General features: G+C 71.8%; 97 protein-coding genes, 5 pseudogenes and 1 riboswitch (2 of these 103 running past the window's edge). Of the genes and pseudogenes, 25 read left to right on the top strand and 77 right to left on the bottom strand.

Features of this window, described 5'->3' with window-relative positions; genetic code table 11:
- Together lepA and OVA28_RS11385 are read right to left on the bottom strand one after the other, a co-directional pair.
- Positions 1–28, bottom strand: partial view of a translation elongation factor 4 gene (lepA, locus tag OVA28_RS11390; RefSeq protein WP_194661186.1) — the beginning only. The gene continues 1,820 nt to the left of window position 1, outside the view; 28 of the gene's 1,848 nt are visible here — the first part of the coding sequence; it begins with the start codon at positions 26–28; its stop codon lies off the left edge, out of view.
- Between the two features lie 234 nt (positions 29–262).
- Positions 263–1,429, bottom strand: coding sequence for a pyridoxal phosphate-dependent aminotransferase (locus tag OVA28_RS11385; RefSeq protein WP_268097023.1), 1,167 nt, complete (start codon positions 1,427–1,429; stop codon positions 263–265).
- A gap of 250 nt (positions 1,430–1,679) precedes the next feature.
- Here OVA28_RS11385 and rpsT point away from each other — a divergent pair, with 250 nt between their 5' ends.
- Positions 1,680–1,940, top strand: coding sequence for a 30S ribosomal protein S20 (gene rpsT, locus OVA28_RS11380; protein WP_071276041.1), 261 nt, complete (start codon positions 1,680–1,682; stop codon positions 1,938–1,940).
- Between the two features lie 285 nt (positions 1,941–2,225).
- On the opposite strand, the gene holA is transcribed toward rpsT, so the two are convergent.
- From holA to OVA28_RS11315, 14 genes and pseudogenes are all read right to left on the bottom strand, one after another.
- Entirely contained in the window at positions 2,226–3,245 is a 1,020-nt protein-coding gene (holA, locus tag OVA28_RS11375) for a DNA polymerase III subunit delta (protein WP_268097022.1), read from the bottom strand.
- A gap of 631 nt (positions 3,246–3,876) precedes the next feature.
- A pseudogene (locus OVA28_RS19215) lies at positions 3,877–4,986 on the bottom strand (ComEC/Rec2 family competence protein); the annotation flags it as partial.
- The gene (locus OVA28_RS11370) at positions 4,968–5,687 is read right to left on the bottom strand and encodes a hypothetical protein (RefSeq protein WP_268097021.1); all 720 of its coding nucleotides are present in this window, start codon (positions 5,685–5,687) and stop codon (positions 4,968–4,970) included. The gene OVA28_RS11370 and the pseudogene OVA28_RS19215, both read right to left, overlap by 19 nt.
- Entirely contained in the window at positions 5,684–6,481 is a 798-nt protein-coding gene (locus tag OVA28_RS11365; RefSeq protein ID WP_268097020.1) for a helix-hairpin-helix domain-containing protein, read from the bottom strand. Before OVA28_RS11365 ends, OVA28_RS11370 begins: the two co-directional genes overlap by 4 nt.
- 93 nt (positions 6,482–6,574) lie before the next feature.
- Positions 6,575–9,131 (bottom strand): annotated as a pseudogene (gene leuS, locus OVA28_RS11360) (leucine--tRNA ligase).
- A gap of 100 nt (positions 9,132–9,231) precedes the next feature.
- Positions 9,232–10,929: a thiol reductant ABC exporter subunit CydC gene (cydC, locus tag OVA28_RS11355; RefSeq protein ID WP_268097019.1), complete on the bottom strand. Its 1,698-nt coding sequence runs from the start codon at positions 10,927–10,929 to the stop codon at positions 9,232–9,234.
- A complete protein-coding gene (cydD, locus tag OVA28_RS11350; protein ID WP_268097018.1) occupies positions 10,926–12,584 on the bottom strand; it encodes a thiol reductant ABC exporter subunit CydD in 1,659 nt (552 codons plus the stop codon). Before cydD ends, cydC begins: the two co-directional genes overlap by 4 nt.
- 11 nt (positions 12,585–12,595) lie before the next feature.
- Complete coding sequence (cydB, locus tag OVA28_RS11345) at positions 12,596–13,600, bottom strand: cytochrome d ubiquinol oxidase subunit II (RefSeq protein WP_268097017.1); 1,005 nt, start codon at positions 13,598–13,600, stop codon at positions 12,596–12,598.
- A gap of 1 nt (position 13,601) precedes the next feature.
- A complete protein-coding gene (locus OVA28_RS11340; protein WP_194626006.1) occupies positions 13,602–15,014 on the bottom strand; it encodes a cytochrome ubiquinol oxidase subunit I in 1,413 nt (470 codons plus the stop codon).
- Between the two features lie 268 nt (positions 15,015–15,282).
- On the bottom strand, positions 15,283–16,206 hold the full coding sequence (locus OVA28_RS11335) for an ABC transporter substrate-binding protein (RefSeq protein ID WP_194661193.1): 924 nt from the start codon (positions 16,204–16,206) through the stop codon (positions 15,283–15,285).
- Positions 16,203–16,931: an ABC transporter permease gene (locus OVA28_RS11330; protein WP_194661194.1), complete on the bottom strand. Its 729-nt coding sequence runs from the start codon at positions 16,929–16,931 to the stop codon at positions 16,203–16,205. Before OVA28_RS11330 ends, OVA28_RS11335 begins: the two co-directional genes overlap by 4 nt.
- Positions 16,928–17,644 (bottom strand): ABC transporter permease, encoded by a 717-nt coding sequence (locus OVA28_RS11325; protein ID WP_268097016.1) that lies wholly within the window; start codon positions 17,642–17,644, stop codon positions 16,928–16,930. Before OVA28_RS11325 ends, OVA28_RS11330 begins: the two co-directional genes overlap by 4 nt.
- Positions 17,641–18,567, bottom strand: a complete 927-nt coding sequence (locus OVA28_RS11320; protein ID WP_194661196.1) for an ABC transporter ATP-binding protein — start codon at positions 18,565–18,567, stop codon at positions 17,641–17,643. Before OVA28_RS11320 ends, OVA28_RS11325 begins: the two co-directional genes overlap by 4 nt.
- A 238-nt stretch (positions 18,568–18,805) precedes the next feature.
- Complete coding sequence (locus OVA28_RS11315; protein ID WP_194661197.1) at positions 18,806–19,453, bottom strand: TetR/AcrR family transcriptional regulator; 648 nt, start codon at positions 19,451–19,453, stop codon at positions 18,806–18,808.
- 144 nt (positions 19,454–19,597) lie between these two features.
- On the opposite strand from OVA28_RS11315, the gene OVA28_RS11310 reads away from it, so the two are divergent.
- Positions 19,598–20,647, top strand: a complete 1,050-nt coding sequence (locus tag OVA28_RS11310; RefSeq protein WP_194661198.1) for an App1 family protein — start codon at positions 19,598–19,600, stop codon at positions 20,645–20,647.
- A gap of 71 nt (positions 20,648–20,718) precedes the next feature.
- Positions 20,719–22,683 carry a glycoside hydrolase family 15 protein gene (locus OVA28_RS11305; protein WP_326493768.1) on the top strand — a complete coding sequence of 655 codons (1,965 nt, stop codon included), beginning with the start codon at positions 20,719–20,721 and terminating at the stop codon, positions 22,681–22,683.
- 132 nt (positions 22,684–22,815) lie between these two features.
- Here the strand turns inward: OVA28_RS11305 and OVA28_RS11300 are convergent, their stop codons facing one another.
- The 6 genes from OVA28_RS11300 to OVA28_RS11275 all read right to left on the bottom strand — a co-directional run bounded on the left by OVA28_RS11300 (position 22,816) and on the right by OVA28_RS11275 (position 29,727).
- Complete coding sequence (locus OVA28_RS11300) at positions 22,816–24,189, bottom strand: glucose-6-phosphate dehydrogenase (RefSeq protein WP_268097015.1); 1,374 nt, start codon at positions 24,187–24,189, stop codon at positions 22,816–22,818.
- Between the two features lie 167 nt (positions 24,190–24,356).
- The gene (locus tag OVA28_RS11295) at positions 24,357–24,773 is read right to left on the bottom strand and encodes a cytochrome c oxidase subunit 4 (protein WP_268097014.1); all 417 of its coding nucleotides are present in this window, start codon (positions 24,771–24,773) and stop codon (positions 24,357–24,359) included.
- 4 nt (positions 24,774–24,777) lie between these two features.
- Positions 24,778–26,514 carry an aa3-type cytochrome oxidase subunit I gene (ctaD, locus tag OVA28_RS11290; protein WP_268097013.1) on the bottom strand — a complete coding sequence of 579 codons (1,737 nt, stop codon included), beginning with the start codon at positions 26,512–26,514 and terminating at the stop codon, positions 24,778–24,780.
- 11 nt (positions 26,515–26,525) lie between these two features.
- Entirely contained in the window at positions 26,526–27,428 is a 903-nt protein-coding gene (ctaC, locus tag OVA28_RS11285; protein ID WP_268097012.1) for an aa3-type cytochrome oxidase subunit II, read from the bottom strand.
- A 295-nt stretch (positions 27,429–27,723) separates the two neighbouring features.
- Positions 27,724–28,095: a HesB/IscA family protein gene (locus OVA28_RS11280; RefSeq protein ID WP_194626017.1), complete on the bottom strand. Its 372-nt coding sequence runs from the start codon at positions 28,093–28,095 to the stop codon at positions 27,724–27,726.
- Between the two features lie 171 nt (positions 28,096–28,266).
- Entirely contained in the window at positions 28,267–29,727 is a 1,461-nt protein-coding gene (locus OVA28_RS11275; RefSeq protein ID WP_268097011.1) for a dipeptidase, read from the bottom strand.
- A gap of 72 nt (positions 29,728–29,799) precedes the next feature.
- Between OVA28_RS11275 and OVA28_RS11270 the strand changes: the two genes are divergently transcribed.
- Complete coding sequence (locus OVA28_RS11270) at positions 29,800–30,372, top strand: DUF3043 domain-containing protein (RefSeq protein ID WP_268097010.1); 573 nt, start codon at positions 29,800–29,802, stop codon at positions 30,370–30,372.
- 733 nt (positions 30,373–31,105) lie between these two features.
- On the opposite strand, the gene OVA28_RS11265 is transcribed toward OVA28_RS11270, so the two are convergent.
- The 24 genes and pseudogenes from OVA28_RS11265 to OVA28_RS11150 all read right to left on the bottom strand — a co-directional run bounded on the left by OVA28_RS11265 (position 31,106) and on the right by OVA28_RS11150 (position 59,814).
- The gene (locus OVA28_RS11265; protein WP_442780825.1) at positions 31,106–32,173 is read right to left on the bottom strand and encodes a quinone-dependent dihydroorotate dehydrogenase; all 1,068 of its coding nucleotides are present in this window, start codon (positions 32,171–32,173) and stop codon (positions 31,106–31,108) included.
- Positions 32,174–32,178: 5 nt separating this feature from the next.
- Complete coding sequence (gene nrdR, locus OVA28_RS11260; RefSeq protein WP_194662523.1) at positions 32,179–32,664, bottom strand: transcriptional regulator NrdR; 486 nt, start codon at positions 32,662–32,664, stop codon at positions 32,179–32,181.
- 13 nt (positions 32,665–32,677) lie between these two features.
- Positions 32,678–33,985 carry a histidinol dehydrogenase gene (gene hisD, locus OVA28_RS11255; RefSeq protein WP_268098196.1) on the bottom strand — a complete coding sequence of 436 codons (1,308 nt, stop codon included), beginning with the start codon at positions 33,983–33,985 and terminating at the stop codon, positions 32,678–32,680.
- An 877-nt stretch (positions 33,986–34,862) separates the two neighbouring features.
- The gene (gene dnaE / locus OVA28_RS11250; protein WP_416354656.1) at positions 34,863–38,345 is read right to left on the bottom strand and encodes a DNA polymerase III subunit alpha; all 3,483 of its coding nucleotides are present in this window, start codon (positions 38,343–38,345) and stop codon (positions 34,863–34,865) included.
- A 144-nt stretch (positions 38,346–38,489) separates the two neighbouring features.
- Positions 38,490–39,418, bottom strand: a pseudogene (locus tag OVA28_RS11245) (RluA family pseudouridine synthase).
- Positions 39,415–40,080: a signal peptidase II gene (gene lspA, locus OVA28_RS11240; protein WP_268097008.1), complete on the bottom strand. Its 666-nt coding sequence runs from the start codon at positions 40,078–40,080 to the stop codon at positions 39,415–39,417. The pseudogene OVA28_RS11245 and the gene lspA overlap by 4 nt, the downstream one beginning before the upstream one ends.
- Before the next feature lie 2 nt (positions 40,081–40,082).
- Complete coding sequence (locus tag OVA28_RS11235; RefSeq protein ID WP_268097007.1) at positions 40,083–40,787, bottom strand: DivIVA domain-containing protein; 705 nt, start codon at positions 40,785–40,787, stop codon at positions 40,083–40,085.
- 197 nt (positions 40,788–40,984) lie between these two features.
- Positions 40,985–41,281 carry a YggT family protein gene (locus tag OVA28_RS11230; RefSeq protein ID WP_268097006.1) on the bottom strand — a complete coding sequence of 99 codons (297 nt, stop codon included), beginning with the start codon at positions 41,279–41,281 and terminating at the stop codon, positions 40,985–40,987.
- Between the two features lie 117 nt (positions 41,282–41,398).
- Positions 41,399–41,977, bottom strand: a complete 579-nt coding sequence (locus OVA28_RS11225) for a cell division protein SepF (protein WP_268097005.1) — start codon at positions 41,975–41,977, stop codon at positions 41,399–41,401.
- 45 nt (positions 41,978–42,022) lie between these two features.
- Positions 42,023–42,721 (bottom strand): YggS family pyridoxal phosphate-dependent enzyme, encoded by a 699-nt coding sequence (locus OVA28_RS11220; RefSeq protein WP_268097004.1) that lies wholly within the window; start codon positions 42,719–42,721, stop codon positions 42,023–42,025.
- Between the two features lie 6 nt (positions 42,722–42,727).
- The gene (gene ftsZ, locus OVA28_RS11215) at positions 42,728–43,888 is read right to left on the bottom strand and encodes a cell division protein FtsZ (protein ID WP_194626028.1); all 1,161 of its coding nucleotides are present in this window, start codon (positions 43,886–43,888) and stop codon (positions 42,728–42,730) included.
- 169 nt (positions 43,889–44,057) lie between these two features.
- Positions 44,058–45,320 (bottom strand): FtsQ-type POTRA domain-containing protein, encoded by a 1,263-nt coding sequence (locus tag OVA28_RS11210; RefSeq protein WP_268097003.1) that lies wholly within the window; start codon positions 45,318–45,320, stop codon positions 44,058–44,060.
- On the bottom strand, positions 45,317–46,756 hold the full coding sequence (murC, locus tag OVA28_RS11205; RefSeq protein ID WP_268097002.1) for a UDP-N-acetylmuramate--L-alanine ligase: 1,440 nt from the start codon (positions 46,754–46,756) through the stop codon (positions 45,317–45,319). The genes OVA28_RS11210 and murC overlap by 4 nt, the downstream gene beginning before the upstream one ends.
- A complete protein-coding gene (locus OVA28_RS11200; RefSeq protein ID WP_268097001.1) occupies positions 46,753–47,952 on the bottom strand; it encodes a UDP-N-acetylglucosamine--N-acetylmuramyl-(pentapeptide) pyrophosphoryl-undecaprenol N-acetylglucosamine transferase in 1,200 nt (399 codons plus the stop codon). The genes murC and OVA28_RS11200 overlap by 4 nt, the downstream gene beginning before the upstream one ends.
- Positions 47,949–49,310: a putative lipid II flippase FtsW gene (ftsW, locus tag OVA28_RS11195; protein ID WP_268097000.1), complete on the bottom strand. Its 1,362-nt coding sequence runs from the start codon at positions 49,308–49,310 to the stop codon at positions 47,949–47,951. Before ftsW ends, OVA28_RS11200 begins: the two co-directional genes overlap by 4 nt.
- The gene (murD, locus tag OVA28_RS11190) at positions 49,273–50,802 is read right to left on the bottom strand and encodes a UDP-N-acetylmuramoyl-L-alanine--D-glutamate ligase (protein WP_268096999.1); all 1,530 of its coding nucleotides are present in this window, start codon (positions 50,800–50,802) and stop codon (positions 49,273–49,275) included. Before murD ends, ftsW begins: the two co-directional genes overlap by 38 nt.
- Positions 50,795–51,898 (bottom strand): phospho-N-acetylmuramoyl-pentapeptide-transferase, encoded by a 1,104-nt coding sequence (mraY, locus tag OVA28_RS11185; protein ID WP_268096998.1) that lies wholly within the window; start codon positions 51,896–51,898, stop codon positions 50,795–50,797. The genes murD and mraY overlap by 8 nt, the downstream gene beginning before the upstream one ends.
- On the bottom strand, positions 51,895–53,391 hold the full coding sequence (locus OVA28_RS11180) for a UDP-N-acetylmuramoyl-tripeptide--D-alanyl-D-alanine ligase (RefSeq protein ID WP_268096997.1): 1,497 nt from the start codon (positions 53,389–53,391) through the stop codon (positions 51,895–51,897). Before OVA28_RS11180 ends, mraY begins: the two co-directional genes overlap by 4 nt.
- Positions 53,388–55,013 carry a Mur ligase family protein gene (locus OVA28_RS11175; protein ID WP_194662547.1) on the bottom strand — a complete coding sequence of 542 codons (1,626 nt, stop codon included), beginning with the start codon at positions 55,011–55,013 and terminating at the stop codon, positions 53,388–53,390. The genes OVA28_RS11180 and OVA28_RS11175 overlap by 4 nt, the downstream gene beginning before the upstream one ends.
- A 321-nt stretch (positions 55,014–55,334) precedes the next feature.
- Positions 55,335–56,645, bottom strand: a pseudogene (locus OVA28_RS11170) (peptidoglycan D,D-transpeptidase FtsI family protein); the annotation flags it as partial.
- A 190-nt stretch (positions 56,646–56,835) separates the two neighbouring features.
- On the bottom strand, positions 56,836–57,555 hold the full coding sequence (locus OVA28_RS11165) for a hypothetical protein (RefSeq protein ID WP_268096996.1): 720 nt from the start codon (positions 57,553–57,555) through the stop codon (positions 56,836–56,838).
- A gap of 1 nt (position 57,556) precedes the next feature.
- Entirely contained in the window at positions 57,557–58,510 is a 954-nt protein-coding gene (rsmH, locus tag OVA28_RS11160; RefSeq protein ID WP_268096995.1) for a 16S rRNA (cytosine(1402)-N(4))-methyltransferase RsmH, read from the bottom strand.
- Positions 58,511–58,618: 108 nt separating this feature from the next.
- Positions 58,619–59,050, bottom strand: coding sequence for a division/cell wall cluster transcriptional repressor MraZ (mraZ, locus tag OVA28_RS11155; protein ID WP_194662556.1), 432 nt, complete (start codon positions 59,048–59,050; stop codon positions 58,619–58,621).
- 359 nt (positions 59,051–59,409) lie between these two features.
- Positions 59,410–59,814, bottom strand: coding sequence for a DUF3040 domain-containing protein (locus tag OVA28_RS11150; protein WP_194662558.1), 405 nt, complete (start codon positions 59,812–59,814; stop codon positions 59,410–59,412).
- A gap of 84 nt (positions 59,815–59,898) precedes the next feature.
- Here OVA28_RS11150 and OVA28_RS11145 point away from each other — a divergent pair, with 84 nt between their 5' ends.
- Positions 59,899–61,017: a polyprenyl synthetase family protein gene (locus OVA28_RS11145; RefSeq protein WP_268096994.1), complete on the top strand. Its 1,119-nt coding sequence runs from the start codon at positions 59,899–59,901 to the stop codon at positions 61,015–61,017.
- Positions 61,018–61,076: 59 nt separating this feature from the next.
- On the opposite strand, the gene OVA28_RS11140 is transcribed toward OVA28_RS11145, so the two are convergent.
- Positions 61,077–61,409, bottom strand: a complete 333-nt coding sequence (locus OVA28_RS11140) for an Rv2175c family DNA-binding protein (protein ID WP_194662562.1) — start codon at positions 61,407–61,409, stop codon at positions 61,077–61,079.
- 254 nt (positions 61,410–61,663) lie between these two features.
- Here OVA28_RS11140 and OVA28_RS11135 point away from each other — a divergent pair, with 254 nt between their 5' ends.
- Positions 61,664–62,842, top strand: a complete 1,179-nt coding sequence (locus OVA28_RS11135; protein WP_194662564.1) for a LysM peptidoglycan-binding domain-containing protein — start codon at positions 61,664–61,666, stop codon at positions 62,840–62,842.
- Between the two features lie 127 nt (positions 62,843–62,969).
- Positions 62,970–64,991, top strand: a complete 2,022-nt coding sequence (gene pknB, locus OVA28_RS11130; RefSeq protein WP_268096993.1) for a Stk1 family PASTA domain-containing Ser/Thr kinase — start codon at positions 62,970–62,972, stop codon at positions 64,989–64,991.
- Between the two features lie 174 nt (positions 64,992–65,165).
- Here the strand turns inward: pknB and OVA28_RS11125 are convergent, their stop codons facing one another.
- The 3 genes from OVA28_RS11125 to OVA28_RS11115 form a co-directional block, all read right to left on the bottom strand.
- On the bottom strand, positions 65,166–66,554 hold the full coding sequence (locus OVA28_RS11125; protein ID WP_268096992.1) for a class II 3-deoxy-7-phosphoheptulonate synthase: 1,389 nt from the start codon (positions 66,552–66,554) through the stop codon (positions 65,166–65,168).
- Positions 66,555–66,615: 61 nt separating this feature from the next.
- Positions 66,616–67,356, bottom strand: a complete 741-nt coding sequence (locus OVA28_RS11120; RefSeq protein ID WP_267420382.1) for a lysophospholipid acyltransferase family protein — start codon at positions 67,354–67,356, stop codon at positions 66,616–66,618.
- 35 nt (positions 67,357–67,391) lie between these two features.
- Positions 67,392–68,345, bottom strand: coding sequence for an ROK family protein (locus OVA28_RS11115; protein ID WP_194626046.1), 954 nt, complete (start codon positions 68,343–68,345; stop codon positions 67,392–67,394).
- A 122-nt stretch (positions 68,346–68,467) separates the two neighbouring features.
- Here OVA28_RS11115 and OVA28_RS11110 point away from each other — a divergent pair, with 122 nt between their 5' ends.
- Positions 68,468–70,336: an AMP-dependent synthetase/ligase gene (locus OVA28_RS11110; protein WP_268096991.1), complete on the top strand. Its 1,869-nt coding sequence runs from the start codon at positions 68,468–68,470 to the stop codon at positions 70,334–70,336.
- 361 nt (positions 70,337–70,697) lie between these two features.
- Here the strand turns inward: OVA28_RS11110 and OVA28_RS11105 are convergent, their stop codons facing one another.
- The 4 genes from OVA28_RS11105 to OVA28_RS11090 all read right to left on the bottom strand — a co-directional run bounded on the left by OVA28_RS11105 (position 70,698) and on the right by OVA28_RS11090 (position 76,556).
- Positions 70,698–70,829 (bottom strand): hypothetical protein, encoded by a 132-nt coding sequence (locus tag OVA28_RS11105; protein WP_267238486.1) that lies wholly within the window; start codon positions 70,827–70,829, stop codon positions 70,698–70,700.
- Between the two features lie 190 nt (positions 70,830–71,019).
- The gene (locus tag OVA28_RS11100; protein ID WP_268096990.1) at positions 71,020–72,531 is read right to left on the bottom strand and encodes a hypothetical protein; all 1,512 of its coding nucleotides are present in this window, start codon (positions 72,529–72,531) and stop codon (positions 71,020–71,022) included.
- A gap of 115 nt (positions 72,532–72,646) precedes the next feature.
- Positions 72,647–73,141, bottom strand: a complete 495-nt coding sequence (locus OVA28_RS11095; protein ID WP_268096989.1) for a peptide deformylase — start codon at positions 73,139–73,141, stop codon at positions 72,647–72,649.
- 1 nt (position 73,142) lies between these two features.
- Positions 73,143–76,556 carry a pyruvate carboxylase gene (locus OVA28_RS11090; protein ID WP_268096988.1) on the bottom strand — a complete coding sequence of 1,138 codons (3,414 nt, stop codon included), beginning with the start codon at positions 76,554–76,556 and terminating at the stop codon, positions 73,143–73,145.
- Between the two features lie 60 nt (positions 76,557–76,616).
- Here OVA28_RS11090 and OVA28_RS11085 point away from each other — a divergent pair, with 60 nt between their 5' ends.
- Positions 76,617–77,429 carry a ParA family protein gene (locus OVA28_RS11085; protein ID WP_194626051.1) on the top strand — a complete coding sequence of 271 codons (813 nt, stop codon included), beginning with the start codon at positions 76,617–76,619 and terminating at the stop codon, positions 77,427–77,429.
- Positions 77,430–77,848: 419 nt separating this feature from the next.
- Here OVA28_RS11085 and OVA28_RS11080 read toward each other — a convergent pair whose 3' ends face one another.
- The 6 genes from OVA28_RS11080 to OVA28_RS11055 all read right to left on the bottom strand — a co-directional run bounded on the left by OVA28_RS11080 (position 77,849) and on the right by OVA28_RS11055 (position 82,398).
- A complete protein-coding gene (locus tag OVA28_RS11080) occupies positions 77,849–78,184 on the bottom strand; it encodes a hypothetical protein (protein ID WP_268096987.1) in 336 nt (111 codons plus the stop codon).
- 143 nt (positions 78,185–78,327) lie between these two features.
- Positions 78,328–78,888 carry a MerR family transcriptional regulator gene (locus tag OVA28_RS11075; RefSeq protein ID WP_268096986.1) on the bottom strand — a complete coding sequence of 187 codons (561 nt, stop codon included), beginning with the start codon at positions 78,886–78,888 and terminating at the stop codon, positions 78,328–78,330.
- 169 nt (positions 78,889–79,057) lie between these two features.
- Positions 79,058–79,762, bottom strand: a complete 705-nt coding sequence (gene ftsR, locus OVA28_RS11070; RefSeq protein ID WP_194662577.1) for a transcriptional regulator FtsR — start codon at positions 79,760–79,762, stop codon at positions 79,058–79,060.
- Positions 79,762–80,241 (bottom strand): FHA domain-containing protein, encoded by a 480-nt coding sequence (locus OVA28_RS11065; RefSeq protein WP_071276147.1) that lies wholly within the window; start codon positions 80,239–80,241, stop codon positions 79,762–79,764. Before OVA28_RS11065 ends, ftsR begins: the two co-directional genes overlap by 1 nt.
- Positions 80,242–80,353: 112 nt before the next feature.
- The gene (locus tag OVA28_RS11060; protein ID WP_268096985.1) at positions 80,354–81,367 is read right to left on the bottom strand and encodes a FecCD family ABC transporter permease; all 1,014 of its coding nucleotides are present in this window, start codon (positions 81,365–81,367) and stop codon (positions 80,354–80,356) included.
- Positions 81,364–82,398: a FecCD family ABC transporter permease gene (locus tag OVA28_RS11055; protein WP_268096984.1), complete on the bottom strand. Its 1,035-nt coding sequence runs from the start codon at positions 82,396–82,398 to the stop codon at positions 81,364–81,366. The genes OVA28_RS11060 and OVA28_RS11055 overlap by 4 nt, the downstream gene beginning before the upstream one ends.
- 158 nt (positions 82,399–82,556) lie before the next feature.
- Here OVA28_RS11055 and OVA28_RS11050 point away from each other — a divergent pair, with 158 nt between their 5' ends.
- Entirely contained in the window at positions 82,557–84,101 is a 1,545-nt protein-coding gene (locus tag OVA28_RS11050; RefSeq protein ID WP_268096983.1) for a S1C family serine protease, read from the top strand.
- 45 nt (positions 84,102–84,146) lie between these two features.
- On the opposite strand, the gene OVA28_RS11045 is transcribed toward OVA28_RS11050, so the two are convergent.
- Both OVA28_RS11045 and OVA28_RS11040 read right to left on the bottom strand, forming a co-directional pair.
- Positions 84,147–85,343 carry a hypothetical protein gene (locus tag OVA28_RS11045; protein ID WP_268096982.1) on the bottom strand — a complete coding sequence of 399 codons (1,197 nt, stop codon included), beginning with the start codon at positions 85,341–85,343 and terminating at the stop codon, positions 84,147–84,149.
- A gap of 56 nt (positions 85,344–85,399) precedes the next feature.
- A complete protein-coding gene (locus tag OVA28_RS11040; protein ID WP_268096981.1) occupies positions 85,400–85,657 on the bottom strand; it encodes a hypothetical protein in 258 nt (85 codons plus the stop codon).
- 78 nt (positions 85,658–85,735) lie between these two features.
- On the opposite strand from OVA28_RS11040, the gene OVA28_RS11035 reads away from it, so the two are divergent.
- A complete protein-coding gene (locus tag OVA28_RS11035; protein WP_194662581.1) occupies positions 85,736–86,098 on the top strand; it encodes an RNA-binding S4 domain-containing protein in 363 nt (120 codons plus the stop codon).
- 57 nt (positions 86,099–86,155) lie between these two features.
- Here OVA28_RS11035 and OVA28_RS11030 read toward each other — a convergent pair whose 3' ends face one another.
- From OVA28_RS11030 to OVA28_RS11020, 3 genes are all read right to left on the bottom strand, one after another.
- Positions 86,156–87,106, bottom strand: a complete 951-nt coding sequence (locus OVA28_RS11030; protein WP_268096980.1) for a DnaJ domain-containing protein — start codon at positions 87,104–87,106, stop codon at positions 86,156–86,158.
- A gap of 116 nt (positions 87,107–87,222) precedes the next feature.
- On the bottom strand, positions 87,223–87,969 hold the full coding sequence (locus tag OVA28_RS11025) for a phosphotransferase enzyme family protein (RefSeq protein WP_268096979.1): 747 nt from the start codon (positions 87,967–87,969) through the stop codon (positions 87,223–87,225).
- Between the two features lie 275 nt (positions 87,970–88,244).
- Entirely contained in the window at positions 88,245–89,168 is a 924-nt protein-coding gene (locus OVA28_RS11020; protein WP_268096978.1) for an NUDIX domain-containing protein, read from the bottom strand.
- 46 nt (positions 89,169–89,214) lie between these two features.
- Positions 89,215–89,310: riboswitch (TPP riboswitch) on the top strand.
- Here OVA28_RS11020 and thiM point away from each other — a divergent pair.
- The 3 genes and pseudogenes from thiM to thiD form a co-directional block, all read left to right on the top strand.
- Positions 89,299–90,144 carry a hydroxyethylthiazole kinase gene (gene thiM, locus OVA28_RS11015; RefSeq protein WP_268096977.1) on the top strand — a complete coding sequence of 282 codons (846 nt, stop codon included), beginning with the start codon at positions 89,299–89,301 and terminating at the stop codon, positions 90,142–90,144. (Overlaps the previous riboswitch by 12 nt.)
- Positions 90,141–90,860 carry a thiamine phosphate synthase gene (gene thiE / locus OVA28_RS11010; RefSeq protein ID WP_268096976.1) on the top strand — a complete coding sequence of 240 codons (720 nt, stop codon included), beginning with the start codon at positions 90,141–90,143 and terminating at the stop codon, positions 90,858–90,860. Before thiM ends, thiE begins: the two co-directional genes overlap by 4 nt.
- Positions 90,776–92,251, top strand: a pseudogene (gene thiD, locus OVA28_RS11005) (bifunctional hydroxymethylpyrimidine kinase/phosphomethylpyrimidine kinase); the annotation flags it as partial. The gene thiE and the pseudogene thiD, both read left to right, overlap by 85 nt.
- Before the next feature lie 128 nt (positions 92,252–92,379).
- Here the strand turns inward: thiD and OVA28_RS11000 are convergent.
- From OVA28_RS11000 to OVA28_RS10985, 4 genes are all read right to left on the bottom strand, one after another.
- A complete protein-coding gene (locus OVA28_RS11000) occupies positions 92,380–92,973 on the bottom strand; it encodes a metallophosphoesterase family protein (protein ID WP_268096975.1) in 594 nt (197 codons plus the stop codon).
- Complete coding sequence (locus OVA28_RS10995) at positions 92,970–93,443, bottom strand: MarR family winged helix-turn-helix transcriptional regulator (protein ID WP_268096974.1); 474 nt, start codon at positions 93,441–93,443, stop codon at positions 92,970–92,972. The genes OVA28_RS11000 and OVA28_RS10995 overlap by 4 nt, the downstream gene beginning before the upstream one ends.
- 88 nt (positions 93,444–93,531) lie before the next feature.
- A complete protein-coding gene (locus tag OVA28_RS10990; protein ID WP_268096973.1) occupies positions 93,532–93,990 on the bottom strand; it encodes a VOC family protein in 459 nt (152 codons plus the stop codon).
- 22 nt (positions 93,991–94,012) lie between these two features.
- The gene (locus OVA28_RS10985) at positions 94,013–94,309 is read right to left on the bottom strand and encodes a GNAT family N-acetyltransferase (RefSeq protein WP_194662606.1); all 297 of its coding nucleotides are present in this window, start codon (positions 94,307–94,309) and stop codon (positions 94,013–94,015) included.
- A gap of 51 nt (positions 94,310–94,360) precedes the next feature.
- Here OVA28_RS10985 and OVA28_RS10980 point away from each other — a divergent pair, with 51 nt between their 5' ends.
- Entirely contained in the window at positions 94,361–95,008 is a 648-nt protein-coding gene (locus OVA28_RS10980) for an NADPH-dependent F420 reductase (protein ID WP_267420418.1), read from the top strand.
- An 85-nt stretch (positions 95,009–95,093) separates the two neighbouring features.
- On the opposite strand, the gene OVA28_RS10975 is transcribed toward OVA28_RS10980, so the two are convergent.
- The gene (locus OVA28_RS10975; protein ID WP_194662617.1) at positions 95,094–96,062 is read right to left on the bottom strand and encodes an aldo/keto reductase; all 969 of its coding nucleotides are present in this window, start codon (positions 96,060–96,062) and stop codon (positions 95,094–95,096) included.
- Positions 96,063–96,179: 117 nt separating this feature from the next.
- Here OVA28_RS10975 and OVA28_RS10970 point away from each other — a divergent pair, with 117 nt between their 5' ends.
- On the top strand, positions 96,180–97,274 hold the full coding sequence (locus OVA28_RS10970; RefSeq protein ID WP_268096972.1) for a hypothetical protein: 1,095 nt from the start codon (positions 96,180–96,182) through the stop codon (positions 97,272–97,274).
- A 13-nt stretch (positions 97,275–97,287) separates the two neighbouring features.
- On the opposite strand, the gene OVA28_RS10965 is transcribed toward OVA28_RS10970, so the two are convergent.
- Positions 97,288–98,145, bottom strand: coding sequence for a LysR substrate-binding domain-containing protein (locus OVA28_RS10965; RefSeq protein ID WP_071276179.1), 858 nt, complete (start codon positions 98,143–98,145; stop codon positions 97,288–97,290).
- A gap of 132 nt (positions 98,146–98,277) precedes the next feature.
- Here OVA28_RS10965 and OVA28_RS10960 point away from each other — a divergent pair, with 132 nt between their 5' ends.
- Positions 98,278–99,603: an MFS transporter gene (locus tag OVA28_RS10960; protein ID WP_268096971.1), complete on the top strand. Its 1,326-nt coding sequence runs from the start codon at positions 98,278–98,280 to the stop codon at positions 99,601–99,603.
- Between the two features lie 190 nt (positions 99,604–99,793).
- On the opposite strand, the gene OVA28_RS10955 is transcribed toward OVA28_RS10960, so the two are convergent.
- The gene (locus OVA28_RS10955; protein ID WP_268096970.1) at positions 99,794–100,441 is read right to left on the bottom strand and encodes an NAD(P)-dependent oxidoreductase; all 648 of its coding nucleotides are present in this window, start codon (positions 100,439–100,441) and stop codon (positions 99,794–99,796) included.
- 101 nt (positions 100,442–100,542) lie between these two features.
- Here OVA28_RS10955 and OVA28_RS10950 point away from each other — a divergent pair, with 101 nt between their 5' ends.
- Together OVA28_RS10950 and OVA28_RS10945 are read left to right on the top strand one after the other, a co-directional pair.
- Positions 100,543–100,908 (top strand): winged helix-turn-helix transcriptional regulator, encoded by a 366-nt coding sequence (locus OVA28_RS10950; RefSeq protein ID WP_268096969.1) that lies wholly within the window; start codon positions 100,543–100,545, stop codon positions 100,906–100,908.
- 104 nt (positions 100,909–101,012) lie between these two features.
- Positions 101,013–102,041 carry an NADPH:quinone reductase gene (locus tag OVA28_RS10945; protein WP_268096968.1) on the top strand — a complete coding sequence of 343 codons (1,029 nt, stop codon included), beginning with the start codon at positions 101,013–101,015 and terminating at the stop codon, positions 102,039–102,041.
- A gap of 239 nt (positions 102,042–102,280) precedes the next feature.
- Here the strand turns inward: OVA28_RS10945 and OVA28_RS10940 are convergent, their stop codons facing one another.
- Together OVA28_RS10940 and OVA28_RS10935 are read right to left on the bottom strand one after the other, a co-directional pair.
- The gene (locus tag OVA28_RS10940; protein WP_175481344.1) at positions 102,281–102,457 is read right to left on the bottom strand and encodes a hypothetical protein; all 177 of its coding nucleotides are present in this window, start codon (positions 102,455–102,457) and stop codon (positions 102,281–102,283) included.
- Between the two features lie 76 nt (positions 102,458–102,533).
- Positions 102,534–103,325: a GAF domain-containing protein gene (locus OVA28_RS10935; protein ID WP_268096967.1), complete on the bottom strand. Its 792-nt coding sequence runs from the start codon at positions 103,323–103,325 to the stop codon at positions 102,534–102,536.
- 107 nt (positions 103,326–103,432) lie between these two features.
- Between OVA28_RS10935 and OVA28_RS10930 the strand changes: the two genes are divergently transcribed.
- Together OVA28_RS10930 and OVA28_RS10925 are read left to right on the top strand one after the other, a co-directional pair.
- Entirely contained in the window at positions 103,433–104,305 is an 873-nt protein-coding gene (locus OVA28_RS10930) for a patatin-like phospholipase family protein (protein ID WP_268096966.1), read from the top strand.
- An 81-nt stretch (positions 104,306–104,386) separates the two neighbouring features.
- Positions 104,387–106,495, top strand: a complete 2,109-nt coding sequence (locus OVA28_RS10925) for a S9 family peptidase (protein ID WP_268096965.1) — start codon at positions 104,387–104,389, stop codon at positions 106,493–106,495.
- Between the two features lie 101 nt (positions 106,496–106,596).
- On the opposite strand, the gene OVA28_RS10920 is transcribed toward OVA28_RS10925, so the two are convergent.
- A complete protein-coding gene (locus OVA28_RS10920) occupies positions 106,597–107,790 on the bottom strand; it encodes an acyl-CoA dehydrogenase family protein (protein WP_228505836.1) in 1,194 nt (397 codons plus the stop codon).
- Between the two features lie 45 nt (positions 107,791–107,835).
- On the opposite strand from OVA28_RS10920, the gene OVA28_RS10915 reads away from it, so the two are divergent.
- Together OVA28_RS10915 and OVA28_RS10910 are read left to right on the top strand one after the other, a co-directional pair.
- The gene (locus OVA28_RS10915) at positions 107,836–108,417 is read left to right on the top strand and encodes a QsdR family transcriptional regulator (protein WP_194662637.1); all 582 of its coding nucleotides are present in this window, start codon (positions 107,836–107,838) and stop codon (positions 108,415–108,417) included.
- Positions 108,414–108,881: an acyl-CoA thioesterase gene (locus OVA28_RS10910; RefSeq protein WP_194662638.1), complete on the top strand. Its 468-nt coding sequence runs from the start codon at positions 108,414–108,416 to the stop codon at positions 108,879–108,881. The genes OVA28_RS10915 and OVA28_RS10910 overlap by 4 nt, the downstream gene beginning before the upstream one ends.
- A gap of 128 nt (positions 108,882–109,009) precedes the next feature.
- Here OVA28_RS10910 and OVA28_RS10905 read toward each other — a convergent pair whose 3' ends face one another.
- Complete coding sequence (locus OVA28_RS10905) at positions 109,010–109,450, bottom strand: VOC family protein (protein ID WP_268096964.1); 441 nt, start codon at positions 109,448–109,450, stop codon at positions 109,010–109,012.
- Positions 109,451–109,606: 156 nt separating this feature from the next.
- Entirely contained in the window at positions 109,607–113,083 is a 3,477-nt protein-coding gene (locus OVA28_RS10900) for a bifunctional proline dehydrogenase/L-glutamate gamma-semialdehyde dehydrogenase (protein ID WP_268096963.1), read from the bottom strand.
- 82 nt (positions 113,084–113,165) lie between these two features.
- On the opposite strand from OVA28_RS10900, the gene OVA28_RS10895 reads away from it, so the two are divergent.
- On the top strand, positions 113,166–114,068 hold the full coding sequence (locus tag OVA28_RS10895; protein WP_268096962.1) for a LysR substrate-binding domain-containing protein: 903 nt from the start codon (positions 113,166–113,168) through the stop codon (positions 114,066–114,068).
- Positions 114,069–114,221: 153 nt separating this feature from the next.
- Positions 114,222–115,343, top strand: partial view of a hypothetical protein gene (locus OVA28_RS10890; protein WP_268096961.1) — the 5' portion only. Its footprint extends 450 nt past the window's final position; the window shows 1,122 of its 1,572 coding nt (coding positions 1–1,122); the start codon lies at positions 114,222–114,224; its stop codon lies beyond the right edge, outside the window.

The following is a 115,343-nucleotide window of genomic DNA, read 5'->3' as shown; positions in this document are numbered from 1 at the left end:
CGAGCGGAGCGGATGCTTGTGGGCTCACGGTTCCTCAGGTGGGTCGGACGGTCAGGAGATTGTCCCACGGTTGCGTCCCGGCAGCGTGCGGGCGGTGCGGGGCGGCCGCGCGGCTGGCGCGTGGTGCGAGGTTGACCACCTCGTGCAGCCCTGGATGCCCGCACGGGGCGACCGACCTCGCACCAGGCGGAGGAGCGCGCACGGTGCGGGGCGTGGCGGGGCCGCGCCGAGCCTCCCGGCCGGGTCCGACGGAGGGTCCGGCTCAGACGACCGCGTGCGCCGGGGCCGGCAGCGCGCCCAGGCCGCGCCGCAGGTCCTCCGGGGTCGCCGCCAGGCAGACGCGGATCCAGCCCTCGCCGCTGCGGCCGAACGCGCTGCCCGGTGCCACGGCGACCCGCTCGCGCTGCAGGAACGCCAACGCCCACGCGGCGACGTCCCCCTGGGCGGCGTGCGCGACGTCGATCCACAGGTAGAAGGAGCCGTCCGGTGCGTTGTACCGGATGCCGGCGGCGTCGAGGACCTCGGTCGCGACCTCGAGGTTGGCGCGGTAGTGCTCCCGGGCGTCGCGCACGGCGGAGTGGTCCCCCACGATCGCTGCGAGGGCCGCGTACTGGTCGGGCTCGGCGACGCAGCTGATCATCGACTCCTGCACGGTGCGCATCGTCGGGCCCAGGCCCTTCGGGGTCACGAGGTACCCGACCCGGACCCCCGTCATCGCGTACGTCTTGCTCAGCGAGAAGGCGGTGAAGACGCGGTCGTCCTCGTCGAGGGCGGCCAGGCTGACGTGCCGGGTGCCGTAGGTGAAGTACTCGTAGACCTCGTCGCTGATCACCCAGAGGTCGTGTTCCTTCGCGAACGCCAGGATCCGCCGGAGCGTCGCCTCGCTGAACACCGTGCCGAGCGGGTTCGACGGCGAATTCACCACGATGGCCCGGGTCCGCTCGGTCACGCTCGCAGCGAGGGCGTCGAGGTCCGGCTCGAACCCGTGCTCCGGCCCGAGGCGGTACGGCACCGGCGTCGCGCCGATGATGTGGGCGTTCATCGTGAACGTCGTGTACCCGGGGTCGGGCACGAGCAGCTCGTCACCCGGGCTGAGCACGAGGGTCATCGCCTGGAACAGCGCCTGCGTCGCGCCGATCGTCATCCAGATCTGCTCGAGGTCGGCCTCGATGCGGTTCTCCCGCCGGAGCTTCTCCTGCACGGCCAGGCGCAGCGGCGTGATGCCGCCGTTCGGGGTGTACCCGGTGCGGTCCTCGGTCCAGGCACGTCGGGCCGCGTCCCCGATGTGCGTGGCCACCGGGACGTCCGGCTCGCCGATGACGAGCATCGTGACGTCCACGCCGTCCGCCTGGAGCAGGGCGGCCTGCTCGAAGACGCGGCGGATGCCGGAGGCGGGGACGGTGTCGATCCGAGGTGCGAGGGACGGCATGCTCGACACGGTAACGCCGCCGTGTTTCGGGGCGGTGACACGGGCGTGGTTCGGCGCGGTGTCGCGGGCGTGGTTCCGCGCGGAGCCGCGGGAGCGGGGCGTGTCGCGCGCGTTGATCCGCACCCCTGACCCTGGTAATGTGGCTTGCTGGCTTACGCGTTCCGTCGCCCACGGGTGGAACGCGATGCGACCAAGGGCCCCTCTACCCAGCGGTCGCGACCACCCGTCCGAGACGAAGCAGGAGCAACACATGGCGAACATCAAGTCGCAGATGAAGCGCATCAAGACCAACCTCAAGGCCACCGAGCGCAACAAGGCCTACAAGTCCGAGCTGAAGACGTTCATCCGTCACACCAACGAGGCCATCGTCGCCGGCGACAAGGAGAAGGCCACCGCCGCTCTCGCCGTCGCGTCGAAGAAGCTCGACAAGGCCGTGAGCAAGGGCGTCATCCACAAGAACCAGGCCGCGAACCGCAAGTCGGCCATCGCGAAGAAGGTCAGCGCGCTCTGAGCGTCTGATCCTCTCGAAGGCCCCGCACCGTTCCGGTGTGGGGCCTTCGTCGTTCCCGGGGTCGGCGCGGGGGGCTGGGGTGGCGGCGGGCGGGCGCGCTGACGCGCGGGCGGCGGCGCGGCTGGTTCCGGATGACGACGCACAACGGAAATCCGCTGGCGCCGCCGGAATCCGTGGTTCGGGCCGACACCCGTTGTGCGGCGTCGGCCTGGAGGCTCGGCTCACCACACCGGGGCTCGCCGCGTCGGGCAACGGTGCGACGTCGGCCGGGAGGCTCGGCTCAGCTCACCGGGGTTCGCCGCGTCGGGCGATGGTGCGGACCATGACCTCGAGCGCGTAGTGGGCGTCGCGTGAGCCGCCCTTCACCGCGGTGTCGGCCTCGGCGATGCTGATGATCGCGTTCGCCAGCCCGGACTCACTCCACCCGGCGACGTCCCGCTGGGCACGCTGCACCTGCCACGGCGCCATGCCGAGCGCGGACGCGGCCTGACCGCTGGAGCCCCGGAAGGAACTGACCTTCGCCATGGTCCGGATCTTGCTCGCGAACGCGGCGACGATCGGCACGGGTGCCTCGCCCGTCGCCAGGGCGTGCCGCAGCTCCACGATGGCCGGAGCGGACCGCCCGGCGAGGGCGATGTCCGCGACCTTGAACGCGTTCGTCTCGACGCGGCCGCCGTAGTACTTGTCGACGACCCGGTCGGTGATCTCCTGGGCCTCGTCCGCCAGGAGCTGCCGGCACGCCGCCGCCAGCTCGGCGAGGTCGTCGGCGAACGCGGCGACCAGCGTGCGCACGGCCGAGGGTGCGATCTTGCGTCGGGCAGCGCGGAACTCGGCGTTCACGAAGTCGATGCGGTCGGTCTCCCGCTTGAGCTCGTCGCACAGGACCTCGATCCCCCCGCCGACGCCGCTGCGGATCGTGTCGAGGAGCTTCTTGCCGCGCACCCCGCCGCCGTGCCGCAGCACCAGGGTGACGTCGTCGGCCGGGTTGCCCAGGTACGAGATCGTCTCCGTGATGAAGGCGTCCGTGCACTTCTCGACGTTGGTGACCCGGACGAGCCGCGGTTCGCCGAACAGGGACGGGCTGGCAAGCGTCGCCAGCAGGCCGGGCGCGTACTGGTCGGCTTCGAGGTCGTGGACCTCGAGCGCGGGGTCCTCGCCGACGAGCAGGTCGCGGAGCATGCCGGTCGCACGCTCGGCGAGGAAGGTCTCGGGTCCGGTGACGAGGACGACGGGCGCGGGACGGATGCCCGACCACGGGACCTGGTCGATCTTCGCGGCGGCGCGCGCGGGCTTCTTGGCGGGCATGCGGTCCTTCCGACGGTGCGTGGTCGAGTCTACGGGCCGCCCCCGACGTGGGCCGTCGCAGGGCGAGCGTCGCTGCAGTCCCCCGAGCAGCCGGTGCCGGGGTCCGTGTCGGCGACGGTGGTGCCGCCTGCCGTTCCGTCCAGACCTCCGGGCCGGCGACAGCACCACGGACGACGATCGTCCCCTGCCGGTCGGTGCGGAAGGGCGTCGTGCCGGCGGCGGCGAGCATCTCGAGCGCCCGCTCCGTCGGGTGCCCGTACGTGTTGTCCGCGCCGACGCCGATGAGTCCGACCGGCGCTGCGAGCTCGCGGTAGAGCGTGGGGTCCTGGTCTGCGGACCCGTGGTGCGCGACCTTCACCAGGTCGACGGGCCCGAGCGCCGTGGACGCCGGGACCGACCCACGCAGCCGTCGTTGTGCCGTGGCGTCGAGGTCCCCGAGGAACACCCCGGTCAGGCACGTCGTGCACCCCGGTGGTCGGTCCGTCCGCAGCACAATGCTCGCCTCGTTGCCGCTCGTCGGGTCCGACACCCGCGGCCAGAGCACGTGCCAGGGCACCCGCCCGAGCACCCCGTGCACGCCGTCGTCGGCACGCCGGACGTCCACCCCCGCGGTCTCGAGCCGTCGGAGCACCCCGGCGTCGGCCGGCCGTACCGGCGGTCCGACGAGCGCCAGGTCCACGTCCCCGACGACCTCGTCCAGTGCACCGACGTGGTCCTCGTCGTAGTGGGTCAGCACGAGCAGGTCGATCCGGTCGACGCCGAGCAGGTCGAGACAGCTCCGCAGCCGAACGGGGTCGTCGCCGACGTCGACGAGCGCGGTGCTCGTGCCGTCCCGCAGGAGCACCGCATCCCCCTGCCCGACGTCGCACATCGCCACGGACCAGTCCCGCGGCAGCCCCGCGCGCGTCAGGACCGTCGGCACCACCGTGGTCGCGAGCCCGATCGCTGTCACCACCGAGGCCACGAGCACGAACGGTGTCCGGACCCCCGCCGGTGCGAGCACCACGCCGACGACCGCACCACTGACCACGACGGCGGTCACGACGCCGACCGCCCCGGCCGGCCACGGGAGCGAGGCCACGGGCAGCCCGGCCGCCGTCTGGGCGATGACCCCGATCGCGGCAGCCGGAGCCCACGCGACCGCCGCCACGACGCCGCCCGCTGCCGGCCACAGCGGCGCCAGCACGCACGCCAGCAGCCCGATGACCGTCACCACGGGGGCGAACGGCTCCGCCAGCAGGTTCGCCGGGACCGCGTACGTCGGCAGGGCGGGTGCGAGCGGGATCGTCAGCGGCCAGCACGCCACCTGCGCGGCGAACGGCACGGCGACGGCAGCGGCCACCGGTGTCCAGCAGCGCCGTGCGAGCAGCGCCGTCAGCGGTGGCCCGAGCACGACGATCCCCGAGGTCGCCAGCACCGACAGGCCGAAGGCGAACGACCGTGCGAACCACGGGTCGACGACGAGCATCACGACCGCCGCGAGCGCGATGAGCGGCACACCACGGACCGGACGACCCGACAGGTGCACCACGAGCACGACGACGGCCATCACGGTCGCGCGGAGGATCGACGGGTCCGGGCGGACGAGCACGACGAACCCGACGAGGAGCACCACCGCCAGCGCTGCCCGGGCGCCACGGCCGAGCCCGGCGGCGCGACCGAGCAGCACCACGAGGGCCACGACCACCGCGCAGTTCGAGCCGGAGACCGCGGTCAGGTGGGTCAGGGCGCTGGCCTCCATCGCGGCCTCGGTCGCCGGGTCCAGACCGCTGCGGTCGCCGATCGCCAGCCCCCGGAGCAGTGCTCCCCGGGCTGTGGCAGGTCCGCGGTCACGGTGGCGAAGGCCCCGCGCGCGTGGTCCGTCAGCGCGAGGAGCCCGGTCGGCGGTTCCGTGGCTGCCGGCCCGCGGAGGAACACCACGAAGGCGGTCGCGGACCCGGCCTCGTCCGACTCGATCGCTGCCCGCGCCGTCAGCGTCGTGCCGGCTCCGAGCGAGCCCTGACGAGGAGCATCATCGTCCACAGCGGGAACCACTCGCACAGGCACGTCGAGCCCCGTCGCAGCGCCGGCCGCACGCAGGGTCGCCACGACCGACCGGTCCGCCCCGGCGAGGTCCCGGTCGAGCACCACCGTCACGGACGCCGACCGCCCGGCCAGGGCCTCGAGTGCCGCGGGGCTCCGGCGGGGGTCCCCGACGGCGACGGCGACCGCGACGAGGGAGACGAACGCGGCCGACGTCACCACGAACGCCGCGACGACCCGCACGCGCTCGCCGGACGGCCGAACCCACAGCAGGGCCGTCCCCGTGAGGAGCACCCCGCCGGCGACCGCTGCCACCGCCCATGCCGCCGACGTGGACCCGACGAGCACGGCGGCGACGACCCACGCGACCGCGACGGGCACCGCGATGCGCAGGTCAGCTCGCGCGGGCGTGACGTTCACACGCGCACCCGGTCCTGCAGCTCGGCGAAGCGGCCGTCCCCGATCCCGCTGACGTCGAGCAGGTCCTCGACCGCGGAGAACCGACCGTGCTCCTCCCGCCACGCGAGGATCCGCTGCGCCAGCCCCGGACCGATGCCGGGCAGGGTCTCGAGGGCGGCCTGGTCCGCGCTGTTCAGGTCGACGACGTCCGACGCTGCAGACCCGTCTGAGCCCGCGGCCCCGGACACCCCAGACCCAGGACCGGGATCAGCCCCAGCGGACCCAGCAGGACCAGCAGCGCCACCGCTGTCGGCACCGAGCGCCTGCGGCACGTCGACCTCACCGACCCGCGGCACGTAGAGCCGCTCACCGTCGACGAGCGGCCGCGCCAGGTTGAGCCGGGCGAGGTCCGCGTCCCCGGACGCACCGCCCGCGGCCTCGAGCGCATCGGTGACCCGGCCACCCCCTGGCACCGTCACCACCCCGGCGTGCGCCACGGCGCCGAGCACGTGCACGACGACGGACGGCGCGGCGGACGTCGATGCCGACGCCGACGGTCCGGCACGCCCAGCCGAGGCCGAGGCCGACGCCGCCCCAGCACCAGCAGCAGCACCCCCAGCCCCAGCAGCACCAGCCCCAGCACCAGCCGCGCCTCCTGCCGGAGCGGACGCCCCCACCGACGCCGCCCCCGTCACCGACGTCACCCCGCCCGCGCCGCTCCCCCGCGAACCGAGCACGATGACGACCAGCGCGACGACCACCACCACGGCAGCGACGACGAGCGCCGCGCGGGGCGAGAGCGTGAACCGTGACATGGCCGGAACGCTACGGAGCCCGGTCCGACGACCGGGCCCCGACGAGCGACACCGTGGACGAACGACGCCGCCCTGCGCATGTGGAGGAGTGGACTACCCCTTGATGGCGATGTTGACGAGCTTCGGCGCCCGCACGATGACCTTGACGACCTCCCGGTCGCCGATGTACCGCTGCACCGACTTCGACGCGCGCGCGAGCCGTTCGAGCTCGTCGGCCTCGATCGACTTCGACACCTCGAACGAGTCACGCACCTTGCCGTTGACCTGGACCACTGCGGTCAGGGTCTCCTGCACGAGCAGCGTCGGGTCGGCCTTGCGCCACCCGTACGTGGCGACCGAGGCGTCGTAGCCCAGCGTCTGCCACATCTCCTCGCCGGTGTACGGCGCGAAGACGCTCAGCCCGAGGGCCACGGTCTCCGCGGCCTCGCGCACGGCGGGGTCGCCGGCACCGGGGCCGCTGTCGATGGCCTTGCGCGTGACGTTCACCAGGTCCATCAGCCGCGCGATCACGACGTTGAACTTGAAGGACTCCATCAGCCCCGGGGCGTCGGAGAGGAACCGGTGGGTGACCTGACGGACGGCTCGGTCGCCCTCGGCCCACACGGCATCGGGCGTCGACGTGACGTCCGTCGCCAGGCGGTACGCACGCGCCAGGAACCGCGCAGAGGCCGCCGGGGAGACGTCCTCCCAGTTGATGTCGTCCTCCGGCGGACCGGCGAAGCCCATCACCAGGCGGATGGCGTCGACGCCGTGCGCGTCGAGCTCGTCACCGAGGGAGACGCCACCCTTCGACTTCGACATCTTCGAGCCGCCGGAGAGCACCATGCCCTGGTTCAGCAGCGCCGAGAACGGCTCGGTGAAGTCGAGGTAGCCGAGGTCGAACAGGACCTTCGTGACGAAGCGCGCGTACAGCAGGTGCAGGATCGCGTGCTCGACGCCGCCGATGTACTGGTCGACGGGTGCCCACTTGTTCACGAGCGCCGGGTCGAAGGCCTGGGTGTCGTCGTTCGCGGACAGGAAGCGCAGGAAGTACCACGACGAGTCGACGAACGTGTCCATCGTGTCGGCGTCGCGCTTGGCGGGGGTGCCGTCGACCGGGTTCGGCACGTTCACCCAGTCGGTCGCACCGCCCAGGGGCGACGTACCCTTCGGCTTCAGGTCGAGGCCCTCGGTGGGGGGCAGCACGACGGGCAGCTGGTCCTCCGGCACCGGGTACTCGGTGCCGTCCTCGCCGTGGATGATCGGGATCGGGGTGCCCCAGAAGCGCTGCCGGGAGATCAGCCAGTCGCGCAGACGGTACGTCTTCGCTGCACGACCCGTCCCGCGCTCGTCGAAGGAGCTTGATGGCCGCGGTGATCGCGTGCTGCTTGCTCATGCCGTCGAGCGGTCCGGAGTTGATCATCCGACCGGTGCCGGTCAGCGCCTGGCCGGTGCTGACCGGGTCGAGCGAGGGGATGTCGAAGTCGTCGAGCGTCGCGCCCTCGGGGATCACCGGGATGGCACCGGTCACGGCCGCGTTCGTGTCGACGACGACCTTCACGGGCAGGTCGAACGTCCGCGCGAAGTCGAGGTCGCGCTGGTCGTGCGCCGGGACCGCCATTACGGCGCCGTGGCCGTAGTCGGCGAGGACGTAGTCGGCGGCCCAGATCGGCAGGCGCTCCCCCGTCAGCGGGTGGATCGCGAACCGGTCGAGCGGCACGCCGGTCTTCGGGCGGTCCGCGTTCTGTCGGTCGATCTCGGAGGTCTTCTGCGTGGCGACGAGGTAGTCCTCGAACGCGGCGCGGGTGTCGTCACCGACAGTTGCGACCAGCTCAGCCGCCAGGTCCGAGTCCGGCGCCACGACCAGGAACGTCACGCCGTGGATGGTGTCCGGCCGGGTGGTGAAGACGGTCACGGGCTCGTCGCGGCCCTCGATCACGAAGTCGACGTCGGCACCGACCGAGCGGCCGATCCAGTTGCGCTGCATCGCGATGACCTTGGCGGGCCAGCGGCCCTCGAGCTGGTTCAGGTCGTCGAGCAGCCGGTCGGCGTACTCGGTGATCCCGAAGTACCACTGCGTCAGCTTCTTCTTGACGACGACGGCGCCGGAGCGGTCCGAGGTGCCGTCGGGCAGGACCTGCTCGTTCGCCAGCACGGTCTGGTCCACCGGGTCCCAGTTGACCCAGCTGTCCTTGCGGTAGGCCAGGCCCTTCTCGTACATCTTCAGGAACAGCCACTGGTTCCACTTGTAGTACTCGGGGTCCGAGGTGTGGATCTCCGTGGACCAGTCGAACGACGGCGCGTAGCGCTTGAACGACGCCTTCTGCTGCGCGATGTTCGCGTAGGTCCAGTCCTTGGGGTCGACGCCGCGCTTGATCGCCGCGTTCTCCGCGGGCAGGCCGAACGAGTCCCACCCGATCGGGTGCATGACGTTGAAGCCCTGCTGCCGCCAGTAGCGCGCCACGAAGTCGCCGAGCGCCCAGTTCTCCGCGTGGCCCATGTGCAGGTCGCCCGACGGGTACGGGAACATCTCGAGGATGTACTTCCGCGGACGACGGTCGTCGGGGTCGGCGGTGAAGAGGCCGAGCTCTTCCCAGCGCCCCTGCCACTTGTCCTGGATGCGACGGAAGTCGTAGGCGTTCGGGTCCTCGACGTGCTGCTCGTTGGTCACGGAACTCTCAATCGGTCTGGAGGCGCGGTGCAGGTCGCGCGGACGTGCGCCGGTCCCCAAGATTACAAGGCCGGTGCGACGGTGCGGGACACGCGTGTGCTCACGCCGCGACGCGGCCGTCCCGCATCCGGATGGTCCTGGTCACCAGGGCAGTCGGCACCGGCACGTGCGACACGACGAGGACGGTCCGCCCGGCGGCCTGCGCCGTGGCGACGAGGTCACGGAGCAGCGCGTCGCCGAGGTCCGGGTCGATGTCAGCCGTCGGTTCGTCGAGGACGAGCACCGGGAACGCGTGCAGCAGCGCCCGCGCCAGTGCCAGCCGGTGCGCCTGCCCGCCGGACAGCAGCCCACCGCGCTCCCCCACGTCGGCGTCGAGCCCACCCCGCCGCTCGACCCAGTCGCCGAGGCCGACGCGCGCCAGGACCGCGAGGAGCTCGTCGTCGGTGGCCGACTCCTTCGCGAAGAGCAGGTTCTGCCGGACCGACTGGTCGAACACGAACGGGTCCTGCTCGATCAGGCCGACGCGGGCGCGGACGGCGTCGGGGTGCATCGTGCGGGCCTCGACGCCGTCGAGCGTGTACGACCCGTCGTGGTCGACGAACCGGACCAGGGCGTCCACCAGGGTCGACTTCCCCGCGCCGCTCGGCCCCTCGAGGACGACGACCTCGCCCGGCGCCAGGGTGAACGAGACCCCGTCGACCGCGGCGACCTGGGACCCGGGCCAGCGCACGGTCAGGTCCCGCACCGCGAGCGTGACCGGACCGTCGACGACCAGGTCCTCCGGGGCGGCGTCGGCGTCGGGCTCCGGCACGACGCCGACGGGTGTGGTCGCCGGGACGACACGCTCCACCCGGTCAGCGGCTGCCCGGACCCGCCGCAGCGTGAGCACCGCGAGCGGGACGGTGCCGACGACCTCGAACAGGGCGAGCGGCACGAAGACCGCCAGTGCCCAGAGCGGACCGTCGAGCGCACCGGACACGACCGCCGGCGCTCCGACGGCGAGGACCCCCACGACGGCGCCGCTACCGATGAGCCCGACGAGCGCCCCGACGAGGGCCTCGACGCTGGCACGACGCCGGACGGCCCGTGTCACCCGGGCATCGAGGGCGTCGATGTGGGCGAGTCGCTCGTCGAGCGTGCCGTACGCGGCGAAGACGTCGAGCGTCCGCACGGTGTCGAGCACCAGGTCCGCGACCCGGCCCCGGTCCGCCGCGGTCTCGGCGTCGCTCCGCCGGGCGATCGACGCCGTCACGACGGACCCGAGCGCCGCGGCGACGACCAGCGCGACGAGCAGGACGAGCGCTGCCGGCACCGACACCAGGCTGACCGCCACGACCGACAGCAGCGCGGTGACGCCGGCGGACACGAGCGGCCCGACGACCCGGATCGGCAGGTCCTGCAGCCGGTCCGTGTCGGTGACGAGCCGTGTCAGCAGGTCACCACGACCGGTGGAGCCGAGCCCCGCTGGCGCGACCGAGGCGAGCCGTCGGTACGTCTCCGTCCGGACGACGGCCAGCTGCCGGAACGACGCGTCGTGCCCCGCGAGCCGGTCCATGTACCGCAGCGCTGCCCGGCCGAGCGCGAACGCGCGCACCCCGACCATCACGAGCGTCAGGTACAGGATCGGCGGGTGTTCCGCCGCACGGGTGATGAGGTAGCCGCTCGCCGCGAGCAGCGCCACCGCGCAGAGCGCACTCAGCGCGCCGGCGGCGACGGCACGGCCCCACACCGGACCACGGGGCATGGCGAGCCGGAGGACGGAGCCGACCCGGGCCTCCCGGCTGGTGGCGCGGCTCATGCGCGCGCCCCCTCGACCGGTGCGGGGCTGCCGACGTCGATGCGGACGTCGGCGGCCGCGATGACGGCCGGACGGTGGCTGGCGACCACGACGACGGCGCCGTCGTCGGCGAGCAGCCGGATGGTCTGCAGGACGCGGGCCTCGGCCTCGGCGTCCAGGGCGGACGTCGGTTCGTCCAGCAGCACGAGCCGGGTGCCGGAGCGGTCGTGCCGGTACAGCGCCCGCGCCAGGGCGACCCGCTGGGCCTGCCCGCCGGAGAGACCGGCTCCGCCGGACCCGACCTGGAGGCCCGGGTCGACTCCCAGCCCCGCCGCACCGAGGGCGCGTGCCACGGTCTCGGGCACGGGGGTCGCGCTGAGCGCGACGTTCTCGGCGACCGTCCCGCGGACGAGCCGGGGGCGCTGGTCGGACCAGCTGATGCGCTCGTCCCGCGTCGTGCCGGCGTCGCCCGGCACGACGACCGTGCCGTCGTGGGGCAGGACCCCGCGGATCGCTGCGATGAGGCTCGACTTGCCGGAGCCGCTCGGCCCGGCGAGGACGACGACCGTGCCGGGGGCGGCGCGCAGGTCGACGGGGCCGACGACGACGTCGGGACGCCGCACGGTGACGCCGTCGAGCACCAGGGCGTCGGCGGACGAGCGGTCCTCGTCGTCGTGTCCGTCGTGCTCGTCGTGCGTGTCGTGCTCGTGGTCGTCGTCGAGGACGTCGAGGACGGCGGTGGAGGCCTCGACGCCGTCCTGGGCGGCGTGGAAGTCGGCGCCGACCTGGCGGATCGGCGCGAAGGCCTCCGGAGCCAGGACCAGCACGAACATGGCGGCGCCGAGGCCGAGCGAGCCGTCCACCAGCCGGATGCCGATCGTCACGGCGACCAGGGCGACGGACAGGCTGGCGGCGAGCTCGAGCGCGAAGCCGCTGACGAACGACAGCCGCAGGACGCCGAGGGTGCCTCGGCGGTGCTCGTCCGTGACCGTGGCGATGCGGCCGACCTGCCGCCGTGCACGCCCGAAGACCTTCAGGGTCGCCAGGCCCTCGACGGCCTCGGTGAACGCCCCGCCGAGCCGTGCCAGGGCGTCGGACTGTCGGCGCTGCAGGCTCTGTGTGGCCAGGCCGATGAGGATCATGAACACCGGGACCACGGGCAGGGCGCAGAGGACGATCACGCCGCTCGTCAGGTCACCGAGCCCGATCGCCACGAGCAGCACCGGCGTGGCGACCGCGGTCAGGGCGAGCTGCGGCAGGTACCGCCCGAAGTAGGCGTCGAGCGCGTCGAGCCCGGGGCCGAGCGTCGTCGCGAACCCGGCGCTCGAGCGCGCGGCGAGCCAGGCGGGTCCCCGTTCGGCCGCGCGCGCCAGGACGGTCCGACGCAGTTCGCGCTTCACCGTCGCTGCGGCCCGGCCGGCGAGGTCGTCGGTCGCCCAGGCGGCGACGGCGCGGAGTGCGACGGCGCCGCCGAGCAGCCAGAGCGTCGGGACGAACGCCCCGGGGACGACACCGCCGTGGTGCACGGCGTCGACCACCTCGGTGACCGCAGCCGCGATCCCCCACGCGATGGCGACGGTGGCCACGGTCCGGAGCAGACCGGTGGCGGCGGCGGCCGCGACGAAGCCGCGCGCGGAGCGCGACAGGCGGAGCAGGCGCGGGTCGAGCGGCTTCATCGCGGACCGGCCTAGTGTGCCGCGGCGGTGACGTGCGCCCGGGAGACGCGCTTGCGGAAGACCCAGTAGGTCCAGGCCTGGTAGGCGAACACGAGCGGCACGAAGACCAGCGCCACCCAGCTCATCACCGTCAGCGTGTAGGTACCGGACGAGGCGTTGGTCACCGTCAGGCTGTTCGCCGGGTCGACCGAGTCGGGCATCACGTCCGGGAAGATCGCGGTGAACATGGCCAGCACCACCGCGGCGATCGTCACGGCCATCAGCGTGAACGCCCGACCCTCGCGGCCCCAGGCGTTGCAGAGCACCGCCAGCACCAGGGCCACCGCGGCGACGACGGAGCACACGAGCGACGCCGGGGTCGCCCGGACGGAGGCCATCGCGACGAGGAACACAGCCGCGACGACGATCGTCACGATGCCGGCGCGGGTCGCCAGGCGCTTGGCCCGCTCGCGGATGTCGCCCTCGGTCTTCAGCGCGATGAACACGACGCCGTGCGTGAAGAACACGAGCAGCGTCGCCGCGCCGGTCAGCAGCGCGAAGGGGTTGAGCAGGTCGAACAGCGTGCCGGTGTAGTTGTGCCCGCTGTCCATCGGGATGCCGCGGACGACGTTGCCGAACGCGACGCCCCAGAGGAACGACGGGACCGCGCTGCCGACGATGATCATCAGGTCGAACCGGCGCTTCCACGAGCGCTGCTTGTCCTGGTGGCGGTACTCGAACGAGACGCCGCGGAGGATGAGCGCCGCCAGGATGAGCAGCAGCGCCAGGTAGAAGCCGGAGAACATCGTGGCGTACCACTCCGGGAACGCCGCGAAGAGACAGGCACCGGCGACGATCACCCAGGTCTCGTTGAGGTCCCAGACCGGGCCGATCGTGTTGATCATGACGCGCCGGTCGGTGTCGTCCTTCCCGAGGAACGGCAGCGCCATGCCGACGCCGAAGTCGAAGCCGTCGAGCACGAAGTAGCCGACGAAGAAGAGTCCGACGATCGCGAACCAGAGAACGGGCAGGTCCATCTCAGTACACCGTCACTTCGTGCTTGACCTCGCCGGTCGTCTCGTCGACCTCGGCCGGTGCGGCCGGGCCCTCCTGGGCGACCTTCTTGATGAGCCGGAACTCGACCACCGCGAGGGACCCGTAGATGAGCGTGAAGACGACCAGCGAGATGAGGACCTCGAGTCCGGTCACGTTCGGCGAGACGCCGTCGCTCGTCCGGAGCAGCCCGAACACGAGCCACGGCTGACGGCCCATCTCGGTGAAGACCCAACCCATGATCATCGCGGCCATCGGCAGCGGCACCGCCCAGGTGGCGACCCGCCAGACCCACCGCTGCTGGGGGAAGCGTCCCTTCCGGGTCAGCCACAGCCCGGCCAGTGAGACCATGACCGCTCCGACGCCGAGGGCGATCATCCAGCGGAACGACCAGTACGTGACCCAGATGACGGGCTTGTAGTTGCCCGGACCGTAGACCTGCGTGTACTGGGCCTGCAGGTCGTTGATGCCCTCCACCGTGCCGTTGAACGTGTGGGTGGAGAGGAACGAGAGCAGGTAGGGCACCCGGATCGAGAAGAGCTCGTGGACCCCGTCCGGCGTGCCCAGCGTGAAGACCGAGAACGAGGCGTCCTTGCCGGTCGCCGTGTTGTAGAGCGCCTCGGCCGCGGCCATCTTCATCGGCTGGGTGTCGACCATCGTCAGGCCGAGCTGGTCGCCGGTGAGGACCGTGAGCGCCCCGGCCGCGACCATCGTCCACAGGCCGAACTTCAGAGCCGGCATCATCGTCTCGAGGTTCTGGTTGCGGGCCAGGTGCCAGCTCGCCACCGCGATGACGACGCCGGCGGCGACCATGAAGCAGGCGAACAGGGTGTGTGGGAAGGCCGCGAGGGCGACCTTGTTCGTCAGCACGGCCCAGATGTCGGTGAGTTCCGCGCGGCCCTTGGCCTCGTTGATGACGTAGCCGACCGGGTGCTGCATGAACGCGTTCGCGGCGATGATGAAGTACGCCGACATGATCGTGCCGGCACTGACGCACCACATGCTCGCGAGGTGCAGGCCCTTCGGCAGCCGGTCCCACCCGAAGATCCAGACGCCGATGAAGGCCGCCTCGAAGAAGAACGCCAGGATGCCCTCGAGTGCGAGCGGAGCGCCGAACACGTCCCCGACGAAGCGGGAGTAGTTCGACCAGTTCATGCCGAACTGGAACTCCTGCACGATGCCGGTGACGACCCCCATCGCGAAGTTGATGAGGAACACGCGACCGAAGAACCGGGTGAGCTGCAGGTAGTGCGCCCGGCCGGTCCGGTACCACGCGGTCTGGAACGTCGCCACGACGACGGCCATGCCGATCGTCAGCGGGACGAACAGGAAGTGGTAGATCGTCGTGAGGCCGAACTGCCACCGCGACAGGATCAGGGGATCGAGGATGTCGTTCATGCGGCGGTACCGGTTCGGAACGCCGCGCGCTGTTGAGGCACGTCAGTTGCTTCCTGTGGAGGGGGTACTTCTGGTTCGTGTCACGCCCTCGGGACACCTCCACGCTAGCGCTCCTGCCACCGCTTCGACAAGTTGTAGAACCCTCGACTGCACGAACGTGCAACGCCCCTGATCGGCACAACCGTGCGGAACAGATGTCGCCCCGGGAACGACGACAGGCGCCGGGCTGATGCCCGACGCCTGCCGTGTGGAGGAAGCGATCTGCTGGTTACAGCAGGCCCTTGTCCGTGAGGAACTCCTTGGCGATGGTCGACGCCTTCTCCTTGTCGGCCGTGCTCTTGGCGTTCAGCGAGATGAGCTCGTCCGTCGTCAGGACCTTGCTCACCTTGTCGATGTCGGCGGCGGCCTTCTCGCTCACCTTGCTCGACACGACGGGCGTGACGTTCTGCGGCAGGATCAGGTTCTTCGGGTCCTTCAGGGAGACGAAGTCGTTCGCCTTGATGCTCGGGTCCGCGCTGTAGATGTCGGCGAGCTGGACGGTGTCGTCCTTGAGCGCCTTCACCGTCAGTGCCCCGCCGGAGTCCTCGACCGCCTTGAAGTCGACGTCCACGCCGTACTCGGACTTCAGGCCCTCGGGGCCGTACGGCCGGGTCTGGAACTCGGAGTTCGCACCCACGGTGAGCGAGTCCTTGACCTTGGACAGGTCGGACAGGCTCGTGACGTCGTACTTCTCCGAGAACGCCTTGGTGACCGTGTAGCTGTCCTGGTCGGTGGCCTCGGCCGAGTCGAGGGCACGGAGCCCCTTCGGCAGCGCGTCCTTGAGCCCGGACGCGATCTCGGACGCGGTCTTCGCGGTCGACTTCTTGTCGTAGTACTGCAGCAGGTTGCCGCTGTACTCGGGCATCACGTCGATGGCGCCCTTCTGCAGCTGCGGGAGGTACACCTCGCGCTGGCCGATGTTGTAGTTGCGCTTGACGTCGAAGCCGTCCTTCTCGAGGACCTGGGCGTAGAGCTCGGCGATGATCTCGTTCGAGTAGTACTGCTGCGAGCCGATGACGATGGTCTTCGAGTCGGACGAGGCGCTCGAACCGCTGTCGAGCGGGTCGCTGGACGCGCAGCCGGCGAGGGCGGCGACGACGCCGACCGCCAGCGCGGCTGCGACGCCGACGCGGATCTTGGGTGCTGTGATCACGAGGGGTTTCCTTCCGGGAGGGGATTGCGGGCTCGCTCGCGCGATCCCTTGCGTCGCCCGGCTTCCCGGCCGGAGACGCCCGCGGGCACCACCACCCGTTGCAGCAGGGAGAAGACGATCTCGAACGCGATCGCGAGGGCGATCACGAGGATGGAGGCGCCGAGCATCATGGCGTAGTCCTGGGTCTTGAGCCCGAGGAACACGTACCCGCCGAGCCCGCCGGAACCGACGTAGGCGGCGAGCGTCGCGGTGGCCACGACCTGGAGCACGGCGGCGCGGATGCCGCCGATGAGCAGCGGGAGTCCGAGCGGGATCTCGACCTTGGTCAGGATCTGCCACCCGGTCATGCCCTGCGCGCGGGCGGCGTCGACCGTGACGGGGTCGACGGACTCGATGCCGGCGTAGGCCCCGGCCAGCACAGACGGGATCGCCAGGACGACGAGCGCCAGGAGCGGTGCCTGCAGGTTCACGCCGAGCAACAGCCCGAACAGGGTCAGCACGCCGAGGGTCGGCAGGGCGCGGATGCCCCCGGACAGCGCGATCGCGAGACCACGAGCGCGGCCGGTGTGGCCGATCAGGTAGCCGAGCGGCACCGCGATGACCGAGGCGATGAGCACCGCGAGCAGCGAGATCCAGACGTGCTCCCACAGCCGCGCGGGGATGGGGTTGAAGCCGGTGTAGTTGGCGGGGTCGAACACCCAGCCGAAGGCCTGTCCGATGATCACGAGGTGGCCTCCGCTGCCTGGAGCACGCGCCGGGCCTGACGCCGGGACACGGAGGTCTTCCGGGTCCACGGCATGACCACGCGGCCGAGCAGCACGAGCAGGCCGTCGACCGCGAAGGCCAGCACGAGCACCATCACGATGCCGGCGACGATCTCCTCGGTGATGCCGCGGCCGATGCCGTCGGTGAAGAGCGACCCGAGGCTGGTGATCCCGAGGACTGCTCCCACCGTGGTGAGCGAGATCGTCGAGACCGACACGACCCGGAGGCCCGCGAGCAGCACCGGTCCGGCCAGGGGCAGGTCGACGCGGAAGAACCGCTGGACGCCTGAGTACCCCATGGCGGTGGCGGCGCCCGTCGTCGCGCTGTCGACGGACTCGAGGCCGTCCACCGTCGACCGGACCATGAGCGCCAGGCCGTACAGCGTCAGGCCGATGACGACGTTCGCCGGGTCCTGCAGGCCGGTGCCGATGAGGCTGGGCAGGGCGATGAAGAGCGGCAGCGACGGGATCGCGTAGAGGAGACCGGCGAAGGTCACGATGCCGCCGCCGATGCCGCGGGTGACCTGCTTGCCGCCCGGCCGCCGGAGACGCACGACGAGCCAGCCGATCGGGATCGACAGCAGGAAGCTGATGACGATGGGCGGCAGGGCGATCGCCAGGTGCGCCACGGTGTCGTCCCCGATCGTGTCGAGGTTCGACAGGACCCAGTTCACCGCAGACCTCCACCCTGCGCCGGAGCACCCGGGGCGTCGTGGGACGCTCCGGCCTCGTCGGTCGCGGGCAGGGTGGACGGCACGGCAGCGGCGGCGTCGACCACCGCCACGGGACCGGTCAGGACACCGGCGGCACGGCCGTCACCGTCGACGACGATCGGGCCGGTCGGCGTCTGCTCGATGCGCAGTGCGCGTCGGCCACGGCCGGCCCCGATGAAGTTGGCGACGAAGTCGTCGGCCGGCTCGGAGAGGATCTCGGCGGGCGTGCCCATCTGGGCGATCTCGCCGCCCTTCTTGAGGATGACGACCTGGTCGCCGAGCTTGAAGGCCTCGTCGATGTCGTGCGTGACGAAGACGACGGTCTTGCCGAGTTCGCGCTGCAGCCGGATGAGCTCGTCCTGCAGGTCGCTGCGGACCAGCGGGTCGACGGCACCGAACGGTTCGTCCATCAGCAGGATGTTCGGGTCGACGGCCAGGCCGCGCGCGACGCCGACACGCTGCTGCTGTCCGCCCGAGAGCTGCGAGGGGTAGCGGTCCGCGAAGGCGCGGTCGAGGCCGACGGTGTCCATCAGCTCGAGCGCACGCTGGCGGGCGTCCTGCTTGGACACGCCGGTCAGGAGCGGCACCGTGGCGATGTTGTCGGCGACCTTGCGGTGCGGCAGCAGTCCGGCGTTCTGCATCACGTAGCCGATGCTGCGCCGGAGCTTGACCGGGTCGACACCGGCGACGTCGTCGCCGTCGATCGACACGGAGCCCGACGACGGGTCGACCATGCGGTTGATCATGCGGAGCAACGTCGTCTTGCCACAGCCGCTGGACCCGACGAAGACCGTCGTGGTGCGGGAGGGGATGACGAGGTCGAACCGCTCGACGGCGTTGGTGCCGTCCGGGTACGTCTTGCGCACCGAGCGGAATTCGATCATGGGGTGGGTGCCCTTCTGGTAGGAGGTAGCCCGACTCCGAGGAGAGTACCCGTCAGGACCGACACTGGCCGCCTGTGGTGACGAACCGTGACCGAAAAACCGGTCGTCGCCCCGATCTGGGGGCGACCGCGGTGCCCCCGGAGGCCGCAGGAACGACGCCACCCGCGCCTCCTGGCAGGAGACGCGGGTGGCGGGTGGTCCGGTTGACGCGCGGCGTGTCGGACGGGCGGGTCGACGGTCAGGAGGCCGCGATCACCGACTCCATGTAGCCGCGGGTCATCGTGCGGTAGGCCTCGATCAGGGCCTGGTCCGGGTGGTCCCGGTCCCGGTGGGCGCGTGCCAGGACGGCGTGGCCGGACTCGGCCAGGACGACCCAGGCGCGAGCGACCGCCTCGTTCTCCGGCACGCCGAAGCGCTCGCGCATGATGCCGCCGACGGCGCCGCCGAGGGCGGCCATGCGGTCCTCGTCGTCGCCGACGCCGGACTCGGTGGCGTCACCGAAGCGGATCGCGCGGAAGCCGGGCTCGGTGCGGTACATCTCCGACGTCATCGCGATGAAGGCGTCGCAGGCGGCCTGCCACGTGGTGGCGCCGGAGGTCTCGAGGGCTTCGAGGAACTTCTCGGCGAGCCGCTGGGTGCAGCGGATCGCGAGGGCCTCGACGACCGCGATGCGGTCCGGGAAGTAGCGGTAGACGGTGCCGATCGACGCCCCTGCTCGTTCGGCGACCATGGCGGTCGTGAGCCGTTCGAACCCGATCTCGTCGATGACCGCAGCGGCGGCGTCGAGGAGCCCGGCGAGGCGTGCCGAACTGCGGGCTTGGACCGGCTCGTTCCTGAGCAGTGATGATCCCCCCGGCAGTGCGTTCGTGACCTCGGTGACGAGCACGTGTTCTCCTTCTCGCGGTGACCGCGGGCTGATTGTCCGACGGGGGCAACTCTCGCAGAGACCGGCTGGAACATCCCTGCGATTCCCGGGGTGTCGAACTCCGTCCGACGACAACCGGACAGTGGCGCATGGGATGATGGCCCGATGCCCGACCCGAGGTCCCATGAGCTGTCGCTCCCCGAGCCGATCCTCCACCGGGCCGCTCGCATCGAGGACGCCGTCCAGGAGTTCCGTGAACAGCGTGCCAGACGACACGGTCTCGTCCCGACCGTCATCCCGTACACCGGGTACGGCGCTCCCGGATGGATCCGGGTCCTCTGCCGGGTGCTGCTGACCCGTCGCGGGTTGGCCTCCGACGCGTCGTTCACCGGTGTCCGCGGTTGGAAGACCTTCACGAGCGTCGCGGTGGACCACGCCGAGGTCACCGTGACCGCCGGCGGTTCGACGCACACGGTGCAGTCCGACCGCGGCGGCGTCGTCGACACGATCGTGCCGATCGACCTCGAGCCCGGCTGGCACACGATCCGGCTGTCGGCCGGTGGGCAGCGCGAGGCCGAGGCGGACGTCTTCGTCGTGCACCCGGACACCCGCTTCGGCCTGCTCTCCGACATCGACGACACCGTTATGGTCACGTCGCTCCCCCGCCCGATGCTCGCGGCGTGGAACTCCTTCGTCGTCACCGAGCACGCACGACGACCCGTCCCCGGGATGAGCGTGCTGTACGAACGCGTCCTCGCGCAGCACCCGGGCTCCCCCTCGGTGTACCTGTCCACCGGGGCCTGGAACGTCGCGCCTACGCTGCAGCGCTTCCTGACCAGGAACATGTACCCGTCCGGCACGCTGCTGCTCACCGACTGGGGCCCCACGCACGACCGCTTCTTCCGGAGCGGGCAGCTGCACAAGCACGACAACCTGCGGCGCCTGGCGCGGGACTTCCCCGACGTCCGGTGGCTGCTCGTCGGTGACGACGGCCAGCACGACGAGGCGTTGTACGGCGACTTCGCCCGCGAACACCCGGAGAACGTGGCCGGCGTCGCGATCCGCCAGCTCTCCACGAGCGAGGCCGTCCTCGCCGGTGGTCGCTCCCGCGCGCAGGAACGCTCCCGCGACTCGTCGGCGCCGTGGGTGTACGCCCCGGACGGCGCCGGACTGTGGGCGGAGCTCGCGCGGGTCGGGCTCGTCGAGCTCGACTGAGCTCGCTCGGGTCGGGCGCGACTGAACTCGCGCTGGTCGGGCGCGACTGAACTCGCTCGGGTCGGGCGCGACTGCGCCCGCGCGGGTCGGGCCGACTGAGCCGATCCTCAGCGCCCGGGCACGGAGACGGGTGGACGCGAGGCGCCGGGTGGTTCGATCGACCCATGACACAGCGCATCGAGGACCACGCGATGATCGGGGACTGCTACACCGCCGCCCTGGTCGACCGAGCCGGGACCATCGACTGGATGTGTCTGCCGCGCTTCGACAGCTCGTCCACCTTCGCGGCCCTGCTCGGTGACGAGCACGACGGGCACTGGACGCTCCACCCGACCGACCCCGACGCCACCGCCGAACGGCGCTACGAGCAGGACACCCTCGTCCTCACCACGATCTGGACCACCGCGTCCGGCATCGTCGAGGTCACCGACTTCATGCCGATCGACGCGCACCGCGCCGCGGTCGTCCGCCGGGTCCGCGGCCTGCAGGGGTCCGTCGAGATGCGCCAGACGCTGCGCATCCGCTTCGACTACGCCTCAGCGCTCCCCTGGGTGCGGCAGATCGGGGACGACGACGACCCCGCCCTCGTCGCCACCGCCGGGCCGGGATCGGTCATCGTGCGCGGCGTCCGGTTCCACGCCGACGACCACCGGCACGTCGCGACCACGACCATCCACGACGGCGACGTGCTCGACACCGAGCTCACCTGGTACCCGTCGCACCGCGAGCCGCCGGAGCCCCTCGACGTGACACCGGCCCTGGCGGCGACGAGCGCGTGGTGGCGTGCGTGGGCCGGCAAGACCCGCGTCGAGGGGCCGTACGCGGACGCCACCCGACGCTCCCTGCTGCTGCTCCGCGCGATGACCCACGCCGAGACCGGTGGGGTCGTCGCTGCCGTGACCACGAGCCTCCCGGAGGACCCCGGCGGTGAACGCAACTGGGACTACCGGTACGTGTGGCTCCGCGACGCCTCGCTCGCCCTGGCGTCCCTGATCGCCCACGGGTACCGCGACGAGGCCACCCACTGGCGCGGCTGGCTGCTCCGGGCCATCGCGGGCGACCCGGCCGACGTGCAGATCATGTACGGCATCGCCGGTGAGCGCGAACTCGCCGAGCGGGAGCTCCCCCACCTGGCCGGGTACGCGCACTCCACCCCGGTGCGGATCGGCAACGGCGCGTCGACGCAGTACCAGGGCGACGTCTTCGGCGAGGTCCTGGCGGCGTTGCACGACGCACGGGAGCTCGGCGTCGAGGAGAACGCCGACTCGTGGGCCCTCCAGCGCGCCCTGCTCGGCTTCGTCGAACAGCACTGGCAGGAGCCCGACAACGGCATCTGGGAGATGCGCGGGCCCCGTCGCTCGTTCACGCACTCACGCGCGATGATCTGGGCGGCCTTTGACCGTGGAGTCGCCGCCGTGGAGGAGTTCGGGCTCGAGGGCCCCGTCGAACGCTGGCGGGAACTCCGCAGTGCCGTCCGCGCCGAGATCGACGAGCACGGCTGGAACGCCGAGCGCGGTGCCTTCCGGCAGCACTACGACACCGACGAGGTCGACGCCAGCCTGCTCGTGCTGCCGCAGATCGGGTACTGCAAGGCGACGGACCCGCGGATGCTCGGCACGGTCGCCGCGATCGAGGAGGACCTCCGCGTGGGGACCGACGGCCTCGTGCTGCGCTACCGCACGTCGGCCGGGTTCGACGGCCTGAGCGGCAGCGAGCACCCGTTCCTCGCCTGCTCGTTCTGGCTCGTGGAGCAGTACGCCGCCTCGGGCCGGGTCGAGGACGCCGAACGCCTGATGGACGTGCTCGTCGGGTACGCCAACGACGTCGGGATGCTGTCGGAGGAGGTCGACGTCGCGACGGGGCACCACATCGGCAACACCCCGCAGGCGTTGAGCCACCTGACGCTCGTGTCGGCCGCCGACGCCATCCAGCGGGGACGGGGCGCCGTCTCCGGGCACCGCACGCGCGTCCCCCAGCACGACGGCGGCACGCGCGCCGCGGCCGGCGTGGGCGGCTTCGCCGGCACGCCCGCCTGAGCGGGGGTGGGCGGCGCGCAACGGACGGAACGTCGCCGCCGCTGACGTCTGCACTGACAGACGGGAGGCCCGGTGCCAGCTGGCACCGGGCCTCCCGTCTGTCTGGTGTGCCCGATCAGGGCACGAGGCGACTCAGGAGGAGGACTCCCAGTCCGCGGGACCGCGCGAACCGGCGCGGTACTCCTCGAGCGGGACGTCGTTCGCCTTCCAGGCGGCGACGACCGGCTCGACGATCTCCCAGCAGCGCTCGGCCACGTCACCGCGGATGGAGAGCAGCGGGTCGTCGTGGAAGATGCCGTTGAGGACCTCGCCGTACGGGGTGAGCTCGCCGTCGCTGAAGGACGAGGACAGCGTGATCTGTCCCATCTCGAACGGGTTGCCGCCACCGTTGGCCGACACGGTCAGCTCGATCTCGTCCGGGTTCAGGACGATGCGGAGCGTGTCCGTCTTCGGCCGACCGCTCAGGCCGGAGGGCAGACGCGGCACCGGCTTGAAGGTGATGAGGACTTCCTTGCGGCTGTTGCCGAGGGCCTTGCCGGAGCGCAGCGTGAAGGGGACGCCCTTCCAACGGGCGGTGTCCACCTCGACGGAGATCTCGGCGAGGGTCTCGGTCTGGCGCGACGGGTCGACGCCGTCCTCCTCCTGGTAGGAGGGGAGGTCCTTGCCGTCGATCGTGCCTGCCGTGTACACGGCGCGACGCGAGGCGATCTTGGCGTCGTCGCCCTTGAGCTGGGTCGACCGGAGCGCGCGGGCGAGGGACGAGCGGAACTCGACGGCGTCGATCTCCGCCGGGGCGTCCATCGTCACGATGCCGAGGATCTGCAGCAGGTGCGACTGGATCATGTCGACCATCGCGCCGGCCTCGTCGTAGTACTGGGCGCGGTTCTCGAGGCCGAGGGTCTCGTCATAGAAGATGTCGACCTTCTCGATGTTCTCCGCGTTCCAGATGGGCTCGAACAGGCGGTTCGCGAAGCGCAGACCGATGATGTTCAGCACCGTGGTGCGGCCGAGGAAGTGGTCGGTGCGGTGGACGCGGTCCTCGGGGACGAGCTTCAGCACCGTCTCGTTGAGGGCCTTGGCGCTCGCGACGTCGGTGCCGAAGGGCTTCTCGAACGCGAGGGTGGTGCCCTCGGGGAGCTCGACGTGCTCGAGCGCCTCGCAGATGTCCGAGGCGATCTGCGGCGGGAGCGCGAAGTAGAGGATCGGCTCGTGCTCGGCGGCTGCGAGGAGGGCCTCGAGGTGCTTCGGGTCCGTCGGGTCGCCCTGGATGAAGGTCGTCGACTCGATGGTCGCGTCGACCTCGGGCCCCTTGACGTCCTGCGAGGCGAAGGACGTCGAGACGATGTCCTTCCACTTCTCGGGGCTGCGCTCGCTGCGGCCAGTACCGATCAGCTGCACGGGGACGGAACGGCCGCTCTGCAGGAACGTGCCGAGACCCGGCAGGAGCAGGCGGGAGGCGAGGTCGCCCGTCGCGCCGAAGATGATGAGAGTGCGCTTGTCGGTCACCGGGGGTGACTCCTTTCGCGAGGTGGATGGGTCCGCGTGGCTCAAGCCGCTGTCGGACCGGTTGATTCCCCAGGCTGGAACGCTGTCACGATCCACAGCCGGGAAGGTCGTCCGGACGCAGTTCGGGCGGCACCAGGTGGTGCCGCCCGAAGCGCGTCAGGTGCGGGTCAGTGCCCGAAGTTGCCGCGGTAGTACTCGAAGACCCAGCCGACGAGCGTGATCGTCACCAGCGCGAGGCCGATCGGGACGATCCAGAGGCCGGCTGCGACCCCGAGGAAGATGATCGAGACCGAGGCTGCCAGCAGGATGGGCCACCATGACCACGGGCTGAAGTGCCCGAGCTCGGCGTCGCCGTCCTCGATGTTGGCGTCCTGACGGTCCTCGGGCAGGTCCCCGCCCTGGGCCGACAGCACGCGCTGCAGGTAGAAGGCGATGAACGCCGACATGACCCCGACGAGGCCGATGCCCATCGTGCCCACCGGCTCCCACCCACCGTGGTTGAGGCGGAACCAGATCGTGTACGCGGCGTCCGCGAGGATGAAGAACCCGAAGAGGATCCAGAACAGGTTGACGTTGGCGCGCATCGCCTTACTTCACCTCGCCCTTCGCGGCGTCGTAGGTCGGGGCATCGGGAGCGTCCTTCGCAGGACCCACACCGATCGGCACACCCGCTTCGGGGTGGTTCAGGTCGAACGCCGGGGACTCGGAACGAATCCGCGGGATCGACGTGAAGTTGTGTCGCGGCGGCGGGCAGGAGGTCGCCCACTCGAGCGAGCGGCCGTAGCCCCACGGGTCGTTCACGGCCACCTTCGGAGCGTTCCGCGCCGTGACGTAGACGTTGAAGATGAACGGCAGGAACGAGATGCCGAGGATCATCGCGCCGATGGTCGACAGCTGGTTCATCCAGGTGAAGCCGTCGTTCGGCAGGTAGGTCGCGTACCGACGCGGCATGCCGATGACGCCCAGCCAGTGCTGGATCAGGAACGTCGTGTGGAACCCGACGAACAGCAGCCAGAAGTGGATCTTGCCGAGACGCTCGTTGAGCATGCGCCCGGTCCACTTCGGCCACCAGAAGTAGAAGCCGGAGAACATGGCGAACACGACGGTGCCGAACACCACGTAGTGGAAGTGCGCCACGACGAAGTACGAGTCGGACACGTGGAAGTCGAGCGGCGGCGAGGCCAGGATGACGCCCGTCAGACCACCGAAGGTGAACGTGATCAGGAAGCCGATGGCCCAGAGGATCGGGGTCTCGAAGGTGACCGAACCGCGCCACATCGTGCCGACCCAGTTGAAGATCTTCACGCCGGTGGGGACCGCGATGAGCATCGTCATGAGGGAGAACCACGGCAGCAGCACCGAACCGGTGACGTACATGTGGTGCGCCCACACCGTGACCGAGAGGGCCGCGATGGAGATGGTCGCGTAGACGAGGGTCTTGTAGCCGAAGATCGGCTTGCGGCTGAAGACCGGGAAGACCTCGGAGACGATGCCGAAGAACGGCAGCGCGATGATGTAGACCTCGGGGTGCCCGAAGAACCAGAACATGTGCTGCCAGAGCAGCGCTCCGCCGTTGGCCGGGTTGAACACCTGGGCGTCGAACACCCGGTCGAGACCGAGGCCGAAGAGCGCGGCGGCGAGGACCGGGAAGGCCATCAGCACGAGGAGCGACGTCACGAGGGTGTTCCACGTGAAGATCGACATGCGGAACATCGTCATGCCGGGAGCGCGCATCGTGATGATCGTCGTGATGAAGTTCACCGCGCCGAGGATCGTCGAGAAGCCCGTCAGGCCGAGCCCGAAGACCCAGAGTGTGCCGCCGAGCCCTGGTGTGAACGTCGTGTCACTCAGTGGTGCGTAGGCGAACCAGCCGAACGACGCGGCGCCCTGCGGGGTGAGGAAGCCACCGACGGCGATGAGGCCACCGAAGAAGTAGAGCCAGAACGCGAAGCCGTTGAGTCGCGGGAAGGCGACGTCAGGGGCCCCGATCTGCAGCGGCATGATCGCGTTCGCGAAGCCCGAGAACAGCGGCGTCGCGAAGAGCAGCAGCATGATCGTGCCGTGCATCGTGAAGAGCTGGTTGTACTGCTCCTTCGTCGCGACGAGCTGCAGCCCGGGCTCGAAGAGCTGCGCGCGGATGACGAGTGCCATCACGCCGGCGAGCAGGAAGTACAGGAACGACGTGATCAGGTACATGTACCCGATCGTCTTGTGGTCGGTGGAGGTGATCCACCGGACGATGATGTTGCCCTTCCGACCGACCTTGGACGCCTGGAAGTCCGGCGTCGCGGTGCTGGTCGGTTGGCCGACGAATGACGTTGTCATCTGGCGAGCCCCTACTTGTCGTCGCTCGACGCCGTGACGGGCGCCTTGTTGTCAGGCTGGTTCGTGTTGGTGTTGTACTCGTCGCCGAGCAGGCCCACCTTGCCCTGGTCGGTCAGGGTGTCGAGGTACGCCTGGTAGTCAGACGAGGAAACGACCTTGACCTGGAAGAGCATGAGGGAGTGGTACTCGCCGCAGAGCTCGGCGCACTTGCCCTGGTACGTCCCGATCTTCTGCGGGATGAAGTACTCGTAGTTCGTCTTGCCGGGGAGCATGTCCTTCTTGTACAAGAAGTCGATGACCCAGAAGGAGTGGTCGACGTCTCGCGAGTCGAGCTCGATCTTGACCTTCTTGTCGACGGGCAGGTACAGCGTCGGGAGCTGCGACTCGTCGATCGCGCCGTTGGCGTTCTCTTCTTCCTGGGCCTGGATGCCCTGGTAGTAGACGCTCTTCGACGGGTCGTTCTGGTTGATGTAGTTGAAGTCCCAGCCCCAGCGCTTGCCGTAGACGTGCACGGTGGCGTCCGGCTGCGCGAAGGGCTTCTCGATCGCGGCCTGGTCCTTCGCGGTGAAGGCGAAGAAGCCCAGCACGAGGATGAGCGGCACGATCGTGTAGAAGATCTCGAGCGGCATGTTGTACCGCATCTGCACCGGGAGGCCGGTCTGGCCCTTCCGACGGCGGTAGACGATGGCGGCCCAGATGATCAGACCCCAGACGATGAGCCCCACCGCGAGCAGCACGATCCAGCTCGTGGTCCACAGGCCGACGACGCGGCTCGTGTGGTTGGTGACGTCCTTCGTCTCTTCCGTCCCGGGGAGCCATCCGTTGAGCTGCTGCTGCGAGCACCCAGCCAGTGCGATGACCAGACCGACGGCCACCGGGACGGCCGCCCAACGTATACGGCGATTCGAACGCACTGTTACCTCTCGGAAGACGCGGAAGCGAGAGCGCAGTCTGTCGTTGCCGACACCGTGCCGCTCGGAGGCGACGCATGACTGGTTCCCAGCTTGGTTGGAACACTCCTAGCTTACTCGCAGCTGGTGACAGCGAGTGCACGCGCGACACGCGTCGTGGACTCCCGGGGGTCCCTGGGACGGCTTTTTCCCCTGGTCATCCGCGAGATGTCCGAGATCGGCGGCGTCGCCACGCCGAATGACGAACGGGGAGCGACCGTGTCGGTCGCTCCCCGTCCGGGTGCTGCTCGTGGTGGGCTCAGTGGAAGCTGTCGCCGCACGCGCAGCTGCCCTGCGCGTTGGGGTTGTCGATGGTGAAGCCCTGCTTCTGGATGGTGTCCTCGAAGTCGATCGTCGCGCCGTCCAGGTACGGGACGCTCATCTTGTCCACGACGACCTCGACACCGTCGAACTCGGCGGTGGTGTCACCGTCGAGCAGACGCTCGTCGAAGTAGAGCTGGTAGATGAGCCCCGAGCAGCCGCCGGGCTGGACGGCCAGGCGCAGGCGGAGGTCGTCGCGGCCCTCCTGCTCGAGGAGGCTCGCCACCTTGCCGGCGGCGGCGTCGCTGAGCAGGACCCCGTGCGACGGGACGGCCGTGGTGACGGCTTCGGTCGTGATGGTGTCGCTCATGCGCGCCTCCTTCTGGGCGGTGCGGTCACCGCGCCTCGTCTCCGATTGTAAACACCCGCACCGACGGAACGCACACGCCCGTCGCGCGGTGTGGAGGACATGCACGGTTCCACCTGCCGGGGGCGGGCGGTCAGGTCCGGCAGACCCGGGCCTCCCGTCCGGTGTCCGCGCTCAGGCGCGCGTCGCGAGGCGAGCCAGCAGGATCGTCTCGGAGGCGACCGCGCGGTGCAGCACACCGAGGTGCTGCGACTCGTTCGGGCTGTGCGCGCGCGTGTCGGGGTCCTCGACGCCCGTCACCAGGATCTGGGCCTCGGGGAACTCGGCGGCCAGGTCGGAGACGAACGGGATCGAGCCGCCGATGCCCTGCTCGACGGGCTCAGCGCCCCATCCCTCGGCCATCGCGGTCCTGGCCTCCTTGACGGCCCAGCCGCTGGTGTCCACCAGGAACCCGTCGCCCGCGTCCGGTTCGCTCAGCTCGACGCGGGCGCCGAACGGGGTGTGCGCGCGGATGTGGCGCTCGACGGCGGCCGCGGCGTCCGTGGCGCTCTGACCGGGTGCCACGCGCACCGAGACCCTCGCGCTGACGGTGGGCAGCAGCGTGTTCGACGCGTTCGTCACGCTGGGCACGTCCATGCCGGTGACGGTGATCGACGGCTGGAACCACATGCGGGAGAGCACGTCGCCGGTGCCGACGGGTCGCACCCCGGACACGAGGGCGGCGTCGGCCGCGAGCTCGTCCTCGGAGCGCGCGGGGACCGGGGCGTCGTACGCGGTCAGGCCCTCGACGGCGACCGACCCCGCGTCGTCGTGCAGGGAGCTGAGGAGGCGGACCATCGGCAGCATGGCGTCGGGTGCCGCTCCCCCGAACATGCCGCTGTGGCTGGCGTGCTCGAGCGTCGTCACGGTCAGCTTGAAGGTCACGTTGCCGCGGAGGGACACGGTGATCGCGGGGACCTCGGTGGACCAGTTGTCGCTGTCGGCCACGACGATGACGTCGGCGGCGAGGTGCTCCTTCTGCTCCCGCAGGAAGGTGCGGAACGAGCGGGAGCCGAACTCCTCCTCGCCCTCGACGAACAGCACGATGCCGAGGTCGAGGTCGTCCCCGAACCGGGCGTGCAGCGCCCGGAGCGAGGCGATGTGCGTCATCACACCGGCCTTGTCGTCCGAGGCACCGCGACCGTAGAGCCGGTCCCCGCGGAGCGTCGGCTCGAACGGCGGGGTCTCCCAGAGCGCGTCGTCGCCCTGCGGCTGCACGTCGTGGTGGGCGTAGAGCATCACGGTCGGCTTGCCGTTCCGGGCCGGACGGACGGCCAGCACCGCGGGCTGCCCCAGCTCGACGCCGGCGTGCTCCGTGCCCTCGGCCTCGCTGGCACCGTCCGGTGTGTCGCCCGACACGGCGGACCGGACGATCCGGACCGACTCGAACACGCCCGTGTCCCGCGCCAGTCCGGCGACCGCCTCGGCGCTCCGGCGCACGGCCGACGCATCGAACGCCGACCACGACACCGACGGGATCCGCACCAGCGCGGAGAGGTCGGCGATCGTCCGGGGCAGATCGCCGTGGACCTGTTCGCGGAGGGCGTCGAGCAGCTCGGGGTCGGTCGCGGGCGCGGACTGTGCGGTGTCGGTCATGCCCGGTAATCTAGAGGACACCAACGTCGGGCTGTTCCCCGGCGCACCGCTCACCGACCAGCAGGAATCACCGTGGCGAAGGCAGCACCCAAGACCATCACGACAGTCAACCCCTCGGAAGAGGAACTGCTCGAGCAGGGCAAGGGCCGTCCCACCCCGTCCCGTCGTGAGCGGGAAGCGGCCAACCGCCGTCCCCTCGTGGGCAACTCCCCCGTGGACAAGAAGGCAGCGCGCGCACGCCTCAACAGCGAGCGCGAGAAGGCCCGCGTCGGCATGGCCAACGGCGAGGAGCGCTACCTCCCCGCGAAGGACCGCGGCGAGCAGCGCCGGTTCGTCCGCGACACGATCGACGCCCGGTGGAACGTGGGCGAGGTCATGATGCCCGTCCTCGTGCTGTTCCTGGTCGTCGGCTTCGCTGCGCCGCGGACCTCGGTCGCCTCGTACTCCCTGCTGGTGATCTGGGCGTTCGTGGCGCTGTTCCTCATCGACTGCCTGGTGCTCTGGATGTCGCTCCGCAAGAAGCTCACCGCGAAGTTCGGCGAGTTCCAGCGCGGCACCTTCTTCTACATCCTGACGCGGGCGTGGCAGCTGCGTTTCCTGCGCCTGCCGAAGCCCCAGGTCAAGCGCGGGCAGCGTCCCGCCTGACCTCGTGTCCTCCGGAAGCGCCGTCGGCATCGCCGGCGGCGCTTCGTCGTTCCCGGTGCGTCTGATGCTGCGGGCGGTGAGCCTCCCGTTCGGCGAAGGGTCACGACACCCCGAGCGCGCAGCGCCCACAGGTCACGACGCGTCGGTCACGCGGGGCGCCAGCGACGGAACGCGACCGCTCGACAGACCTGAGCGGGGTGTCGTAACCAGTCACGCGCAGCGGGCGGTGAGATCGCACTTCCTGTCGGGTCGCGGAGCGCCGAGCCGACACGAAGTGCGATCTCGGCTGGCCGCCGAGCCGGGACGCTCGGCGGCGGGCCGGCGCCGGGGCTCCCGTCCGGCGAAGGGTCACGACACCCCGAGCGCGCAGCGCCGACCGGTCACAACCCGTCGCTCGCGCCGAGCGTCAGCGACGGAACGCGACCGTTCGACGGACCTGAGCGGGGTGTCGTGACCGCTCACGCGCAGCAGGCGGTGAGATCGCACGTGGTGTCGGGTCGCGGAGCGCCGAGGCGACACGACGTGCGATCTCGGCGGGGCGGGGTGCCGGGGCGGGACGCGTCGGGCCGGAGGCTCAGTGGCGGGTCGGCGCCGGGGCTCCCGTCCGGCGAGGGGTCACGACACCCCGAGCGCGTTGCGCCGACGGGTCACGACGCGTCGCTCGCGCGGCGCGCGAGCGACGGGACGCGACCGCTCGGCGGACCTGAGCGGGGTGTCGCGACCGCTCGGCGCGTCAGCGCTCCGCGCGCCGCAACCGCTTCCGGCGCAGCCGGTTGATGCGCGTGGCCCAGGTCGGGCCCTCGTAGAGGAACGCCGTGTAGCCCTGCACGAGCGTGGCGCCGGCCTCGATGCGGGCCTGGACGTCGGCCTCGGTGGTGACGCCGCCGACGGCCACGACGCAGAAGTCCGCCGGCACGCCAGCCCGCACGCGCCGCAGGACCTCGAGCGACCGCGAAGCGATCGGCGCACCGGACAGTCCCCCGGCGCCCATCGCGGTCACGTGGGCCTCGGGCGTCGTCAGCCCGGAGCGGCCGATCGTGGTGTTGTTCGCGATGATGCCGGCGAGTCCGACGTCGACGGCGAGACCGGCGATCGCGTCGATCTGCTCGTCGGTCAGGTCCGGCGCGATCTTCACGAGCACGGGCACCCGGCCCGCGGCCTCGTGCACGGCGGCGAGCAGCGGCCGGAGCTGGTCGAGCTCCTGCAGGCCGCGCAGTCCGGGCGTGTTCGGCGAGCTGACGTTGACGGCCAGGTAGTCCGCGAACGGGGCGAGGAGCCGCGTCGACTCGAGGTAGTCGTCGACGGCGTCGGCGACGTCCACGACGCGGCTCTTGCCGATGTTCACGCCGATGACCGGTCGGCCCGGGTTGCGCCGGGCACGTTCGAGTCGGCGGGCAGCGGCCGGGGCGCCGTGGTTGTTGAAGCCCATCCGGTTGATGAGCGCGCGGTCGGCGATGAGCCGGAACAGTCGGGGCTTGTCGTTGCCCGGCTGCGGCTTCGCGGTGATCGTGCCGACCTCGACGTGGCCGAACCCGAGCAGGCCGAGTCCGGCGATGCCCTTGGCGTTCTTGTCGAACCCGGCGGCCAGGCCGAAGCGGGACGGGAAGTGGATGCCCATCGTCGTGACACCGTCGGCCGCGGCGGGACGGGAGTAGCGCTCGACGACCCCGGCGAGGAACGGCACACGCGGCAGCCACCGGATGACCGCGAACGCGACGTGGTGCGCACGCTCGGGGTCCATGTTCGCGAACACCGCACGGAAGACCACGCCGTAGCCGACGCGGATGCACCGTTCGGCGATGTTCGTCACGCGCCCGCCCCGGTGCTCGCCGTGCGCGGGCCGTCGCGGTGGTCGATGCGGAGCTGCCCGATCGCGGACTCGAAGTCCTCGAGCGAGTCGAAGGCCTGGTAGACGCTGGCGTAGCGGAGGTAGGCGACCTCGTCGAGCTCACGCAACGGGTCGAGGATCGCCAGGCCGATGTCGTTGGCGTCGATCTGGCTGGCGCCCGAGGACCGCACGATCTCCTCCACCCGCTGCGCGAGCACCGCGAGGTCGGAGTCGGTGACGGGCCGTCCCTGGCACGCCTTGCGCACGCCGGAGATGATCTTCTCGCGCGAGAACGGCTCGAGCACCCCGTTGCGCTTGACCACGTTCAACGACGCCGTCTCGGTGGTCGAGAAACGGCGGCCGCAGTTCGGGCACTGGCGGCGTCGGCGGATGGAGGTGCCGTCGTCGCTCGTGCGGGAGTCGACGACGCGGGAGTCCGGGTGGCGGCAGAAGGGGCAGAACATGGCACCGCCAAGGCTATCGGTTCACGCGCTCCGTCACGGCGGCACCGTGCCCCGGCAGCTGTTCCTCGGTCGACAGGGCGACGATGTGCGGAGCCACCTCGGCCAGGGCCGCGGCCGTGTACCGGATGACCTGCTGCGGCCGGAGGAACGTCGACGCGGACAGCCCCGACCCGAAGCGCGCCTGACCACCCGTCGGCAGCACGTGGTTCGACCCGGCGAGGTAGTCGCCGAGGCTGACCGGCGTGCTCGGGCCGACGAACACCGCACCTGCGGCGTCGATGTCCGCGAGCACGGCGTCGTCGTCGACGGTCTGGATCTCGAGGTGCTCCGGCCCGTAGGCGTTGCTCACCGTGGCGGCGTCGGTCAGTGAGTCCACCAGCACGACGGCGGACTGCGGTCCGTCGAGTGCGGCCTGGAGGCGCGCGGCTGTCCCCAGGGCGGCCGTCCGTTCCGGGATGGCGGCTTCCACCGCGTCGGCGAAGGCCGCCGACGTCGTCACCAGCACGCTGCCGGCCTGCTCGTCGTGTTCGGCCTGGCTGATGAGGTCGGCGGCGACGAACCCGGGGTCGGCGGAGTCGTCCGCGATGACGAGGATCTCGGTGGCGCCGGCTTCGGAGTCGATGCCGACGACGCCACGCACCAGGCGCTTCGCCGCGGCGACGTAGTTGTTGCCCGGGCCGGTCACCAGGTCGACCGGGTCGAGCCCGATCTCGGCGACGCCGTACGCCAGCGCGCCGATCGCCCCGGCTCCGCCCATCGCGTAGACCTCGTCCACCCCGAGGAGCCCGGCCGCGGCGAGGATCGTCGGGTGCACGGCGCCCCCGTGGTCCCGCTGCGGCGGCGACACGAGCGCGATCGACCCGACACCGGCGACCTGCGCGGGGACGACGTTCATCACGACGCTCGAGGGGTACACGGCCTTGCCGCCGGGCACGTACAGCCCGACACGACGCATCGGCTGCCAACGCTGGTGCACCTCGGCACCGTCGCCGAGGGTGGTCACGGACGGCTGCGGCACCTGCGCGGCACTCGCGGCGCGGACGCGGGTGATGGCTTCGTCGAGCGCGGTGCGGAGCTGCGGGGTGAGTCCGGCGACCGCGGCGGCGATCTCGGCAGCGGGCACCCGGACGTGCTCGGGGGCTCCCCCGTCGAACCGCTCGGCCTGCTCGCGCAGCGCGTCGGCACCGCGGTCGCGCACGTCGTCGACGAGCACCCGGGCGGCGTCCACCGCATGCCCGACGTCACCGACGGCGCGCGGCATGAGTCGGAGGAGTTCGGCACGGGCGGGGAGACCGCCGCGGAGGTCGATTCGCTGCATCATGAGGCCTCCAGCGTAGCGAGGACCCCTGACCGCCATGCGCCGGCGAGCAGCGGTCAGGGGGCAGGGGGCAGCCGTGACGGTGGCTACGACCGCGCGGTGGTGGTCCACGGCGGGCCCGTCCCAGGCGCCGAGCAGCACGAGCGTCGTGATGCGGAAGGCCAGCGCACGGACGAGCAGCTGTGACCACTCGGGGACGTCGACACCGAGCGGCCCGAGGTCGTCGAGCGGGACGCCGTGCCAGCAGACGGCGTCGACCGCCGCGATCGCCGCACCGAGCCCGGCCGGCCGCCAGTACGGCGCCCAGTCGAACACGGCCGGTGGGGCGTCGGCGGCGAACAGCACGTTGCCGAGCAGGTCCCCGTGGATGACCTGCGCGGGTGCCTCGACCGGCCGGAACGCCGCGGCCAGTTCCGCGAGCGTCGGGTCGTTCGGCAGCGGGGTCTCGCCCCACACCATCCGGTCCGCCCGGCTCCAGGGGTCGTCCGTCGTGTCGAGGAACGCCGGACGCGGCAGGTCGGCGAGGGCACGGTGGAACGCGGAGCCCGCACGGATGACGTCCGACACGCGGGACTCGTCCGTGGCACCGTCGACCCATGTGGAGGCCTCCCACCCGCCGTGCAGCCAACCGCCGTCCTGCGTGACGACGGGCCGGGGCGTCCGGAACTCCGCGGTGTGGCCCAGCCGGGCCAGCACGTCCGCCTTCCACACGGCCTCGGCTGGGTCACCGTGCGGCCGCAGCACGACGTCGCCGGCGCGCCAGGTGAGCCCACGGCCACCAGGAAGCGGCTCCGGGATCGCCCCGACGACCCCGAAGGCCGTCAGGACATCGGGGTCGGGGCGACCCGGGCGTTCCACGTCCCTGCTCCCCCGGGCCGCGCTACACCAGGCAGCGCGGGCCGAGCAGGCTCTTCAGCTCGCCGAACAGGTCCGGGGTCAGGTTCACCGGGAACGGCAGCTCGAAGGTGCGCGCGACGTCGTCCTTGAGCAGCCGGAGCCGCACCTCGGTGTCACCGGTGTGCCGACCGAGGACCGCAGCGAGCTCGGTCACGGTCTCGGTGGTGGCCTGCCGCTCCGGCACGGACAGCGTCAGCGGGCCGGAGCCCATGACGTCGCCGAGGGCCGGCTGGAACATGCTCACCGCGTGCAGCGCCTTGCCGTCGTCCCGGACGTTGACCCGACCGCGCAGGACGACGATCGAGTCCGCCACCAGGGACGGCCCGAACTCCTGGTAGGTCTTGCCGAGGAACATGACGCCGATCTCGCCGCCGAAGTCCTCGACCTGGACGATGCCGTACGGGTTGCCGCTCGTCTTCGCCACGCGGTGCTGCACGCTCGTCAGGAGTCCGGCGACCGTGACGGTCTCGCCCTCCACCGAGTCGTCAGCCGCGATCAGGTCGGCGATGGTGATCGACTGGTGCTTCGCGAGCTCGATCTCGAGCCCGGCCAGCGGGTGGTCGGACACGTAGAGCCCGAGCATGTCGCGCTCGAAGGCGAGCTTGTCGCGCTTGGACCACTCCGGGCGCTCGGGCACCTGGGACACCGCGGCGACCGCCGGCTGCTCCTCGGCGACCTCGGCGAAGAGCGAGTCGAAGTCGAAGCCCACGTTGCCGTGGACCTCGTCGCGCTTGATCTTCACCGCGGCCTCGACCGCGCCCTCGTGGATCTCGACGAGCGCGCGGCGGGTGTCGCCGAACTCGTCGAACGCCCCGGCCTTGATGAGCGACTCGACGGTCCGCTTGTTCGCGGACGAGATCGGGATCTTCCGGAGGAAGTCGTGGAAGGAGTCGAAGGCGCCCTTCTCCTGGCGCGCCTTCACGATGTCGTCGACGACGTTGAACCCGACGTTGCGGATCGCGCCCATGCCGAAGCGGATGTCGTTCCCGACGGCGGCGAAGAACCCGATCGACTCGTTGACGTCCGGCGGCATCACCCGGATGCCCATGCGGCGGCACTCGTTCAGGTAGAGCGCCAGCTTGTCGCGGGCGTCACCGACGGACGTCAGCAGCGCAGCCATGTACTCGGCCGGGTAGTGCGCCTTCAGGTACGCCGTCCAGAACGAGACCACGCCGTACGCCGCCGAGTGCGCCTTGTTGAAGGCGTAGTCGGAGAACGGCAGCAGGATGTCCCACAGCGTCTTGATCGCCGCGGCGGAGTACCCGTTGTCGAGCATGCCGCGCTCGAAGCCGGCGTACTGCTTGTCCAGCTCGGACTTCTTCTTCTTGCCCATCGCGCGGCGGAGGATGTCCGCCTGACCGAGCGAGAACCCGGCCACCTTCTGCGCGATGGCCATGACCTGCTCCTGGTAGATGATCAGGCCGTAGGTCCCGCCGAGGATCTCCGCCAGGGGCTCCTCGAGCTCCGGGTGGATCGGCGTGATGGGCTGCTCGCCGTTCTTGCGGAGCGCGTAGTTCGTGTGCGAGTTCGCACCCATGGGGCCCGGACGGTACAGGGCGATGAGCGCGGAGATGTCCTCGAAGTTGTCGGGCTTCATCAGGCGCAGCAGCCCGCGCATCGGCCCGCCGTCGAGCTGGAAGACGCCGAGGGTGTCGCCGCGCTGCAGGAGCGCGTAGGCCTCGGCGTCCTCGAGACCCATGTGCTCGAGGTCGAGGTCGGTGCCGCGGTTGGACTTGATGTTGTCCAGGGCGTCACTGATGATCGTCAGGTTCCGCAGGCCCAGGAAGTCCATCTTGATCAGGCCGAGCGACTCCGATGCCGGGTAGTCGAACTGCGTGACGATCTGGCCGTCCTGCTCCCGCTTCATGATCGGGATGATGTCGATCAGCGGGTCGCTCGACATGATGACGCCGGCGGCGTGCACGCCCCACTGGCGCTTCAGGCCCTCCAGCCCGAGCGCCGTGTCGAACACCGTCTTGGCTTCCGGGTCGGTCTCGACGACCGTGCGGACGTCGACGGCCTCCTTGAACCGGGGGTGCTCCTTGTCGAAGATCCCGGTGAGCGGGATGTCCTTGCCCATCACGGGCGGCGGCATCGCCTTCGTGAGCTTCTCGCCCATGCCGAACGGGAAGCCGAGGACGCGGGAGGAGTCCTTCAGCGCCTGCTTCGCCTTGATCGTGCCGTACGTGACGATCTGCGCGACACGCTCACTGCCGTACTTGTCGGTGACGTACTTGATCGCCTCACCGCGGCGCCGGTCGTCGAAGTCGACGTCGAAGTCGGGCATCGAGACGCGGTCCGGGTTGAGGAAGCGCTCGAAGATCAGACCGTGCCGGATCGGGTCGAGGTCGGTGATGCGCATGGCGTAGGCGACCATCGAGCCGGCACCGGAACCACGCCCGGGGCCGACGCGGATGCCGTTGTCCTTCGACCAGTTGATGAAGTCGGCGACCACCAGGAAGTACCCCGGGAAGTTCATCTGGTTGATGATGCCGACCTCGTAGTCGGCGCGGTCCTGGACCTCTTTCGAGATGCCGCCCGGGTACCGGTACTGCAGCCCCTTCGCGACCTCTTTCTCGAACCAGGTGTGCTCGGTCTCCCCCTCGGGCACCGGGAACTTCGGCATGTAGTTCGCCGAGGTGTCGAACTCGACGTCGCACCGCTCGGCGATGAGCAGCGTGTTGTCGCAGGCCTCGATGTTGTCGCGGAACAGGTGCCGCATCTGCTGCGGGGTCTTGAGGTAGAACTCGTCGGCGTCGAACTTGAACCGGTTCGGGTCGTTCAGCGTCGAGCCGGACTGCACGCAGAGCAGCGCCGCGTGTGACTTGGCGTCGTGCGAGTGCGTGTAGTGCAGGTCGTTCGTGCCGACGAGCGGCAGGCCGAGGTCCTTGGCCAGGCGGATGAGGTCGCCCATGATCCGGCGCTCGATCTCGAGGCCGTGGTCCATGATCTCGGCGAAGTAGTTCTCCTTGCCGAAGATGTCGCGGAAGTCGGCCGCGGCCTTGATGGCCTCGTCGTACTGGCCGAGGCGCAGACGCGTCTGGACCTCTCCTGACGGGCAACCGGTGGTCGCGATGATGCCCTCGTGGTGCTCGCTGAGGAGTTCGCGGTCCATGCGGGGCTTGAAGTAGTAGCCCTCCAACGACGCCTTCGACGACAGCCGGAACAGGTTGTGCATGCCCGTCGTGTTCTCGGCGAACATCGTCATGTGCGTGTACGACCCCGCACCGGAGACGTCGTCCCCGCCGCCGTCGCCCCACCGCACACGGGTCTTGTCGGACCGGTGGGTACCGGGCGTGATGTAGGCCTCTGTCCCGATGATCGGCTTCACGCCGCCGGCCTTGGCGGCCTTCCAGAACTCGAACGCGCCGAACATGTTGCCGTGGTCCGTCACCGCCACGGCCGGCATGCCCTGCGCCGCGGTCTCCGCGACGAGGTCGTTGAGCCTGGCTGCGCCGTCGAGCATCGAGTACTCGCTGTGCACGTGCAGGTGGACGAAGGAGTCGGAACTCGCCACGGGACCTCCGGTCGAACGAACTGCGTGTGGGACGCAGACAGCCTAACCACGGCCGGCGACACCCACGGGCGTGTCGACGGAACCGCCCGCGTGTCAGAGCGACGCGGCCCGGATCCGGTCGAGCGCGAGCCGCAGGTCGTCCGGGTACTCCGCCTGGAACTCCACCCAGTCACCGGTGCGCGGGTGCGCGAACCCGAGCCGGACGGCGTCGAGCCACTGGCGGGTCAGCCCGAGTTCGGCGGCGAGCACCGGGTCGGCGCCGTACATCGTGTCCCCGACGAGCGGGTGGCGCGTCGCGGCCATGTGCACGCGGATCTGGTGGGTGCGCCCGGTCTCCAGGTGCACCTCGAGGAGCGTCGCCGACCGGAAGGCCTCGAGCGTCTCGTAGTGCGTGACGCTGGGCTTGCCGTCCGAGGTGACCGCGAACTTCCAGTCGCTCGAGGGATGCCGGCCGATCGGCGCGTCGACGGTGCCGGAGGTCGGGTCCGGGTGCCCCTGCGCGAGCGCGTGGTAGACCTTCTCGACCGTGCGCTCCTTGAACGCCCGCTTCAGGTGCGTGTAGGCGAGCTCGGTCTTCGCGACGACCATCAGCCCGGACGTGCCGACGTCGAGCCGGTGCACGATGCCCGCGCGTTCCGCGGCTCCGGAGGTCGCGATGGTGAACCCCGCGGCGGCGAGTCCGCCGGGGACGGTCGGGCCGTCCCACCCGGGCGACGGGTGCGCGGCGACCCCGACGGGCTTGTCGACGACGACGATGTCCTCGTCGTCGTGCACGATCGTCATCCCGGGGACGTGCGCCGGGACGATGCGGGGGCTTCCTTCGGCGTCCACTCGACCTCGAGCCAGGCGTCGCCGTGCAGGCGGTCGGACTTCTCGGCGGTGACGCCGTCGACCCGCACGCCGCCGGCGGCGACGACGTCGGCCGCGAAGGACCGACTGAACCCGAGCAGCTTCGCGAGGGCCGCGTCGACACGCTCACCGGCGAGCCCGTCGGGGACGGGCAGACTGCGGGACTCGGTCACGTCGCGTCGTGCCCGAGCGAGTCGTCGGGACGAGCGGAGGCACGGCGAGCGTCGGCGGCGTCGGTGACGCTCCCCGACTCGGGGACCGCAGCGTCCGTGGCGGACGCGTCGTGGGCCTCCTGGCTGGCCGTGCGCTGCTTGTCCGACACCGTCCTGGTGCCGTCGAGGTTCACCCCGAGGATGACCAGCAGGACGAACACGACCATGCTGACGCAGATGAACGCGTCCGCGATGTTGTAGATCGCGGGCATCATCCACGGCGTGGAGATGAAGTCGACCACGTGGCCCCGCCCGAAGCCCGGCTCACGGAAGAGCCGGTCGAGCAGGTTGCCGAGCGCGCCGCCGAGCAGCATGCCGAGGACGATCGCCCACCACATGGAGCGGATCCGCCGGGCGAAGACGATGATCGCGACGACGACCGCGGCGGACACGATCGAGAACACCCAGGTCATGTTGACCGCGAACGAGAACGCGGCGCCGGGGTTCCGCACGTACAGGAACTGGAGGGCCCGGCCGAGGACCGGCACCACCTGTCCGTAGGGGAGGTGTGCGACGACCAGCGCCTTCACGACCTGGTCGGCTGCCACCACCACGACAGCGGCGAAGGCCAGTGCCGCGATCGCGCGGACACTGACCTTCGCTCGTTGGTCTTGCTGGGACAACGTCAGTTGCCGAAGCCCTGCGCCGATGCCGGCGCGGGCGTGAAGCCGGACTGCTCGGTGCCCGACGGGGTGTCGAGCTCGTTGAGCTGGCCCTGGATGTAGCTCTTCAGCTGGGCGCGGTAGTCGCGCTCGAACGTGCGGAGCTCGTCGATCTTGCCCTCGAGCTGGCGCTGCTCGCCCTCGAGCACCTGCACGCGCTGGCGGTTGGCGTTCTCGGTGTCGGCGATGATCTGGCGCTGCTTCGACTCGGCCTCGGACACGAGACGTGCTGCCTGGGCCTGACCCTCGGCGATGAGCGCGTCGCGCTTCTCGACGCCCTCGCGGACGTGCTCCTCGTGGAGACGACGTGCGAGCGTCAGGAGGTTCGTGGTGCCCTCGGTGTCCTCGTCCGGGTGGACCGTGGTGGTCGGAGCCGCGGCGGCGACCGGTGCCGGCTCGGGAGCGGCGGCGACGGGGGCCGGCTCCGGCTCGGGCTCGGGCTCGGGCTCGGGGGTCGGAGCAGGAGCGGGCTCTGCGGCAGCGGCCGGCTTCGGCGCCGATTCGGCGGCCTGCAGGCGCTGGCGGAGCTCCTCGTTCTCCTGGGTCAGGCGACGCAGCTCGACCACGACCTCGTCGAGGAAGTCGTCGACCTCGTCCTGGTCGTAGCCCTCGCGGAACTTGGTCGGCTGGAACCGCTTGTTGACTACGTCTTCCGGCGTCAAAGCCATTGCCGTCACCTCAATAGAACTGCTGAACGTGTGGAACCGGGACGTCCCGCTGTGAATGTACCAGCGGGGCCCTCGGTGCGGATGCCCGCGGAGGCGAGCATCGATCCCGACCACCGTACACCGAGCACGGGCCTGATCCGTGATCGTGGCCGCGGCGCGGCGCGTCTCGGACGAGACGAGGGCCGGGAGGGGGTGGGTCAGACCGCGACCGAGATGACCCGGACGACGCTCATCAGGATGATCACGACGAGCATCACGATCGACCAGCCGAAGTCGAGCGCCACGGCTCCCATCCGGAGCGGCGGGAGCGCACGGCGGACGGTCTTGATCGGCGGGTCGGTGAGCGAGTAGACCGCGTTCGCGACCACGAGCATGCCGCCGCGCGGTCGCCACGAGCGGTTGAACGCCTGCACCATGTCCAGCGCGAACCGCCCCCACATGACGAAGAAGTACAGCAGGAGGAGGAAGTACAGGATCGTGAAGATCGAGGACACGGTTCGGCTCGCTCGTCTCGGGTGGTCGGCGTCTGGGGGACGTCGGCCACGGGGCGGGTGGGCCTGGGCGGCGCCCCGCGGTCACGACCGAGGTCGGGACCTGAGGGACGCGACGACTCAGGACTGGGCGAAGAAGGACGCCTCGATGTCGGACTCTACCTCGGGCGCCTCACCGCTCACTGCGACGTGCGCCGGGGAGAGCAGGAAGACCTTGTTCGTGACGCGCTCGATCTTGCCGTAGAGGCCGAGCGACAGGCCGCTCGCGAAGTCGATCATGCGACGCGCGTCGGACTCGGTCATCTGCGAGAGGTTGATGATGACGGGGATCCCGTCGCGGAAGCTCTCGGCGATGGACTGGGCGTCCTTGTACTCGCGCGGGTGGACGGTGAGGATCTCGTTCATTTCCTGGACCGGGGTCGCCTTCTGTGCGGTCGTGTGCGAGCGGCGCAGCGGAGTGACCTGGGCGCCGCGCTGGTGGGTGTGCGGGGCCTTCGCCTCGGGGGCCGCCGCAGCGGGTGCCGCCGCGGGAGCCGCAGCCGCCGGAGCGGGGGTCTCGTGCTGCTGGGCAGCGGGTGCCGTGGACTGCTGCTGCGGCGCGCGCGACTGCGGCTGCGCGCTCTGCGGCTCGTCCTCGTACTCGAGTTCCTCGTCGGCGAGGCCGAGGTAGACCATCGTCTTCTTCAACGGACCGGCCATGGTTCCTCCAGGGGTGTGCGTGCTCGGGGTTGCCCTGTGACGAGGCTAGGGCGCGGCCGGCCGGTTTCCGGTGATTGCCGTCCCGATCCGCAGGTGTGTCGCGCCCTCGGCGATCGCCTCGGCGAAGTCGCCGCTCATCCCGGCGGAGACGTCGGTCGCCGTGGGCACCGTCAGACGCACACGCTCGGAGATCGCCCGGAGCCGCGCGAAGGCGGCTCGGGGCTCCTCGTCGAGGGGCGCGACGGCCATCACGCCGCGCAGGGCGATCGTGCCGGTGGCCAGGACGCGCTCCACCATGGCGTCGACGTCATCGGGCTGCACGCCCCCGCGGCCAGGGTCGTCGGTGAGGTTGACCTGCACGAAGCCGTCGATGACGGGCGGTGCTGGTTCCTCGATGGTGGGTGCGAAGGCGTCGACGACGGACGCCCGGTCGAGCGACTGCACGACACGGGCGTAGCGGCGCACCTGGCGGGCCTTCTTCGACTGCAACTGCCCGACGAAGTGCCAGGTCAGCCCCAGGTCCGCCAGCTCGGCGGCCTTGGCCTGGGCCTCCTGGTGGCGGTTCTCCCCCACGTCGGTCACGCCGAGTGCGGCGAGCTCGGCGACGAGCGACGCCGGGTGGTACTTCGTGACCACGATGAGCGTCAGGTCGTCAGACGAGCGACCGGCCGCCCTGGCCGCGTCGGCGATGCCGTCGCGGACCGAGGACAGCCGGTCCTGGAGGCTCGTGGAGCCGTCCGTCATGTCGTCTTACTTCAGGAAGTCGGGGACGTCGAGCTCGTCGTCGTCACCGTCGAAGGCGGGGTCCGCGGCGCGCTGCGCCGGCGGCTCGTGCTCCTGCGACGCCCACGAGCGTGCCGGGGCGGCGTCCTGCGGGCCGGTCGAGCTCGAACCGACGGGCACGGTGGCACCGGCGTCCGGGTCGACCCAGCTGGCGCGGCGTTCCTTGACCTGCGACGAGGGCTCTCCGCCGTCGAACCCGGCTGCGATGACCGTGACGCGGACCTCGTCGCCGAGGGTGTCGTCGATCACGGCGCCGAAGATGATGTTCGCCTCGGGGTGGACGGCTTCCTGCACCAGGCGGGCCGCGTCGTTGATCTCGAAGATGCCGAGGTTCGAGCCACCCTGGATCGAGAGCAGCACGCCGTGCGCGCCGTCGATGGAGGCTTCGAGCAGCGGCGATGCGACCGCGAGCTCCGCGGCCTTGATCGCCCGGTCGGCTCCCCGCGAGGACCCGATGCCCATGAGCGCCGAACCGGCACCCTGCATGACGCTCTTCACGTCGGCGAAGTCGAGGTTGATCAGGCCGGGGGTGGTGATCAGGTCGGTGATGCCCTGCACGCCGGCGAGCAGCACCTGGTCGGCGGTCGCGAAGGCCTCGACCATCGAGATGCCCCGGTCGGAGATCTCGAGGAGACGGTCGTTCGGCACGACGATGAGGGTGTCGACCTCGTCCTTCAGGCCGGCGACGCCGTTCTCGGCCTGCGACTGACGACGCTTGCCCTCGAAGCTGAAGGGCTTCGTGACGACACCGATGGTCAGCGCGCCGATGGACTTCGCGATGCGGGCGACGACGGGCGCACCACCCGTGCCGGTCCCACCGCCCTCACCGGCGGTGACGAAGACCATGTCGGCCCCCGCGAGGGCCTCTTCGATCTCTTCGGCGTGGTCCTCGGCGGCACGACGGCCGACCTCGGGGTCCGCACCGGCGCCGAGGCCGCGGGTGATCTCGCGGCCCACGTCGAGCTTGACGTCGGCGTCGCTGAGCAGGAGCGCCTGGGCGTCGGTGTTGATCGCGATGAACTCGACCCCACGGAGGCCCAGCTCGATCATGCGGTTGACGGCGTTGACGCCGCCGCCGCCGACACCGACGACCTTGATCACGGCGAGGTAGTTGTGGTTCGTGGTCACGTCAGTCCGGCCTCCGGTAGAACCCTCAACCTCTACTTGAAGTTGCGGGGTTGTGCTGCTATGGGTGGTGCTGGCTTCGACGCTACGGGTGCGCTCCGGGCGGTGTCGCCCCGCCACGCCGCGTGTCGTGCAATGCGGTCCCGCACTTTCTCGGCGCGGCGGTCCGAGCTCAGTCCTGGGTGCGGACGATCCCGTTGTCGGGCGCGGACACGTCGTACTCGACCGCCGTGTCCGGGGCGCGGGTGGCATGGTCCTTCACGAGGGCGTCGAGCAGGGCTGCCTTCGCCGCGGACTCGTCAGGGCTCCCCCACACGACGCGCGAGCCGTCCTTCATGGTGAGGGTCACGTCGTCGGCGGTCGACGCCGCGACGCCGGACACCTGCGACCGCACGGCCGACGGCAGCGCCAGGACGACCTCGGTCATCGTGCGGAACACCGAGGACCCGAGCTTCGCGGACCCGACGTCCGCCAGCGGCATCGTGTCCGGGCGCTTCGTCGAGGACTGCACGACGATGCCGGCGGGGTCGACCAGGTCGAAGGACTTCCCGTTCTCCACCGTCACCACGGGGGCGCGCTCGGTCACCGTGACGACGAGCGTGTGCGGCGGCGACTCCTCGGTCACGTAGCTCTCGATGAGCGGGAAGGCGGCGATGTCCCGCTTGATCGCGGCGGAGTCGAGCCGCGCGAGCGGCGTGCCGATCTGGTCGGACAGCGCCCGGCGCAGCTCGGCGTCGTCGACCCGGCTCGTGCCCTTGACCTCGATCCGCTGGAGTGCCATCAGCGGGGAGAACACGGCGACGAGGATCGAGACGCCGAGCACGACGACGATGCCGCCCGTCGTGATCCAGGCGGCGCGCCGGTGCCGGGAGCGGCGGGTGAATCGACGGACCTCGGCCCGTTCGTGCAGGCGGCGGCGCTTGCGCGCGGCCCTGGCCTCACGCGCGGTCTCGGCAGCGCGGACACCGGCACCGATGGGCGTGGTCGCGGCGTCGGGCTGTCCGGGACGGGAGGCCGTGCGCAGGTCCACGACGTCCGTCGCGCCCGGCGCGTGGTCGCTGTCGCTGTCGCGGTCGACACGGTCACCGTCAACGTCACCGGCGCGGTCGGCGTCGTCACCCTCGTGCCGCGCGTCCGGGTCGTGGTCGCGCCGCGCGTCGCGGTCGTCGTCCGCGTCGACGACGGTGCCGGTCGCCGTGACGTCGGGCAGGTCAGGCAGTGCTCCGGCCGAGCGTGCGGGGGTGGACGCGACCGTCCCGCGGTCCGTGGCGGACGAGGCGGAGGCGAGCGGGGCCTCCTGGGCGTCCTCGACCCCACGGCGGCCGGTGAGCCGCCCGAGTCGCGGGACCCGGCGCTCGCGTGGTGCGGGGTCGTCGCCCTCGTCGGCGGCGGCGCGCTGCGCCGGACGCTCGTCGAAGCCCTCGGGACGCTTCACCTGGAGCTGGCCCCGTCGGTCTGGTCGGCCGGCGCGTCGCCGAGGGCGGTGAGCACCTGCGGGATGATCCGGTACACGTCGCCGCAGCTCAGCGTCATGATGATGTCGCCGTCGCGGGCGACCGCGGCTGCGCGGGCCGAGGCCTCGGCCCAGTCGGGCAGGTAGTCGACGTGGGTCTGGTCGTGGAAGCGCTCCTGCACCAGGGCGCCGGTGACGCCGGGCTCCGGGTCCTCGCGGGCGCCGTAGACGTCGAGGACGACCGTGTGGTCGGCGAGCTGCTCGTAGACCGCGGCGAAGTCCCCGGCCATCATCCGGGTGCGCGAGTACAGGTGCGGCTGGTGGATCGCGATGATCCGGCCGTCGCCGACGACGTTCCGCGCGGCGCGCAGGGCTGCCGCGACCTCGGTCGGGTGGTGGGCGTAGTCGTCGTACACCGACACGCCGCGCTCGACGCCGTGCAGCTCGAAGCGGCGCTCGGTGCCGCCGAAGGCCTCGATGCCGCGGACCGCGTCGGCCGGGGACACCCCGAGCCCGACGAGCACGGCGAAGGCAACGACGGCGTTGACCGCGTTGTGGCGCCCGGGGACGCGGAGCGTGAGGTGGTGGGACTCCCCCGCCGCGCGGAAGCCGACCTCGACGCCGGCCGACTCGACGACGCGCTCGATGCGGACGTTCGCGTCCGCGGCCTCCCCGAACGTGACGACCCCGGCCGCGTGCCCGAGGGCGCGGACCCCGGCGGTGACGCGCTTCGCGCCGGCGTCGTCGCTGGAGACCACGATGCGCTCGCGGGCCTTCGCCGCGAACTCGACGAAGGCGTCGATGAACGCGTCCTCGCTGCCGTAGTGGTCGAGGTGGTCCGCGTCGACGTTCGTGATGAGCGCCACCGCGACGTCGTAGAGCAGGAATGAGCCGTCGGACTCGTCGGCCTCCACCACGAACAGGTCGCTCGTGCCGGGCGCCGAGCTCGTGCCGAGGGACTGGATGACGCCGCCGTTGACGAAGCTCGGGTCGAGGCCGAGCTCGACCATCGCCGTGACGATCATGCCGGTCGACGTGGTCTTGCCGTGGGCCCCCGCGACCGCGACCAGGCGGTGCTGGGCGATGAGGGCGGCGAGGGCCTGGGAGCGGTGCAGGACCGGCAGCCCGCGGCGCTGGGCCTCGAGGAGCTCGGGATTGTCCGGCCAGAGGGCGCTGGTGACGACGATGGTGTCCGCGGCGCCGACGTTGGACGCGTCGTGGCCGATGTGCACCTCGGCGCCGAGCTCGCGCATCCGCCCGGTCGTCGCGGTCTCGCGGGAGTCGCTGCCCGTGACACGGTGCCCGGCGGCGAGGAACATCCGCGCGATCCCGCTCATGCCGGAGCCGCCGATGCCGACGAAGTGGACCGTGCCGAGGTCGTCCGGGATCGGCTGGGTCAGGTCCGGCTTGATGGTCATGGTTCCTCCGTGCTGCTGCCGTGCGTGGTGCTGTCGTGCGTCGAGTCGCCGTGCCTGGTGCTGTCGTGCGTCGTGCTGTCGTGCGTCGCGCCGCCGTGCGAGCGGGGGCTGGTGCCCGTGGCGGCCGTCCGTCCGGCGTCGAGGACCAGGTCGGTCATCCGGTCGGCACCGTCGCGGTGGCCGACACTGCCCGCACGCATCGCCATGTCGGCGATCCGCGCGCGGTCCTGCAGGAGCGTCAGGAGCTGGAACGTCACCCAGTCCTGGTCGAACTCCTGGTCGGCGACGAGCACCGCACCCCCCGCCTCGACGACGTCGCGGGCGTTGTGCCGCTGCTCGCCGTTGCCGACAGGGTACGGCACCAGGACGCTCGGCAGCCCGACGGCCGCGAGCTCGCACACCATGCCGGCACCGGCTCGCGACACCACGAAGTCCGAGGCGGCGTACGCCAGGTCCATCCGGTCGCAGTACGGCAGGACGGTGTACCCGTCGAGGTCGCTCGGGCCGATGTCGGACTTGCCGCCGACGACGTGCAGCACCTGCCACCCGGCGCCGACGATGGACGCCGCCGAGCGGTTCACGGTGCGGTTGATGCTCCGGGCACCGGAGGACCCACCGGTCACGAGCAGCACGGGTCGGTCCGGGTCGAGCCCGAACTCGGCGAGGCCCTCCGCCCGGCGCGTACGACGGTCGAGGTCCTCGACCTCACGGCGGAGCGGCATCCCGACCAGGCGGGAGTGGCGCAGCCGGGTGTTCGAGAACGTCACCCCCACGTGGTGCGTCAGGAACGCCGCGAGCCGGTTCGCCAGGCCCGGCTTGGCGTTCTGCTCGTGCACGACGATCGGGGTGCCGGTGCGCTTCGCCGCGATGTACGCCGGAGCGGCCGCGTAGCCGCCGACCCCGAGGACGACCTCGACGTCGTGCTCGCGGATGAGCTGTTCCGTCCGTCGCACCGCTCGCCAGAAGGCACCGGGGAAGCGCAGCGCCGCGGCGTTGGGCTTGCGCGGGAACGGCAGCCGCGGGATGGTCAGGAGCTCGTAGCCGCGCATCGGCACCAGGCGGGACTCGAGGCCCTCCGCCGTGCCGAGCACGAGGACGCGGTCCTCCGGGGAACGCTCGGTCAGCCGGTCGGCGACGGCGAGCAGGGGGTTCACGTGGCCGGCGGTGCCCCCGCCGGCGAAGAGGTAGGTGCTCACCGCACGCTCCCGTTCCTGGTGCGGACGTCGTGGACGTCGTGGGCGCGGGACAGCGCGTTCTTCCCGGGGATCTCCCGCGCGAAGGACAGGACGACGCCGATCGCGACGAGCGTCATGATGAGCGCGGACCCGCCCGCGGAGATGAGCGGGAGTGGGACACCGAGCACCGGCAGCAGGCCGAGGACCACCGCGATGTTGACGAGTGCCTGCCCGATCACCCAGGCGAGCACGCCGCCGGTGACGGTCCGGACGAAGGGGTCGTCCGACAGGCGGATGACCTTGATCATGCTGATGGCGAGCACCACGAAGAGCGCCAGCACGACGACGCAGCCGATGAGCCCGAGCTCCTCGCCGACGATCGCGAAGATGTAGTCGTTGTCGGCCTCGGGCAACCAGGACCACTTCGCCTTGGAGTTGCCGAGCCCGACGCCGAACACCCCGCCGGACGCCAGCGCCCACATGCCGTGCACGGGCTGCCAGCAGATGTCCTGCGCCTGGTTCGAGTCGGTGCACCCGGAGAGCCAGGCGCTGATGCGGACCTGCCGGGAGCTCGACGCCATCGTGACGACGGGCAGCAGGACCGCGATCGCCGCGATGCCGACCGCCAGGTGTCGCAGCCGCACACCGCCGACGAACAGGCTGCCGAAGACCAGGATCACCATGATCATCGCGGTGCCCTGGTCGCCGCCGAGCAGGACGAGGCCGATGGAGACCGCGGTGGCCAGGCCGACCGGGATGAAGACCTCGCGCCAGTCGTGCAGCTTCTCGCGCTTGCGGAACAGCACCGCGCCGATGCCCAGCACGAGTGCGAGCTTGAGGAACTCGGACGGCTGCGCGGTGACCCCGCCGAAGCCGATCCAGTTGCGGTTGCCCTGCACGTCGATGCCGATCGGGGTGAACACGAGCAGCTGGAGCACCAGGCCGGCCCCGACGATGCGCATGGCCCAGCGGCGCCAGAACTCGGCGGGGAACCGGCTCACCACGAGCATGAGCGGCACGCCGATGAGCGCGTAGAGGCCCTGCTTGGCGAAGGCGCCGAAGAAGCCGTGCTTGTACCGGTACTCCTCGACGCTCGAGGACGAGAGCACCATCACGACGCCGAACACGACCAGGAACAGCGTCACGCCGAGGATCGCGTAGAAGCTGCTCGACTCGGCGACGAAGACGTTCCGGACCGCGACGACGGCACCGTTCGCCCGGCGTCCGGCAGCAGAGCGGCTCGAGGTCGTGCCGGGCCGCCCCGCCGTGGTCGTCGTGCGCGCCGTCGCTGTGCGCGCCGTCGCTGCGCTGGCCGTCGCCGTGTTGGCCGCCGCTCGGCCGCTACGGCCGTTCGCCGGAAGATCCGTCGGTGTCGCCATCGGCGTCGCCTCCCAGGTGCTCGTGGACCGCCGCCGCGAAGCGCTCGCCCCGGTCGGCGTACGAGCCGAACTGGTCGAACGACGCGGCAGCCGGGGCGAGGAGGACCGTGTCGCCCGACCTCGCGATCGACGCGGCATGTCGGACCGCCTCGGGCATGACCTGATCAGTGTCCGTTGCTTCGACCTGCAGGACCGGCACCGTCGGCGCGTGTCGCGCGAATGCCTCCACGACCGGGCTGCGATCCGTGCCGATGACCACGACGCCGCGGGCTCCGGGGCCGAACTCCTCGACGAGGGCCTCGACGTCGACGCCCTTGAAGAGGCCACCGACGATCCAGACGACCGAGGGGAACGCCGACAGCGACGCCGTCGCGGCGTGCGGGTTCGTCGCCTTGGAGTCGTCGACCCAGGCGATGCCGTTCGCGGTGGCCACGTGCTCGGTGCGGTGGTGGTCGGCGCGGAAGGCCCGGACCGCGCGCTGGATGGCCGAGGGACAGACCGTGCCGGCGCGTGCCAGGGCCGCGGCGGCGAGCACGTTCATGGCCATGTGCGGGCTCGCGAGCCCGGCGGCCTCGAGGTCCTCGTGCGTGGCGAGCTCGAGCGCGCTGCTGCGGCGGTCCTCGACGAAGGCGCGGTCGCACAGGACGTCGTCGACGATCCCGACGTCGCCGGCAGCCGGGACGCCCGGCGTGAACCCGACGGCACGGCAGCCCTCGACCACGTCGGCTTCCTCGACCATGCGGCGGGTCGCCTCGTCGGTGACGTTGTAGACGCAGGCCAGCACGGTGCGCTCGTACACCTTGGCCTTGGCCGCGCGGTAGGCCTCGGCGGACCCGTGCCACTCGAGGTGGTCGTCGGCGATGTTGAGGCAGACCGAGGCCAGGGGCACGACCGCGCCGTCCCCGGAGTCCGCCATGTAGTGCAGCTGGTGGCTGGAGAGCTCGACGACGAGGACGTCGAAGCCCTCGGGGTCGCGCACGACGTCGAGGACGGGGACACCGATGTTGCCGCAGGCCACGGCCCGCAGGCCCTCTTCCTGGTACATCGCGGTGGTGAGCTGCGTCGTCGTGGTCTTGCCGTTCGTGCCGGTGATCGTCACCCACGGGGCGGCGACCGGGCCGCGGACGACCTTGTCGCGCACACGCCAGGCGAGCTCGACGTCCCCCCAGACCGTGCTGTGCTCGGTGGCCCAGCGGACGGTCGCGTTGTGCGGCGGCAGCCCGGGCGACACGACGACCAGGTCGGGTGCCTGGCGCTCCAGGTCCGCGGGCACGGCATCGAGCGGCGTCTGCACGAACCGGGCGCCGATCACCGCGAGCAGCTCGACGCTGTCCGCGGGGGCGTCGGTCGAGTAGACGGTGACGGTGCTGCCGAGCTCCACCAGGGTGTCAGCGACCGAGAACCCGGTGGCCCCGAGACCGAGCACGGCCACGTCGAGGCCCTTCCAGCCCTCGGACCACCAGCTGTCGAGCCCGTCGAGACGATCAACCAACGCGTGCGATCCATTCCAGGTAGAAGAGTCCGACACCGGCGGCGACGCAGAGTCCGGCGATGATCCAGAACCGCACGACCACCGTCACCTCGGCCCACCCCTTGAGTTCGAAGTGGTGGTGCAGCGGGCTCATCCGGAAGATGCGCTTGCCGTGGGTGATCTTGAAGTACGCCCGCTGCACGATGACCGAGCCGGTGACGATGAAGAACAGGCCGCCGATGAGGATGAGCAGCAGCTCGGTGCGGCTGAGGATCGCGAGACCCGCCAGCGCGCCGCCGAGGCCGAGCGAACCGGTGTCGCCGAGGAAGATCTGTGCCGGCGACGTGTTGTACCAGAGGAAGCCGATCAGGCCACCGCAGACCGCGGCCGCGACGACGGCGAGGTCGAGCGGGTTCGTCACGGTGTAGCAGGCGTGCTCCGTGCTCGCGTCGAGCCGCGCACCCCCGCAGATCTGGTTCGACTGCCAGAAGCCGATGATCACGTACGAGCCGATCGCCAGGATGCTCGACCCGGTCGCGAGGCCGTCGAGGCCGTCCGCCACGTTGACGCCGTTCGACGTCGACACCGTGAGCAGGACGATCCAGGCGAGGAACAGGATGGTGCCGATGACCGTGCCCAGGGCCATGAAGTCGAGCCACGGGATGTCCCGGATCGCCGAGATCATGGTGGATGCGGGCGGCTTGCCCGTCGAGCTCGGCACCACGAGTGCGACGGTCGCGAAGATGACGCCGACGATGACCTGGCCGAGGATCTTCGCCCACCCGCCGAGCCCGAGGCTCCGCTGGCGACGTACCTTGAGGAAGTCGTCGACGAACCCGACCAGGCCGAGCCCGACCATCAGGAACAGCACGAGCATGCCCGAGAGCGTGACGGAGTCCCGCCCGACCAGGTGCCCGACGAAGTAGCCGATCACCGTGCCGAGGATGAGCACGATGCCGCCCATCGTCGCGGTGCCGCGTTTGGTGTGGTGCGACTGCGGACCGTCGTCACGGATGAACTGGCCCCACCCGAGACGGTGGAACAGCCGGATGAACAGGGGCGTGAGCAGGAGTGTGAACACCAGCGACACGGCGCCGGCGATCAGCAGGGCGATCATGCGGGGACACCTCCGAGGCGGTCGCCGAGGAACCGCAGCCCGGCCGACTTCGAGGACTTGACGAGGACGACGTCGCCGGGGCGGACCATCTCCTGCAGGGTCTGGACGGCGTCGTCGACGTCCTCGATGAACACGGACTCGCCGTCCCACGATCCCTCGAGGGTGGCGGCCTGGTGGATCGCCATCGCGCCGCGGCCGACGACCACGAGCTGGCCGATCCCGAGCCGGACGACGAGCCGACCGATGGTGTCGTGCTCCTCCACCGAGAACTCGCCGAGCTCGGCCATCTCGCCGAGGACCGCGATGGTGCGCTCCCCGGGTCGGACGACCTGCACGAGCGTGCGGAGGGCAGCGGCGGTGGAGTCGGGTGAGGCGTTGTAGGCGTCGTTGATGACGGTGACGCCCTCTGGCCCGCCCTGGAGCAGCTCCATGCGCCAGCGCTCTGCCCGCGTCATGGACGCGAGCGCGGCGGCGCCGTCGGCGAGCGGGACGCCCCAGCGGTGGGCGACGGCCAGGGCGGCCGTCGCGTTCATCGCGTGGTGCTCGCCCAGGATGGCGAGGCGGACGTCGACGGTCTCGGGGACCTGCTCCGAGCCTCCCGGCTGGTCCTGGTCCTGGTCCTGTCGGCCGGGAGGCGCGGTGAGCGTGAAGCGCGTGCCGTCACGGTCCGTGGACACACCGGTCAGGCGGTAGTCGGCGTCATCGGACGTGCCGAAGCCCACGACGTGGGCGGCCGTGAGGCCGCGCATCGCCGCCACCCGGTCGTCGTCGACGTTCAGCAGGGCGGTCGCGGAGGCCGGCAGGTCGGTGACCATCTCGGACTTCGCGCGCTGCGTGGCCTCGATGCCGCCGAACTCGCCGGCGTGCGCGAGGCCCACCTTGAGGACGACGCCCGTGTCGGGCTCGGCGATCGCAACGAGCTTCGCGATGTGGCCGATGCCGCTGGCGCCCATCTCGACGACGAGGTACCGGGTGTCGTGGGTGACGCGGAGCATCGAGATCGGTGCACCGACGTGGTTGTTGAAGGAGCCCTCGGGTGCGACGGTCTCACCGTGCTCGGCGAGGATCGTCCGCAGCATGTTCTTCGTGCTGGTCTTGCCGTTCGAGCCGGTGATGCCGACGACGCGCAGCCCGGCGGCACGGCCGTGCTCGTCGGTCCGGTCGGCGCTGGACGCACGGACGCGGGCGACGACCTCGTGCGCGAGCGCGGCGAGGGCGGCGTAGCCGTCGGCCACGACGACCTGCGCGGTGGCGCTGCCGTCGGGCAGGTCGGTGGCGCGCTCGGTGACGACCAGGGCGGCACCCGCGTCGGCCGCGGACGGCACGAAGCGGTGGCCGTCCGTCTCCTCACCGAGGAGCGCGAAGAAGACGCTGCCGGGGCCGACCAGGCGGGAGTCGGTCTCCACGGAGCCGTCGACGATCGTGTCGGCGGCACCGCGGACCAGCTCGCCGTCGACCGCTGCTGCGATCTCGGCGAGGGACATGGCGATCATCGCGTTTCCTCCACCGGGCCGGCGTTCGGCTCCCAGCCGGCCTCGCGGAGGGCCGCACGGGCCTCGTCGCGGGCGGAGTACGGCGTCCTGACGCCCTGGATGTCGCGGTAGTCCTGGTGTCCGGGCCCGGCCCAGAGGATCGAGTCCCCCTCGCCGACCAGTGCCACGGCGGCGCGGATCGCGGCCTCCGGGGGGCTGACCTCGTGGATCTCGTGGTCCGGGAAGGCCGCACGGGCGGCGTCGACCAGCGTGGTCCGGATCGAGGCGGCGTCCTCGAAGCGCGGGTGGTGGTCGGTCACGACGAGGATGTCGGAGCCCTCGGCGGCGACGCGGGCCATGTCGCCGCGCTTGGTCGTGTCGCGGTCGCCGTCGGCGCCGAAGAGCATGACGACCTTGCCCGGCGTGAACTGCCGGACGGCGGCCAGGGTGTTGAGGAAGGCGTCGGGGCTGTGGCCGAAGTCGACGTACACGCTCGGACCGTGCTCGCCGGAGACGCGCTCGGTGCGCCCGGGCAGGTAGCACTCGATGGCGCTGACGCGCTGGCCGTCGGTCTCGTCGGGGTAGCGGCGGTGGCCCGACTCGAGCGCCTGCGCGACGGCTCCGAGCTCGAAGCCGCCCTCGACGAGCATCACGATCGCCAGCGCGGCGTTCGCGGCCATGTGCCAGCCGATGAGCGGCACGCGGGTGGTGAGCTCGCGGCCCTCGGGTCCGGTGAGGCGGAACTCGGTGTACGCAGCCTGGGCGTCGGTGATGTCGACGTGCCACTCGGCCTCGACCTCGGGGTGCACCGTGATGGTCGTCACCGGGATGCGGGAGTCCTGCACGACGCGGTGGCCCCAGTCGGTGTCGAGCGAGACGACGCCGCGGCGACCGTGCTCCGGCTCGAACAGCGGGAGCTTCGCGCGGTAGTACTCCTCCATGTCGGCGTAGTCGTCGAGGTGGTCGTGGCTGAGGTTCGTGAACGCCACGACGTCGAAGACGATGCCGTCGACCCGGTGGCGGCTGAGGGCCTGCGCACTCACCTCGACGGCGACCGCGCGCACCTCGCTCTCGCGCATCCGGGCGAGGAGGGCGTGCATCTCGCTGGCCTCTGGTGTGGTCAGGCGGCTCGTCACGCTGAGCGAGCCGATGTGGCGCTCCGCGGTCGAGCTCAGGCCGGTGACCAGGCCGAGCTGCTTGAGGATGCCCTCGAGGATGTAGGAGGTGCTCGTCTTGCCGTTCGTCCCGGTCACGGCGAAGAGCTGCGGGAGGTCCTCGGCCTCGTCCGGGTGCGTGCGGTAGACCCAGGCGGCCACGTCACCGAGGGCCGCGCGGGGGTCGTCGACGACGAGCACGGGCAGACCGGCCGGCTCGGCCAGGGCGACACCGTCGGCGTCGGTCAGCACCGCGACGGCACCGCGCTCGGCGGCGTCGGCGGCGAACTGCGCGCCGTGCCGGTTCGCACCGTGCACGCCGACGAACAGGTCACCCGGCTGCACCTCGGCGGCGCTCAGCGTGACGCCGGTCGTCTCGACGCCGTCGAGCGAACCGACGACGCGGAGCCCGAAGGCGTTCGCGAGTTCGGCCACGGCCCTCGGGGTCGGGTGTTCGGGCCGGAGGACCGGGGGGATCCGTGCGGACAAGTGCTCCTTCTTCCTCACCACGTGGACGGGTAGGTCTTCGCCTCGGTCGTGGAGGGGGCGACACGGTACTTCTCGAGCACCTGGGACATCAGGGTACGGAACGCCGGAGCGGCGGAGCTGGAGAACTTGTGTCCCGGCCCCGGCTTCGTGAACGTCACCGTGACAACATACTGGGGGTCCTCGGCGGGTGCCATTCCGGCCACCGAGATGATCCGGTCGGAGCCGTAGCCCTTCGCACCGTCCGCGACCTCCGCCGTACCCGTCTTCGCGGCGATGTTGTAGCCGGAGATCGGCTTCATGCCGACCGAGCGTGCCGCCGGTGACGACGCTCTGGAGCATGTCGGTCACCTGCTCGGCGGCGCCGGCCGACACGACGCGCTCCGGCTGCACGTCGGGCGCGTCGATCGTCTTGCCGTCGGCCGTCGTGCAGCCCTTGATGAAGTGCGGCGGGATGCGCACGCCGCCGTTCGCGAGGGTCTGGTAGATCCCCGCGACCTGGATGGCCGTCGTCGAGATGCCCTGGCCGAACATGGAGTTGATGTCGGTCTGCTGGTCCCAGTTCGGGCTCGCGCCGTACTGCATGCCGGGCTGACCCGGGTACTCGATCCCCGGCTCCGGCTGGAACAGGCCGAACTTCTTCATGACGTCGTAGCGCTGCTGCGTCGTGAGCCGCGCGCCGAGCTCCGTGATGCCGACGTTCGAGGAGTCCCGGAGGATGCCCGTCAGCGTCAGGTTCTCGGTCGCGTGGTACTCGGAGTCGTGGATGGTGCCGCCCCACGGGAACGTGCGGGAGTACGGCACCGAGATGCCCGTCGTCGGCGTGGCCTTGCCCTGGTCGATGAGCGCCGCCGCGATGGCCGACTTGATCGTCGAACCCGGCTCGTAGGAGTCCGTCAGGGCTCGGGACCCGTACGCACCCTTGTCCGTCGTCGCGTCCACGTCGTTCGGGTCGACCGTCGGGTAGTCCGCGACCGCGAGGATCTCCCCCGTCTTCACCTTCGTGACGGTCGCCGTGGCGGACACGGCACCGATCTGCTGCGCGGCGTCGGCGATGTCCTGCGACGCCATGTACTGCAGGTCGCTGTCGATGGTGGTCTCGAGGGTGCCGCCGTTCGTGGCCTGCTTCTTCGTCACGGTGCTGCCGGGCAGCTGGACGCCGTCCTCGCCACGTTCGTAGGTCTCGGAGCCGTTCGTGCCGGCGAGGCAGCTGTTGTACGCCAGCTCGAGGCCGGCCTGCGCGCCGTCGGTGCCCATGAAGCCGGTCAGGTTGCCGGTCGTGGCGCCGGTCGGGTACGTCCGGGCCGACTGCTGCTGCGGGTACAGCCACGGGACGTCGAGCGCACGGACGGCCTCGTACCGCTTCACGTCGAGGCCCTTGACCAGGTAGGCGAAGTCGGACGTCGGGTCGGCGGCGATCGCCTTCTCCATGGCCGCGACCTCACCGCCGGAGGCCTCGGCGATCGCGGTCAGGGCAGCGTCGACGCTGACCTGCTTGACGCGGGTGCCGCCGAGCTTGCCCGTGAAGGACTTGACGAGCCGCGGCGCGGTCGTGATGTTGTACCGGGTGACGCTGTCGGCCAGCGCGGTGCCGTCGCGGTCGACGATCGACCCGCGCGTGCCGTAGAGGGTCACGGGGATGCTGCGCTTCGCCTTCGACTGCTCGTTGAGCTCGGCGGCCTGCACGACCTGGATGTCGACCAGGCGCACGACGAACACCGCCACGAGCGCGATCACGGCGATGATGACGACGCTGTAGCGGAGTCGGCGGTTGCGGATCGTCTTCGTCACGCTGTGCGGTCCTTCCGGGGTCCTGACCCGCAGGTCACCGGGTGGAGGGTGCCTGGAGCTGGTTCGGGTCGGACTCTACGGACGACTTCGAGGAAGCCCCGTCCGACGCGCTGGCGCCGCTGGTCTTCCCAGTGTCACCCGTCGCAGCGGCGTCCTCCTCGGCCGGCGCAGCGGCTTCGGGTGCAGCAGCTGCAGGAGCGGCAGCGGCCGGCGCAGCAGCCGTGGGAGCGGCAGCGCCGTTCTCCTTGCTCGTCGTCGTGTCGCCCCGCGTCGCCGCGAGGGGCACGCCGTCGAGCAGCGAGTTCGGTACCTGGTTCGCGGTGTTGCCAGTCGCTTCCTCGGGCGTCGCGGGCGTCGGCGTGCCGAAGACCCGGCCCGTCGTCGGGTCGAGGTAGACCGGCGTCGAGTTCGCGATCATCCCGAGTGCCTGGGCGTTGCGAGCGAGGTTCTGCGGCGAGTCGAGCACCCGGAGCTCCTCGGACAGCGACTGCTGCGACCGGCTCAGCGTGGTCTGCTCGGCGGACAGCGAGTTCAGCTCGTAGGCGCCCTGGCTCAGGACCATGCTGATGCCGAGCTGCGCAAGCAGCAGCGTCCCGAGGGCCGTGACGCCGACGACGGCGTACGCGATGCGTGGGCGTGCTCGGCGCTGGGCCTTCGTCGGGGCGACCTCGACGAGCTCCGGCCGGGGGCGGGAGGGCCTGGGCGCGCGCGACGGGGCGACGGTGGGGTCGACGAGTGCGAGGTTCGTGCTCATGTCACTTCCGGATCCGCTCGGCCGCGCGGAGTCGCACGGGCGTTGCTCTGGGGTTGGCGGCGCGTTCGGCCTCGTCGGCCAGTTCCGCGCCCTTGACGACCAGGGAGAAGGTGGGGGCGTGCTCGGGGAGCTCGACGGGCAGGTCGGCTGGGGCACTGGACGTCGTCCGCGCGACCAGCGCACGCTTGACGATGCGGTCCTCGAGCGACTGGTAGGACTCCACCACGATCCGGCCACCGACGGCGATGGCGTCGAGCGCCGCGGGGATCGCCCGCTCGAGCACGCTCAGCTCCGTGTTGACCTCGATGCGGAGCGCCTGGAACACGCGCTTCGCCGGGTGTCCCTGACGCTGGATCGCGACGGGGGTGGCGTCGTGGAGGACCTGGACGAGGTCACCCGACATCGAGAAGGGCGTCTCGGTCCGGCGTTCGACGATGGCCTTGGCGTAGCGGCCGGCGAGCTTCTCCTCGCCGTAGCGCTGGAAGATGCGCCGCAGTTCGCCCTCGTCGTAGTCCGCGAGGACCTCGGCGGCGGTGATGCCCTGCGTCCGGTCCATGCGCATGTCGAGCGGGGCGTCCTGGCTGTAGGCGAACCCGCGCTCAGCCCGGTCGAGCTGCAACGAGGAGACGCCGAGGTCGAACAGCACACCGTCGACGGTGGCGAAGCCCTCGTCCGCGATGGCCGTCCGGATCTCGTCGTACACGGTGTGCACGAGCCGGACGCGGTCCCCGAACCGGGCGAGGCGCTCCCCCGCGATGCCGAGGGCGTCGGTGTCGCGGTCGAGGCCGATGAGCGTCAGCTCGGGGAAGCGCTCGAGGAGGCCCTCCGAGTGGCCGCCCATGCCGAGCGTGGCGTCGACGACGACCTTGCCGGGGCCGTCGAGCGTCGGCGTGAAGAGGTCCACGATCCGCTCGAGCATGACGGGTGTGTGTGGGAACCGTTCGGGTGTGCTCATGTGCAGCCCCTCGCGTCCGCTGGGCCACGGGTCCGGATCCCCATCCATACCGACCTGACACCGGGGAAGGTGCATCAGGGCGTACGGCTGGGAGTCCCGATCCGCGGATCAGAAGACGCCCGGGATCACCTCCTCGTCGTTCTCGGCGAAGGCCTCTTCGGCTTCGGCGTAGTAGGCCTCCCACGCGGTGGTCGACCAGATCTCGGCACGGTCACCGCTGCCGATGACCGTGAGGTCCCGCTCGAGCCCCGCGTACTCACGGAGGTTCTGCGGGATCGTCACGCGGTTCTGCTTGTCGGGCTGTTCTGCGCTGGCCCCCGAGAGGAACAGGCGCATGTAGTCCCTGGTGCGCTTCGACGTCATCGGTGCCTGGCGGACGCGTTCGTGGATCTCCTCGAACGTCCTGGCGCTGAAGACGACGACGCAGCGTTCCTGACCGCGGGTCATCACGAGCCCCCCGGAGAGTTCCTCGCGGAACTTGGCGGGGAGGATCACGCGACCCTTCTCGTCGAGCTTGGGGGCATGGGTACCGAGCAACACGTCGGGGCCTCCCCTCAGCTCCACCGGTCAGCGACAGGCTCCACGGTACTCCACTTCCCTCCACTTCAGGGTGAAAGCCCTCCCCGAAACCGGCGCAGACCCCCGTTCTGGGGGCCGGTCTGGAGGCTCGGCGAGGCCCCGACACGTCCCGCACCCCCGGAACGGCGCGGATCGGCGTCGCGGGGTCGACCGGGGAGCGAAGTGGAGGACTTTCGCAGTCCCGGGGCGCGCGGTGGGCGGTGCGGGTCACCCCGCGCGGGGCGGGGGCGGCTCCGGCGTGAGCTGGGGGCGCTTCCGGGCATGAAGAAACGGGGCCGGCCCGTGATGGGCCGACCCCGTGGAGGAGTGTGGAGGGGGAACTACTGGTTCGGGTCGTTGCGCTTGTCCCAGCGCTCGTTCATGCGGTCCATGAAGGACCCGCCGGTCGACGAGCCACCGGACGCCGGGCCACGGCTGCCACCGGACGACGGCGTCCGTGGTGCCCTGCCCGAGGGCTTCGGTGCGCCCATGCCCGGACGAAGTGCGAACAGCACCCCGGCGAGCATGACGACGAAGCCGACGATGCCGATGAGGGGCTGGCGCATGACCAGCCCGAGGATGACGATGGCGACTCCAGCGAGCGCTCCCAGGACACCGATGGTGATCGACGTGTACGTCGGTCGCCCCTGTCGCCGGGTGACGCGCGCCACGAAGTCGGAGTCGTTCTGATAGAGGCTGCGTTCCATCTCTTCGAGAAGTCGCTGCTCTTGCTCCGAAAGTGGCATCCGGATTCCCTCTTTGTCCCTGGGATCGACGCGTGGATTGGGTGGACCGATACTACGACCGGGCCACCCACTAGGCTAGGCACCGTGGCTGAGAGTACGCGATTAGTGGACCTCGTCTCGGCACGGATCGATCGGGCACTGGACGACCAGCGTGATCGACTCGCTGCGATCAGTCCGGACCTGGCTCCGTTCGACGAGTTCGCCCGAGACCTCCTGTCCGGTGGCAAGCGCTTCCGGGCCCTGTTCTGCTACTGGGGGTGGCAGTCCGTGGCAGGGCGTTCCGGGTCGTTCGACCCGCTGGCGGAGGGCTCCCGACAGACCACCGCCGAGGCGATCGTGACGGTCGCTGCGGCACTCGAGGTCTTCCACGCGGCCGCCCTGGTCCACGACGACATCATGGACCGCTCGGACACCCGTCGCGGGCGTCCGGCTGCCCACCGTCGCTTCGAGTCCCGACACCAGGACTCGGGCTGGGTCGGCGACCGCGGCCTGTACGGCACGAACTCCGCGCTGCTCCTCGGCGACATGCTGCTCTCGCTGAGCGACGCCGTCTTCGACGAGGGCCTGGCGCTGCTCGACCCCGCACGGGCCCGCGTCGTCCGCCAGGAGTTCCACGCCATGCGGCTCGACGTCACCGCCGGGCAGTACCTCGACATCCACGAGGAAACGGCATGGCCGACCGTGGACGAGGCCGAGCACCTGCTCCGTGCCCAGCGCGTGGTCGTGTTCAAGTCGGCGAAGTACTCGGTCGAGGCCCCTCTCGTCATCGGCGCCCTGGTCGCCGGCGCCTCCGCGTCGCAGCTCGAGGGGCTCCGCGCGTTCGGGCTCCCCCTCGGCGTGGCCTACCAGCTCCGCGACGACATGCTCGGTGTCTTCGGCGACCCCGAGGTCACTGGCAAGCCGGCGGGCGACGACCTCCGCGAGGGCAAGCGCACCGTCCTCATCGCCTCGGCACGCAAGGCGCTGCCCGGTGGGTCCCGCGCACTGCTCGACGAGCTCCTCGGCGACCCGGACCTCGACGAGGCCCAGGTGCAGATGCTCCGGGCCACGCTCACCGAGTCCGGCGCCGTGACCGCGGTCGAGCGCTCGATCGACCGGCACGTGCAGCGCGCCAAGGCAGCGCTCGACGCCGCCCCGCTGACGCCGTCGGCACGCGAGCAGCTCGCGTCGCTGGCCGACACGGTCAGCCGGCGGTCCGCCTAGCCCGCACCGACGACGGGAGGCCCGGTGCCAGCTGGCACCGGGCCTCCCGTCATGGACGGCTAGAGCAGGGACTGCGCGACGCGACGCACCTCGGCCTTGCGGCCGGCGCGCAGCGCGTTGATCGGCGAGTCACCGATGGTGTCGTCGACGGCGAGCATCCACCGGACGGCCTCGTCGTCGGTGAAGCCGTTGTCGCCGAGTACGACAAGCGTGCCGCGCAGCTCGGGCAGCGGTTCGGCGTCGTCGAGGAACTCGACGGGGACGCGCAGGACACCGCCGACGCGCGCCGCGAGCAGCGTCCGCTGCTCGAAGAGCCGGTGGACGCGGCCGGGGCTGACGCCCAGCAGGTCGACGAGGTCGGGGACCGTCAGCCAGCGTTCGGAAAGGGACATGTCATCCGTGGGTGTGGCACTCACACGCCCATCGTGCCAGAGAGCAGCCCCGGTGCGAACCACTCGTCCGTCACATCGGCCACACACGACGCATCCGACTCTCTGGTTGACTTGCGATTCACGACATGCCAGCGTGGAGCCGCCTGTGAGCGCGCTGCCGCGTCCCCACAGCTCACCCGCCCTGACAGGAGCACCCCGTGGACACCGACGCCGACGACCGCGCACGACGCGCACGTTCCGCCAGATTCGCCACCATGCCCATCGTGCTGGCCGGGACGATCGCCGTCACCGCCGGGCTCACCGGCCCGGTCGCGCACGCCGAGACGCGGCACGACGACGACGGTGCCGCGAACAAGCGCCACGTCGACGAGGACCACAACGTCGGGCACCGCTCGGTCTACAGCCCCGCCGTGGCCCGTGCGGCGAAGCCGACCATCACGACGGTGTCCGCCGTGCGGAAGGCCCCGACCACGTACTCCGTCCAGCAGGGTGACACGGTGTCCGGCATCGCGGCCCGCTACGGCCTGTCGGCGCAGGAGGTCCTCGTGCGCAACGGCCTCGGCTGGAACACGATCATCCACCCCGGACAGACGCTGCACCTGGCCTCGACCCCGGCCGTGGCTGCCCCCGTCCGTGCCGCCGCGCCGAGCGGTGCGGTCTACCACGTCAAGCAGGGCGACACCGTCTCGGGCATCGCGGCCCGTGTGGGCGTGTCGACCTCGGCCATGCTCGGGGCGAACAGCCTGTCGCTCGGCAGCATCATCCAGCCGGGCCAGGCGCTCCGGGTCCCCCGTGCCGCGTCGGTCCCCGCGGCAGCGCCCGTGGCCGCCGCACCCGCAGCGGCTCCGGTCACCGCAGCACCGGCGTCCGCCAAGGCCGGGTCCGTGAAGATCGGTGCCGGTCAGACGATCGCGTCGATCGCGGCCGCACACGGGGTCGCCGTGTCCGCGCTCCTGTCGGCGAACGGGCTCACCTACACGAGCACGATCTACGCGGGCAAGACCCTGGTGCTCCCGACGTCCGGACCGTCGCTCTCCGCCGAACAGCGGGCGAACGCCCAGACGATCGTGAACGTCGGTCGCTCCCTCGGCGTGCCCGACCGCGGCATCGTGATCGCCCTCGCCGCGGCGATGCAGGAGTCGAGCCTGCGCAACCTGCCGCACGGCGACCGTGACTCCGTCGGCCTGTTCCAGCAGCGCCCGAGCCAGGGCTGGGGCACCGCGGCACAGCTGCAGGACCCCACGTACGCCACCCGCCTGTTCTTCGGCGGCCGCTCCAACCCGAACAAGGGCACGACCGCCGGGCTGCTCGACGTCCGCGGGTGGGCCTCCAAGAGCGTGGCCGACGCCGCCCAGGCCGTGCAGATCTCCGCCTACCCGAAGGCGTACGCGCAGTGGGAGCAGTCCGCGACCGCCTGGCTGGCGACGCTCTGAGCGCCGTCGCGGTCGGGACGGCACCGGCCTCCCGACCGCGGGCGCGACTCATCCTCCAGGTCGAGATTGCATCACGGCCGGTGCGTCCCCGCCGACGGATCGCGCCCGCCTTCGTAGAATGCCGCCGATGAGCACCAACGCCGCCACGGACCCCATGATCGGTCGCATGATCGATCAGCGGTACCGCGTCCGCTCCCGCATCGCGCGCGGGGGCATGGCGACGGTGTACCTGGCGACCGACGTACGGCTCGAACGCCGCGTGGCGATCAAGATCATGCACGGCCACCTGGCCGACGACCAGGCCTTCCGGGAGCGCTTCATCCAGGAGGCCCGCTCGGCAGCGCGACTGTCCCATCCGAACCTGGTCGGCGTGTACGACCAGGGTGCCGAGGACGACACCGCCTACATCGTCATGGAGTACATCCCCGGCATCACACTGCGGGACCTCCTGCAGGAGCACCACGCCCTGACGCCCGAACAGGCGACCGACATCCTCCGCGCCGTGCTGGCCGGACTGGCGTCGGCGCACCGGGCCGGCATCGTGCACCGTGACCTCAAGCCCGAGAACGTGCTCCTCGCCGACGACGGCCGCATCAAGCTCGGCGACTTCGGCCTGGCCCGCGCCGCGTCGCAGAACACCGCCACGGGGGCGGCGCTGCTCGGGACCATCGCGTACCTGTCCCCCGAGCTCGTCACCCGCGGCGCCGCCGACTCCCGCAGCGACGTCTACGCGGTCGGCATCATGCTGTACGAGATGCTCACCGGCGAACAGCCCTACAAGGGCGAGCAGCCGATGCAGATCGCGTACCAGCACGCCAACGACACCGTCCCGGCCCCGAGCGTGGTCACGCCTGGCGTCCCCTCGGAGCTCGACGACCTGGTCACGTGGGCGACGTCCCGCGACCCCGACGACCGTCCTCGCGACGCCCGCGAGATGCTCGAGCACATCAACGGCAACCAGCAGCGCGCGACCGGGCAGTACCGCACCGCCGTGCTGCGGCCGGAGAACGCCACCGCGATCCTGCCGGCCGGCGCGCCGAACCCCGACTGGGCACGCGACGCGACCGACGCCACCACGGTGCTCGAGCCCCGACGCTCCGGCGGAGCCCCGACCACCGACCGTGGACGCAACCAGCCCGGGCCGCGTCGCACCGGGCAGGCCCCCGGCGCGCTCTCCCCCGCCAGCCAGCGCCTCGCCGACAAGGCGGCCAAGCGCCGGAAGCGCGGCTGGATCGCCCTCGTCGTGTTCGTCGTCCTGGCCCTGGCTGCCGCCGGCGTCGGCTGGTGGTTCGGACCCGGGCCCGGCGGGAACGTCCGGATCCCCCAGGTCGCTGGCAAGTCCGTGTCCCAGGCCCGCCAGATGCTCGAGGCCGAGGGGCTTCGTGCCGCCGACCGCACCGGTGCTCGGTTTGACACCGTCATCGCGAAGGGCCGCGTGTCCGCGACCGCTCCGGCCGCGGCACGCGTGGTGCAGAAGGGCACCGCGATCCAGATCCTCGTGTCGAACGGCCCGAAGATGATCGCCCTCCCCGCGATCGTCGGACAATCGGTCTCCACCGCGCAGGCGGCACTCGACGACGACTTCGACCTGCAGGACCCGCAGTACCAGTTCTCGGCCGACGTGCCGAAGGACACCGTGATCGCGGCGACCGGCCGTGGCACCGGTGGCACCACCATCGACCTGTCCTCAGTGCCCGAGTACGGCGAACGCGGACCCGTCACGCTCACCGTGTCGCTCGGCGCCGTCCCCGACGTCGCCGGGAAGACCGTCGCGCAGGCACAGGCAGCGCTCGAAGCCGTCGGGCTCACCCTGGGCACCCAGGACTCCCGCTACAGCGACGACGTCCCCACCGGAGCGGTCCTGTCCTCCAGCGCGCACGACGACCCCGCCGTCAAGGGCACGGCCGTCGACGTCGTCGTGTCGAAGGGCCCGACGCCGATCACGCTGCCGAAGGTCGAGGGTGCGAGCATCGACCAGGCATCGTCGACGCTCGAGGCCCTGGGGCTCAAGGTCTCCTACCCGGACTGCACGAACGTGCTCTGCAGCTTCTACGACTGGAAGGCCAACCTGCCGGTGAAGGCCACTGACCCTGCCCCCGGCACCACGGTCTACAAGGGCGACACGATCACCCTGTCCTACCCGCAGTAGCCCGCCGAGCAGTGGCCCGCCGAGTCTCGGCCGGGCGGGCACTGCGCGCGGCGCGGACCGCGCAGCGTGTCCGGTGAGCCGAGTCTCGGCAGCGGTGCGCGCTGGGCGCGACCACGTGACGGACGGGAGGCCCGGTGCCAGCTGGCACCGGGCCTCCCGTCCGCGGGGTGGGCGCTACGGGCGCGCGGGGTACGGGTGCGCGCCGAGCTCCTCGGCCACCAGGAACGCCAGTTCCAGCGACTGCATGTGGTTGAGGCGCGGGTCGCACAGCGACTCGTAGCGGGTCGCGAGGGTGGCCTCGTCGATCTGCTCGGAACCACCGAGGCACTCGGTGACGTCGTCGCCCGTGAGCTCGACGTGCATGCCGCCTGGGTACGTGCCGGCTTCGCGGTGGACCTCGAAGAAGCCGAGGACCTCGTCCACGACGTCGTCGAAGCGACGGGTCTTGTAGCCCGTCGGCGTGGTGAGGCCGTTGCCGTGCATGGGGTCCGTGACCCAGAGGGGGTTGGCCTCCATGCCCTTGATGGCCTGCAGCAGCTTGGGGAGCTCGTCGCGGATCCTCCCCGCGCCCATGCGGGTGATGAACGTCAGGCGGCCCGGCTCGCGGTTCGGGTCGAGCTTGTCGATGAGGGCTTCCATGTCGGACACGCTCGTCGTCGGGCCGAGCTTCACGCCGATGGGGTTGCGGACGCGCGACAGGAAGTCCACGTGGGCGCCGTCGAGGTCGCGGGTGCGCTCCCCGATCCAGATGAAGTGGCCGGAGGTGTCGTAGGCGAGCCCCGAGCGGGAGTCGATCCGGGTCATCGGGCGCTCGTAGTCCATGAGCAGGCCCTCGTGCGAGGCGAAGAACTCGACGTGCTTGAGCTGCTCGAAGTCCGCACCGCAGGCGTCCATGAACCGGATCGCGCGGTCGATCTCCTTCGCGAGGTGCTCGTACCGGGCGTTCGCGGGGTTGGACGCGAAGCCCTTGTTCCACGAGTGCACCTGGCGCAGGTCGGCGAACCCACCCTGCGTGAAGGCACGGACCAGGTTCAGCGTCGACGCGGCCGTGTGGTAGCCCTGCACCAGGCGGCGCGGGTCTGCCTGGCGGCTCTCCGGGGTGAAGTCGTAGCCGTTGACGATGTCACCGCGGTACGCCGGCAGGGTGACGTCGCCGCGGGTCTCGAGGTCGCTCGAGCGGGGCTTGGCGAACTGCCCGGCCATGCGGCCCATCTTGATGACGGGCATCGAGGCGCCGTACGTCAGCACGACGGCCATCTGCAGGATCGTCTTGACGCGGTCCCGGATCGAGTCGGCGGTGGCGCCGGCGAAGGTCTCGGCGCAGTCTCCACCCTGCAGCAGGAAGGCCTTGCCCTGCGCGGCGGCGGCGAGGCGGTCGCGGAGCTGGTCGACCTCCCCCGCGAAGACGAGGGGCGGCAGCGTCGCGATCTCGGCCGAGGCGGCCTCGGCTGCGGCCTGGTCGGGCCAGGTGGGCTGCTGCTTGATCGGGAGGGTGCGCCAATAGTCGAGGCCCTCGATGACGTCCGGGTCCTGCAGGGCGACGAAGTCGGGCGACTCGGACAAGGCGGTACCTCTGAGTTCTCGTGGGTGGCGCTCCCGACGGTGCTGCCGGGACCGTCTGAGCCTACCGTCCGGCCGTGCCCCGTCGCTCGCGCTTGGCGGTAGCCCGCACGACCTGTGCGCGGGCGGAGCTCGCACGCTCCTTGACGCTCGTCGCGTAGACGTCCTCGTACTCCTGGCGGCTCAGCCCGGCGAGCTCGTGCATGACCTCGTCGGTGACGCTGCGGAGGATGAAGCGGTCGGTCTCGAAGCCCTGGAAGCGGGAGAAGTCGAGCGGCTTGCCGAACACGACGCCCACGCGCTTGAACTTGGGGAAGCGCTGGCCGATCTGCTGGACCTCTCGGGTGCCGACCATCGCGACGGGGATGACGAGCACGCGGCCCTCGAGGATCATCCGCGCGATGCCGGTGCGGCCGCGGTACAGCTTGCCGTCGGGGCTGCGGGTGCCCTCGGGGTAGATGCCGAGCTGCTCACCGCGTGCCAGCACCTGCAGTCCCGTGCGGAGCGAGGCCTCGGAGGCCTTGCCACCGGACCGGTCGATCGGCAGCTGGCCGATGGCGTTGAAGAACGTCTTCGTCGCCCAGCCCTTGAGCCCGCGGCCCGTGAAGTAGTCGCTCTTCGCCAGGAAGGACATCCGCCGGTCGAGCACCGCGGGCAGGATCACCGAGTCGATGAACGAGACGTGGTTCGAGGCGAAGATCACCGGTCCCGACGCCGGCACGTGCTCGCGCCCGACGACCCACGGCCGGAACAGCGTCAGGATGAGCGGGCCGAGCAGGAAGTTCTTGAGCAACCAGTAGAGCATCATCGACTCCGGTTCGGGGACGGCGGACGGTGGTGCTAGGCGGTGCGGGCGTGGATGCGCGCGAGGTCAGCAGCACCGACCACGCCGGCGTCGTTGACGAGTTCGGCGATCACGAACTCGGGCTCCGGGTGGTAGCCGCGGGCCGGGAGGTTGTTGAGGTAGGCCTGGCGGATCGGCTCGAGCAGGCGCTCACCCGCGCTCGCGACGCCACCGCCGAAGACGAACAGCTGCGGGTCGAGCACGGCGGAGAGCGAGGCGCAGGCCTCACCGAGGTGGCGTCCGAGGCGACGCAGCGCCGCGAGGGCCCCGGGGTCGTCGGCCAGGATGAGCTCGCCCACGACGGCGCCGTCGAGGTGGCCGCCGTTGTCGTCGCGGGCCTGGGCCAGCGCGACGCCGATGCCGCCAGCGTCGGCGACGTCGTTCGCCATGCGCTGCAGGGCGCGGCCGGAGCCGTACTGCTCGATGCAGCCGCGGGCACCGCACCCGCACGGCAGACCGTTCGGGACGATGCGCAGGTGGCCGATCTCGCCGCCGGTGCCGAAGCCACCGCGGAAGAGCCGGTCCTCGGTCACGATGGCGCCGCCGACGCCGGTGCCGATGGTGAGCATGGTCATGTCGGAGACGAGCCGACCGGCGCCGAAGCGGAACTCGGCCCACCCGGCGGCGTTGGCGTCGTTGTCGACGGTGATGTGCAGGTCGCCGAGCCGCTGCTGCAGCTTCTGCCGCAGGGGCTCGTTCCGCCAGCGGATGTTCGGCGTGTAGTAGACGATCGACTGCGACGCGTCGATGAAGCCCGGCGCGGCGACGCCGACGGCTCCGACCTGGTGCTGCGCACTCAGGCGCTGGACCATCGTGACGACGTCGTCCAGCATTGCGTCCGGGTCCGCAGCGTTCGTGGCCACACGGTCCTCGGCGATGATCTCGCCCAGCTCCGTGACGACCGCTCCCGCGATCTTGGTGCCCCCGATGTCGATTCCGATGGCCTGCACGAGGGACGAGCCTACCGGTTCGGTGCGTACTCATCGAACGCGCGATGTCCGCCCCTATGCTGGGACGAGAGGCGTCAACGTGAGACGCACTCGCCATCGAACCGGTCGACAAAGGAGTTGCCGTGAACGATCAGCGACCCGTAGAGGGGTCTCCGACACAGGACCACGCGTCCGTTCCCATCGCGCCGGACCACGGTTCCGCGGCACGACTGCTCGCGGACCGAGCCCGTCTCACCCCGGACCGGCCGATCCTGGCCGAGCGCCACGGGGACACCTGGACCACCATCAGCGCCGACGACGTCCTGCGCCGGGTCCGTGGGATCGCCAAGGGGTTCGTCGCCGCCGGCCTCGAGCCCGGCGCCCACGTGGCGATCCTCTGCAGGACCCGGCTGGAGTGGACGCTCGTCGACTTCGCGATCTGGACCGCCGGGCTCGTGTCCGTGCCGGTGTACGAGACGAGCTCCCCCGACCAGGTGCGCCACATCCTCGGCGACTCGGAGTCCGTGGCGATCGTCGTCGAGCAGGAGGAGCACGCCAGGCGGGTCGCCGGCATCGCCCCCGACCTGCCGCACCTCGGTCAGCACTGGACCATCGACGGCGGCGGGCTCGACGACCTGACCCGACTCGGCGAGGACGTCACCGACGACGACCTCGACGCCAGGACCGCGACCGTGCACGGCCACGACGACGCCACGATCATCTACACGTCGGGCACGACCGGCCGCCCGAAGGGCTGCGTGCTCCGGCACGACAACTTCACCGCGACGGTGGAGGGCTCGACCGAGGCCATGTCCGAGATCGTCGCGGGCGACGCCTCGACGTTGCTCTTCATCCCGCTCGCCCACGTCTTCGCACGCTTCATCGCGGTGATGAGCATCTCCGCGGGCACGCTCGTCGGGCACGAACCCGACACGAAGGACCTGATGCGGGCGGTGTCGACGTTCCAGCCGACCTTCCTGCTCGCCGTGCCCCGCGTCTTCGAGAAGATCTACAACTCGGCCGAGCAGAAGGCCGACCTCGCCGGGCGCGGCCGGGTGTTCCGTGCCGCAGCCGCCACCGCGGTCGCGCACTCGGAGGCCGTGGCCGCCGGTCGGGTCTCGCTCGGCCTGGCACTGCGCTTCCGGCTGTTCGACCGGCTCGTGTACGCCAAGCTCCGGAACGCCATCGGTGGTCGGGTCCGCCACGCGATCAGCGGGTCGGCGCCGCTCTCCCCCCGGCTGTCGCACTTCTTCCGCTCCATCGGCGTCCTGATCCTCGAGGGCTACGGCCTCACCGAGACCACCGCCCCCGCGACCGTGAACCGCGCCGACGAGCTCCGCATCGGCTCCGTCGGACGTGCGCTCCCCGGCGTGGAGATCCGCATCGCCGACGACCAGGAGATCCTGATCCGCGGCGTGGACGTCTTCGACCGGTACTGGCAGAACCCCGAGGCCACGGAGCGGGCCTTCGTCGACGGGTGGTTCCGCACCGGCGACCTCGGCCACCTGGACGGCGACGGCGTGCTCACGGTGACGGGCCGGGCGAAGGAGCTCATCGTCACGGCCAGCGGCAAGAACGTCGCGCCGGCTCCGCTCGAGGACGGCATCCGCGAGCACCCCCTGGTGGGGCAGGTCGTGGTGGTCGGCGAGGGCAAGCCGTTCATCGCGGCCCTCGTCACGCTCGACCGCGACATGCTCCCCGGCTGGTGCGAGTCCCGTGGCATCTCCCCGGCGCTCTCCGCCCACCAGGCCGCGCATGACGAGCGCGTGCTCCAGGCCGTCCAGGAGGCCGTCGACGCCGCGAACGGACGGATCTCGCGTGCCGAGTCGGTACGGTCGTTCACGATCATCGACACGGAGCTGACCGAGGCGTCCGGGCACCTGACGCCGAAGCTCACGATCAAGCGGTCGGTGGTGCTCCGGGACTTCGCCGCGGACGTCGAGTACATCTACTCGGGGTCGAAGGTGCAGACCACGGCGACACCGGTGATCGAGAGCCGCCGGCGGCGCTGAGACCGACCTCGACCCAGGGTGCGGGGCCGTGGGCTCCCCGACGGGAACGACAGGGTCGACGTCGGACGACAGCGAAGTCGTCGTTCCGGGTCCGCGACGGCCCCGGACGACGACGGATCGGACGCGACGGCGGGAGGCGGACGCACGGGAGGCCCGGTGCCGGTCCATGGGACCGGCTCCGGGCCTCCGTCACAGTGCGGTGGTGCAGTCGTGCGGTGGTGCGGTGGTGCGGTGGTGCAGTCGTGCGGTGGTGCAGTCGTGCTGGGTCGTTCTCTGTCGTGTCGGGCGCCTGATGACCGGTCGGGTGAGGTCTGCCGAGCGACGTCGGCGTCGACGTCGATCGCCTACCGCTCCCCATCCGTCAGACGGAGGCGGGTTCCTGACCCTGTTCGGGCTCGAGGACGGCCGTCGCGGCGGTCGTCGCCGGGACAGGCTCTGGGCGTCGGTTGGTGCGGGTGCGGTGCGAGCTGAGCTCGTCGGTGTGGAGTGTCATCGTGCGTCCTGGAGGTGGGAAACCATGTCGGCGGGAGGACCGACCGGGACACGGTACCGCTTCGTCGGGACATGACGACAATCCCGCGTTGGGGTGTCACCCGTCAGGGCGTCAGATGTCCCTCGCGGACGGCGGGCGTCCCTCGGAGGGACACGTCAGCCGCCCGCGCGGGCATCGACTCGGGCGTGGGTCAGCGCCGCATCGTGATCGTCGAGCTGGCCAGCCCGACGGCACTGGCGACACCCGGGTGGGTGATCGTCACCTTCACGCGGTACTTCGACGCCGGCAGCTTCGCGATGGAGAACGGCACGGAGTTCATCCCCTGCTTCACAGCGATCTTGTCGGCGATCGGCCGCCAGGTGTTGGAGTCGTCCCCGGCGACGAACACCGTCGCGGTGGCGCCCGGGATCCAGGCGGCGTCGTGGAACTGGATCGTCGTCGAGCCGACGGCGGTCGGGTCGGCCCGGAGGTGCAGGGACCGCAGGTGCCAGGTCAGAGCGCCCGGGTCCTCGTTCGGGTCGAAGCGCAGCGCGGACACCGTCCGCCCGGACCAGCCGAGCTTCGGGTCGAGGGCGTCCTCGTCGAGATCGTTCTGCGCGTTGAGGTCGATCCGGATCTCCCGCGCGTTGCCGTGCGAGTAGGTCAGGACGTCGTTGCCGATCTGCGGGACGGTCGACGACGGGTCCCACCAGATGAGCCGCGCCATCTTGCCGCCCCCGGCGGTCGACTTCAGCGAGTAGGAGCCGTCGTACGTGTACTCGATCGAGAGGTTGTGGTAGGTGCTGGCCGAGAACCGCGAGACCGGGAGCGAGAGCTGCGAGTCGCCGGGGTACATGCCCGAGTTGCGCGCCGTCATCCCGGCGTTGTTGTACCCGAGGATCGTCGCGTACTTGATGCCGATGCCCTGCGCGGCTTCCGGGCTGGTGAACACCCACGGCTTGCCACGCTGTCGGGTCGCGAGGTCGACGCCCTGCGACGGGTTCGGCGAGTCCACGACCGGACGAGGCCGCGGGGCGACGGTGATGCCGCCGTAGGTCCCCGGCGGGTAGGCCGCACGCGAGCCACCGGCTCCGTGCAGGCGGACCCAGTCGATGCTCGCCGTCCCGGTCTTGCCGGCCGGCAGGACCACGGGGTCGACGCGGAGCGCGACGATGGTCCCGCTGAAGGGCCGCTTCCCCTGGAGCTCGGAGCTCTTCGAGAGCGCCAGGTCGTACACGTGGCTGCCAGCGGTCACCGGGAAGGTGATGCCGCCACCGCAGGCCGAGGTCTTCTCACGGCAGGTCCACCAGTACACGGCGCCGATCTGCCGCGTGAAGGGCTGGTCCATGCTGAACGACAGGCTCGTGTACTTCGAGGCGTTGATCGGCTTCGTGGCGCCGTCGCGCCCGTACGGCAGGCTGCCGCTGACGGTCTGCACGAGTGACACCTGGTCACCGGAGCGCAGGGCGACCTTGAGCTTGCCGGCGCTCACCGACGTGGGCGTGCCGACCTCGTCGGTGTTCTGGTCCTCGGCGTTGGAGTAGTCCCACGGGTCGCCGTAGACCTCGGACGCGAAGTCCGGGGCCTCGACCTGCTGCGACGTGGCTGCCTCTGCTGGCCGTGCGTCCGGCACCACGCTGATCGTGGTGCCGACGAGCGCGACGAACGCCGCCGCGACCGCGATGGAGGTGGCGCGTCGGCGCGCCACGTGAGTCTTCTGCATGCTGTGTCCCCTGCCCCTGGTCCGCCCGGAAGTGACCCGGACGCGGCAACCGTACACAGCGCCGCCGACATCGGCAGGCCCGCGTCCGGGGGCTGCCGACGGGAGCGACGGGTTGCTAGTGGAACCAGTCCTGCGCGCGGACGTCGCGGAGGGCCTGGCGGCGGGTCTCCGGCTCGAGGGTCATCACGTAGACGGTGCCGTCGAGGTGGTCGGTCTCGTGCTGGAGCGCCTCGGCCATCAGCCCGGTGCCCTCGACCTCGACCGGGTCGCCGTCGACGTCGACCCCGCGCACCTTGGCGTAGGGGTACCGCTTCGTCGGGTAGGCGAGCCCGGGGACGGACAGGCACCCCTCGTCCATGAACTCGGGCTCTCCCGAGACCTCGACGAGCTCCGGGTTGAGGACGTAGCCGACCTCGCCGTCGACGTTGTAGGAGAACGCGCGCAGACCGACGCCGATCTGTGGCGCCGCCACGCCCGCGCGGCCGGGCTCCCTGACGGTGTCGATGAGGTCCTGCACGAGCTCGCGGACACCGTCGGCGCCGATGCGCACCGGGTCCGAGGGCGAACGGAGGACGGGGTCGCCGAACAGGCGGATGGGTCGGACGGTCACGTTACTGCAGCACCACCAGGAGGTCGCCGGCGTCCACCTGCTGGGTCACCGGTATCGCGAGTCGGCCGACGGTGCCCGCCACGGGCGCCGTGATGGCCGCTTCCATCTTCATCGCCTCGATGCTCGCGACGGCCTGGCCGACCGTCACGACGTCACCGACGGCGACCTTGAGCGTCACGACGCCGGAGAACGGCGCCGCGACCTGGTGCGGGTCGGTCCGGTCCGCCTTCTCGGCGGCCTTCGTCTCGACCTGGACCGAACGGTCGCGGACGTACACCGGACGGAGCTGCCCGTTCAGCGTCGCCATGACCGTGCGGATCCCCCGCTCGTCGGCCTCGCCGATGGCCTCGAGCCCGACGTGCAGGTCCACGCCCCTGCCGAGCGACACGACGTGCTCCTCGCCGGGACGCAGCCCGTAGAGGTAGTCGACCGTGGACACGACGGAGAGGTCGCCGTACTCGTCGCGCACCTGCTGGAACTGCCGCGTGGGCTGCTCGAACAGCAGGCGGTTGAGGGCACTGCGGCGCTCGGGCCCGGGGGTGTCCAGGTGGACGCGCTCGTGCTCGGGCACCGGGGTGACCTCGAGCGAGACCGTCCGGCCGGCCAGCACCTTCGTGCGGAACGGCTCGGGCCACCCGCCCGGCAGCTCGCCGAGCTCCCCGGCCATGAAGCCGATGACGGAGTCCGGGATGTCGTACTTGTGCGGGTTCTGCTCGAAGTCCACCGGGTCGGCGTCCACCGCGGCGAGCTGCAGCGCGAGGTCACCGACGACCTTCGAGGACGGCGTCACCTTGGTCGGGCGTCCGAGGATCCGGTTGGCCTCGGCGTACCAGTCCTCGACCTGCTCGAACCGGTCGCCCAGGCCGAGGGAGATGGCCTGCTGGCGGAGGTTCGAGAGCTGCCCGCCGGGGATCTCGTGCTTGTAGACGCGGCCGGTGGGCCCGGCGAGCCCGGACTCGAAGGGCGCGTACGCCCGCCGGACGGCTTCCCAGTACGGCTCGAGGTCCCCGACGGCGTCGAGCGAGATGCCCGTGTCGCGCTCGGTGTGCGCCAGGGCCGCGACGAGCGCCGACATGCTCGGCTGGCTCGTCGTGCCGGCCATCGGCGCTGCTGCGACGTCGACGGCATCCGCACCGGCGCGGGCGGCGGCGAGGAGCGTCGCGAGCTGTCCGCCGGCGGTGTCGTGGGTGTGCACGTGGACGGGCTGGTCGAAGCGCTCGCGCAGCGCGCCGACGAGCTTCTCCGCCGCGCTCGCGCGGAGGAGCCCCGCCATGTCCTTGATGCCGATGACGTGCGCACCGGCCTCGACCATCTGCTCGGCGAGCCGCAGGTAGTAGTCGAGCGTGTAGAGGTCCTCCGCCGGGTCCAGCAGGTCGCCGGAGTAGCAGAGCGCTGCCTCGGCGACGGCCGTGTCGGTGGCGAGCACGGCCTCCAGGGCGGGTCGGAGGGCGCGCACGTCGTTCAGCGCGTCGAAGACCCGGAAGACGTCGACGCCGGTGGCGGCGGCCTCGGCGACGAACGCGTCGGTGACCTCGGTCGGGTACGGGGTGTAGCCGACCGTGTTGCGTCCGCGGAGCAGCATCTGGATCGGGATGTTCGGCATCGCCTCGCGCAGCGACGCCAGGCGCTCCCACGGGTCCTCGCCCAGGAACCGGAGCGCGACGTCGTAGGTCGCGCCGCCCCAGGCCTCCGCGCTCAGCAGCTGCGGCGTGAGCCGCGCGACGTACGGCGCGACCGCGACCAGGTCCTTGCTGCGGACACGCGTGGCGAGGAGGGACTGGTGCGCGTCGCGCATGGTGGTCTCGGTGACGGCCAGCTCGGTCTGCGCGCGGAGCGCCTTCGCCCACTCGGTCGGACCGAGGAGCCGCAGCCGGTCGCGCTGCCCCTCGGGGACCGGCGCCGACAGGTCGACGCCCGTCGGGAGCTTCGTCGCGGGGTCCACCACGTGCGCGGCGGGCGAGCCGTTCGGCCGGTTCACGGTCACGTCCGCCAGCCAGTTCAGGACCTTCGTGCCACGGTCCTTCGACACGTGGCCGCCGAGCAGCTGCGGACGCTCGCCGATGAACGCGGTGGAGACGTCGCCGCGGGCGAAGTCGGGGTCCTCGAGCACGGCCTGCAGGAACGGGATGTTCGTGCTGACGCCGCGGATGCGGAACTCCGCCAGGGCCCGACGCGCGCGGGCGACGGCGCTCGGGAAGTCCCGGCCACGGCACGTCATCTTCGCGAGCATCGAGTCGAAGTGCGGGCTGATCTGTGCGCCGGTGGCGACCGTGCCGCCGTCGAGGCGGACGCCGGCGCCGCCCGGGCTGCGGTACGTGGTGATGCGGCCCGTGTCGGGTCGGAAGCCCTGGGTCGGGTCCTCGGTCGTGATGCGGGTCTGCAGGGCGGCGCCGTGGACGACGACGGTGTCCTGGGACAGGCCGAGGTCGGCGAGGGTCTCCCCCGCCGCGATCCGCATCTGCGACTGCACGAGGTCGACGTCCGTGACCTCTTCGGTCACGGTGTGCTCGACCTGGATGCGGGGGTTCATCTCGATGAAGACGTGCTGGCCCGCGCGCTCGCCCACGGTGTCGAGCAGGAACTCGACCGTGCCGGCGTTCACGTAGCCGATGGACCGGGCGAAGGCCACTGCGTCGCGGTGCAGCGCGGCCGCCACCGCGGGGTCGAGGTTCGGCGCCGGCGCGATCTCGACGACCTTCTGGTTGCGGCGCTGCACGGAGCAGTCCCGCTCGAACAAGTGGATCGTTCCGGCGTCCGTGCCGGTGGCGTCCGCGAGGATCTGGACCTCGATGTGCCGGGGCCGGAGCACGGCCTGCTCGAGGAACATCGTCGGGTCGCCGAACGCGCTGTCGGCCTCGCGCATCGCCTCTTCGAGCGCCGGACGCAGCTCCTCCGGCGTCTCGACGCGCCGCATGCCACGACCGCCACCACCGGCGACGGCCTTGGCGAAGACCGGGAACCCGACGGCCGCGGCTCCTGCGACGAGCTCGTCGACGTCCCGGCTGGCCGGCGTGCTGGCGAGCACCGGGACGCCCGCCGCGATCGCGTGCTCCTTCGCCGTGACCTTGTTGCCCGCCATCTCGAGCACGTGCTGCCCGGGGCCGATGAACGTGATGCCGGCAGCTGCGGCGGCCGCAGCCAGGTCGGGGTTCTCGGAGAGGAAGCCGTACCCGGGATAGATCGCGTCGGCGCCGGACTCGCGGGCGACCCGAACGATCTCGGCGACGTCGAGGTAGGCCCGGACCGGGTGGCCCCGCTCCCCGATGAGGTAGGCCTCGTCGGCCTTGAGGCGGTGCAACGAGTTGCGGTCCTCGTACGGGTAGACAGCGACTGTGCGGGCACCGAGTTCGTACGCCGCGCGGAAGGCACGGATCGCGATCTCGCCACGGTTGGCGACCAGGATCTTGCGGAACACGCGGGCCCTTTCAGCACTGGGTCAGGTGCGACCACCCTACTGGCGGTAACGTTGCTCAACGTGCATGTACTCAGCGTGAGCTCTCTCAAGGGCGGTGTCGGCAAGACGACGGTCACACTCGGTCTGACCTCCGCCGCGTTCGCCAAGGGTCTGCGAACGCTGGTGGTGGATCTCGACCCCCAGTCCGACGTCTCCACCGGCCTCGACATCAACATCGCCGGCCACCTCAACGTGGCCGACGTGCTCGAGAACCCGAAGGAGAAGATCGTCCGCCAGGCCATCGCGCCGTCCGGCTGGACGAAGGGGTCCCAGGGCAAGATCGACGTCATGGTCGGTTCCCCCTCGGCCATCAACTTCGACGGGCCCCACCCGTCGATCCGCGACATCTGGAAGCTCGAGGAAGCGCTCGCCAACGTCGAGCAGGACTACGAGCTCGTCCTCATCGACTGCGCCCCCTCGCTGAACGCCCTGACCCGCACCGCATGGGCGGCGTCCGACCGCGTCACCGTCGTCACCGAGCCGGGCCTGTTCTCCGTGGCCGCTGCCGACCGAGCCCTCCGCGCGATCGAGGAGATCCGCCGCGGACTCTCCCCGCGCCTCCAGCCCCTCGGCATCATCGTGAACCGCGCCCGGGTGCAGTCGCTCGAGCACCAGTTCCGCATCAAGGAGCTCCGCGACATGTTCGGGCCGCTCGTGCTCTCCCCGCAACTGCCCGAACGCACCTCGCTGCAGCAAGCCCAGGGTGCCGCGAAGCCCCTGCACGTGTGGCCCGGCGAGTCCGCGCAGGAGATGGCCCGCAACTTCGACCAGCTGCTCGAGCGCATCATGCGCACGGGCAAGATCGGCCCGTACGCCGACGGCAGCCCCGTCTGACGCTGGCACGCTCGTGCTGAGGACGCACCCCGGGTCGCCGACCCGGGGTGCGTCCTGTCGTGGGGCGTCCGCGCTCCGTGTCCGGGTCCCATGTCCGGGACGGTGTCGAGCGGTCACGACTCCCCGCTCACGTCCGGCGAGCGGTCACGACGTGTCGGCTCGAGGCCGCCGCGTCGACGGTTCCCGGCCGCTCGGCGACGCGCGCGCGGGGTGTCGTGACCGCTCGGCCCGGTGTCGGGGCGCGGCAGGCACCGCTGAGATCGCAGTTCGTGTCGGCTCGGCCCCGCCCGAGCCGACACGAAGAGCGATCTCGGCGCCACGGCCGTCACGTCACACGGCGGCAGCCGGGAGGCTCGTCACGCGTCAGCCGCGTCGGTTCGGCCCGGTGGACGCCCGGCCGAGCGGTCACGACTCCCCGCTCACGTCCCGCGAGCGGTCACGACGTGTCGGCTTGAGGCCGCCGCGCCGACGGTTCCCGGCCGCTCGGCGACGCGCACGCGGCGCGTCGTGACCGCTCGGCCCAACGTCAGAGGCACGTCCGGCACCGCCGCGTCGACGGTTCCCGGCCGCTCGGCGACGCGCACGCGGGGTGTCGTGACCGCTCGGCCCGGTGGCGGAGGCACGTCCCACACCGCCGCGTCGTCGGTTCCCGGCCGCTCGGCGACGCGCACGCGGGGTGTCGTGACCGCTCGGCCCAACGTCAGAGGCACGTCCGACACCGCCGCGTCGGTTCCCAGCCGCTCGGCTACGCGCACGCGGGGTGTCGTGACCGCTCGGCCCAACGTCAGAGGCACGTCCGGCACCGCCGAGATCGCAGTTCGTGTCGGTTCGGCGCCGCCCGAGGCGACACGAACTGCGATCTCACGACGGGGCCGCGCCGCAGCCGCAGCCCGCGGGGTCAGGACGCGCGGGAGGCGCGGCGCGCAGCGAGTTCGTCGGAGGGGTCGGCCGCGGGCGTCGCGTCGAGCTCGACGAGGGAGGTCTCCACCTCGCGCAGGACCTTGCCGACCGCGATGCCGAACACGCCCTGCCCACGGGACACCAGGTCGATGACCTCGTCGTCGGACGTGCACAGGTACACGGAGGCGCCGTCGGACATCAGCGTCGTCTGGGCGAGGTCGGAGACGCCGGACTCGCGGAGCTGGTTGACGGCGGTGCGGATCTGCTGGAGCGAGATCCCGGTGTCGAGCAGACGCTTCACGAGCTTGAGCACGAGGATGTCGCGGAAGCCGTAGAGGCGCTGCGACCCGGACCCCGCCGCACCGCGGATGGTGGGCTGCACGAGTTCGGTGCGGGCCCAGTAGTCGAGCTGGCGGTAGCTGATGCCGGCGGCCTTCGCGGCGACGGTGCCGCGGTAGCCGTTCTGTTCGTCATGCTCGGGGAGTCCGTCGGTGAACAGCAGCCCGAGGTCGTACCGCGTCGTGTCCGACGGGGTACCGGGGGTGTCGTTCCCACTCATTGGACTGCCTTCCACGACGATCGAGCCCTCACCCGAAGGTTCAACGACGGGTTGAGAGTTGTTCCGAGGTCCACGGTAGCGACTCCGACCGGTCCGACGCGGGACATCCGACTCGGCGCGTCCGGCGTGTCGAGGATACGCCCGCGCACCGACGCTCCACCAGCGCCCCTCACGCGTCCATCCGACCGATCGCAGCGCGGATGAGGTTCGAGCGGATGACCTCGAGGTGCCCCGCGATCTCCCGCGCGAGCTCGGACGCCTTCGCCCTGGACGTGGCGTCACCACGACGGGAGACGGGCATCAGCGCGGACTCGATGAGCCCGACCTCGCGCTCCGCGGTGCTGCGGAAGGTCCGGAGGTGTCGGGGCTCGATGCCGGTGCGCTGCAGCTCGACGAGGGCCTTGAGGACGACGACCGAGTCCTCGCCGAACGTGTCCGACGCGGGCAGGAGCGAGGCGGACACGGCGTCGGCGACGAGCATCGGGGACGCCTGTGCCGCCCGGACGAGGTCGTCGCGCGTGTAGCGCTTTTCACGGCCGAGGATGGAGGGCCTGGGGCCGTCGCCACCCCCGGGGAGCGCCGGCTGCCGACCGGCGTCGAGGTCGGCGAGGTACTCCTTGATGACCTTCAGCGGCAGGTAGTGGTCACGCTGCAGGCCGAGCACCACGCGGAGGCGGTCGACGTCGGCGGGCGAGAACTTCCGGTACCCGCTGGCGGTGCGGACCGGCGTGACGAGCTCGCGTTCCTCGAGGAAACGGAGCTTGGAGCTCGACAGGTCGGGGAACTCCGGCTTGAGCCGGGCGAGGACCTGTCCGATCGTCAACAGGTCCGCGGCCGGCGAACCCGACCGCACTGCGGCCGAGCGCGCGGCCACTACGCGTTCGCCAGGCGCGCCAGGTCGACCCGGGACGCGTAGAACGTCAGGCGGAACTTGCCGACCTGCACCTCGGCGCCGTCGGTGAGCGGTGCTTCGTCGATGCGGACACCGTCGAAGTACGTGCCGTTCAACGAGCCGTTGTCCTTGACCGTGAACGACGTGCCGTTCCGGAGGAACTGCGCGTGCTTCCGCGAGACGGTGACGTCGTCGAGGAAGATGTCGGCGTCGGGGTGGCGGCCGGTGGTGGTGACGTCGGAGTCGAGCAGGAAGCGCGCTCCGACGTTGGGGCCGCGACGGACGACGAGCAACGCCGAACCGGACGGCAACGCGGTGATCGCGTCACGTTCTTCGGGTGAGACACCGGACTCGGGCGTCAGGGACGCGCCGAACTCCATGCTGAAGGTCAGCGTCGTGTCGACCAGCCGCTGCTCCGGGGCTCGCTGTCCCTCTGGCTGCGGGACCACTGGATCTGGCATCGGTGGACCTCCTCCTCTTGGCGTTCAAGCGTATCGGAAACGAGCGGCCAGTCGAGAGCCCCGTGGACGAGTGACACGACCTGTCCGCGGCCAGCGGACACCGCCGGGCGGATCAGCGGGACCGGGCGAGCAGCCAGAGCAGGTACGGCGCACCGACGACACCCGTCACGACACCGACCGGCAGCGTGGTGCCGGGCAGGGCGAACTGCGCGACGAGGTCGCTCGCCAGGACGATCACCGCGCCGACCGCCGCGGCCGGTCCGAGCGCCACCCGACCACCGCCGACGAGCCGTCGGGCGATCGGTGCCGCCATCAGCGCCACGAACGAGACGGGCCCCGCGGTGGCCACGGCGGCGGCGGTCAGGCAGACGGCCGTCAGGAGCAGGAGCACCTTCGCGCGGTTCGGTCGCAGGCCGAGCGAGGACGCGACCTCGTCCCCGAGCGTCAGGACGGTCAACCGCGGCGACTGCACGAGCGCCGCGACCACGAGGACCACGAACGCCACCGCCAGCACGCCGACGATGCCCGGGTCGACGGCGTTCAGACTCCCGGAGAGCCAGAGCAACGCGGTGCCCGCCTGCTGCACGGTGCCGCTCGTGAGCATCCACCCGGAGACGCTGACCGACATCGCCGCGACGCCGATCCCGACGAGCACCACCCGGTTGCCGGTGATGCCCCGACGCCAGGCCAGCCCGGCGATGAGCACCGACACGACGAGCGCCCCGACGAGCACGGTCCAGAAGAGCCCGACACCGGAGACGCCGAACAGCACGATGGCGGTCAGGCCCGAGGCACTCGCGCCGGAGGTGATACCGATGACGTCGGGACTGGCGATGGGGTTCCGGACGACGCTCTGGACGATGCCGCCCGCGACGCCGAGGCTCGCCCCCACGAGGAGCGCTGCCGACACCCGGGGGCCACGCAGCTGCCCGATGACGAAGTCGGACACGGTGTCGCCGTGCCCGACGAGCGCCGCCACGACCTGGCCGGGCGCGAGCGGGATGTCGCCGACACCGAGCCCCACGAGCACCAGCCCCACGAGCACGACGACGACGACCCCGAGCACGACCAGCTCACGTCGTGCCCCGGTCACCCGACGCCGCGCGGCGCGCTCCGTGGTCGTCACAGTCCCCGCACCGCCTTCGAGCGGACGAGCGCGATGAAGACGGGCGCGCCGATGAGCGCGGTCACGATGCCGACCTGCAGCTCCCCGGGGTACGCGACGACCCGGCCGATGACGTCGGCGACCAGCAGCAGGGCCGGTGCGACGATGGCGGACAGGAGGATCGTCCAGCGGTGGTCGGGTCCGCTCAGTCGGCGGACGGCGTGGGGCACGGCGAGCCCGATGAACGCGACCGGTCCGGCCGCGGCGACCGCAGACCCGGCGAGCAGCACGGTGACGAGTCCACCGACCGCGCGGACGAGCACGACGCGCTGCCCGAGCGAGGCGGCCAGTTCGTCGCCGAGCGCGAGGGTGTTGAGGGAGCGCCCGAGCGCGAACGCGATGCCGAGCCCGACGATCACCGGGATGGTGATGACGCCGGCCGCCCCGAGGTCCTTGCCCGCGAGCGCGCCGACCTGCCAGAACCGGAGCTGGTCGAGGAGGCTCTGGCTCGTCACGAGCACCGCCGTGGTGACCGAGGCGAGGGCCGCCGCGACGACCGCACCGGAGAGCGCGAGGCCGACCGGGGTGAGGCCGCGCCGCGCGACCGAGGCGATGCCGTAGACGAGCAGCGCCGCCAGCCCCGCCCCGGCGAACGCGAAGGGCAGGTAGGCCGCGGTGCCGCTGATGCCGAAGAGCGCGATCCCGGCGACGACGGCCAACGCGGCTCCGGAGTTGATGCCGAGCACGCTCGGGTCGGCGAGCGGGTTGCGCGTGACGCCCTGCATCACGGCACCGGCGACGCCGAGGGCCGCCCCCGCGAGCAGACCCACGACCGTGCGCGGGACGCGGTTGCCGAGGACGATCAACCCGATCTCGTCGTCACGACCCGGGTGGGTGACGGCGTCGAACACCGCCGCGAGCGGGATCGGCCGTGACCCGAAGGCGATGCTCAGGGCGACCGCCACGACGAGCACGACGACGGCCAGCACGGTCGCGCCGACGAGTCGTGGCACGGAACTGGGCGCGGGCGGGGTGGAGGACGGAGAGCGCATGGGAGCTCCGGCAACCCTAACCCGGTGTGCCCGCTCGGTGATCGCCGAGCGAGTCGTGAGCGCACGCAGTGCCCGTTCATAGGTTCTCCATGGGAAGCGGGCCTGTACTCGATCCATCGACACCCGACCGGGGAGTCGAGAGCGACCGGAGAGCACCGATGAACGAGAACCAGAACCCCGACGCCGAACCGGGCACCACGCCGATCGACGCGCAGGCCAGCGCACCCCGCGCCTCGTGGGACGCACCGCACGCCGACCGGTCGACGCTCCGACCCGCCTACGCCTTCGACGGCTCGGGCCCGTACCTCTACGCTCCGGACGGCTCCGGCCCGTACGCCTACACGCACGACGGCCACGGCCCGTACCTCATCGGCAGCCCCGCCCTCGCCGGCACGGCCGCGTGGTCGCACGCCGCGCAGCACGGCACGCCCTACGGCGCCGCACACCCCGCCGACGCGACCGGCTGGAGCGGTGCGTTCGGCCCCCGTCCCGGTACGTCGAAGCGTCGCCGCCTCGGGCTGATGATCGGCTCCGGTGTCGCGGCGCTCGCCATCGTCGGCGCGGCCGGTGGCACCGCGCTCGGGCTCTCCTCGCACGGCACGCAGACCACGTCGAGCCAGTCGCAGGGCTCCACGACCCTGCCCCGCGGCGGGTCCGGCACCGGCACGGGTGGCAGCGGCACGAACGGCTTCACCGTCCCCGGTGACGGCACGGGCAGCGGCACGGAGGGCGGGACCGGAGGCACCGACGGCAGCGGCACCGGGTCGAGCACCGGCACGCAGTCCCCCGCCACGGCCGCCACCGCCGCCCAGAAGAAGGGCGTCGTCACGATCAACACGATCCTGAACTACGACGCCGCGTCGCAGGCCGCCGGCACCGGCATGGTGCTGACGTCCGACGGCACCATCCTGACGAACAACCACGTCATCCAGGGCGCGACGAGCATCAGCGTGACGGACGAGACCACCGGCAAGGAGTACGACGCCCAGGTCGTCGGCGCCGACGCCACGAACGACGTCGCGGTCCTCAAGCTCAAGGACGCCTCCGGGCTGTCGACGGTGTCGCTCGACGACGACGGTGGCGCGAAGACGGGTGACGCCGTGACGGACGTCGGCAACGCGGAGGGCACCGGCAACCTGGTCGCCGCCGCGGGCACCGTCACCGCGACGGACCAGGACATCCAGGTGCAGAGCGAGTCCGGCACCGGGACCGAGTCCCTCACCGGGCTCATCCAGGTCGCGGCCGACATCGTCTCCGGCGACTCGGGTGGTCCGGTCCTCGACAGCGAGGGCGAGGTCGTCGGCATGGCGACCGCGGCCTCCTCCGGCAGCTCGGACGTCACCGGGTTCGCGATCCCGATCGCCACCGCCAAGTCGATCGCGCAGAAGATCCTGTCGGGCGACGCGTCCGGCACGGTCACGATCGGGCTGCCCGCGTTCCTCGGGGTGCAGGTGAGCGGGACGGCCACCACCGGCGGCGTCGCGGTCGCGGGCACCGTCGACGGTTCCGGTGCCGCCGCGGCCGGGCTGGCCGCCGGGGACACGATCACCTCGGTCGACGGCACCGCGGTCACGAGCGCCGACCAGCTGACGAAGGTCATCCAGTCGAAGTCGGTGGGCGACCGGGTGTCGGTGGCCTACACGGACACCACCGGCGCGGCGAGCACCGTCACCGTGACCCTGACCGCTGGTCCCGCCGCCTAGGGAGCGAGGAACGCCCGGACGACGCTCCGGTATACGGCTTGTTCCTCAGCCCGGCGACTCCGCGTTCGTGAGGAACGCCCGTACGACCGATCGGTACACGTTGGCCGGTGACTCCGCAGAGAACGCGGAGACGCCGGCCTCCGTGCGTCCGACGCGCGCGAAGCCGATGCCCTCCGCGTGCACGAGGGTGACCGGGGTGGGCTTCCCCGGCCGGCGGACGTACGAGACCGTCCAGGGCGCAGCCCAGAACCGTGCCAGCCGCGGGTCCGCCTCGGCGACGGCAGCCGGCAGCTCGGGAGCGTCGTCCCCGCCGGCGAGCCGTCGGTCGAGCAGGTCCGCCCGGAGCGAGCCCGTGCGGAACGGGAAGGTCCACGTCGGACGCACGCCGAGCCTCCCGGCCGCCAGCGCCACCACGCGCTGCGGAGCGAGCCGCGTGAGGACCGCGCCCGTGTCGTCCGGTGCGTCCACGACGGTGCGGGACCAGGCCTGGAGGCGCGCCACGCGCCCGTCGGGTCGGTGCTGTTCCAACACGGTCGGCTGGGTCTCCGCTGCCCACGGCTCCAGGAGCGCCTGGGTGCCCGCGGGGAGCGTGCCGAAGCGTCCGACCAGGCCGGCGTCGACGAGTTCGCGGCCGCCGGGTGTGCGGAGGAGCGTCGGGTTCCACCGTTTCCCGGCGATGCCCTGCAGGGTGGCGAGGGCCTCGGGGGTGAGTCGTGGGCCGTCGACCGTGGTCGGGGCGAGCGGCGCCGGCAGGGTCTCGAGGTCACGGGTGGCGCCGGTGGTGACGGGGCCGACGGCGCGGACGGAGTCGAGGACGGCGAAGACGAGGTCGTCGGTGTCGGCGAGGCGGGCGAGGGGCCGTTCGATCGTCACGTCGACGCGGTGCCGGCCGGTGACGAAGAGCAGGTGGGCGCCGATGATGTCGCCGGGGCCGTCGTCCTCCTCCGCGCTGGCGTCCGGGCGGACGTACTCGACCAGCCGGGCGGGGGCGCCGACCGTGGTCCAGACGTCGCAGCCGACCAGGAGCAGGCCGTCGACGGAGCCGGGCAGGCGGTCGAGCAGGGAGGCGTTCTCGTCGCCGATGGAGCGGTCGCTCGGGCGGGAACGCACGGTGAGGACGACGTCGTCGCCCACCACGCGGAGGTCCGCCTGCGCCGTGTCCGCACGCTGCCAGGAGTCGGGGCGACGGAGGACGACGCGTGCGGTGCGGTCCTCGGTGCCGAGCGGGACGGGGACTGCCATGGGCGCAAGGCTACGACGGGGCGGGGGCGCTTCCACGGGCGGCTCGCCGTGCGGGTTCAGCGCAGGCGCGGGCGGCGCGGTGGTGGCGGGGGAACGCGCTTGGCGGCGACGACGTCCTGGAGGGCGACCTCGACGAGGCCCCGGCGGGTGTCCACCGTGACGGAGTCCGCCGTCCGTGCGACCAGGTCCCCGAGCGCGTCGCGTGCTCCCCCGGCGTCGTGTGCCCGGACGACGACCCGCTCCCCGAGCTCGGCGTCCCGCAGCAGCCCGAGTGCCAGTGCCCGCGCGATGCCCGCCTGCTCGTCCGTGCCCACCCGGGAAGCGTACGGGCTGCCCCACGCCCACCGGTCGGCATCGAGGGAGCTCGTGGCGCGCGCGCCTAGGCTGGGGGCATGGACAAGGCCCGGGTGGACAGCTGGATCTGGGCGGTCCGGATCACCAAGACCCGGTCCGCCGCGACGACCGCGTGCAAGGCCGGCCACGTGAAGGTGAACGGTGAGCGGGCGAAGCCCTCGCAGCCGGTGGGCCCCGGTGACGAGGTCCGCGTGCGCCAGGCCGGCTTCGACCGGATCGTCGTCGTGAAGAGCCTGATCCTCAAGCGCGTCGGCGCGACCGAGGCGGCGAAGCACCTCGACGACCTGACCCCGGCCCGTCTGCCGAAGGAGGAAGCGGGCTTCGTCCCGATGCGCGACCGCGGCGCCGGACGCCCGAGCAAGCGGGAGCGCCGCGACCTCGAGAAGCTCCGCGGCCACTGAGCCGGCACGGGCCGACCAGCCTGGCGGCCCGACCGGCCCGATCAGCCCGACCGGACGTCAGACGAACCGGACGGTCTGCTGCAGTCGGTCGCGGACGTCGAACACGTCCACGGTGCCCTCGGGCGACCAGATGCCGTTGAGCACCTGTCCGAGCGCACTGCGACGCACGACGAACGCCGTGGGCTTCCGCTGCGGGCCGACGAGCTGCACGTCGGTGTCGACCGCGGAGTCCGGCACGACGAGGATCCGCCCGGTGAACCGCACCCGCGTCTGCTTCTGCACGGCACGCGCAGCGCGGACGAGCTCCTTGACCGGACGCTCCCCCGGCTCGAGAGTCTCGCCGACGATCTCCCCGTGCTCGACGCGGACGGGGCCGCCCCAGTCGATGGACTCGAGCGCCCAGAGCCCGCTCGGCATGAGCACGACGTGGTCGAGCTTGCCCTCGGCCCCGGCGTCGAGGTCGTGCCAGACGGTGACGCCGAGGCCCATGTCGGCGACGATGGCGGCGGTCGACTCCTCGGCGAGGGCCTCCCCGAGCAGTCGACGGATGTACCGGGGGGCGCTGCGGATGAGGGACGGGTCGTAGGGGTCCTCGATGGGGTCGCCGAGGCCGACCCACTCGCGCTCGGCGGCGAGGAAGACCTCACGCGACCGACCGCCGGGGTGTCCGTGGGACCGGGCCCGGGGGCGGGAGTCGCGCCGCGCTGCGGGCGGTGCGTAGGCGTCGCGACCCGACCCGGGCCTCCCGGCGGACGCTGACCACGCGGACGAGCCGGACGGCGCGGACGAGGGCCGGGACCCACCGGCGTCGTAGGCGCGACGCGCTGCGGGTGTGCCGATGCGCTCCCACGCGACCTGGACCTGTCGGAACCGCACCGCGTCGCCGCCGAGGTCGGGGTGGGTCTCGCGGGCGGCGCGCCGGTAGGCACGGCGCAGGGCCTCGTCGTCGGCGGTCGCGGCGACGCCGAGGACTTCGTAGGGGGTGGCGTCGGCCGGGCTGTCCGTCATGGCCTGCGGTACGTTACCGGAGCGAGCGCGAGCACCAGCCGTGTGCGCGCTGAACGGCGGCCGGGAGGCTCGTGGGGCGTCGTCCCCGCCGGCCGCGGTCCGTCAGGCGGCGGAGCTCACGCCACCGCGGCGGCGATCTCGTCGAGGTGGTCCTCGAGGTAGGCGACGTCGGCGCGGTACAGGTCGGCGTGGCCGTGCTGCAGGTCGCTGATGAACTTCGGGTTGCCGGCGGCCGCCTCGGTCTCCATGAGGGTCACCATGGCGACGAGCGAGGACACCATCGTCTCGGCGACCCGGCTCCTGGAGACGTCGTCGAGCCCGTACGCCCGGCAGAACTCGGCGGCGCGGGCCAGGCGGGCCTCGAGCGTCGGTGCCGCGCGGCCCTCGACCACGCCGGTGGTGAACGGGGCGAAGCGGTACACCGCGCTCGCGACGTCCCAGACGCGGGGGCCGGGGTGGGCGGTGTCGAAGTCGATCAGGCCGACCGCCGCGATGCCGTCGTACACACAGTTGTACGGGGCGAAGTCGCCGTGCACGACGGTCTCGACGGGTGCCCGGTGTGCCTGGGACCACACGTCGACGGTGTCGTCGAGCGGGAAGGTCGCCGCGGCGTCGTGGTAGTGCCGGAGCATGCGGGCGCTCGTGACGAGGGCCGCTTCGCTCGCGACGTCCTCGGTCCACGGGTACTCGCCGGCGACCCCGGGCACGAACGACACGGTCTCGAGGGTGTCCCCGAGGGCGATGGGCTCCGGCGCTGCCACGAACCCCTGTTCGTGCAGGTGGGCGAGGAGCCGGTGGACGGTGGGCGTCCAGGGGCCTGCCGGCCGGTGGACCCGGTCGTCGGCCTTCGTGATGCGCTCCATGGGAGTCTCCTGTCGCGGTCGTCTCCGTTGACGTGCCTTCGTCGTCGCGGTCGTCTGGCTGACCGCACCGGCGTGCAGGTCAGCGTAGCGGTCACCGGCGGAGTTGGCGCGATCCAACTGCAGACGTGCGCTTGTCGGCCCGGCCGCGCAGAGAAGGCGGACGCGGGACTGCAGCGGCGCCGCAGCGTGACCCGGCTGTGGGACTGCGGCGGCGTCGCGGCGTGAGCCGGCTGTGGGACTGCGGCGGCGTCGCGGGGTGGTCCGGTCGAGCGTGACTAGAGCCGTTCGCGGAGCCAGGACGGCCCCTGCACGCTGGCCCCGAGGGCGACCACGCGGTCCCGGAGCCCGCGGTCCGCCGTCACCACGACGACGGGTCCGTCACCGGCCGCCACGGCGTCGGCCGCCGCGGCCACGATGGCGTCGTCACCGGAGCCGGGCGCCCGCACGACGGCCACACCGGGCGTCCCGCCGACACCGTCGCCGCCCCCGGGACCCGTGGCCACGTCGGCACCGCGTGCGTCGCCCTCGAGCACCACGGTCCACCGCGGCCACCACGTGGCGGAGTCGAGCCCGAGGGCCTCGGCGGGCAGCCCCACCGCGGCGAGCGCCGTGCTCCCGTCGACGAGCCGGGTGGCGGCGCCGGAGCGGTCCTTCCACCAGCCGTCGGGCACGCTGCCGACGACGTTCGCGGCGTCGACGACGACGTGCGGGCTGGTGTCGAGCGTGGCGCGGAGTGCGGGCCAGGAGCGGCCGAAGCCCGGGTGCAGGGGAAGGTCGTCGACGGCCTCGACGGGGACCCAGTCGAGCGCCAGGCTCTCGCGGTCGGCGATGACGGGTTCGAAGGGCCGTGAGGCGCGGCCGACGACGGTCGTGTAGGTACAGAAGCCGAGGTCGAGCACGGCGGTGTGCCGGAGGTCGATGCCGTGGAGGGGCACGCCGGCTTCCTCGGCGGACTCGCGGAGTGCACCGGTGACGGCGTCCTCGTGCTGGTGCCGGGCGCCGCCGGGGATGCCCCAGGTGCCGCCGTGGTGGCTCCACTCGACGCGGTGCTGCAGGAGGACGCGGCCGTGGCCGTCGTCGACGAGGAGTCCGGAGGCGCCGAAGAGCCCCCATGCCTTGGTGCCGTCGGGTCCGTACGCCCAGGCGTCGCCGGGGTCGCGGGGGCCGGGCGGCGGACCGGGGGGCAGGACGTCTGGCACCTGTCCACCCTGGCACACGCGCCTGACATGCGTCGTGTACCGTGCTGCTCGAGACACGGGGTGCCGCGACCAGCGGCTGAGATCACACCCGTCGAACCTGCTCGAGCTCGTACTCGCGAAGGGATCGTCCATGGAGAACGCTGCGCCCGTGTGGCCAGAACGCACCGCCGAACTGCTCGAGGCCGTTCGTGCCAGGAGTCCCCTGGTGCAGTGCATCACGAACACCGTGGTGCAGAACGTGACGGCGAACGTCCTGCTCGCGCTCGGCGCCTCGGCCGCGATGGTCGACGTGCCGACGGAGGCCGGTCCGTTCGCCCGGGTCGCCGACGCCCTGCTGGTGAACACCGGCACGCCGCACGCGGAGCCCCGGGTGGCGTCGGTCGAGGCGGCGACCGCTGCCGTCGAGCACGGCACACCGTGGGTGCTCGACCCGGTCGCCGTGGGGTCGCTCCCGGTCCGGACGGCCCTGGCGCGGGACCTGCTCGCGATCGGCCCGACGGTGCTGCGCGGCAATGCCTCCGAGGTGCTCGCGCTGCTCGGCGCCTCCGCCGGTGGACGCGGGGTCGACAGCACGGCCGGCACCGACGACGCGCGTGCGGCTGCGGTCGACGCGGCCGGGAGGCTCGTGGGCGCGGTCGCCGTGTCCGGTCCCGTCGACCTGGTGGCCGGGTCCGGCGCCCCGGGCTGGTCGGGAACGGTCGTGCGGGTGGCGAACGGGTCGGAGCTGCTCACGCGGATCACGGGTGGCGGGTGCGCGCTCGGTGCCGTGATCGCGGCGTTCACCGCGGTGTCGCCGGAGGACCCGGGTGCTGCTGCCGTGGCCGGGACGCTCGTGCACACGGTCGCGGCGGAGCTCGCGGCGGCCGACGCCGGTGGCCCCGGCACGTTCCAGCCGCTGTTCCTCGACCGGTTGACGTCGCTGACCCCCGAGGACGTGCTCCGCGTGGCCCGGGTCACCGAGGAGCGTGCCGCGTGAGCGACGTCGGCGTGTACCTGGTGACCGACGGGATGCTGTGCGACCGGCACGGGATCGGGGTGCTCGGCGTCGTCCGGGCGGCCGTGCACGCGGGGGTCCGGATCGTGCAGGTGCGGGACAAGGACGCGAGCGCCAGGGACCTCCTCGCGCTGACGGTGGCCGTCGCCGACGCGGTGGGCGACCGGGCCGCGGTGGTCGTCGACGACCGGCTCGACGTCGCCCTGGCTGCCCGGCTCGCCGGACACCGGGTGGCGGGCGTGCACCTCGGGCAGTCCGACGTGCCGGTGTCCGCGGCGCGGGCGCTGCTCGGACCGGACGCGCACGTCGGACTGACTGCGAACACCCCGGCGCACCTCGACGCCCTGGTGCGGCTCCCCCGCGGGACCGTCGACCTGCTCGGGGTGGGGGTCGTGCACCCCACGACGACGAAGCCGGACCACCCGCCGGCGCTCGGGCACGACGGCTTCGCCAGGATCGCCGCGGCCACCGACCTGCCCTGCGTGGCGATCGGCGGGGTCGACCTCGACGACGTGGCGCCGCTGGCCGCCGCCGGTGCCGCGGGGGTCGCCGTCGTCTCCGGGATCTGCGCCGCGCCGGACCCCGGTGCGGCGGCCGCGGCCTACGTGGCGGCGTGGAGCGGTGGTGCCGGTCGCCCGCTCGGCGGACAGCCGAGTGGCGGACGGGTGTCGAGCCTCCCCGCCGGCGGTGTGCGGTGAGCGGGCCGGTGCGCGTGCTCAGCATCGCCGGGACCGACCCGACCGGTGGGGCCGGGCTGCAGGCGGACCTCAAGGCGATCGCGGCGCACGACGGCTACGGCATGGCGGTGGTGACCGCGGTGGTGGCGCAGAACACGCACGGGGTGCGGTCGGTGCACGTGCCGGACGTGACGGTGCTGCGGGACCAACTCGACGCGGTGTCGGACGACGTGGTCGTGGACGCGGTCAAGATCGGGATGCTCGGGACGACGGCGGTCGTCCGCGAGGTCACCGACTGGCTGCGGGCGCACCGGCCGCCCGTCGTGGTCGTCGACCCGGTGATGGTGGCCACGAGCGGCGACCGGCTGATCGACGCGGACGCCGAGGTCGCGATGACGGAGCTGTTCGCCCTCGCGGACCTGGTCACGCCGAACCGCAGCGAGCTGGCGGTGCTGGCTGGGCTCGCCGGAGTCGCCGGTTCCGAGACCGTCGACACGGACGCCGTCGGCGCGGCGCTGGCCGTCGCCCGGCGGTGGGACGTGCTCGTGCTGGCGAAGGGCGGGCACGCGGGCGGGAGCACCTCGGACGACGTGCTCGTCGCGCCCGACGGCGCCGTCCGGGTCTTCCGGGGTCCCCGGGTGCCGACGACGAACACGCACGGCACGGGGTGTTCGCTGTCGAGTGCGATCGCGACCCTCGCGGCACGGCACGGTGACTGGGAGCTCGCGGTCCGCGGGGCGAAGGACTGGCTGACGGCGGCGCTCGAGGGTGCCGACACGCTCGAGGTCGGGAGCGGCAACGGGCCGGTGGACCACGGGGCGCTGGTGCGACGGGCGCTCCCCCCGGTCCGGTCGACCGACCTGTGGTGGACCGACGCCGAGGAGCTGCTCGCGGCGACGATCGACACCCCGTTCCTGCGCGGGATGGCGGACGGCACGCTCGACCCCGACGTCTTCGCGGGGTACCTGGCGCAGGACGTGCACTACCTGCGGGCGTACGAGCGGCACCTCGGGTCGGTCGGGGCGCGTTCAGCGGGACCGGCGGCGGCGTTCTGGGCGGCTGCGGCTGCCGGGTGCGCCGAGGAGGCCGCCTCGTTGCACCACCGACGGCTCGCCGGCACCCGTGCCGACGACGCGGTCGACCCGACGTGCGCCGGCTACCTGGCGCACCTGACGGGCTGTGCGGAGGCGGACGACGTCGCCGTGCTCGCCGCCGCGGTGCTGCCGTGCTTCCGGGTCTACGCGTGGGTCGGAGCGCAGTTCGGCGCGGCCGCGGTCCTTCCCGGCGCGGGCGAGCTGCATCCGTACGCCGACTGGGTCACGGCGTACGGGGACCCCGGGTTCGCGGCGTCGAGCGCGGCGGCGACGGAGCACGTCGAGGACCTGGCGCGGGGAGCCTCCCCCGCCGTGCGCGGAGCGATGGCCCGGGCGTTCCGGGCGTCGGTCGCGTGGGAGCTGGCGTTCTTCCGGATGCCGACGGGCGACGCGGTGGGTGCGACGGGCGACGCGGTGGGCGCGTCGGGCTCCCCGGACGGGCGGGGCTACCGTGCTGCGGGCACCACGACGTCGGCGGTCGGGATGCTCGGGCTGACCGACGGCTCGGTCGCCCCCGGGGCGAGCCGCACCAGCTCCACGGCGAGCGCCGACCCGTCGACCGAGCAGCGCATCCAGGTGAAGTCGGGTTGACGCCGGCGGTCGGTGGGCGACCCGGGGTTGAGCAGGCGGAGGGCCCCGGTCGTCCCGCCGACCCCGGGGCCGGTGACGCGGGTGTCCCACGGGATGTGGGAGTGCCCGAAGACCAGCACGTCCGTCCCCGGGTACGTCGCTGCCGCACGGCGTTCCCGGCCGGTGGCGGCGCCGGTCTCGTGCACGAGGGCGATGCGGAGCTCCTCGACGTCGACGTGTTCGACCAGCGACAGGCGCTCCTCGAAGCCCGGCGCGTCGTCGTTGTTGCCGCGCACCCCGACGAACGACCGGCTGCGGGCCTGGAGCGTCTCGACCGTCGCCAGGTCGACCCAGTCCCCGGCGTGCACGACGAGGTCGGCGGCGTCGACGTCGGCCCAGAGCGCGGCTGGCAGGTCCTTCGCGCGCTTCGGCAGGTGGGTGTCGGACAGCAGCAGGAGCGAGGTGCTCACGCGTCGGGCACCCGGTTGGGCACGGGGAGCCCGGCCTCGTCCGCGGCGCCGTGGCGTTCGAGCAGTCCGGCGAGCAGGGCGATGTCGTCGTCCGACCAGCTGGCGATCCGCTCGTCGAGGGCGTCGCGGTGCAGCTGCACGGACCGTTCCAGCGCGGCGCACCCCGCCGGTGTCGCCTCGAGGGGCTTCGCGTTGCCTGTGCCGCCGTCCGTCGTGCGGATCAGGCCCGCGGCGAGGAGGCCGGCGAGCTGCCGGGAGATCGTCGACCGGTTCAGGCGCAGGTACCGGGCGATGTCGATGGCCATGCAGCCGGGGTGTTGCACGACGAAGTCGACGAGCGACTGGTCGACGACGCTCAGCACGGCGTCGTTGCCGCGGGCGCGGATGCTCGCACGGCGTGTGATGCGCGAGAGCTCCGTGTAGGCGCGTCCGATGTCAGCGTTGCGGACGTCGGACCTCGGGTGGTCCATCGTGCCTCCAGCTTGTTGCACGCCGGTGGGCCGGCGCTCTTCCCCTGCCGGTCACAGTACCGGCAGCCGTGGTGCCCCCTGGGGAGCGTCAGCCGCGGATCGCCGCCTGGAGCTCGTCGATGTCGAGCTTCACCATCTGCCGCATCGCCTCGAAGGCGCGGGCGGCCCCGGCTGGGTCTCCGCCGGCGCTCATCAGCTCGCCCCAGTTCGCCGGGGTGACCTGCCATGCGACCCCCCAGGCGTCGGTGAGCCAGCCGCACATCGACGGGGTGGCGCCGGCGTCGAGGAACGCGTCCCAGATCCGGTCGAGCTCCGCCTGGCCGTCGACGTCGATCTGGAACGAGATCGCGTCGGAGTGCGGGTGCCCGGGGCCGGCGTTCATCGCGCGGAAGGGCTGTCCGTGCAGGCGGAACGCCACGACCATGGTGGAGCCGTCGGGGAGGCGTTCGACGTGGTCGACCGAGGAGTCCGGGACCACCGACGCGTAGAAGGTGGCGGCCTCCTCGGCCTGTCCGTCGAACCAGAGGAAGGGGACGATCTGCTGCACGGGATGGTCCTGTCGAACGGGCTCAGTCCGCGACGTTGCGGCTGAGGAGCGGGGTCTTCTCGGGGTGTTCGTCGAACCACGTGCCGACGAACCAGCACATCGGCACGATGCGCTTGTCGTTCCTGGCCTCGACGTCGTCCACCGCGTACGCGACGAGCTCGCCGGCGTACCCGTGTCCACGGTGCGCAGGGACCGTGTACGTGTGCGGGAACGTGACGGCGTCGTCGTTCTCGCGGTAGTCCAGGACGCTCACGAGTTCCCCGTCGACGTACATGGCGTACCGACGCTGGTCGGCTTCGTCGCGGAACTCGTGTGCCATGTCGCCATCATGCCTCGGAATGCGTCAGCAGGCACGGCGTTGACTCCTGGCATGACCACCATCGGCATCATCGGAGCAGGGAACATCGGATCAGCGCTGGCACGGCTGGCGGTGCAGAACGGGTACGACGTCGCGATCGCGAACTCGCGCGGACCGGAGACGCTCACGGACCTCGTGTCCGAACTGGGCGACCGGGCGCGTGCGGTCACGCGTGACGAGGCGGCAGCAGCCGGCGACCTCGTCGTGGTGACGGTGCCGCTCGCCGCGATCGAGAGCATCCCGGTCGAGCCGCTCGTCGGCAAGGTCGTGATCGACACGAACAACTACTACCCGGAGCGCGACGGCCACATCCAGGCGCTCGACGACGAGACCACCACGACGGCGGAGCTCCTGCAGGACCACCTGCCCGGCGCCCGGGTCGTGAAGGCCTTCAACCACATCTACGCCCCCGACCTGCCCGCGCAGGGCTCGCCCCGTGGGACGCAGCACCGTCGTGCGCTGATCGTCGCCGGGGACGACGCCGAGGCGAAGCAGACCGTGGCGGACCTCATCGACGAGTTCGGCTTCGAGCCGGTCGACATCGGCGCGCTGTCCGAGGGATGGCGCATCCAGCGCGACACCCCCGGCTACACGCAGCAGTTCGACGCGCTCCAGCTCGAGCAGGCCGTCGCGGACGCGAAGCGCTACCGCGACATGTGACCCAGCCGCACCACGACGAGGGGCCGGACACGCAGCACGCGTGCCCGGCCCCTCGTCGTCCGGGGACCGGGGACCGGGGACCGGGTCAGGCGGCGTCGAACACGACCGTCATCTCGGCGAGGTCGTCCTCGCTCGGCACCCAGGCGGTCCCCGCGTCGACGTTCTGCGTGATCTGCTCCGGCCGCGTGGCACCGGCGATGACGCTGGTGAGCCCTGGCTGTGCGAGGAGCCAGGCGAAGGTGGCCTGCAGCATCGTGACGCCCCGCTCGTCGCAGAAGCGCTGGTACTCCTCGAGCACGTCCCACGGGGCGGAGTCGAGCAGCTCGGGCTTCAGCCGGGTCAGGCGGCCGTCCTGGGGGCGGTCGCCGCGGGTGTACTTGCCGCTGAGCAGCCCGTTGTACAGCGGGAAGAACGGCAGGAAGCCGAGCGCGTACGCCCGGACCGCGGGCAGCACCTCGGCCTCGACGTCGCGGGACAGCGGGCTGTACTCGTTCTGCGCGGAGACGAACGCGGTGGTGCCGGCGATGGACGCGGTCAGCTCGGCCTCGGCGATCTGCCACCCGGCGAAGTTCGAGTGCCCGACGTAGCGGATCTTGCCCTCGCGCACCAGGTCGTCGAGGACCGACAGGGTCTCCTCGATCGGCGTGACCGAGTCCGGTCGGTGCATCTGGTACAGGTCGATCCAGTCCGTGCCGAGGCGCCGCAGGGACGACTCCACCGCGAGCCGCACGTAGCGCCGGGACCCGCGCACGCCCCAGTCGGGACCGTTCGCCCCGCCCATGTCCATGCCGAACTTCGTCGCGAGCACGACCTCGTCCCGGCGTCCCGCGATCGCCGCACCGAGCATCGTCTCCGACTGCCCCGGCGTCCCGCCGTAGATGTCCGCCGTGTCCAGCAGGGTGACGCCGGCGTCGAGCGCCGCGTGCACGACGGCGTCGGTGCCCTCCTGCGTCTCGGTCACCGTCCCCGGCCTGCCGAAGTTGTTGCAGCCGAGTCCGACGGTGGAGACGACGAGCCCCGAGGGGCCGAGAGGACGGTGTTCGATGCCGGTCATGCTCCGACCGTACCGGCGCGACCCCGGAACTGGGGCTGCGCCGGGACCACGTCTTCCGGCTAGAACTGACGGTGGATCCGCCGACGGTAGGGAGCAGCACACGTGGCGTCACACCGCATGCCCGATTCCGATCGGCCCCGCCGGCCCGTCCCGGCCTGGGTGACGGCGCCCTACGTCGAGGGCGCCCAGGGCAGCACCGTCCTGGAGGCTCCCCCCGCCTCCGCCACGACCGCTCCGGCGGCACACACGGCCGGGTCCACCCCGTCGCACGTCACCCCCGGCTCGGTGCCGGCCCCGCTGAGCGCGCCCGGTGCCGAGCACCCCGAGGTCGTCGTCCCGGACTTCATGCCGTCCGAGGAGCACCTGCCGCCGGCACCCACCTCGCCGACGGTCCACACCCGTCCGTTCGACCGCGCGACCGAGCTCCCCGCTCACGCGCCCGTCTCCCCCGTCGACGCCGTCGACGCCGACGCCGTGACGACCGCCGGAGCACGACCTGCGGCGCTGGTCGGCGCCGGCATGAACGCGCCGGCACCGACGGGCGTGCACGCCGGACCGGTCGCACCGCGAACCGGACAGCCGCGGTTCTCCGTCCCCGGTCTGGAACACGTCGTCGTCGAGGGCACCGACACCGAGCCCTCCGGCCCCGTCGGCTACCGCACGCCCCGCCGCTTCGCCCACCAGCAGGGCGTCGGCGCACCCGTCGCGGCCCCGGCCCCGACCACCCCCTTCGACACGGTGCTCGCCGCGCCCACCGTCACCGCCCCGGCCACGTCCTCCGCGACGGCACCGTTCGGGACCGGCACCGCGACGGCGGCGACCGGGTCCGAGGAGGCCGAGTCGAGCCTCCCGTCCGGTGCGCAGGCCGAGCCGACGACGCGACGCACGACGATCGGGGCGACCCCGGGTGCCGTGGTCGGTGCGCTCGCGGCGCTGGCGACGACCGGTCTGGCGGCCTGGTGGTTCACGGCTCCCGCGACGGTGCACGCCGCGGGGCTGCTGCTCGGGCTCGTCGCGCTCGTCTGCTCGGTCGTGACCCTGCGGAACCCGGCCGTCACGTGGCAGCGGCCGGTCGCGCTGCTCGGGGCGGTGCTCGGCGGTGTCGGGACCCTCGTGCTGCTGTGGGCGGTCGCGAACGCGGTGCTGCCGATGGCCGGCGTGACGCTGCCCGACATCACGGGCACGGGCGTCGTCCCCACGCTCGCGCCCTGACGCGTCCCACGCGTCAGACCGCGCGGACGACCCCGCGTGACAGGATCGCGTTCGTCAGGGCGTCGATCGGCTCGCGCTGCACCGTCGGGTTGGCGATGAGGACGTAGTCGACGGCCGGCAGGTCGGGCAGCCCGAGTCGCTGCGACACCTTCACCAGGTCGGCGGGGATGAGCGAGTGCGGGAACACCGCCACGCCGATGCCCGCACGGACGGCTGCCAGCACGCCGTTCACGTCGCGGGTGTTGCAGGTGATGCGCCAGGTGCGGCCGGCGGCCTCGAGCGCGTCGATGGCCATCTGCCGGCTGATGCTCGGCGCCTGGTAGACGATGAGCGGCACGGGCTCGTCACGCTCCACGGCGATGCCGTCCTGCGCCATCCACACCATCTGGTCCGTGGCGACGCGGGTGCCCTCGGCCGACTCCCCCGCCGTCTGCTTGATGAACACCAGGTCGAGCTGGCCCGCGTGCACCCGGCGGAGCAGCGGTGACGACTGGTTGACCGTCAGCTCGAGGTTCACCTGCGGGTGCAGGCGTCGGAAGTCCCGCAGGATGCGCGGGAGCTGCGTGATCGCGAGGTCGTCCGCCGCGCCGAACCGGAGCCGTCCGCGCGTCGCCGAGCCCGAGAAGTACGCGTCCGCGGTGGCGTGTGCCGCCAGGATCGTCCGCGCGAACCCGGCCATCGCGTCGCCGTTGTCGGTCAGGGTCACGCCCCGGGTGTCCCGCGCCACGAGGGTCCTCGACACCGCGGTCTCGAGCCGTCGGACGTGCTGCGACACCGTCGGCTGGCTGATGCCGAGGCGCGCCCCGGCCTGCGTGAAGCTGCGGGTCTCGGCGACCGCGAGGAAGGTCTGCAGGAGCACGGGATCGATCACGGTGGGCCCTCCGGTCGCGCGGCCATTCGAGAACGCAATGGACTGATAGCCACCATACGGGTGTCGAATGGGGTCGCAGCAACTAGTTTTGTACGGGTACCTTCCCGCCCTCGACCGCCGGAGAGCCCCACTGTGAGCGCGTCATCGACGACCCTCCACCCGCCCACCGAACCGCTCCCGATCCAGGCCACGCGTCCGCCCTGGCGGCACACCCTGATCGCCCTGTCCGTCCCGAACTTCCGCCTGTTCACCGCGACGAACCTGGTCGCGATGACCGCCGGGTGGATGCAGCGCATCGCGCAGGACTGGCTCGTCCTCCAGCTCACCGGCTCCGTGGCGCAGGTCGGCATCACCGTCGCGTGCCAGTTCGCACCGATGCTGCTGTTCGGGCTCTTCGGCGGCGTGCTCGTCGACCGGTTCTCCAAGCGGGCGCTGATGATGATCACGCAGGGCGCCTTCGCCCTGCTCTCCGCGCTGCTCGCCGCCCTGACCCTGGCCGGGGTGGTGCACGCGTGGCACATCTGGGTGATCGCCTTCGTGGTCGGCATGGTCACCGTGATCGACAACCCCGCGCGCCAGGTGTTCGTCACCGAGATCGTCGGACACAAGCACCTGCGGAACGCCATCAGCGTGAACTCGTCGGTGTTCCAGCTCGGCGGCATGATCGGCCCGGCACTGTCCGGCGCACTGCTCGTGGCCGTCGGGGCGGGGTGGTCGTTCGGCGTCAACGCCGTCGCCTGCGCGGCCGTGGTCGTGACGCTCGGGTTCCTCCGCGTGTCCGAGCTGCACCGCACCCCGGCGGCGCCCCGCGGCAAGGGGCAGCTCCGCGAGGGCCTCCGCTACGCCGTCAGCAAGCCCACGATCATCGTGCCGGTGATCCTGGTGGCGTTCTTCTCGGTCTTCGCGCTGACGATGCCCGTGCTGCTGTCGGCCTTCGCGTCACAGGTCTACGACGTCGGCGCGGGCGGCTACGGCCTGTTCAACTCCGCCGTCGCGGTCGGCGCCCTGGTCGGTGCGCTGCTGTCGACCCGGCGCGCGGTGGTCCGGCTGCGCACGATCGTCGGCGGGGTGTTCTGGACCGGGATCCTGCTCGTGGTCTCCGGCTCGATCCCGGTGATCGCCCCGTTCACCGTGATGCTCGTCGCCGTCGGGATGTCGCAGCTGCTGTTCCAGACCGCGTCGAACTCCATGGTGCAGCTGTCCTCGAACACGGCGATCCGCGGGCGCGTGATGTCGCTCTACATCCTCGTGCTGCTCGGTGGCCAGGCCATCGGCGGGCCGCTCATGGGCCAGGTCGTCGACCACTTCGGCGCACACGTCGGGATGATGGTCGCCGGCGGCGTGCCCGCCGCGGCGGCCGCCGTCATCGGCGTCGTGCTCGCCCGGCGCGGGGGCTTCCACCTGGCGGTCCGGATGCGACACCACATGCCGCTGCCGGCGATCGTCGGACACCGCTGACCCGACGGACGGGAGGCTCGTGGCGGACCCGCCCCGAGCCTCCCGTCCGGTCTGTGGTGGTGGTGGTCGTGCTCGGCGTGGCTGCAGAACACCGGTGTCCAGGCTGCGCACCGCGGAAAGCCGCGGCGTGACTGCTGGACACCGGTGTCGTGCGACGGGTCAGGCGGGCGACGGGTCAGGAGGCGACGGGTCAGTAGGCGACGGCGAAGCGCGCCTGGTGGTGTGCCGGCGTCTCGATCTCGTCGACGAACGCGATGGCGAAGTCGGCGCCGGAGACCTCGGAGTTGCCCTCGGCGTCCGTGAGCAGCAGGTCGTCGCTCGTGCGGTAGGTGCCGAGGCGCTCGCCCGGGTTGAAGCTGCCGAAGGCGGCGGCGGGGCTGACGTAGAACCAGTCGACGTCGGTGTCCGAGGCGCGGAGCGCGTCGAGGACCTGGCCGTGGCTCTTCGCCTCGCCCTTGAAGGCGTCCGGGAACTCGGGGGTGTCGTAGAGGGCCGGGCCGCCGTCGGCGACGAGCAGCGAGCCCGCTCCGCCGACGATGCCGAGGCGTGCGCCGGCAGCCGAGGCGGCGTCGACGAAGTGCTGGAAGCGGTCCTTGAGCTCGCTGCCGTCCGACTGGACCGCGTGGAGTGCCACGACGACGACGTCGGCGCCCTTGGTGACCTCGGCCACGAAGTCGGGGTCGAACGCGTCGCCCTGCGCGAGGGTGAGGCCGTCGGCGGGGTCGAGCTTGGAGGTGTCGCGCGCGACGGCGACGACCTGGTGGCCGCGGGAGAGGGCCTCGTGGGTGATGGCGGAGCCGGCGTAGCCGGTGCCTCCGAAGACGACGATGGTGGACATGCGTGCTCCTGGTTCGGTTGGTGCGGACGTGCTCGGCCCACTGTAGGCGCGTTACTCTCTCCGAGTAAGTAGGCACCTCGTGGTGCGTGACGGAGGTCGACGTGCGTGTTCTGGAGTACAGCCCCTACGCGGCGGACTGCCCCTCGCGGCAGCTGCTCGACCGGATCGGCGACCGGTGGAGTGTGCTGGTGATCGGCACGCTGGCCGACGGTCCCGTGCGGTACTCGGCGATCGCCGCGAAGGTGCAGGGCGTGTCGCAGAAGATGCTCACGCAGACACTCCGGGCGCTCGAACGCGACGGCCTGGTGACGCGGACGGTCTTCCCCGAGGTCCCGCCGCGCGTCGAGTACGAGCTCACCGACGCCGGACGGTCGCTCCGCGCGGTGCTGCAGCCGCTCGAGGACTGGGCGACGTCGCACATGGCGGCGGTCGGCGTGGCACGCGAGGAGTACGACGCGGCGCGGTGAGCGAGGTGCGGTGCGGCCGTGTGGTGCGGGGGTGACGCCGTTCCCAGGCGCGGGCGTCGGGTGTTCCCGGTGTTCTCCACGGCCGGACGTGGTTGCGTGGAGCCATGCGATCGATCGTCTACTCCCAGCCCGGTGACTCGTCCGTCCTCTCCCTCGTCGACCGGGACGTGCAGGAGCCCGGCCACGGCGAGGTCCGCGTCCGTGTCGTCGTCTCCGGGGTGAACCCGACGGACTGGAAGGCCCGCGCGGGCGGCACCTACGGCGACGGCCTGCCGTTCCCGGAGATCACGCCGAACCAGGACGGCGCCGGTGTCGTCGACGCGATCGGGCCCGGGGTCGACGACCTCGGCGTCGGCGACCGCGTGTGGCTCTACATGGCGGCGGCGTCCCGGCCGACGGGCACCGCGCAGGAGTCCACCGTCGTGCCGGCGTCCCGCGCCGTCCGCCTGCCCGACGGGGTCTCGTTCGACGTCGGCGCCTCGCTCGGCGTCCCAGCGATGACCGCCCACCGCGCACTGACCACGCACGAGCAGGGCCCTGCGCGCCTGACCCCTGGCGCGCTCGCGGGGAAGACCGTCCTCGTCGCCGGTGGCGCCGGAGCCGTCGGCCACGCCGCGATCCAGCTCGCACGGTGGGCCGGTGCGACCGTCATCTCCACGATCAGCTCGGATGAGAAGGCCGCGCTCGCCTCCGCCGCCGGCGCGCACCACACCGTCAACTACCGCTCGGACGACGCCGCCGAGCAGATCCGCGCGATCGCGTCCGACGGCGTCGACATCGTCGTCGAGGTCTCCATCCCGCAGAACGCCGCCCTCGTCGCCGACGTCCTGGCGAACCACGGCGTCGTGTCGATCTACGCCAACAACGGTGGGGACGAGGCGCCGCTGCCGATCCGGCCGAACATGAGCATCAACGCGCGGTACCAGTTCCTGCTGCTCTACACGATCGGCGACGAGGCACTCTCGGCGGCTGCCGAGGACATCACCGAGGCACTGCGCGACGGGGTCCTCCCCGTGGGTGACGACGCCGGGCTGCCGCTGACGCGGTTCGCGCTCGAGGACACCGCGGCAGCGCACGACGCCGTCGAGCAGGACACGGTCGGCAAGGTGCTCATCGACGTGCAGGCCGAGTAGGGCGCGGCGCGGCGCGGGCTCGGGTTCGGCGCTGGCGCTGGCGCGGATCGGCGGCCCACAACCGACGCGGGCTCGAACCGGCGAATCCCGCGGTTCGGTTCGACTTCGGTGGTGCGACGCCGCCCGACGCCGCCCGACGCCGCCCGACGCCGTCCGACGCTGCCCGCCGCCGCCGCCGCCGTCCGACGCCAGGGACGGCAAGCCGCCGCGTCCGCGTCAGGCGTGCGTGCGGAGGAACGTCACCGGCGGCGGGTCCGCCCCGTCAAGCGGGCGCGGGCCGCACGGAGCGCCCGTTCGAGGTTCGCCGCGACCACCCGCGGGTCGTCGTAGTCGGCGTCGGTGGCGTCGACGCGCCGGTCCGTCGCACGGACCGGGGCACGGCCGAACGACAGCGGGGTCGGGTGCACGCTCGTCATGCCGACAGGGTACGACTGCCGACCGACAGTCGTCACGGCAACCGGCGGCGACGCGCCGGACGTGCCCGGGGCCTCCTCAGCGGTGCTGGTGCCGCACGGGGAAGGCCAGCGTGCAGGCGACCCCGACGTACTGCGCCACGACGCCGACGTTCCGCACGTCGAGGTCGGCGAAGGCGTCCGGCGTCGGGCAGTCCACCGTCAGCATGCCGAACGAGTAGCCCTCGCCCCGGATGACGACGGCCACGTACGAGCGGTACCGGGGGTCGAAGTCCGGCTCGTCGTCCACCGCGTCGACATCGGACTCACGGTCCCCCACCACCCGCGGCGGACCGCCCTGCAGCACCCAGTCGAGGTTGCGGTCCCCGTACGGCGTCCCCGCGCGGAACACCCCGGCGCCACCGTGTCCGATCGGTTCGAGGGCGTCGAGCGAGGGGGCGAGCAGGTACACGTTCGCGCGGACGTCCGGCACGTGCGGGAGCAGGTAGAACGCCAGGGCCGCGGCCGCCCGGTCGGCGAACGCCCCGAGCTCGGACCGTCGCGTGGCGTGGTCGTGGGCGGCGAAGCGGGTGAGCCGCGTCGCGATCTGGCCGAAGCCGTACTGCACGGCGACCTCGTAGGCGGCCAGCGCCGTGGCACCGGCGTCCTCCGCACGACGGCGGGCAGCGGCGGTCCGACGGGCCCGGAGCGCCTGCCACACGACGACCCCGACGAACACGGCGAGCGCCACGATGACGAGCACGGCCTTGCTCACCGGGGCCCCGACGAGGTTCGGGACCTGGAACACCGCGGTGGGCAGGGCGGCGGCGACGACGGGCAGCACGACGTCCCCGTACCGACGGCTGCTCGTTCGTTCGTTCCCCTGACCCACGCCACGACGGTACGGCCGACCACCGACCCCGCACCCCGTGGGCACCGCTGTCCGTCCGCGCCGCTGTCCGCGCACCGCGCAGGCCGTGGAGTTGGTAAGCATGGTGCATGAGCCAACTCGCACCGCCCACCGCTGGATCCCGAGCGATCGTCCTCGGCGGTGGTGGGGTCGCCGGCATCGCGTGGGAGCTCGGTGTCCTCGCGACGCTCGAGGACGCGGGCGTCGACCTCGATGCCGCGGACCTGGTCGTGGGTACGAGCGCCGGCAGCGTCGTCGGCACGTTCGTCCGGCACGGAGGCGTGCAGGCCGCGTTCGCGCAGCAGATCTCCCCGCTCCCCACCACCTACGAGGAGCCGGGCGTGATCGACGTCGAGGCGATGCAGCGTGCGTTCGAGCAGGCCCTCGCCGGGATGACCTCCGAGCAGGACGGCCGTGCGCGGCTCGGGCAGGCGGCGCTCCGCGTCACGACCGGGCAGACCGACGACCAGCGGGTCGCGACCTTCGGCGAGACCCTGCCGTCCTCCGAGTGGCCCGAGCGCCCCCTGGCGGTCACGACGGTCGACGCCACCGACGGCACCTTCCGCGTGCTCACGGCCGCGGACGGCATCCCGCTCCCCCGCGCGGTCGCGTCGAGCTGCTCCGTCCCCCTGGTCTGGTCGCCGGTGATGATCGACGGCCGCCCCTACGTCGACGGTGGCGTCCGGTCGGGCACGAACGCCGACGTCGCCGCTGGGCACGAGCGTGTGCTCGTGATCGCCTGCGGACCCGAGGCACCGTCCCCGCTCGGTCCGTGGCTCGACGAGGCCGTCGAGACCCTGCGTGCCGCCGGGTCGAGCGTGGAGGTCGTCATCGCCGACAGCGCGTCGCAGCAGGCGTTCGGGACGAACTCGCTGTCCCTGTCGACGCAGCGGCCGGCTGCCGAGGCCGGTCGGACCCAGGCATCGGCCATCGCCGAGCGCATCGCGGAGTTCTGGGCCTGACCGCGGGGCGGTCTGACGGAGTTGTCCACAGTCTCGTCACCAGCCGGACGGAGCGTCGGGGTGCGCGGCTAGCGTGGTGGCATGACGACGGCGTTCTCTGACCTCGACCAGTACCTCGCACTCCCACGGGTGGACGGCATCGCCCTCAGCCCGGACGGCACCCGTGTCGCGCTCACGGTGAGCACGCTCGACCCGGACGGCACCGGGTACCGCCGCGCGGTCTGGTCGGTGCCGGCGTCCGGCGACGGCGCGCCCGACCGACTCACCCGGAGCGCGAAGGGCGAGTCCGGTACCGCCTTCACCCGGAACGGTGACCTGCTGTTCGTCTCGGGCCGCCCGGACGCCGACGGTGGCGCCGACGACACCGCGCAGCTCTGGCTGTTGCCGGCTGCGGGTGGCGAGGCACGCCCGGTGACGCGTCTTCCTGGAGGCACGGGTGGCGTCGTCGCGACGGCCAGCGCCTCGGACATGGTCGCCGTCACCGCCGACCTCCTGCCGACGGCCGCTGCCGGGGAGCGCGTCGGGGTCGTCACGCGGGACGCAGCGCTGCGGAAGCGCCGCGACGACAAGAAGGTCCGAGCGATCCTGCACGAGTCGTACCCCGTGCGGTACTGGGACCACGACCTCGGCCCGGACCAGACCCACGTGCTCGGCATCGACCTCGCCGACCTGTCCGAACCGACCGCGGTCGAACCGGCCACGGGTGTGTCGACCGCGGCGAGCGAGTCGGCCGCCTCCGACGACCACGCCCCCGCGCCCTACCCCGCGCACCTGCCCTCCCCGGTGGACCTCACGCCGCAGCCCGGTCGCGCCCTCGACCACGTGTCAGGGGCCCTCACCCCGGACGGCAGCACGCTCGTCGCCGCGGTCGGTGCACCCGAGGGCCGTGGCAGCCGCTCCGTGCTGGTCGCCATCGACGTCGACACCGCCGAGCGCACCGTGCTCTTCGACGACCCCGACGTCGACCACGAACTCCCGACGCTCTCGCACGACGGCTCGATGATCGCCTGGGTCCGGACGGTCCGGTCGACGCCGGCCGGTGCGAACCCGCAAGAGGTCTGGGTGGCGGCCGTCGACGGCTCGGGCGCGCGCCGCATCGCGACCGAGTGGGACCGGTGGCCGAGCGAGCTCGTCTTCGAGCACGGCGACGGCGCGCTCCTCGCGACCGCCGACCAGGACGGCCGCGCCCCGGTGTTCCGGCTCCCCCTCGACGGCGCACCCGTCGAGCAGCTGACCCACGACGACTGGGCGTACTCGGGTCTCCGCGTGGCGGAGGCGACCGGTCTGGTCGTCGCGCTCCGAGCCTCCTGGGCGGCGCCGCTGCACCCCGTCCGGATCGACGCGGACGGCACGGTGACCCCGCTCGCGACGCCCGCCGCGCTGCCGGCCGTCCCCGGTCGGCTGGAAGAGGTCGAGACGACCGCCGCCGACGGTGCCCGCGTGCGCGGGTGGCTGGTCCTGCCGGAGGGCGACGGGCCGCACCCGCTGCTGCTCTGGATCCACGGCGGTCCGCTGAACTCCTGGAACCAGTGGTCGTGGCGGTGGAACCCGATGCTCGCCGCGGCGCGCGGGTACGCGGTGCTGTTGCCCGACCCGGCACTGTCGACCGGGTACGGCCTCGACTTCGTCAACCGGGGCTGGAACGCCTGGGGACAGGCGCCCTACACCGACCTGATGACGATCACGGACACCGTCGTCGCCCGGTCGGACATCGACGAGACCCGCACGGCCGCGCTGGGTGGGTCCTTCGGCGGCTACATGGCGAACTGGGTCGCCGGGCACACGGACCGCTTCCGGGCGATCGTCACGCATGCCAGCCTCTGGGCACTCGACCAGTTCACCGGCACGACCGATGCCTCCGACTACTGGCAGTCGATCTTCGACGCGGACGGCATCCACCAGAACGACCCGCACCACTTCGTCGAGGACATCGTCACGCCGATGCTCGTCATCCACGGGGACCAGGACTACCGGGTGCCGATCGGCGAGGGGCTCCGGCTGTGGTCAGAGCTCGCGGAACACCATGCGGGGCCGGACGGCACCATGGCGCACCGGTTCCTGTACTTCCCGGACGAGAACCACTGGGTCCTCAAGCCCCAGCACGCCTCGATCTGGTACCAGACGGTCTTCGCGTTCCTGGCGCAGCACGTGCTCGACGAGCCGTGGGAGCGGCCCGAACTGCTCGGGTGACCGAGCTGCGGTGCACACGACCGGTCGGGCTGCGCGCCCCGACCGATCGAGCTGCGGGCCCCAGCCGGTCGGGCTGCCGGCCCCAGCCGGTCGGGCTGTGCTCAGACGAACGCAGCCTGCCCGGTGATGGCGCGACCGACGATCAGGGTGTTGACCTCGCGGGTCCCCTCGTACGAGTAGATGGCCTCGGCGTCGGCGAAGAACCGGGCGACGCCCTTGTCGAGCACGATGCCGTTGCCGCCCTGCACCTCGCGGCACCAGGCGACGGTCTCCCGCATCTTCGACGTGGCGAACGCCTTCGCCATCGCCGAGTGCTCGTCCGCGCCGACGCCGGCGTCCTGCATGGCCGAGGCCTGCGTGCACAGGGCGATCGACGCCGTGATGTTCGCCAGGGACTTCACGAGCAGGTCCTGCACGAGCTGGTGCGCCGCGATCGGCTTGCCGAACTGGATGCGCTCGCGGGCGTAGGCCAACGCGGCGTCGTAGGCACCGACCGCGATGCCGATGGCCTGCCAGGCGACCTCGGTCCGGGTCAGGCGGAGCACCTCGGCCGTCGTGCGGAACGACGTCGCCCGCTGCAGGCGGCGGGACTCGGGCACGCGCACGTCGGTCATCACGATGTCGGCGTTCTGCACACCGCGAAGCGCGATCTTGTCCTCGATCTTCGTCGCGGTGAAGCCGGGGGTGTCCGTGGTCACGAGGAAGCCCTTGACCTGGTCGTCGGCGACGTCCTTGGCCCAGATGACGACGACGTCGGCGAAGGTCGCGTTGCCGATCCACCGTTTCTCCCCGTCGAGGACCCAGCCGTCACCGTCACGCCGGGCGGTCGTGCGGAGCCCGCGGGCGGAGTCGCTGCCGGAGTAGGGCTCGGTCAGGCCGAACGCGCCGATGAGCTCACCGGTCGCCATGCGGGGCAGCCACTCGCGCTGCTGCTCGTCGCTGCCGGCGACCGCGATCGAGTTCATCGCCAGACCGGACTGCACGCCGATGAACGTCGCGACGCTGGCGTCGATGCGTCCGAGCTCGAGTGCCGCCCACCCGCGGTACACGGCGGAGTTCTCGAACTCGCGCACCAGCGGGATCCCGGGGCCGTACATGCCGAGCTCGGCCAGCGGCTTGATCACCTGCATCGGGAACTCGGCGCGGGCCCAGTACGCGTCGGCGATCGGGGCGACCTCACGCTCCAGGTACTCCCGCAGACGCCCGAGCGACTCGCGCTCACGCTCCGTCAACTGCAGCGCGAACCCGTAGAAGTCCGACTCGAGCAGGCTGGGCAGGGACACCGACGTTGACATGGGACCAACGATGCATCATTCTCGGAAACGTTGCAAGGGAGATTCGTGTACACGTCGGAACCCGCGCTGCGCGCCTTCCGGGAGGCTCGCCACACCTTCATCGCCGGGTCCCGGATCGACATGGGCGCGCTGGCCACCACGCTCGGCGTCGACCGGACGTCACTGTTCCGGTGGGTGGGCAACCGGGACCGGTTGCTGTCCGAGGTGCTGTGGTCCCTGGCGGTCCCGACCCTCGACGCCGCTCGCCGTGATGCCGCGCCGTCGGGAGCGGCCCGGATCGTCGACGTCCTCGACCGGTTCACCGCCGACCTCATCCAGGCGCCCTACTTCCGGCGCTTCCTGACCCGCGAGCCGGCCCGTGCGCTCCGGCTCCTCACCACGACCGAGAGCGACGTGCAGAGCCGCTTCGTCCAGGCCGTCACCGAGCTCGTCACGGTCGAGGAACGCTCAGGCGCGTTCGACCCCGTACCGTTGTCGGCCGAGGAACTCGCGCGCCTGCTCGTCCGGATCTCGGAGTCGTTCACCTACGCCGACCTGATCTCCGGCGAGACGCCCGACCCCCTGCGGGCCCGGACGACGTTCGAGTACGTCCTCCGCCCCAGCAGCCCCTCGAAGGGAGACCGATGACCATCGACGAGTACCCGTTCCGCCGCACCTACCCCACGCGCTGGAACGACAACGACATGTTCGGGCACGTCAACAACACGATCTACTACAGCGCGATGGACAACGCGTCCACGTACTGGTTCCGCGAGCAGGCCGGCCTCGACCCCTTCTCGTCCACGTGGATCGCCGTGCTGGTGACGTCGAGCTGCCGGTTCGTCGAGTCCGCCGTGTGGCCGGACGTCATCGAGGTCGGGATGCGCTCGAAGCACCTCGGCACCACGAGCCTGTCGTGGGAGTTCGGCCTGTTCCGGCAGGCGGACGGGGCGCTGCTCGCGACGGGCGAGTTCGTGCACGTCATCATCGACCGCGAGGGTGCCCGGCGCCCCGTCCCCCTGCCGGCGGAGCTCCGCGACCTCGTCACGTCGACGATGGTCACCCGTGCTGACGTCGAGCCGCCTGCATCCGCGCTCGCCGGTTCGGACTGACTCAGCACAACCGACGACGGCTCGCACCGCGGACATCAGCGGCGCGAGCCGTCGTCGGTTGTGCGGCACCACGATGCGCCGCGGCAGAGCGCGCCGTGCCGCGGCACTGGCCCTGCCGGGTGACCGCGTCAGCTGCTGAGGGCGGCCAGCTCGAGGTTGATGTCGTCGGGGTCCTGCACGGACAGGATCGTCATGCCGGCCTCGCCGAGCTCGGTGACCTCGCCGTGCTCGACGCCCGCCGCGTCGAGCCGGGTCGCCGCCTGGTGCAGCTCGTCGACGCTCTCGACGACGAAGCTCACGTGGTCGAGCCCGACGGTGTCGGCGTCGAAGCGCTGACCGGCGGGGGCGACGGGTCGCAGGCCGAACACCTGGTCGCCGAGCTGGAACACGCAGCCGCCGTAGAAGCGAGCGCGGTCCTCGCGGATGCCGGGCTCGTCGACCTGGTCGCTGAAGTCGATGACCGGGTCCGAGCCGAGCAGCTGTTGGTAGAAGGCCTTGCTGCGGGCGATGTCGGTCACGGTCACGCGGACGTGGGCCAGGGCGGTGGGACGGGCGATCGGTTCGCTCATGGTGGTGCTCCTCGTGAGGTCGGTCGGCGCCGCTCCGGACGCCGTCCACGACGCAACGCCCCACGCCTGGGGAGTCGCAGGGCACGGCGCGGAGACCGGACACCAGCGCGCCGCCCGTTCGCGGCAGGAACGGGCGGCGCGGGCGGGCGCGGGCGGCTAGATCAGCTCGTCGGTGAGGTGGTTCGGCGTGCCGAAGCGGTGCGCCGTGATCGACACCGCCTGCTCGCGGAGGAAGGGCAGCATCTCGATCCGCCCGGCCTCGGTCACCGGCTCCGCGTAGACCGCGACGTCGGGGCGACCGTCGACTGCCACGTACAGGGCCGACGCCGATCCGCCGATGAGCCGCACGCGGGTCGACGGGCCTCGGGCGACGCGGGCGCCGAACGCCGAGTCGGACTCCGACGCCGTGACCGAGCGGACGACGGGCAGCGCCGCGATCGCCGCGGGGACGGTGCCGGCGGACGAGACGTCGATCGTCGTGCCGGCACGGAGTGCGGCGGCGACGACCCGGACCAGGGACTCGACGTCCTCCGGGGCGTCCGAGGCCAGCCGCACGTGGACACCGGGGAACGGCAGGTACCGCGCGATGTTCCGCTCGGCCGACAGCGCGGACACGTCCTGCGCGGTGCCGAACAGCGACGTCCAGGCCAGCTCGTCCGACGCGACCGCGCGGGAGAGCGACGGCGACGAGACACCGACCGCCCGCAGGAACGCCGCGACCGGGGCCGAGACCGGGGCGCCGGCGGTGGCGTCGGCAGGTGCCCACGACCCGAGCCCGACGAGGTAGTTCACGCCACCGGCCTTGGTGCCGGCACCGACGGCGGACTTCTTCCACCCACCGAACGGCTGCCGACGCACGACCGCCCCGGTGATGCCGCGGTTCACGTAGAGGTTGCCGGCGTCGATGCGGGACAGCCACGTGCCGATCTCGGACGGGTCGAGCGAGTGCAGGCCCGAGGTCAGGCCGTAGTCGACCTCGTTGACGATGTCGATCGCCTCGTCCAGGGTGGCGGCGCGCATCACACCGAGCACCGGGCCGAAGTACTCCGTCCGGTGGAAGGCGGACCCACGGGCGACACCGCCGCGGACACCGGGGCTCCAGAGCTTGCCGGTGTCGTCGAGCTTCCGGGGGCGGACGGCCCAGGACTCCCCCGCGCCGAGCTTCGTCAGCCCGTCGAGCAGCTTGCCCGCGGCGGGTTCGACGATCGGCCCCATCTGCGACGTCGGGTCGGTGGGGTAGCCGACGGTCATCGAGGACACCGCGTCGACGAGCTGCGAGTGGAAGCGGCGCGAGCGGGCGACGGACCCGACGAGCACGACGAGCGACGCGGCCGAGCACTTCTGCCCGGCGTGCCCGAACGCCGACGCGACGACGTCCTTGACGGCCAGGTCGAGGTCGGCCGACGGCGTGACGATGATCGCGTTCTTGCCCGACGTCTCGGCGAGGAGCGGCAGGTCCGTGCGGAACGAGCGGAACAGCGACGCGGTCTCGTAGGCGCCGGTGAGGATCACCCGGTCGACGAGCGGCGACGCGACCAGCGTCGACCCGAGGTCGGTCTCAGAGACGTCGACGAACGCGAGCACGTCGGCGGGAGCCCCCATCGCGTCGAGCGCGGTGTCGATGACCGATGCCAGGACGGCACCGCTCCGGGCGGCCGGCGGCGCGGGCTTCAACACGACGGCGGACCCGGCGGCCAGGGCGGCGAGCGTCGACCCGGCGGGGATCGCGACGGGGAAGTTCCACGGCGGCGCGACCAGGGTCAGCGCAGCCGGCGAGAACGTGGCGCCGTCGACCTCGTCGAGCCCCGCGGCCATGTCGCCGTAGAAGTGGGCGAAGTCGATCGCCTCGGAGACCTCGGGGTCGGCTTGGTCGATCGTCTTCCCGGTCTCGGAGGCCATCACCTCGATGAGCCCCGCACGGTTCGCCTCGAGCGCGTCGCCGACGGCGTGGAGCACCGCACCACGCGCCGCACCGGACCAGGTCCCCCAGACGGCACCCGCGCTGCGGACCCGCTGCAGGACCGACGTGAGCTGCGCGTCGGACGTCAGCCGGGCCTCCTGGACGCCCCGGACGCCGAGCGTCGACGACGCGATCCGCTCGGTGATGGCCGCACCCCAGGCACGGGTGGCGGCGACCGACGGGTCACTGTCCGGGGTGTTCTCGAAGTGGCCGGGAGTCGGGCGACCGACGGCTGCGTAGCGATCGGCGACGCGGTGCGACTCCGGGACGGCGAGCCCGTCCGGGCGCGACAGCGGCTCCAGGGACGCGCGGAACCGCGACTCCTCGCGCGCGAACAGCGACGGCGACGAGTCTAGCGAGAACACCGCGGACATGAAGTTGTCCTGCGAGGCGCCCTCCTCCAGTCGGCGGATGAGGTACGCGATCGCCACGTCGAACTCCCCCGGGTGGACGACGGGCGTGTAGAGCAGCAGCGACCCGACCGTCTTGCGGACCGCGGCGGCCTGGCCCTGCGCCATGCCGAGCAGCATCTCGAACTCGATGCCGTCGCGCACCCCGCGTTCGCCGGCCAGCAGCCAGGCGTGCGCGACGTCGAACAGGTTGTGCCCAGCGACGCCGACGCGGACGTTCGCCACGCGGTCGGGCGTCAGGGCCCAGTCGAGCACCCGCTTGTAGTTGGTGTCCGAGTCCTGCTTGGTGTGCCAGGTTGCGAGCGGCCAGCCGTGCACCGAGGCCTCGACCTGCTCCATCGGCAGGTTCGCCCCCTTGACCAGGCGGACCTTGATGCCGGCGCCACCGCGGGCGCGACGGGCAGCGGACCAGTCCTGCAGGTGCTGCATCGCGGCGAGCGCGTCCGGCAGGTAGGCCTGCAGCACGATCCCGGCTTCGAGCCCGAGGAACGCCGGCTCGTCGAGGAGCTTCGTGAAGACCGCGATGGTCAGGTCGAGGTCCTTGAACTCCTCCATGTCGAGGTTGATGAACTTCGCCGGATCGGAGGATGCGGCGCGGGCGAACAGTGGGCGCAGCTTCTCGACGATGTCGTCGACGGCGTGGTCGAAGGCCCACGGCGAGTGCGGGTGCACGGTCGAGGAGACCTTGATCGACACGTAGTCCACGTCGGGGCGCGCAAGCAGCTTGTGCGTGCCCTCGAGCCGTCGGGCCGCCTCGCCTTCGCCGAGGACCGCCTCGCCGAGCAGGTTCACGTTGAGACGGACGCCGTCCTGCTTGATCTTCGCGATCGCGGGACCGAGCTTCGCATCGGTCGCGTCGACGATGAGGTGGCCGACCATGTTCCGCAGCACGCGTCGGGCGACGGGGACGACGACACCCGGGAGGCCCGGTGCCAGTCCGCCACCGAGCCGCACCAGACCGCGGAGCGCGCTGGGCAGGAAGCCGGGTGCGTCCGGCGCGATGGCGCGCAGCTTCCGCGCGGCGACGCCGAGGTCCTCCGGTCGGACGACCCCGTCGACGAACCCGACGGCGAACGCGAGGCCCTTCGGGTCGGCAAGCACGCCGGCGAGCTGCTTGGCCGACCCGTCCACCGGGTACGTCTCCGCCTCGGCGAGCCACTGCCTGACCAGCGCGACGGACTCGTCGGCGAGTCCGGCGTGGTCGGTGGCGGAGGCGCGGTCGGTCGTGGTCGCTGCGTCGTTGCGCGGCTGGACGTCGGTCATGGGATCAGTGTGTCGCTCGCGCTTCCGGTAGCGGAAGCAACTCTTCCTGATGTGTTCCGTTCAGGTGAACTACTCTTTCGTCATGCTCGACGTCCGTCGCCTGGTGCTGCTCCGCGAGTTGTCAATCCGCGGAACGGTCGCCGCTGTCGCCGATGCGATGAACTTCACCCCGTCGGCGGTCTCACAGCAGCTCGCGGTGCTCGAGCGCGAGGCCGGCGTGCAGCTCCTCCGCAAGGCCGGACGGCGGCTGCAGCTCACCCCGCAGGCCGAGGTGCTCGTTGCTGCGGCGGGCGACGTCCTCGACACACTGGAGCGGGCGCAGTCGACGGTCGAGGCCACGATGACGAGCGTGCAGGGGCGCGTGCGGGTGGCGGTGTTCCAGTCGGCGGCGCTCGCCCTGATGCCGAACGCCCTGCGCATCATGGTGACCGAGCACCCGGACGTCCGCGTCGAGATGGTGCAGCGCGAACCGGAGACCGCGCTCAACGAGACCTGGGCGCGGGACTTCGACTTGGTGATCGCCGAGCAGTACCCGGCACACGCGGCACCGCGGTTCCCGGGCCTCGACCGTCGCGACCTGACGACCGACGCCGTCCGGCTGGCGCTGCCGCCCGTGGACACGTCCCTGTGGCCCGTCGACTCCCTGACCGGCGCGGCCGACCTCCCGTGGGTGATGGAGCCACGCGGGACGGCGTCGCGGCACTTCGCGGAGCAGCTCTGCCGACGCTCGGGGTTCGAACCCGACGTGCGCTACGAGACGGCGGACCTGCAGGCGCAGATCCGGTTGATCGAGTCGGGCAACGCCGTGGCGCTGACGCCCGACCTGGTCTGGGCCGGTCGTTCGACCACCTGCCGCCTGCTGGACCTGCCCGGGGACGCCGAGCGGACGATCTTCACGGCGCAGCGGACGGCGTCGTCGCTCTCCCCCGCGGTGGCAGCGCTCCGGGACGCCCTCGAACGGGCTGCGGCGACGTCCCGTTCCTGACCGGCCACACAGCAGCACCCCCAACGCGAGTGACATTGCGCGTTTCCGGCTACCAGCCCGCGCGCGGATACCAATACGCTCCGAGCACGTCGGGGATTCTCGGCGGATTCTTATGTTCCGGCACCCGACCGGACTGCATCCCTGGGGGAACCCGTGCACCGAAGCACCTCCGGAGCTCGACGCGCCTGCGCTGTCGGCACCACCATCGCACTCATCGGTCTGACGACCGGCCTCGGCCTCGTGACCGCGACCGCGGCCTCCGCAGACGAGATCAGCGACCCGACCACCAGCGTCTCCGCGCCCGCGGACCCGACGGCCCCGACGGACCCGACGGCCCCGACGGCCCCGGCCGACGGCACGCCCGCACCGGACGACGCCCAGCCGACCACCCCCGCGTCCACGGAGCCGGCAGCGCCCGAATCGACCGAGCCGGCAGCGCCCGCATCGACCGAGCCCGCGGCCCCGGCGACACCTCGGCCCACGAAGCCCACCGCCCCGTCGAGCTCCGCACCGACCGCTGACGCCTCCGCACCCGCTGCCGCACGCATCGCCGCCGAGATCGTCGGCGACGCGAAGGTCGGCTCGGTCCTGCGCGTCGACACCGCCGACATCACCGGTCCGTACGCGTACGCCTGGTCCGTCGGGGACGGTCCGACCGTCTCGACCACGCCGTCCTTCCCGGTCACGAACGCCGAGATCGGTTCGACCATCACCGTGGTCGTGACGGGCGCCGATGACGTCACCGCCGAGGCCACGACCGCCGCGGTCACCGAGGACGTCACCTTCGGCGGGGACACCACCTCCTCCGACGAGCCCCTGGTCATCGACACGACGGCCGGCACGACGTTCGCGCAGTCGTTCGCCGTCACCGCGGGCAGCGGCGACGTGACCTACTCGGTCGGCTACTCCGACCCGGAGTGGTCCGACCCGACCGACCCCGACGACCAGCCGGAGAGCTACCTGCCGGACGGCGTCGAGCTCGACCCGCAGACCGGTCTGCTCAGCGGCACGCCGACCGTCGCGAGCGCCTTCGACTTCACGGTCGTCGCGAGCAACGGCACCTCGACCGCGACGCAGTACGTCGAGGTCGTCGTCAGCCCCGACGCCGCGATCGGCGTGCTCGCGTCGGCCCTCGACACGTCACCGCAGGACCTCTTCCAGGACGGCAGGCCCGCCACCGCCTGGATCATCCTGCCGGACGGGTCCATCAGCACGGTCCACTTCCCCGGGGACGACGCCGTCGAGCCCACCTTCGAGGACGGCGGCCAGCCGACG

It is taken from the genome of Curtobacterium sp. SL109, assembly GCF_026672405.1.
GTDB lineage: Bacteria > Actinomycetota > Actinomycetes > Actinomycetales > Microbacteriaceae > Curtobacterium.
The sequence above is the reverse complement of the archived record's forward strand: the minus strand, read 5'-3'. Positions and strand labels throughout refer to the sequence as shown.

Bases quoted from the DNA above. Each gene is read 5' to 3' on its own strand.
- OVA28_RS10945 (WP_268096968.1), top strand. From the start codon at position 101,013: ATGCGATCGATCGTCTACTCCCAGCCCGGTGACTCGTCCGTCCTCTCC.
- OVA28_RS10895 (WP_268096962.1), top strand. From the start codon at position 113,166: ATGCTCGACGTCCGTCGCCTGGTGCTGCTCCGCGAGTTGTCAATCCGC.
- hisD (WP_268098196.1), bottom strand. From the start codon at position 33,985: ATGATGCAGCGAATCGACCTCCGCGGCGGTCTCCCCGCCCGTGCCGAA.
- OVA28_RS11025 (WP_268096979.1), bottom strand. From the start codon at position 87,969: ATGGAGCGCATCACGAAGGCCGACGACCGGGTCCACCGGCCGGCAGGC.
- OVA28_RS11100 (WP_268096990.1), bottom strand. From the start codon at position 72,531: ATGCAGAAGACTCACGTGGCGCGCCGACGCGCCACCTCCATCGCGGTC.
- OVA28_RS11150 (WP_194662558.1), bottom strand. From the start codon at position 59,814: ATGCCACTTTCGGAGCAAGAGCAGCGACTTCTCGAAGAGATGGAACGC.
- OVA28_RS11030 (WP_268096980.1), bottom strand. From the start codon at position 87,106: ATGACGGACAGCCCGGCCGACGCCACCCCCTACGAAGTCCTCGGCGTC.
- OVA28_RS10900 (WP_268096963.1), bottom strand. From the start codon at position 113,083: ATGACCGACGTCCAGCCGCGCAACGACGCAGCGACCACGACCGACCGC.
- murC (WP_268097002.1), bottom strand. From the start codon at position 46,756: ATGACCATCAAGCCGGACCTGACCCAGCCGATCCCGGACGACCTCGGC.
- OVA28_RS10910 (WP_194662638.1), top strand. From the start codon at position 108,414: ATGACCATCGACGAGTACCCGTTCCGCCGCACCTACCCCACGCGCTGG.
- rpsT (WP_071276041.1), top strand. From the start codon at position 1,680: ATGGCGAACATCAAGTCGCAGATGAAGCGCATCAAGACCAACCTCAAG.
- OVA28_RS10940 (WP_175481344.1), bottom strand. From the start codon at position 102,457: ATGACGAGCGTGCACCCGACCCCGCTGTCGTTCGGCCGTGCCCCGGTC.
- cydC (WP_268097019.1), bottom strand. From the start codon at position 10,929: ATGAGCCGCGCCACCAGCCGGGAGGCCCGGGTCGGCTCCGTCCTCCGG.
- OVA28_RS10920 (WP_228505836.1), bottom strand. From the start codon at position 107,790: ATGTCAACGTCGGTGTCCCTGCCCAGCCTGCTCGAGTCGGACTTCTAC.
- OVA28_RS10905 (WP_268096964.1), bottom strand. From the start codon at position 109,450: ATGAGCGAACCGATCGCCCGTCCCACCGCCCTGGCCCACGTCCGCGTG.
- OVA28_RS11280 (WP_194626017.1), bottom strand. From the start codon at position 28,095: ATGAGCGACACCATCACGACCGAAGCCGTCACCACGGCCGTCCCGTCG.
- OVA28_RS11225 (WP_268097005.1), bottom strand. From the start codon at position 41,977: ATGGCCGGTCCGTTGAAGAAGACGATGGTCTACCTCGGCCTCGCCGAC.
- OVA28_RS11140 (WP_194662562.1), bottom strand. From the start codon at position 61,409: ATGTCCCTTTCCGAACGCTGGCTGACGGTCCCCGACCTCGTCGACCTG.
- OVA28_RS10930 (WP_268096966.1), top strand. From the start codon at position 103,433: ATGAGCCAACTCGCACCGCCCACCGCTGGATCCCGAGCGATCGTCCTC.
- nrdR (WP_194662523.1), bottom strand. From the start codon at position 32,664: ATGTTCTGCCCCTTCTGCCGCCACCCGGACTCCCGCGTCGTCGACTCC.
- OVA28_RS11385 (WP_268097023.1), bottom strand. From the start codon at position 1,429: ATGCCGTCCCTCGCACCTCGGATCGACACCGTCCCCGCCTCCGGCATC.
- holA (WP_268097022.1), bottom strand. From the start codon at position 3,245: ATGCCCGCCAAGAAGCCCGCGCGCGCCGCCGCGAAGATCGACCAGGTC.
- OVA28_RS11220 (WP_268097004.1), bottom strand. From the start codon at position 42,721: ATGACGGACGGCTCCACGAGCCTCCAGGACCGGCTGTCCTCGGTCCGC.
- OVA28_RS10985 (WP_194662606.1), bottom strand. From the start codon at position 94,309: ATGGCACACGAGTTCCGCGACGAAGCCGACCAGCGTCGGTACGCCATG.
- cydB (WP_268097017.1), bottom strand. From the start codon at position 13,600: ATGGACCTGCCCGTTCTCTGGTTCGCGATCGTCGGACTCTTCTTCGTC.
- OVA28_RS11050 (WP_268096983.1), top strand. From the start codon at position 82,557: ATGAACGAGAACCAGAACCCCGACGCCGAACCGGGCACCACGCCGATC.
- OVA28_RS11180 (WP_268096997.1), bottom strand. From the start codon at position 53,391: ATGATCGCCATGTCCCTCGCCGAGATCGCAGCAGCGGTCGACGGCGAG.
- dnaE (WP_416354656.1), bottom strand. From the start codon at position 38,345: ATGCTCGACGGCGCAGCCAGGCTCAACGACCTCGTCGCGGAGACCGCG.
- OVA28_RS10925 (WP_268096965.1), top strand. From the start codon at position 104,387: ATGACGACGGCGTTCTCTGACCTCGACCAGTACCTCGCACTCCCACGG.
- pknB (WP_268096993.1), top strand. From the start codon at position 62,970: ATGAGCACCAACGCCGCCACGGACCCCATGATCGGTCGCATGATCGAT.
- ctaD (WP_268097013.1), bottom strand. From the start codon at position 26,514: ATGACAACGTCATTCGTCGGCCAACCGACCAGCACCGCGACGCCGGAC.
- OVA28_RS11035 (WP_194662581.1), top strand. From the start codon at position 85,736: ATGGACAAGGCCCGGGTGGACAGCTGGATCTGGGCGGTCCGGATCACC.
- OVA28_RS11165 (WP_268096996.1), bottom strand. From the start codon at position 57,555: ATGAGCACGAACCTCGCACTCGTCGACCCCACCGTCGCCCCGTCGCGC.
- OVA28_RS11310 (WP_194661198.1), top strand. From the start codon at position 19,598: ATGCCCGACCCGAGGTCCCATGAGCTGTCGCTCCCCGAGCCGATCCTC.
- OVA28_RS10975 (WP_194662617.1), bottom strand. From the start codon at position 96,062: ATGACCGGCATCGAACACCGTCCTCTCGGCCCCTCGGGGCTCGTCGTC.
- rsmH (WP_268096995.1), bottom strand. From the start codon at position 58,510: ATGAGCACACCCGAACGGTTCCCACACACACCCGTCATGCTCGAGCGG.
- OVA28_RS11340 (WP_194626006.1), bottom strand. From the start codon at position 15,014: ATGAACGACATCCTCGATCCCCTGATCCTGTCGCGGTGGCAGTTCGGC.
- thiM (WP_268096977.1), top strand. From the start codon at position 89,299: ATGGAGAACGCTGCGCCCGTGTGGCCAGAACGCACCGCCGAACTGCTC.
- ftsW (WP_268097000.1), bottom strand. From the start codon at position 49,310: ATGGCGACACCGACGGATCTTCCGGCGAACGGCCGTAGCGGCCGAGCG.
- OVA28_RS11105 (WP_267238486.1), bottom strand. From the start codon at position 70,829: ATGACACTCCACACCGACGAGCTCAGCTCGCACCGCACCCGCACCAAC.
- OVA28_RS11365 (WP_268097020.1), bottom strand. From the start codon at position 6,481: ATGTCACGGTTCACGCTCTCGCCCCGCGCGGCGCTCGTCGTCGCTGCC.
- cydD (WP_268097018.1), bottom strand. From the start codon at position 12,584: ATGAAGCCGCTCGACCCGCGCCTGCTCCGCCTGTCGCGCTCCGCGCGC.
- OVA28_RS11320 (WP_194661196.1), bottom strand. From the start codon at position 18,567: ATGATCGAATTCCGCTCGGTGCGCAAGACGTACCCGGACGGCACCAAC.
- OVA28_RS10955 (WP_268096970.1), bottom strand. From the start codon at position 100,441: ATGTCCACCATCGTCGTCTTCGGAGGCACCGGCTACGCCGGCTCCGCC.
- OVA28_RS11120 (WP_267420382.1), bottom strand. From the start codon at position 67,356: ATGCTCTACTGGTTGCTCAAGAACTTCCTGCTCGGCCCGCTCATCCTG.
- OVA28_RS10995 (WP_268096974.1), bottom strand. From the start codon at position 93,443: ATGGACCACCCGAGGTCCGACGTCCGCAACGCTGACATCGGACGCGCC.
- OVA28_RS11045 (WP_268096982.1), bottom strand. From the start codon at position 85,343: ATGGCAGTCCCCGTCCCGCTCGGCACCGAGGACCGCACCGCACGCGTC.
- OVA28_RS11235 (WP_268097007.1), bottom strand. From the start codon at position 40,787: ATGGCTTTGACGCCGGAAGACGTAGTCAACAAGCGGTTCCAGCCGACC.
- OVA28_RS11295 (WP_268097014.1), bottom strand. From the start codon at position 24,773: ATGCGCGCCAACGTCAACCTGTTCTGGATCCTCTTCGGGTTCTTCATC.
- OVA28_RS10980 (WP_267420418.1), top strand. From the start codon at position 94,361: ATGACCACCATCGGCATCATCGGAGCAGGGAACATCGGATCAGCGCTG.
- mraY (WP_268096998.1), bottom strand. From the start codon at position 51,898: ATGATCGCCCTGCTGATCGCCGGCGCCGTGTCGCTGGTGTTCACACTC.
- OVA28_RS11275 (WP_268097011.1), bottom strand. From the start codon at position 29,727: ATGACCGACACCGCACAGTCCGCGCCCGCGACCGACCCCGAGCTGCTC.
- OVA28_RS11055 (WP_268096984.1), bottom strand. From the start codon at position 82,398: ATGCGCTCTCCGTCCTCCACCCCGCCCGCGCCCAGTTCCGTGCCACGA.
- OVA28_RS11135 (WP_194662564.1), top strand. From the start codon at position 61,664: ATGCCCATCGTGCTGGCCGGGACGATCGCCGTCACCGCCGGGCTCACC.
- OVA28_RS10970 (WP_268096972.1), top strand. From the start codon at position 96,180: ATGCCCGATTCCGATCGGCCCCGCCGGCCCGTCCCGGCCTGGGTGACG.
- OVA28_RS11065 (WP_071276147.1), bottom strand. From the start codon at position 80,241: ATGCCAGATCCAGTGGTCCCGCAGCCAGAGGGACAGCGAGCCCCGGAG.
- OVA28_RS11075 (WP_268096986.1), bottom strand. From the start codon at position 78,888: ATGAGTGGGAACGACACCCCCGGTACCCCGTCGGACACGACGCGGTAC.